Source organism: Cupriavidus consociatus (assembly GCF_017814975.1).
In the GTDB taxonomy this organism is placed as follows: domain Bacteria; phylum Pseudomonadota; class Gammaproteobacteria; order Burkholderiales; family Burkholderiaceae; genus Cupriavidus; species Cupriavidus consociatus.
This window is the reverse complement of record NZ_JAGIQA010000002.1, coordinates 286,561-400,747: the sequence shown is the minus strand read 5'-3', so window position 1 is coordinate 400,747 and position 114,187 is coordinate 286,561. Positions and strand designations below refer to the sequence as shown.

Below are 114,187 nucleotides of genomic sequence, written 5' to 3'. Positions count from 1 at the left end.
CCTGCCAATGGCGCGCCGGTACCGCTGCAGAGCTTTGTCGCGGATGTCGACAGCGGCCATATGCCGGGCGTAGCCGAGACCGCCGGCGTTGGCGCGGTCGCCGGGCATGTGGCGGTGGCGGCCGCGGCCGGCACGGGTGTGCACGGCGTGTCGGAGGTGAAGCACGACACCGTCTATGCGGATGCCACGCGACTGGGCGATTCGATCGCCAAGCAGGTGGCCGCGGCGAGCATGGAGGAGGGCTGGATGGCGGCCAGGCCGGCTATGTGACGGCCTGGCCGCCTGGCGCAGTCGTCTGGTTGCGCCCTAGCTCTTTGATACGGCCCTATAAGCACCGTTTTTGGCTCACATGCTTTCGCTACATAGCGATGCCAGCTTCGGCCGGGAACTGCTATCAAGTCTTCTTTGCCGTTGCCGCACGCCGTCGCCGCCTGCCTGATGAAGCGCTCCACGACCATCCCGACTCCGCCGCCTGATGCCGCCCACGCGCTTGCGCCGGCCGACGCGCAGCCGGGCCACGGGTGCGCCGAGGACCGCAATTTCGTCACGGCGCTGGCGCGCGGCATGGAACTGCTGCGGGCCTTCGGGCCGCAGGACGATTACCTGGGCAATGCCGAACTGTCGCGCCGCACCGGCATCCCGCGACCGACCGTGTCGCGGCTGACCTACACGCTCGCCACGCTCGGCTACCTGACCTATATCGAGGGCACCGAGAAATACCGGCTCGGGCAGGGCGCGATGGTGCTCGGCCATCGCTACATTGCGGGCGCAGGCATTCGCGAGATCGCGCAGCCGCTGATGCAGTCGTTGTCCTTTGCCACCGATTGCACCGTGGCGCTGGCGATGCCGGACCGGCACGCCATGGTCTACCTGGAAAGTTGCCAGCCGCGCGGCGCGCTGGTGATCCGGCTGGCGCCGGGCGCGCGCCTGCCGATGGCGACCTCGGCGATCGGGCGCGCCTGGCTGGCGGGGCTCGATGCCGGGCACCGCGAAGCGGCACTGGCCGAACTGGCGCGCCACTACGGCGCACGCTGGTCCGCCGTGCGCGGCGGCATCGAACGCGCGCTGCAGGACTACGCCCGCCGCGGCTTCTGCGTCGCGCACGCGGAATGGGACCGCACCGTCAGCGGTGCCGCGGCGCCGCTGCGGCTGGCGGGCAGCAGCGAAGTGCTGGCGATGAATATCGGCGGCTCCGCGGCGCGGCTGTCGCCGGAGATCCTGGAAGGCAATCTCGGCCCGCGCATACGCGACCTGGCCGATACGTTGCAGGCACGCCTGTGGCAGCCCGGCGGCGCGCGCGCTTCAATGCGGCTGCCGGCGGATGGACCCGAGACGGGCGCATGTCCCGCCAGCCAGCGAGGCGCCAACGAATGACGCGGTAACAGACCCATATCAACCAGGATCGATGAGGAGATAGCGCATGGACGTACGTAACAAGACGGTAGTGGTGACAGGCGCGGCCACCGGCATTGGCCGCGCGCTGGCGCTGGCATTTGCTGAGGCCGGTGCACGGGGCGTGGCCGTGGCCGATCTGAACGCGGACGGCGCCGCCAGGGTCGCTGCCGAAGTCCAGGAGGCCGTGCCATCGTGCCAGGTGTTCGCGCAAGCGGTCGACGTCGCCGATGCCGCCGCGGTGCAGGCGCTGGCCGACGAGGCCACGCGCCGCTTCGGGCAGGTCGATGTGTTCTGCTCCAACGCCGGCATCATCCTGCGCAAGGGCCTCGACGCGGGTGCCGATGAATGGCAGCGCATCTGGGAAATCAATGTGATGGCGCATATCCATGCGGCGCGCGCGGTGCTGCCGCAGATGCTCGAGCGCGGCGACGGCTATTTCGTCAATACGGTATCGGCGGCGGGGCTGCTGTCGCAGATCGGCTCCGCCCCGTACGCGGTGACCAAGCACGCGGCGATCGGGTTTGCCGAATGGCTGTCGATCACCTACGGCGACCGCGGCATCAAGGTCAGCTGCATCTGCCCGCAAGGCGTGCAGACCAACATGCTGTTCGGCGAGAAAGGAGAGCGCAAGGGCTTCCTGCAGGAGGGCTCGGTCACCGCCGAGCACGTGGCCGCAGTGACGCTCGAGGGCGTGGCCGACGAGCGCTTCCTGATCCTGCCGCACCCGGAAGTGCTGGAGTACTACCGCCGCAAGGGCCAGGACTACGACCGCTGGCTGCGCGGCATGCGGCGCCTGCATGACAAGGTGATGCAGGAGTTCGGCGGCATCGCGGTGTAAGCGCTGGGCCTGCGCGGGCCGGCTTCAGGCGTCCGCTTCAGGCGTCCGGTTCAGGCGTCCGGTTCAGCCGCAGCCTGCGCATTGCCTTCGCCGCTGGGGTCGCGCAGCCGGCTCAGGCTGATGAGGGCGCCGATGGTCGCGACCGCCGCCGCCAGATACAGCGCGATCCGCGCCGCGCCATCCGGTGCCAGGCTGAACAGCAGCGCCACCAGCGCCGTGCCGGTGGTCTGGCCCAGCAGCCGCGTGGTCGCCTGCGCGCCGCTGGCGCCGCCGCTGCGGGCCGGCGGCGTGGCGCCGATCATGGCGCGGTTGTTGGGCGACTGGAAGAAGCCAAAGCCGGTGCCGCACATCGCCATGCGCCACGCTATGTCAAAGCTGCTGGCATCCGGTCCCAGCGTTGCCAGTCCCACCAGCCCGCCGGCCAGCATGGCCAGCCCGAGGCCGGCGAGGATGCTGGCCGGGTAGCGATCCGAGAGCCGCCCCGACAGCGCCGCCATCACCGCCACCATCATCGGCCACGGCGTGATCAGCAGCCCGGTTTCCTGCAGCGAGCGGCCAAGCTGGTACTCGAGGTAGAAGGGCAGCGCCACGAAGGAAAGCATCTGCGTCATGAACGAGCAGAAGGAGGTGCCCACCGCCAGCGTGAAGGCCCGGCTGCCAAACAGGTCCACCGGCACCAGCGGCGCGGCGCGGCCACGCTGGCGCCGCACCAGCAGCCATCCCAGCACGATCGCGGCGGCAAGCCCCGCGACGCCGGCCGCGCGCCAGGCGGCATGACCGAGCCCGTCCACCCCCAGGATAAACAGCCCGAATACCAGCGCCGACAGCAGCGCACTGGGATAGTCGAAGTCGCGCGGCTGCGGCGGCGTCTCCGGCAGCGAGCGCCGGCTTAGCGCCAGCGCCAGGATGGCAACCGGCACGTTCACCGCGAACAGCCATTGCCAGCTTGCTACCGCCAGAATCATCGCGCCCAGCGACGGCGCCACCGCAATGGTCACGCCTACCACCAGCGCGTTCAGCCCGATGCCGCGGCCCAGCTTCGTGGGCGGGTAGATAAAGCGCACCAGCGCGGTATTGACGCTCATGATGCCGGCGCCGCCGATGCCCTGCAGCACGCGCGCCGCCACCAGCATCGGCAGGTTCACCGACAGCGCGCACAGCAGCGAGCCCACCAGGAAGGTTGCGAGCCCGGCTCGGTACACGCGCTTGTAGCCGAGGATGTCTCCCAGCGACGACAGCGGCAGCAGGCACACGGTCACCGTGAGCTGGTACGCGTTGACGACCCAGATGGTGCTCGACGGCTCGGCCTGCAGCTGGCGCGAGATGGAAGGCAGGGCGATGTTGGCGATCGAGCCATCGAGCACGGCCATGATCAGGCCGAAGAAAACGGTGAGGATCGCCCAGGTGCGTTGCGGCTGGGGGAGGCCTTGTTCTGGCTGCATTGGGAAAGACATTGGAGACATTGCCGGGCCCTGAAGAAACGCTGAAAGACCCGGATGGCTGGCCGCTGGCGCGGCCCCGCCCATTATCGTCCGGTGCCGCGGTCCTCGCAAATCCGCCAATTGTGGTAGGCGTGGCGTGCGCAACGCTCAGGCTGCCACGGCGGCGTCCTGCATATAGCCGCGCAGCCTTTCGCGCAGCGCAGCCGCTGCCGTGGCCGGGTGTCCAGCCTCCGGCCGCGGCGCAAAGCGCTTCCGGTGCGCGGCACTCGCGCACGATCGACTTGCGCCGCACCCTCATGAAGGCACCGGCCACCGAGTGCGTCCAGCAACGCAGCGCAGCCAGCTCGCAGTGCGCGATGATGCGTTCCAGTTCGGGCAGGTCGAGCCTCAGCTGGGATCGCAGCATGGCTTCATAGCGCTCGCTGTCGGTGGCGCGCGCCTCCGTGCCGGCGTCGGCGGAGGCGACGGCCCGTGCCTGGCAACGGCCGGGCAGGCGGCGCAGGCATGCCTGCAAATCCTGCAACGACGCCGGCTTGGACACATAGCCGGCGAACCCGCGCTGGCGCCAGTCTGCCGACCACTCGCTGCGCGCGAATGCGCTGAACGCCAGCACCGGCACGCCCGCATGCCGGGCGCGTACCGCTTCGAGCAGTTCATAGCCGTTCATGCCCGGCATCTGGATGTCGGTCAGCACGGCGTCGACCGGCATGGCCTCCAGCACGGCCAGCGCCTGCCTGCCGTGGCTCACGACGATCGGCCGGCAGCCGCCTTTTGCCGCTCGCGCGCGCTCGGTCAAGCTGCCAGCGATTCGCGCGTGCGTTCGAGGGACGGCTGCATCGGCGCGGGTCTACGTTGCCAGGGATTCAGATAAGGCCATTTTCGTACGCGTAGCGGATCAGGCCGGTTTGAAGCCGTCCGACGAGACATCGCCGCGGCCCATGCAGAAATCGGTGATGGCAATGCCGGCCGGCTCGCGGTCGAGCGCGGCAAGCAGTTCCGTGCCGTTGCCGCAGCGGCTGGTGACCTGGAACTCGGGCATGCGCTGCATACAGTCTCGCAGCGCGAACATGACCAGCGGATGGTCGTCGGCCAGGGCGACACGGATGATTCGCTCGTACATCGTTTTCGGGTCCTCGGGTTCTCGGCGCTTGCCGCCGGGGCACCTGCAGGCGCCACAGTACAAGGGTACGGCCTGGACCCCACATGCATTGACGGCGAATTGCTCAAGGTCGGCGCGATTTTTCAGCGGATCGCGCGAAATGGCATTTGTGTGACATCAATGCACGGCGCAGCGTGCAAGTCCCCGGGAAGTGGATTGCCGGCGACAATCGCCGGAATGCCGGCGGCAGCCATCGAACTTTCACGTTGGCCCGCGAACGCTGTCCTAGAATGAACCTGACACGCGCCCGCGGCCATCATGCCGTGCAAGGCCCGGCTCGCGCCGGGTGGCGCTTGCGGCGCGTGCCGCGTGGGGGAATTTGCCATGCCCGTCTATCAATACCGCTGCGAGAAGTGCGGCCATGTGTTCGAGAAAACCGAACATCTCGCGGAACATGCCTCTGCCCATCCGAATTGCCCGAATTGCGGCAGCCAGTCCGTCCAGCACGCGCCGGCCCCATTCGTGGCAGTGACCCAGCGCAAGAGCTGAGCCGTAACAACAACGTCCCAGGAGATTTGCGCTCCGCCGCGAAGCTGCAGCGGGGCGCTGGCGTGCATGCCGCCGGGCAATGCCGGCGGCATGCCTGAGTGGTTTTTATGCGTGGCGCACGCAACGCCACGCGCGTTCGCGCTGCGCGCAAGCGGCGATCTCAACCTTGACGGAGGATGCCATGGCCACGAGACCGTTTTCCCAGTTTCCCGCCGACGAGCAGCAACAGGTAACGCAGGCTTGCATGCATGTCGGCATCGCACAGGAGGCGTTCCAGATCACGGACGAGGGCGACGGCGAGGCGCGCCGCGTCAGCGTAAAGCGGCTGGGCACGGACGCGGTCAGCGTCTATGAGGCCGGGCCGGGCTCGGCCTGGGTCGAAGAGTTCGAGAGCGATCTCGAATGCGGCCTGTTCGGGCGCGTGGCGGCGTAGCGCGGGAGCCCGAGGGCGCAATGCACGCGGCAGCGCGGCTCAGTGCCGGCCGCGCTCGCCCAGGCGCGACACCACCGAAGCGCCGGCGATCAGTTCCTTGAGCAGTGCCAGCGAGGCCGCGCCGCTGGTCCGGAACGGATCGAGTTCGGCGCGCGCCGAGAACTTCAGCAGCGTCGCGGTGTTGATGCGCGCCGCGTTGACCTGCCCCATGGCCCAGCCGGCGAAGTCGCGCGTGCAGGTTTCCTCGAAATGCAGCAGCGTCACGTCCTGGTGGCGCGGATCGCGGGTGATCGACTGGAACAGTTGCGAGACCTCCTGCCGGTCGCCTTCGAGCACCTGCAGGAAGATGCCGTTGCCGTGGCACAGCACGCCGGTGATGCCGTGGTGCGGGTTGCGCTCCAGGCTGGTGGCCAGGATCGCGTCGAGCAGGGCCGGGTCGATGGCTTGGCGGGCACGGCTGGCATAGATCAGGCGGACTAGCATGGTGGCGGTTCCGTGATGGAAAAGGGTCGGATGCTGATGCGGCGGCAGGGCACCTAGCCGCGGTTGTTGTTCAGCAGCGTGAGGAATTCGCGCCGCAGGCTGTCATCCTTCAGGAAAGAGCCGCGCATCACGCTGTTGGTCATCTTGGCGTCGGTGTCGCGCACGCCGCGCCAGTGCATGCAGAAATGCTCGGCCTCCATCACGATGGCGAGGCCGTCGGGGTTCATCTTTTCCTGCAGCAGGTCGGCGACCTGCGCCACGGCTTCTTCCTGGATCTGCGGCCGGCACATGATCCACTCCGCCAGACGCGCGTACTTGGACAGCCCGATCAGGTTGGAATGCTGGTTGGGCATGACCCCAATCCACAACTTGCCGATGATCGGGCAAAGGTGGTGCGAGCAGGCACTGCGCACGCGCAGCGGGCCCACGATCATCAGCTCATTGAGCTGGCCGACGTTGGGAAACTCGGTCACCGCGGGCGGCTTCGCGTAGCGGCCGGCGAAGATTTCCTTCAGGTACATCTTGGCCACGCGCCGCGCGGTTTCCTGCGTGTTGTGGTCGTTCTCGACGTCGATCACCAGCGCGCGCAGCACGCCTTCGATGCGAGACTGGACCTCGGCCTGCAGCTGCTCCAGCTCGCCCGGCTCGATATAGCGGGCGATATTGTCGTTGGCGTGGAAGCGTTCCTGCGCCGCCTGCAGGCGCGCGCGGATCCGCTCGGAGACGGAGGAGTCCGGGTCGCCGGCCGCCGCGTCGGCCGGGTGGAGGTCATGCGCGCGGCGTGCCGCGTCCTTGCTGTTCATGGGTAGCGTGGTGGGTTGCGGAGTGGTCCCGGAGCGTGCCGGCGGGTGTGCCGGATTCACTATATGGCAGATGCGATGGCCCGACAACCTGTCCGCCGGACGTCGTGACGAGCCTTGTCCATTGCCGCACGCGCCGCATACCGCACACCGCGGCTTGCGTCCGTGAATAGTTCGTGACAACGCTCAACCTCGACTCGCGCGACGCCGACAAACGCACATAATGTCCGCAAACATCAGCCGCCCGCCACCTAATGGCGGGCGTACCGCAAGTTGCGGCCTTACTTCTTGTCGGGAACAACGTGACCTTGCCGATCGCCTTTCCGTGCAGCAGCCTCATGCTGCTCCATGTCGTGACGGTACCGCTGCCGGCAACGCCGGTGGAAACGGGCGTGGCGGAGCATCACGCCAGCGCCGCCCGTGCGGGCAAGCCCGGCCTGCGGCGGCAGCTTGCCGTGAGCGCGCGCGCGCCGGCAAGCGGGCGTGCCGGCACTGGCACTGGCTGAGGCGCGCGGCAGGCGTGCCGCTCTTCATCCAGGCAGCGCGGCAGCGCGCACCTTGCGCGAGCGCCCCCAATACCTACCAGAGCAGCAGCGCCAGCGCCGGCAGCATCGCGGCCGGCATGACGATCGCCCCCAGGCGCAGGAACTGGCCGGCGCTGACCATATGCCCCTCGCGGCGCAGCGCAGTGAGCCACAGCAGCGTGGCCAGCGATCCGGTCACCGACAGGTTCGGGCCCAGGTCGATGCCGATCAGCACAGCGCCGGTGACCGCGTGCGATGCCTCGCCCGCGGACAGCGCCGACGCCGCGATCAGCCCGGCCGGCAGGTTGTTGGCGATATTGCCCGCCAGCGTCACCAGTCCGCCGGCCGCCAGCAGCACCAGCGCACCGCCATCGCGCGAGGCTGCCGCGACCGCGTCGGCGAGATGACCGATCACCGCGGTCTGCTCCAGCGCGGCCACCAGCACGAACAGGCCGGCCACCATCGGCAGCACGCTCCAGGAAACTTCGCGCAGCGCCGGCAGCAGCAGGCCGCGTTGGGTAGCGCAGACCAGCAGCAGCGTGGCCACGCCCATGGCGCAGGTGGGCCAGCCCAGCTCGCTGCCGCGCAGCGACGCTAGCAGCAGCGTGATGCCGGTCAGCACGATGCCCAGCGCAGTCAGCCAGGCCTGCAGCGACAGCGGCGGCACCGGGACATCGCTGCCGATCGGCTCGGCCAGCGCATGGCGCTGGGTCCACCACAGCGCGGCCAGCGTTGCCAGCACCGCGGCCAGCGAAGGCAGCGCGAAGCTGGCCAGCCATCCCGTCAATGGCGGCATGCGCTCGCCGAAGATCACCAGGTTGGCCGGATTCGAGATCGGCAGCACGAAGCTGGCCGCGTTGGCGATGAACGCGCAGGCGTACAGGTAGGGCAGCGGATGGCGCACGCGCGCCGCACGCGTGGCGGCAAGCACCGCGGGCGTCAGCACCACCGCGGTGGCGTCGTTCGACATGAACGCCGTGACCAGCGTGCCGAAGCCATACACCAGCAGGAACAGCCGCAGCGCCGAGCCGCGCGCCTGGCGCACCGCCAGCGCGGCGACGTGGTCGAACAGGCCGGTCTTGCGGGCCAGTTCGGAGATCAGCATCATGCCGGCCAGGAACAGGTAGACGTCGTAACCGCGCATGACCGCGGCGAATGCGTCGGGCAGGGCCAGCAGTCCGGTGGCGCACAGCAGCAGCGCGCCGGCGGCGGCCCAGAAGGCCTCTGGCAGGCGGAAGGGGCGGAACAGGACGCCGGCGGTGGTCAGCGCGGCGACCGACCAGATCAGCAGCGGGCTATGGCTGGACATCAGGATGGGCTCGAAGGCGGGTGAATGCGGGTTGAGGCGGCAGGAATGCGCGGAGTTTACAGGCCGTCCCGGCTGACGGGCACGGCGGGTGCGGCTACCGCGGCAGGCGCCGGCATGCCGGGGGCAGTGCCGGAAAGCGGCGTGCCCGGGGCTGGCGGCGCCGAGGATGTGGCGGGACTGGCTGGGTTGGCGGCGCTGCTTGCCACCGGGGCCACGACCGGATCTGCCGCCGGCGTCACCAGCGGATCTGCCGGCGGCAGCGGGAAGCCGAGCGAGGCGATGCCACGGCTGCCGTCCGCGTACTCCGCATACACCCAGTCGTTGTTCGTGCGCACCAGGCCGGCCGGGGTGTCGGTCTGCGCCTCGGGAACACCGGCCAGCCGTCCTTCCATGTATGCTGCCCACACCGGCAGCGCCGTGGTGGCGCCGAACTCATGCTCGCCCAGGCTGCGGTTGTCGTCGTAGCCCATCCACGCCACCGTGACCACGCCGCCGGCGTAGCCGGCGAACCAGCCGTCCATGGCCTCGTTGGTGGTGCCGGTCTTGCCCGCCACGTCGTCGCGGCGCAGGTAGCGGCGCACCCCCGCGCCGGTGCCATCGTCGACCACGCTGCGCAGCAGGCTGTCCATCACGAAGGCATTGCGCGCGCTGATCACGCGCGTCGGCGCTGCGGCGCCGTCGGTGCCGGCGTGGACAGCTTCGAACAGCACGTTGCCCTCGCTGTCGGTAATGCGCTCGATCAGGTAAGGCTCCACGCGCTGGCCGCCATTGGCGAACACGCCGTAGGCGGCGGCCAGCCGCAGCGGCGAAGTGGTGCCGGTGCCCAGCGCCAGCGGCAGGTAGCGCGGCAGCCGCCTGGGTGAGAAGCCGAAGCGGCTGGCGAACTCCACCGCATAGGGGATGCCAATCGCCTGCAGCGTGCGGATGGCCGGCAGGTTGCGCGATTCGGCCAGCGCCTGGCGCACGGTGACCGGGCCGATAAAGCGGCCGTCGTCGTTGGACGGCTGCCAGCGCGACGAATTGGCCAGCGGCGCGTCGTTGATGACCGTGCCGGGCGACACGCCGCGCTCCAGCGCGGCGGCATAGACGAAGGGCTTGAAGGTCGAGCCCGGCTGGCGCAGCGCCTGCGTGGCGTGGTTGAAGCGGCTGGCGGCAAAGTCCGCGCCGCCCACCATTGCCTCGATCGCGCCGGTATTGGCGTCGAGCGACACCAGCGCCGCCTGCGGCCCTTGCGGCCCCTTCTCCAGCGCCGGCACCGCCTTGCGGTGCCGGCGCGCATAGCGCTGCAGTCCGCCACTGACGGCATCGTAGGCCAGCGTCTGCCGCACCGACGACACCGTGGTGTAGACGTTCAGCCCGCGCGTGTAGGCCTCGTCGCCAAAGCGCTCGCGCGCCAGCTGGCGCGCCAGTTCGGCCACGTACTCGGCATGGCCGGCGAAGCTGCCGGGCGTTTCACCGGAGATGGCCAGGCGCTCGGCACGGGCCGCGCGGTAATCGTCCTGGCTGATCATGCCGAGCGCCAGCATGCGGCCCAGCACGTATTCCTGGCGGCGCTTGGCGCGCGGCAGGTTGACCACCGGGTTCATGGTCGACGGCGCCTTGGGCAGCCCGGCCAGCATCGCGCTCTCGGCCAGCGACAACGCCGCCAGCGGCTTGCCGAAATACGCATGCGCCGCGCTGCCGAAGCCATAGGCATGCTCGCCCAGGTAGACCTGGTTCATGTATAGCTCGAGGATGCGGTCCTTGGGCAGCGACTGGTCGATGCGCCAGGCCAGCAGCATTTCATACCATTTGCGCGCCAGCGTCTTCTCGCGCGACAGGTAGAAATTGCGCGCGACCTGCATGGTGATGGTCGACGCGCCCTGCGCGTAACCCTGGCCGAGGTTGGCCAGCGCGGCGCGGAACAGCCCGGGGATGTCGACACCCTCGTGCTCGTAGAACTGGTCGTCCTCGGCCGCCAGCAGGGCCTGGACCATGCGCGGGGGGATCTGCTCGAAGGGAATGAATTCGCGATGCTCGCTGCCAAATTCGCCGATCTGCACGTGGTCGCTGGTGTAGATCCGCAGCGGGACGTCGGGGCGATAGTCGCGCAGGGCGTCGACCGGTGGAAGCTGCCGCAGGCTCAGCACCGCGGCGAAGCCGGCGAGCAGGCTGGCGGCCGCAGCCAGCGCGAGTACGGCGCCGCCTGCCTTGACTGCGATTTTTTTCATGCGCGCATTCTACCTGCTCCGGCTGGCCGACCCGGCGCAGCGGTCATCGGGTGGCCGCCAGCGGCAGCGGGCTGCCGCCGCCGTCCCGCTCGGCGGGCGGAGCCACGGCGTCCGGCACGGCATGGAGCGCCGGCGCGGGAGCGGCGGCGCTGTCCGCATCCGGCTGCGCCGGCGTGGCCGAGGCCATGCGCAGTCTGGCCTCGCTGTGCTGGCGCGCGAACTCGCACAGCGACAGCCAGGTCTGCTGCTGCTCGATGATGGTGAAGTGGTCCGTGCCGGACATGGTCTGCAGCGCGACCGGGCCGGGCCACGCCGCCATCAGCCGCTCCGAGCAGGCATGCGGCACGACCTCGTCCGTTTCCGCCAGCAGCACCTTGGTGCTCTGCACGACCTTCTTGCAGTGCGAGATCGAATCGAAATGGTGGCGCATCAGCTGCCGCAGCGGCACCAGCGGGAAGCGCTTGCGCACCAGTTCCAGCAGCGAGTCGTAGGGCGTGATCAGCTGCAGGCTCTCGAATTCCTGGAGGTCGGCCAGCTGGATCGCCACCCCGGTGCCGAGGCTGCGCCCGACCACGTGCACGCGGGTGTCGGGAAACACACGCCGGACATACAGCAGGAACTGGCTGGCATCGGCGACGGCCCCCGCTTCGGACGGCCGGCCATCGGAATGGCCCAGCCCGCGGTAGTCATAGGTGGCGAAGGCCATGCCGGCCGGGAGCCAGCGTGCGTATTGCAGCGTTTCCAGCACATCCTCGCCGCGGCCGGGCAGGTAGAAGAGCAGGTCGCCCACGCTGTCGCCAGGCGCATGGTAGATGTAGCCACGCACCACGCCGCCAGGAATCCTGTGCGAATAGCCGACGATGCCCTCCGGCAGGTCGCGCGGCGGACGCCGGCGCGCGTCGAACAGCAGGCGGTCCTGGTTCAGCGTCAGGTAGGTCCAGTAGCAGGCGAAGCCGCTGGCAGTCATCAGCGCGGCGGCCAGCGCGTGGCGGGTCTTGAATCGCATGGCAAGTCTTCAGGTGCGCGGCGGGCGTGGCGCCGGGGGGCGCCGGCCATGCCGCCCAAGCTGCGCAGCCTACCTCATTTTTGCCGGGCTCGACCGCGTAGCGCAAGCCAGGCCGCGCAGTTCTTGTACGATATGCCTCATACACGCGCGCCACCCCCACCGGCATCCTCGCCGACGGCGCGCCCAGGGAGAAGCCAAGCATGAGCGAGCAGAAAGACGAGCAGTTCCGCGCCGAAGAGGCGCAGGCCATGGAGCGGGTGGTCGCGGCCACGCGCCAGGTACAGGTGGCATTCACCGCGCTGCAGGCACACTATCCGCCGCAAGGCAGCGGCAAGCCATCCAAGCTCGCGCTGCAGACCTTCGATGCGGCGCTGCAGGCGCTGGAGGACGCCCAGGCGACGTTCGACGAGATCCTGAACGACCTGCTCGACGAAAAACGCTGACCCCGGCGCCGGGGCGCGCCGCGGATCCGTACACGGCCAGTGCGCTGTGATAAGGTTGACGGACAACAGCCGCCCGGCCTGCCGGAGCGCCCGCCTGCGCGGTCTGCAGCAAGGGACGCAACAAGGGACGCAGCAAGGGACGGCCAGGCAGCGGCCGCCACGCGAGCCGCCAGCCATTTCCGGAGACCTCGCGGAGACCCGCCGTCATGCACCGTGCCGCCCATCCCGCCGCAGATCCAGCGCTTTTCGGCGCCCAGCGCCATGCCGCCGAAGCAGGCGCAGGGCCAGATGACATCGACCGCGCGGCGCTGATCGCGCGCGCGCATGCGCGCTCGGCCGGCTTCGGGCTCGATGCCGGCCACGCGCCAGGCTACGAGGCCCTTGCCGCACGCGCACTGGGCGAGCTGGTCGACGCCAGCCGCGACCTGTACCGCCACGCGCTGCCGGTGATGGAAACCCTGCACGCGCAGATCGCCAATACCGACAGCATGGTGCTGCTGACGGACAGCAGCGGCGTGATCCTGCACAGCCTGGGCGATGGCGATTTCGTCGCGCGCGCGAGACGCGTGGCGCTGGCGCCGGGCGTGTCATGGTCCGAGCCCAGCAAGGGTACCAACGCCATTGGCACCGCGCTGGCCGAGGCGCGCCCCACCATCGTCCACGCCAGCGAGCACTTTTTGCAGGCCAACCACCAGCTCACCTGCTCGTGCGCGCCGATCGCCGGCCCCACCGGCGAGATCCTGGGCGCGCTCGACGTCAGCGGCGACCACCGCGGCTTCCATCGGCACACCATGGCGCTGGTGCGGATGTCGGCGCAGATGATCGAGAACCACCTGTTCGCCAATCATTTCCCCGAGGCCGTGCTGGTGCGCTTCCATGCGCGGCCGGAATTCGTTGGCACGCTGTTCGAGGGCATGGCGGCGTTTGCGCCCGACGGTGCCTTCCTTGCCGCCAACCGCAGCGGGCTGTTCCAGCTCGGCCTGGCGCCCCAGGCGCTGGCACTGTCCGGCTTTGCCGAGCTGTTCGGCCAGCCGGTGCGCATGGCCATGCAGGCGCGCCCGGCCGGGACGCTGCACGTGCTGACGCTGCCCAGCCGGGTACAGGTGTTCGCCCGCATCGAATGCCGCGCCGCGCCAGTCAGTGTGCGCCAGCCGCTGGTGGACGAGCCGCTGCCGCCCGCGCTGGCCGCCCTCGACACCGGCGACGCTACCGTGGCCGCCGTGTTGCGCCGCGTGCGCAAGGTCTGCGGCCGCGATATCCCGATCCTGGTCCAGGGGCGCACCGGCGCCGGCAAGGAGTGGCTGGCGCGCGCCATCCACGCCGCCTCGCCGCGCGCCAATGGCCCCTTTGTCGCAGTCAATTGCGCAGCCATCCCGGAAACGCTGATCGAAGCCGAGCTGTTCGGCTATGAAGAAGGCGCCTTCACCGGCGCGCGCCGCCGCGGCAGCGCCGGCAAGCTGGCGCAGGCGCATGGCGGCACGCTGTTCCTCGATGAAATCGGCGACATGCCGCTGGCGCAGCAGGTGCGGCTGATGCGCGTGCTGCAGGAGCGCGCGGTGACGCCGCTGGGCGCGGCGCACGCGGTGGCAGTCGATGTGCGCGTGGTCTGCGCCACCCACCGCGACTTGCGCGCCATGATCGCCGAGGGCACCTTCCGCGAAGACCTGTACTACCGCATCAATGCGCTGGCGGTGACGCTGCCGGCGCTGTGCGAGCGCAGCGACCTGCCGGTGCTGGTGGAGCGGATCCTGCAGCGGCAGCGGGAAGAGGCGGGGCCCGAATCTCCGGTCCAGGTCAGCGCGCAGGTGCTGGCGTCGCTGCGCAGCCATCCGTGGCCCGGAAATATCCGGCAGCTCGCCAATGTGTTGCGCACGGCGGCGATACTGGCCGAGGGCGAGGCGGAGATCGGCTGCGAGCACTTGCCGGAAGGGTTTGAGCAGGAGTGCGGCGGACCGGTGGAACAGGCACCTTGCGCTACGGCGGCGCCTGCCCCGGGTGCCAGCCGCATGCGCGACTGGGAGGCCGGCGTCATCCGGCAGGCGCTGGCACGGCATGGCGGCAATGTGAGTCATGCCGCGCGCGAGCTGGGGGTGTCGCGCAATACGATCTATCGCAGGCTGAAGGAAGGGTTGGACGACAATCCGGCAGCGGAGGACTGACGCTCAGGCGAGGCGCTTCGCTTCCCGCTGGTTTGCTCCCCTCTCCCGCCCGCGGGAGAGGGGCAGGGGGTGAGGGCAGGCGCCTGCGTAGCGTGATGGCTTTCACTTCGTGGCGGCTTCAGCCCTCAACCCAACCCTCTCCCGCAAGCGGGAGAGGGAGCACACAGTCTGCGAGTATTTCACAGCCCTGGCTGCGCAGCCAGCCACGCCGCCTCTTCATCGCTGAACAGCTCCGACCGAGTCAGGAACCTCTGACCCGTCCGGCCCTCCAGCGAGAACATCCCGCCCGCGCCCGGCACCACGTCGATCACCAGCCGCGTGTGCTGCCAGTATTCGAACTGCGCGCGTGTCATGTAGAACGGCGCGCCACCGATCTCGCCCAGCCGGACATCGGCCGGGCCGACCAGCAGCTCGCCGTCGGGGTAGCACATCGGCGCGCTGCCGTCGCAGCAGCCGCCGGACTGGTGGAACATCAGCGGGCCATGCCGCGCGGTCAGCTGCGCGATCAGCGCCAGCGCGGCAGGCGTTGCCACCACGCGGGCGACGGACGGGGCTGCAGATGCGTAAGCCGGCATGACCCGTCTCCTCGTCAGGCGTTGAGGTCCAGCACGACCCGGCCTTCGATCTTGCCGTCGCGCAGGCGACCAAACACGTTGTTGATGTCGTCGAGCTTCGCCGTGGATACCGTCGCCTTCACGTCGCCATGCGCGGCAAAGTCCAGCGATTCCTGCAGGTCGCTGCGCGTGCCGACGATGGAGCCGCGGATGGTGATGCCCTTGAGCACCACGTCGAAGATCGGCGTGCCGAACTCGCCCGGCGGCAGCCCGTTGAGTGCGATGGTGCCGCCGCGGCGCACCATGCCGATTGCCTGCGAGAAGGCGATGGGCGACACCGCGGTGACCAGCACGCCGTGCGCGCCGCCGATTTCCTTCTGCAGCCACGCGGCGGGATCGGTGGTGCGCGCGTTGACGGTGGCCTCGGCGCCGAGCTTGCGCGCCAGGGCCAGCTTGTCGTCATCGATATCGACCGCGGCCACGCGCAGGCCCATGGCACGCGCATACTGCACGGCCACGTGGCCGAGGCCGCCGATGCCGGAAATCACGACCCACTGGCCGGGCCGCGTATCGGTCACCTTCAGTCCCTTGTAGACCGTCACGCCCGCGCACAGGATCGGCGCGATCTCGACAAAGCCGACCTTGTCGGGCAGCAGGCCCACGTAGTTGGGATCGGCGACGACATATTCGCCATAGCCGCCGTTGACGGAATAGCCGGTGTTCTGCTGCTTCTCGCACAGCGTTTCCCAGCCTTGCAGACAGTGCTCGCAATAGCCGCAGGCGCTGTACAGCCAGGGCACGCCGACGCGGTCGCCTTCCTTCACGCGGGTCACGCCGCTGCCCACGGCAGAGACGTAGCCCACGCCTTCATGGCCGGGGATAAAGGGGAGGGTGGGTTTGACCGGCCAGTCGCCGTCGGCGGCGTGCAGGTCGGTGTGGCAGACGCCCGAGGCCTCGATCTTTACCTGGATCTGGCCGGGGGCGGGTTGGGGAACAGGAACTTCGTCGATCGTGAGCGGCGCGCCGAATTCGCGCACCACGGCAGCTTTCATGGTTGCAGGCATCTCGACTCCTTGGATGACTCCTTGTCCGGGATGGCCCCGCGCCCGCGGGGCACAACCGGATCATGGCGCGCACAATGCCGTCGTGGACGGCCATTGCGTCATGCTTTGAGCGCCGTCAGAAGAACCCGAGTGCGTTCGGGCTATAGCTGACCAGCAGGTTCTTGGTCTGCTGGTAGTGGTCGAGCATCATGCGATGGTTCTCGCGGCCGATGCCGGACTGCTTGTATCCGCCGAATGCGGCATGTGCGGGGTACGCGTGGTAGCAGTTGGTCCACACGCGGCCCGCCTGGATGCCGCGGCCCATGCGGAATGCGCGCGCGCCGTCACGTGTCCACACGCCGGCGCCCAGGCCGTAGAGCGTGTCGTTGGCGATGGCAAGAGCTTCTTCCTCATCCTTGAAGGTGGTGACCGATACCACCGGCCCGAAGATCTCTTCCTGGAAGATGCGCATCTTGTTGTGGCCCGCAAACACGGTTGGCTTGACGTAGTAGCCGCCGGCCAGGTCGCCGTCCAGCGCGTTGCGCTCGCCGCCCGCCAGGCACTGCGCACCTTCCTTGCGGCCCAGGTCGATGTACGACAGGATCTTCTCGAGCTGTTCCGCCGAGGCCTGCGCGCCGATCATGGTGCCCCTGTCGAGCGGGTGGCCCTGGCGGATCGCCGCCACGCGCTTGAGCGCGCGTTCCATGAAGCGTTCGTAGATCGACTCCTGGATCAGCGCGCGCGACGGGCAGGTGCAGACCTCGCCCTGGTTCAGCGCGAACATGGCAAAGCCTTCGAGTGCCTTGTCGAAGTAGGCATCGTCGGTGGCCAGCACGTCTTCGAAAAAGATGTTGGGCGACTTGCCGCCAAGCTCCAGCGTCACCGGGATCAGGTTCTGCGACGCGTATTGCATGATCAGCCGGCCGGTAGTGGTCTCGCCGGTGAAGGCCACCTTGCTGATGCGCGGGCTCGATGCCAGCGGCTTGCCTGCCTCCAGCCCGAAGCCGTTGATCACGTTGACCACGCCCGGCGGCAGCAGGTCGCCGATCACCTCCATCAGGACCAGGATCGACGCGGGCGTCTGCTCGGCCGGCTTGAGCACCACGCAGTTGCCGGCGGCCAGCGCTGGCGCCAGCTTCCAGGTGGCCATCAGCAGCGGGAAATTCCACGGGATGATCTGGCCGACCACGCCCAGCGGCTCATGGAAGTGGTAGGCGATGGTGTCGCCGTCGATCTCGGAGATGCCGCCTTCCTGCGAGCGGATGCAGCCGGCGAAGTAGCGGAAGTGGTCGACCGCCAGCGGCAGGTCGGCGGCGGTGGTCTCGCGCACGGGCTTGCCGTTGTCGATGGTCTCGGCCACGGCCAGCAGCGTGAGGTTGGCTTCGATGCGGTCGGCGATGCGGTTCAGGATGTTGGCGCGCTCGGTGGTGGAGGTGCGTCCCCATGCGGCCCTGGCGGCGTGCGCGGCGTCGAGCGCGGCATCGACGTCCTGCTGGCCGGAGCGTGGCACGCGCGTGAACGGCTTGCCGGTGATCGGCGTGATGGATTCGAAATACTCGCCGCCGGCGGGCGGCACCCACTGGCCGCCGATGTAGTTCTCGTACTGCTGCTTGTAGGGGTTGCTGACGCCCAGCTGGGCGATTTCCGCCATGTTCATGTCTCGCTCCGTTCGAATTCATCTGTGTCGTGTCGTCACGGCCTGGGCCGTGCGCACTGGAGCAGATCGCAAGAGGTGTGCCGGGGTGCGAGAAGACGGAAAAGCGGGGGGAATCAGGAGGAAAGGCCGCGGAAATCGGCCAGGAATGTGTCACGCGCCGGCGGCGGTGTGCCAGCGCGTGACAGCGGTTGTTCCAGTTTGGAGCACCTTTGCTCGTCGCGGCCAGGTCGCCCTTGTTCCCCCCCGCCCTGTTCAAGCCTTCGGGCGCGCCGAAGCCGGATCGTAGGGCGCGCGCAGGTGTACGCGTGCGGGCAGCAGTTCGCCGGCCACGTCGACGTGGTAAGCGCCGGCTTCGAGCCAGGCCGCATCGGCCGGCCCATCCTCGCGCGCCAGCAATGCCATGCCGACCGGGCAGCCCAGCGTATGGCCGAATGCGGCGGAACTGAGCGATCCCACCGCGCGCACGCCGCCGTCGGGGCCGGTGCGCAGCACGGCCTCTGCGCCCCACAGCATGGCGTCGCTGGCGCCGTCGACCGTCACCACCACCATGCGCCGTGTGGGACCGCCCGCCTGCCGCAATTGCAGCAGCGCGTCCCGGCCGCGGAAGTCGATGCCGCTGGCCAGCTTGCAGGCGAACGACAGTCCCGCTTCGAAGGGGGTGACCGACGGCGACAGCTCGCGGCCCCAGGCGCGGTAGCCCTTTTCCAGTCGCAGCGATTCGATGGCGTAGTAGCCGGCATCGACCAGCCCGAGCGTGCGCCCGGCCAGGTGCAGCGTCTCGTAGACGCCCACCGCGAATTCGACCGGCACGTACAGTTCCCACCCGAGCTCGCCCACGTACGACAGGCGCGTCGCGCGCACGGTGGCATAGCCGAGGTCGATCTCGCGCGAACTGCCGAAGGGAAAGCCTTCGTTGGAGAAATCCGCGCGCGACACCTTCTGCAGCAATTCGCGCGAGCGTGGTCCCATCACCGCCAGTACCGCGTACTGGCCGGTGACGTCGACGACCACGCAGCGCTTGTCGCCCGGGATCAGCCGCTCGATATAGCTGAAGTCGCGCGTGGTCTGCGCCGAGCCGGTCACCACCAGGTACTGGTCGTGCCCCAGCCGCGTCACGGTCAGGTCGGACTCATAGGTGCCGCGTTCGTTGAGCATCGCGGTATAGACGGCCTGTCCCGGCGGCACCGCCATGTCGTTGCTCATCACGTACTGCAGCACCCCCTCGGCATCGGCGCCCTTGACCAGGTACTTGGAGAACGAACTCATGTCGAACAGCGCCACGCCTTCGCGGCAGGCACGGTGCTCGGCACCGCTCCACGGCAGCCAGTTCTGCTGGCCGAAGGCATATTCGATCCGCGGCGATGCCCCCGGCGGCGCGAAGAAGTTGGGCCGCTCCCAGCCCATCTTGCTGCCGAAATTGGCGCCGGCATCGCGCAGGTGCGCATACAGCGGCGAGCGGCGGAACGGGCGTGCGGTCTCCAGTTCGCGATTCGGCCACGGCATCGCGTAGTGCAGGCCAAGCGTTTCCTTGATGCGGTCGTGCAGCCAGTTCTGGTTGCCGTTGAAGCCGGCGAAGCGCCGGATATCGACCGGCCAGAGGTCCATGGTGGGTTCGCCCGCGACGATCCATTCCGCCAGCGCCATGCCGGCGCCGCCGGCGGAGGCGATGCCCATCGAGTTGAAGCCCGCGCCGACGTAGAAATTGCGCAGTTCCGGCGCTTCGCCGAGGATGAAGTTGTTGTCCGGAGTGAAGGATTCCGGGCCGTTGTAGAACTGCTTCACCTGCGCAGTTTCCAGCGCTGGCACGCGCACCAGCGCGTTTTCCATCAGGATCTGGAACTGGTCCCAGTCGTCGGGCAGCAGCTGGAACTCGAACGGCTCCGGAATGCCCTGCATGCCCCAGGGCTTGGCGTCGGGCTCGAAGCCGCCCATTACCAGTCCGCCGACCTCCTCCTTGAAGTAGATGAAGCCGTCCGGGTCGCGCATCACCGGCAGGTCGGGGTGCACGCCGGCGATGCGCTCGGTGACGATGTAGTAGTGCTCGGCCGAATGCAGCGGCACAGTCACGCCGCACATCAGTCCCACCTGCCGCGCCCACTGGCCCGCGCAGTTGACCACGATCTCCGCTTCAAGCCGGCCCTCGTCGCCGTTCTTGTCGCGCCAGCTGACGCCGGTGGCGCGGCCGTCGGCGGTATGGATCGCGGTGATCCTGGTGTCTTGCGCGATGATCGCGCCACGGCCGCGCGCGCCGCGCGCCAGCGCCTGCGTCAGGTCGGTGGGATTGGCCTTGCCGTCGCCGGGCAGCCAGACCGCGCCCTGCAGGTCGTCGGTGCGCATCGCCGGCCACAGCTCGCCGGCCTGGGCAGGGGAGATGACTTCGCACGCCACGCCGTAGGCGCGCGCGACCGCGGCCGTGCGGCGCAGCTGCGTCATGCGCTCGGCGGTGCGCGCCACGGAGAGGGAACCGCATTGCTTCCAGCCGGTGCCGAGGCCGGTTTCCGCTTCCAGTTCGCTGTAGAGCTGCGTGGAGTAGCGGATCAGCCTGGTCATGCTTTCCTGCGAACGCAGCTGGCCAACCAGGCCGGCTGCGTGCCAGGTCGTGCCGCACGACAGCTGGCCCTGCTCAAGCAGCACCACATCCTTCCAGCCTAGCTTCGTCAGGTGGTAGGCAACGCTGCAGCCGATGATGCCGCCGCCGATGATGACGACACGGGTTTGGGAGGGAATGGCTGGGGACATGGTGGTCAGCGCGGGTACTGGGACGGTGAGATGATGAATGCCATGTTATGCCACAAAATGCCAAATAACAACACAAGACGCGGCACACAACACGGCAGATCAGCGGGCCAGCTGCAGGATGAGGATGCCCAGCAGCACCAGCGCGGTAGCGACCACACGGCGGCGATCGAACGGCTCGCGCAGCAGGAAATGCCCCAGCAACGCGGCAAAGATCACGCTCGACTCGCGCAGCGCCGCCAGCTTGGTCACCGGCGCCAGCGTCATCGCCCAAAGCATCAGCGCGTACGAACCGACGCGGTTGATGCCGCCGATCCACGCGCGCTTCCATTCCGCGCGCAACAGCGTCAGCAGCGCGCTGCCGCGCCGGCTCAGCGCATAGGTGGGCATGAAAACGTGCGACATCGCCTGCAGCCAGACGATATAGGTGAAGACTTCGCCGTAACGCTTGACCGCCGTGCCGTCGATCACCGTGCCGGCCGCCAGGCAGGCGCCGGCCAGCAGCGCAAAGCCGAGCAAGTCAGGCGACTGCCGCCGCCAGCGCACCAGGCTGACCAGGCCGCAGCAGATCAGGGCGATGCCGGCATAGCCGCCAGGGCCGAGCCGCTCGCTGCCCGTCAGCAACAGCAGCACCGCGACCATCATCGGCGCCGAGCCGCGCATCAGCGGGTAGGCCTGGCTGAAGTCGCCGCGGTTGTAGGCGGCAACCAGCGACAGCTTGTAGCCGACTTCCAGCGCGACGGTGGCCAGCAGGAAGGGCCAGACCTGCGGTGCGGGCAGGGGTACGAAAAACAGGAAGGGGATCGCCACCAGCAGGCAGAAGGTGTCGATCAGCGCCATCGACGACAGGCGGTCGCCGCCGATCTTGACGATGGCGTTCCAGGACGCGTGCATCAGCGCGGACAGCATCACGGCGGCGAAGGCGAGGCCGTGGAAGTCTGGGGGCAGGGGCATGGGGGAGAAGATGTTCGACGCGTTTGGTGAGCCCTTTAGCGAGCCCGCTTGTTTGCTCCCCTCTTCCGCACGGGAGAGGGGAGAGGGGAGAGAGCGGCGGGAGCGGCGAAGACATGCGCGGTGCGACGGCCTGGACTGCGCGCGTCGCAATGCGTTCGCCATGGTTCCTGCAAATGCCGGCCCTCACCCCCACCCCTCTCCCGCAAGCGGGAGAGGGGTGCCTTCTGCAAGAGCCGGTAGCCAATCGTGGCTACGCCGCCTCCGCCAGCGGCGCCTGCATCTTTATCCCCATCTCCTTCAACACCTCACCCACCGCCGTCACCACATTGCGCATCTCGTTGTCATCGATCGCGCCAATGCAGCCCACCCGGAACGTCTCCACCTGCGTCAGCTTGCCCGGATACAGGATGTACCCGCGCCCGCGCACCTTGCTGTAGAACGTCTTGAAGTCATAGCGCGCATCCGCCGGCGCATGGAAGGTGACGATGATCGGCGCCTGCACCGCCGCCGGCAGGAACGGCCGGAAGCCGAGCTCGCCCATGCCCCTGACCAGCGCCTCGCAATTCTTGCGATAGCGCGCCCCGCGCACCGGTTGCCCGCCTTCCTCCAGGAACTGGTCCAGCGCCGCGCGGAACGCCGCCACCACGTGCGTGGGCGGCGTGAAGCGCCACTGCGTGGTCTTCTGCATATAGACATACTGGTCATACAGATCGAGCGCCAGCGAATGGCTGTTGCCCTGGCTGGCCTCCAGCACATCCCTCTTCACCAGCACGAAGCCCATGCCCGGCACGCCCTCGATGCACTTGCCGGTGGCAGCCACCAGCGCATCGAACGGCATGGTGCGCGCATCGATCTCGATCGCGCCGAACGAACTCATCGCATCGACGATCAGTCCCTTGCCCAGCCGCTGGCACAGCGCGGCGATCTCCGGCAGCGGGTTCAGCACACCGGCGCCGGTCTCGCAATGGACCTGCGCCACGTGCGTGATGGACGGGTCGCGCGCCAGCGCCTGCTCGACCAGAGCAGCCGTGGCCGGCTGGTCCTCGGGGATCGGCAGTTCCACGCTGGCGCGGCCCAGCACCTTGCAGATCTTCAGGATGCGCTGGCAGTACGCGCCATTCTGCGGCACCAGGACCTTGCCGTCGCGGGGCACCACGTTGGCGATGCCGGCTTCCACCGAGAAAGTGCCGCTGCCCTGCATCGGCACGCACACATGGGTGCCTTCGCCGTGGACGATGCGCACGAGGTCATCGCACAGGCTGCGCGTGATGCTGTTGAAGCTGGCGTCCCACGATCCCCAGTCGCGCAGCATGGCCTGCTTGGTCGCGAGCGAGGTGGTGAGCGGGCCGGGGGTCAGAAGGATCGGGTCGTTGCCGCGGATCATGTTGAGCTCCTGATTGCGAGGAGATTGGGGAAGGAGATTGCGTATTGGAAGTTTTCAGTCGCTTGCCTGGCCCTGGCGCCATGCCTGGGTCTTGCGGTCGAGCACGCGTTGCAGCAGGTAATAGAGCAGGCACGCCAGCGCGGAGGTCACCACTACCAGCGTGGCCATGGCCGCCGCCGGGCCGATGTCCCCGGACTCGTCCAGGTTGACGATTTCGACCGAGGCCAGCTTGGTGTCGGCGCCGTAGAGAAACACCACTGCCGACACCGTGGTCATGGCGTTGATGAACAGGTAGCGCGAGATCTCCAGGATGGCGGGCAGGCACGCCGGCACGGTGACCTTGAAGAAGGTCTTGTAGAAGGGCACCTTCAGCGACGCGGACACGGCCTCGAACTCGCTGTCGAGCTGCTTGAGCGCGGTCACCGCGGTCAGGTGGCACGACGCGTAGTAATGCACGATCGTCACCAGTACCAGGATGCCCAGCGTCTGGTACAGGCCGTGCAGCGGGTTGGCCTGCGGCACGAAGAAGAAGATGTAGCCCAGCCCCAGCACCAGCCCCGGCACGCCCATCGGCAGCACCGCCATCAGCCGCACGAAGCCGCGCAGCCAGTCCAGCCCGCGGGTCTTCTCCAGCAGGTAGGCGGTGGCAAAGATAAACACCGGGCCGATCACCGCGGCCAGCGCGGCCATGCGCAGGCTGTTCAGGTAGGAATCGACCACGCCGCCTTCGACCAGGCCGACGCGGTAGTGGTTCAGCGACAGCGAGAAGTTGTACGGCCACAGCTTGACGAAGGAGGCGTAGATCGCCATGCCCATCACCGCCACCATCAGCGCCGCCATCAACCAGCAGAACGACGCCATGGCAAGGTCGAAGCGCCGGCTGCGGCGCGGCACGTACGGCACCGAGCGGGCCGACATCAGCGCCATCTGGCGCTTCTGCACGCGCGCGTCGACGCAGTAGGTGACCGCCACCGGAACCAGCAGCATCAGCGACACCACCGCGCCCTGCGAGAAGTCCTGCATGCCGATCACCAGCTTGTAGATGTCGGTGGCCAGCATATGAAAGTTGCCGCCGATCACCTTGGGGATGCCGAAGTCGGAGATCGCATAGGTGAACACCACCATCGCCGCGCTGACCAGGCCGTAGCGCGCCCCCGGCACGGTGATGGTGAAGAACTTTCGGGTGGCGGAGGTGCCCAGCGCATCGGCCGCCTCGTACAGCCGCGCGTCGGTGAGCGACAGCGCCGTGACCAGGATCATCAGCGCATGCGGGAATGTGGCGAACACCAGCGAGGCGACGATCCCCAGCGGCCCGTAGATCTGCGTGCTGCCCATCCAGGGCTTGAACAACCCCTGGTTGCCGAACCAGAAGATAAAGGAAATGGCTGCCAGCAGCGACGGCGCCAGCAGCGGGATCAGCGCCAGGTTGCGCAGCAGCCCCTTGCAGGCAATGCGGCTGCGCGTCAGCGCGTAGGCAAAGGTAAAGGCCAGCGGCACCGTGATGCAGGTGGCCAGCGCCGAGACCCACAGGCTGTTCCACACCGAACGCAGCAGCGCCGGCGATTCGAAGTAGGCGCGGAAATGCGCGATCCCTGCCAGCGAGCCGTCGCGGTTCTGCACGCTCTTGGCCAGGATCATCACGATCGGGGCCAGCACGAAGCACAGCAGGGCAACTGCGGCCAATGCCAGCAGCACGTGCGCGAGCCGGTCGGTCCAGTGCGCACGCACCGAGGTGGCAATGAACGCGCGTGGCGCGGGCAGGGAGGGCTTCGCGCCGGAACCGGGAGTCCCGGCCGGCGCGGCGCCTGGGGCGGTATCGTTAGCCGGCGCATTGGCCGGCGCTGTCAAGAGGCTCAGGCGCATGCGTGGCGGAAGATACGGAGGCGGTCAGCGGGAATGGCCAGGCGCAGGCGGTCGCCGGTATTCGGGCGCAGCTCGTGCAGGTCATTGAGCGAAAGGTCGGCGCACAGCGTGCCCGACGCGGCATCGGGCAGCCGCAGCGTCAGGCGCGAGAATGCGCCCAGGAATTCGATCTTGTCCACGGTGGCTTCCAGCACATTGGGCCCGTGCTGCTCGATGCCGCGCACGCAGACGTCTTCGGGCCGGAAGAACACCTGCACCGCTTCCTCCGCGCCGCAGCCGGCCGGTGCGTTGCAGTGCATGCGCACGCCGCCCAGATGCAGCGCGCCGTCGCTGCCGACGCGCGCGTCCAGCATATTGGTCTTGCCGACGAAGTCCGCGGCAAAGGGGGTGGCCGGACGCTGGTAGACCTGCGCCGGGGTGCCCACCTGCTCGATCACGCCCTGGTTCATGACCACGATGCGGTCAGCCATCGACAGCGCCTCTTCCTGGTCGTGCGTGACCAGGATGGTGGTGATGTTCAGGCGCTGCTGCAGCGCGCGAATCTCGCTGCGCAGCCGCACGCGCACGCGCGCGTCGAGCGCGGACAGCGGTTCGTCAAGCAGCAGCAGGCCGGGCGAGGTGGCCAGCGCACGCGCGATCGCCACGCGCTGCTGCTGGCCGCCCGAGAGCTGCGCCGGGTACTGGCTGCCGCGGTCGGGCAGGCCCACCAGCGTCAGCAGTTCGTCGACGCGCGCGCGGCGCTGGTCGCGGGGCATGCGCCGGTTGACCAGGCCGTAGGCGACGTTGTCCGCCACGGTCAGGTTGGGGAACAGCGCATAGGACTGGAACACGATGCCGTAGTCGCGCTCCATCGGCGGCAGCGTGGAGATATCTCGCCCGCCCTGATGGATGGTGCCGGCGTTCTGCGATTCCAGTCCGGCGATGATGCGCAGCAGCGTGGTCTTGCCGCAGCCCGACGGACCCAGGAAGCACAGCAGCTCGCCCTGGCGTACGTCCAGGTCGATGTGATGCAGCGCGACAAAGGGGCTGGCGCCGCCGCCGAAGCGCTTGTGGATGCCTTTCAGGCTGAGATAGGTCTCGGCCGTGGAAGTGGGGGATTGCATGGCGTGGGATCCTCGGCGATGTGGTCGTGGCAGTGGCCCGGCGCCAGCGCCGGGCCGGGGCGTTCCCGGATTACTGCTTTTCCGACTTGCCGGCGTACCGCTTCTGCCACTCGTTCAGCACGCGCTCGCGGTTCCTGGCGATGTAGCTGAAATCGTTCTTGACCAGCATCTGCTCGTAGTTGGCGGGGATGGTCTCTACCTTGCGGGCCACCTCCGGGTAGGTCACGATGGCCCAGTCCCTGGCGAACAGCTGCGCCGCTTCCTTGCTCGCCAGCCAGTCCATGTAGCGCTGCGCGGCCTCCTGCTTCTTCGTTCCCTTGACGATGCCGGCGGCCTCGATGTCATAACCCAGCCCTTCCTTCGGGAAGATCATCTCGATCGGGGCGCCCGAGGCCAGCGTCTTGTGCGCGCGCAGCTCGAACGAGATGCCGATCGGGAACTCGCCCGCGCCCGCCTGCTTGCACGGCTTGGAGCCGCTGTGCGTGTACTGGGCGATGTTCTCGTGCAGCGCGTCCATGTACTTCCAGCCTTCCTGCTCGCCGAACAGTTGCAGCCACGCGGTTACGTCGAGGAAGCCGGTGCCGGACGACGCCGGGCTGGGCATCACGATGGCGCCCTTGTAGACCGGCTTGGCCAGGTCCTTCCAGGTTTCGGGGCGGGGCAGGTTGCGCTTCTTGGCTTCGACCGTGTTGAAGCAGACGGTGGCGCCCCAGACATCCAGGCCCACCCACGACGGCGGCGTGGCCTTGTCGCTGTAGTGGCGCGTCAGTTTTTCGAAGCCCTTGGGGGTGTAGGGCGTCAGCATGCCTTCCTGCTTGAGCACCTCCAGGCTGGATGCGGCCAGGCCGGCGATCACGTCTGCCTGCGGGTTGGTTTTTTCGGCGAGCGCCTTGGCGGTGATGACACCGGTGGAGTCGCGCACGTATTTCAGTTCGATGTCGGGCGCGACCCTGGCGAAGCCTTCGGCGTATGGCTTCAGCGTTTCGATCTCCCACGCGGTGTAGACCGTCAGGGTGGTTTTCTGGGCCAGCGCGGTGCCGGCGGCGCCCATTGCGAGCAGGGCGGCGGCGATTTGCAGGGTGGGCTTGATGGACAGTTTCATGGGGCCTCCGTTTTCTGGCATTGTAGGTGGAGATATGTGTCAATTTGGTGAATATGTTGCAACGTGTGGCGGTGCGTTGCAAAACCATCGTTCTCCTTGAAACCCTTGTACTGCAACACTTTCAAGACATATTCCTAGTCTTTCATGGCCCCTTCCATCACCCTGTCAGCGTGGCCGATGTCTCTATTGTTGACAATATACAAACCGCTTGCTTTAATCGCAATAAGGATTTTCGATATTGCCGAAACCGTCACAAACCGGAGTTTTCATGTCACGCCAAGCGCCGCTGGCGAGCGAAATCACCATCCTGCAGAGCCAGTCGCTGACCACGCTGGTGCAGCGCGAACTGGAGCTGCGGATCATGTCCGGCGAACTGCCGCCGGGCGCCAAGCTCAACGAGATCGAAGTCGCGGGCCAGCTCAAGGTCTCGCGCGGCCCGGTGCGTGAAGCATTCCGCGCGCTGGAGCAGGCCGGCCTGCTGCGCACCGAAAAGAACCGCGGCGTCTTCGTGCGTGCCATCTCGGTGCAGGAAGCCGACGAGCTCTATGAACTGCGCGCGGTGCTCGATGAATTCGTCGGCCGGCAACTCGCGGCCCGCATCACGGCGGAAGGGTTGCGCGAACTGCGCGCACTGGTCGAGGCGTTGGGCGCCGCCAGCGCTGCCCGAGACCTGGACGAATACGCGCGCCTGAACTTAGCCTTCCACGACCGCATGGTCGAGCTGGCCGGCAACCGCAAGCTGCTCGACACCTACCGGCGCCTGGTCAAGGAGCTGACGCTGTTCCGGCGCGAGGCGCTGTCCGGCAGCAACGCTGCCATGCCCGATTCCACGCGCGAGCACCGCGCCATCGTCTCGGCCATCGCCGCGCGCGATGGCGAGCTGGCGGCGCGGCTGATGCGCGAACACGTCGACCGCGGGCGCGCGCGCATGCATGCCGCGGTCGATCCCGGTGCCGCCGGTACCGCCAGCACCGGCGCGGCCGCCTGACTACAACATCGTTTCCCGAACAACGCACACCTGACCGCCAACATGTCCGATACCAACGATCCCGCCCGCAGCATTACCGTCAACCAGCGCAGCTACCGCTGGATGCAGCAGCCCGTCGTGGTGGTCTGCGTCGACGGTTGCGAGTTCGACTACCTCGAAGCCGCCGCCGCCAGCGGCCGCGCGCCTTATCTCAGGCAGCTGCTCGCCAGCGGCTCGTCCTTCCGCGGCGCGTGCGTGGTGCCCACCTTCACCAACCCGAACAACCTTTCCATCGTCACCGGAGCGCCGCCGGCGGTGCACGGCATCTGCGGCAACTATTTCTTCGACCGCAGCGCCAATGAGGGCCGCGGCGAGGAAGTGATGATGAACGACCCCAAGTACCTGCGCGCGGGCACCATCCTGGCCGCGTTTGCCGACGCCGGCGCCAGCGTCGCGGTCGTGACCGCCAAGGACAAGCTGCGCCGGCTGCTCGGCCACGGCTTGCGCGGCATCTGCTTCTCGTCCGAGAAGGCCGACCAGGCCACGGTGGCTGAGAACGGCATCGACGGCGTGCTGGAACTGGTCGGCATGCCGGTGCCCGATGTCTATAGCGCCGAGCTGTCCGAGTTTGTCTTCGCCGCCGGCGTGCGGCTGATGGAAACGCGCCGCCCCGACCTGATGTACCTGTCCACTACCGACTACATCCAGCACAAGTTCGCGCCCGGCTCGGACGGCGCCAACGCGTTCTACGCGATGATGGACAAGTACCTGGCCCGCCTGGACGAACTTGGCTGCGTGGTGGCGCTGACCGCCGACCACGGCATGAACGCCAAGCATGACGACGCCACCAAGGCGCCCAACGTGATCTACCTGCAGGATCATCTGGATGCATGGCTTGGCCGCGGCGTGGAAGAGGGCGGGGCGCGCGTGATCCTGCCGATCACCGATCCCTACGTGGTCCACCACGGCGCGCTGGGCTCGTACGCCACCGTCTACCTGCCGGAGGATGCCGACCGCGACGCGCTCAAGGCACGGCTGTCCGCGCTGCCGGGCGTGGAAAGCGTGCTGGACAACGCCGAAGCCTGCGCGCGCTTCGAGCTGCCGTCCGACCGCGTGGGCGACCTGGTGGTGACCGGCGACAAGCACGTGGTGCTGGGCACCAGCCACAGCCGCCATGACCTGTCCGGGCTTGATGCGCCGCTGCGCTCGCACGGCGGCGTCTCGGAGCAGACCGTGCCGCTGGTGTTCAACCGCCCGACCGCCGGCATTCCCGGCAAGTCCGTGATGCGCAATTTCGACATCTTCGACGTGGCGCTCAATCACCTGCACTAAGCCTGCACCAAGCCTGCACCGAGACTCGCACCGAGACTCGCACCGAGGCCCGCGACGGGCCGCTGCACCCGTACTGACCGGAGGAATTCCATGAACGCCCCCCAATTCCCTGCAGGCAATCTCAGCCCGCACTTCCGCGCCGAGGCGCTGCGCATCGATGGCCAGAAGATCGTGCGCGAGCGCGTGATCGAGGTGCGCAACCCGTATGACGGCACGCTGGTGGGTACCGTGCCAAAGGCCACGATCGACGACGTGCGCCGCGCCTTCGACGTGGCGCGGGCGTACCGTTCCACGCTGACCCGCTACGAGCGCGCCGCCATCCTGAACCGCGCCGCCGCGCTGCTGCGCGAGCGCACCGAAGAAGCGTCGGACCTGATCACGCTGGAGTCCGGCCTGTCCAAGAAGGACTCGCTGTACGAGATCGGCCGCGTGGCCGACGTGCTCGGCTTCGCCGCCACCGAGGCGCTGCGCGACGACGGCCAGCTGTTCTCCTGCGACCTGACCCCGCACGGCAAGAAGCGCCGCGTGCTGACGCAGCGCGAGCCGCTGCTCGGCGTGATCTGCGCCATCACCCCGTTCAACCACCCGATGAACCAGGTGGCGCACAAGGTGGCGCCGTCGATCGCCACCAACAACCGCATGGTGCTGAAGCCGTCGGAAAAGGTGCCCCTGTCGGCGTACTACCTGGCCGACCTGCTTTACGAGGCGGGGCTGCCGCCGCAGATGCTGCAGGTCGTCACCGGCGACCCGCGCGAGATCGCCGACGAACTGATCACCCATCCGGCGGTCGATCTCGTCACCTTCACCGGCGGGGTGGCGATCGGCAAGTACATCGCCAGCAAGGCCGGCTACAAGCGCGTGGTGCTGGAGCTGGGCGGCAACGATCCGCTGATCGTGCTGGCCGACGCCGATCTCGAGCGCGCCTCCGACCTCGCGGTGCAGGGCTCGTACAAGAACTCGGGCCAGCGCTGCACCGCGGTCAAGCGCATGCTGGTGCACCAGTCTGTGGCGGCGCGCTTCACCGAGCTGGTGGTGGAGAAGACCCGCGCGTGGAAGTACGGCGACCCGATGGACCGTGGCGTCGACATGGGCACGGTGATCGACGAAGAGGCCGCCATGCTGTTCGAGGCACGCGTCAACGAGGCGGTGGCACAGGGTGCGCGGCTGCTGGTCGGCAACCAGCGCAATGGCGCCAGCTACGCGCCTGCGGTGATCGACCGCGTCGACCCGGCGATGACGGTGGTGCGCGAGGAGACCTTCGGGCCGGTATCGCCCATCATCACGTTCCGCGATGTCGATGATGCGATCCGGATTTCCAACGGCACGGCCTTTGGCTTGTCGTCGGGGGTCTGCACGAACGATATCGAGGCGTTCACGAAGATCGCCAACTCGCTGCATGTCGGCACGGTGAACCTGTGGGAAGTGCCGGGCTACCGCATCGAGCTGACGCCGTTCGGCGGCATCAAGGACTCGGGGCTGGGGTACAAGGAAGGCGTGCAGGAGGCGGCCAAGAGTTTTACCAATTTGAAGACGGTGACGTTGCCGTGGGCGTGAGGTACCAGGAAAGCTGATTCGACCGCTGGTTTGCTCCCCTCTCCCGCTTGCGGGAGAGGGGCCGGGGGTGAGGGCGGGCGCTGGCAATGGCGACCGGCGTCACTTCGTTGATGCTCCGGCCCTCACCCCAACCCTCTCCCGCAAGCGGGAGAGGGAGCACACAAGCGGTTGATCCCGGACCGCTGCGCTAGAATCACCGCCCATCCCCCGACGCTCCCGGAGTCCCCGTGCTCGCCGAACAACGGCAGAAATACATCCTCGACCAGCTCTCCGCCACCGGCGCGCTGGCCATCAGCGAACTGGTGGCCGAGCTCGACGTCTCGCGCGAGACCATCCGGCGCGACCTGAATACGCTCGCGGGCCGCGGCCTGCTGGTGCTGACCCACGGCGGCGCGCTCGCCTCGGACCGCACCGAGCCCGACACCCAGACCCGCGCCGCGGTCAATGCCGAAGGCAAGCGCGCCATTGGCGTGCGCGCCGCGGAACTGGTGCGCGACGGTGCATCGCTGATCCTGGATTACGGCACCACCACCCACGCGGTGGCGCAGGCGCTGCTCGGCCACCACAACCTGCTGGTCTACACCAACGACCTCGCCATCGCCCAGTTGCTGGGCCGGCGCAACGGCAACCGCGTGATCGTGCTCGGCGGCGAGCTGCAGGACAACGAGGATGCGACCCACGGCTGGGACACCATCGAGCAGCTGACGCGCTACCACACCGATTTTGCCTTTATCGGCATCGGCGGCGTCACCCCGCGCGGCGAGATCTGCGACTTCTCGCGCGCAGCGGCCGAGTTGCGCAGCCGCATGCTGATGGCCGCCGACACCGCTTGCGTGGTGGCGGACCACACCAAGTTCGGCCGCAACACCGGCGTGACGATCAAGCATTTCGACCTGGCCGCGTGGCTGATCACGGACATGGCGCCCGAGCCGGAAATCGGGGCAGCGCTGAAGGAGCGCGGCGCCAAGCTGCTGATCGCCTAGCCTTGCTGTAAGTCGTTTTTCGATCGCATTTGTGCGCTGATCGCACAAAAAGCCCCGCTGTTCGCACCAAAATGTAGCCTTCACGTGGCAGTCAAAGGTGTTTTGACTGCTACATGCCCCATGCTGGTGCTACAGTTTCGGGTTGCCAGACAAGCACGGCATGCCGTGGATGTCTGGACAACCGGAGGCCACCCACCTTCCCCTCGGCGCAACGCCAGGCGGCTCCAGAGACCGGCACCAGCCGGCAGCGCCGTCACACCAGACACAGCACCAGCACAGCAGAGACATCGTGAACGCTCCTTCCCTCGACGCATTCCTGGCGGGGGTCGCCCGCCGCGACCCCAATCAACCTGAATTCCTCCAGGCCGTGAAGGAAGTGATGATGACGCTCTGGCCGTTCGTCGAGCGCAATCCGCGCTACGCCGACCAGGCCCTGCTCGAGCGGCTGGTGGAGCCCGAGCGCGTGATCCAGTTCCGCGTGGCCTGGACCGATGACCGCAACCAGGTGCAGGTCAATCGCGCCTTCCGCGTCCAGCACAGCTCGGCGATCGGCCCGTACAAGGGCGGCATGCGCTTCCACCCGACCGTGAACCTGTCGGTGCTGAAATTCCTCGGCTTCGAGCAGACCTTCAAGAACGCGCTGACCACGCTGCCCATGGGCGGCGGCAAGGGTGGCTCGGACTTCGATCCCAAGGGCAAGTCCGACGGCGAAGTGATGCGCTTCTGCCAGGCGCTGGTGACCGAGCTGTACCGTCACCTCGGCCCCGACACCGATATCCCGGCCGGCGACATCGGCGTGGGCGCGCGTGAAGTCGGCTTCATGGCCGGCATGATGAAGAAGCTGTCGAACCAGTCCGCCTGCGTGTTTACCGGCAAGGGCCTGGCCTATGGCGGCAGCCTGATGCGCCCGGAAGCCACCGGCTATGGCACCGTCTACTTCGCCCAGGAAATGCTGCACCGTCGCGGCCGCGCATTCGACGGCCTGCGCGTGCTGATCTCCGGCTCGGGCAACGTGGCGCAATACGCTGCCGAGAAGGCGATCGAGCTGGGCGCCAGGGTGCTGACCCTGTCGGACTCCGGCGGCGTGCTGCACTACCCGCAAGGCATGACCACCGAGCAGCTGGCTGAAGTGATGGCCTTCAAGAACGAAGAGCGCGGCCGCCTGACCGACTTTGCCGCCCGCCACGGCATGACCTTCGAGGCCGGCCGCACCCCTTGGCACGTGCCCGCCGACGTCGCGCTGCCGTGCGCAACGCAGAACGAGCTCGACGGCAACGATGCCGAAACCCTGCTCGGCAACGGCGTGATCTGCGTGGCCGAAGGCGCCAACATGCCGTCGACGCTGGAAGCCGTCGATCGCTTCGTCGACGCGAAGATTCTCTACGCGCCGGGCAAGGCCAGCAACGCCGGCGGCGTGGCGACCTCCGGCCTGGAGATGTCGCAGAACGCGATGCGCCTGTCGTGGCACCACGCCGAGGTCGACGAGAAGCTGCACGCGATCATGAAGGACATCCACCAGAACTGCATCCACCACGGGCAGAAGGCGGGCGGGTATATCAACTACGTGGAAGGCGCGAATATCGCCGGCTTCGTCAAGGTGGCGGATGCCATGCTGGCGCAAGGGGTGATCTGACGACCTGACCGGACGGCCGGTGCAAGGCCGGCCGGCTTGCCCCGTCAGGTGGTTGTGGTGCCCGGGATGCGGGGCGAGCCGGTGCCGCTGTGCGGCCCCGCAGCCTGGTACGCCTCCAGCGCCGCCTGCTTGGACGGATGGAACAGAATCCCGGTGCCGTCCGGCGCGATGCCGCGCTGGCTCAGCCATGCGGTCAGCTGCGCCGTGCGCCCGGCGATCACCAGCTGGGCGCCGCGGGCCGCGAGCTGGGCCTGCAGGTCGCGCATCATGGTGGCGCCGGTCAGGTCCACGTGCGCGATCGAAATGGCATCGATCACCACCCAGCGCGCGTCATGCAGCGCCGCCAGCGCGAGGACGCGCTGGCGCACGAAATCCGCGTTGAAGAACGTCAGCGGCGACTCGAAGCGGTAGATCAGCAGGCCCGGCACGGCCCTGGCCGCGGGGTAGTGGGCGAGTTCGTAGAAACCGTCGTGCCCGCTCCACAGGCCTAGCTGCTGCTCGCCGGGCCGCGCCATCTGCGCCAGGAAGCGCAGCAGGGCAATGGCCACCGCCAGCAGGATTCCCGACATCACGCCCAGCAGCACCACGCCCGCCACCGTGACCAGCGCAATGCCATGCTCGCTGCGGCTGTAGCGGCGCAGCGCCATCAGGCCGCCGAAGTCGAACAGGCTGAACGCCGACGCGATCAGGATCGCGCCGAGCGCCGCCGCGGGCAGTGCGGCCAGCAGGTCGGTGAGAAACAGCAACACCAGCAGCACGGCCAGGGCGCCGATCACCGACACCATGCGCGTGCGCCCGCCGGCGGCCTCATTGATGGCGGTGCGCGAACTCGAGCCGCTGACCGCGAAGCCCTGGCTGAGCGCGCTGGCGATGCTGGCCGCGCCGATGCCGATGAATTCCTGGCTGGCATCGATACTGTAGCCGTTGCGCGCGGCGAAGCTGCGGCTGGTCAGCAGGCCGCTGCTGAGCGACACCAGCGCCAGCGCGGCAGCGGCCGGGAACAGCGTGCCGAACAGCTCGTGCGGCATCGACGGCGCGATCAGCGGCGGCAGGCCGGCGGGCACCGGGCCGATCACTTGCACCCCCAGCCCCTGCAATCCCAGCATCCATGTGACAAAGGTCGCCACCGCGAGCGCGAACAACGCCCCCGGCGCGCGCGGCTGCCAGGCCCGGGCACCGAAGTACACCGCCAGCGTCAGCGCGGCCAGCGCGGCGGTGGGCCAGTGGATGCCGCCGAGCTGCCGCAGCAGCGACTCCGCCTGGCCGATCACGTCGCGGCCGGCCAGCGCCAGTCCGGTGACCTTGCCGAGCTGGCTGAAGGCAATATTGATGGCTACGCCGTTGAGCAGGCCGGCCAGGATCGGCACCGACAGAAAGTCGGCAAGAAACCCCAGCCTGAATTTGCCGGCGAGCACACAGAACACGCCGGTCAGCAAGGTCAGGGAAACCGACAGCGCCCGGTAGGCCTCGCTGTCGGGCAGCGCCAGCGGCGACAGCGTCGCCGCGATCATGGCGCAGGTGGCAGCGTCGGGCCCGACGATCATCTGGCGGGACGAGCCGAACAGCGCATAGGCCAGCATCGGCAAGACCACGCTGTACAGGCCCACCACCGGGCTGAATCCCGCAAGCTGGGCATAGGCCACGCTGATCGGCAGGCTGACCGCGGCCACCGACACGCCGGCCTGCAGGTCCACGCCGAAATCGGCGCGGCGGTAGTGCAGCAGCTCGGCGGCGCCGGGCATCAGGCGCGCCAGCGTGGCGCGCAGCAGGTTGCGGGACCGCGCCGGCAAGCCGTCCGATACCACGGCCGGCCGCTAGGCCTTTCTTCCGGGCTGCTTGAACAGCTCGCCGGCCTCCTTGACGTTCTGCTCGGCGCGCTTGCCGATGATGGCCAGCGCCTCGGCCTGCGCCTTCTGCGCGGTCACGGCCAGCTCGCGCATGTTCTCGAATGCCTGGTGCAGTGCCTGCTGCACCAGCTCGCCCTGCCTGGCCATCGCCTCGGCCGGATTGCCGGCGGTGCCGTACTGCTGCGCCGCGGCCTGCAGCTGCTGCATGGTCTGCATGAAGATTTCCTGCTGCTTCTGCATCACGGCCTGCATGCCGGCGTAGGCCAGCTGGTTGGCCTCGGTCAAGGCCTCGATATCCTTGCGGCGCGCCTCGATCACGGCGTTCATGTCGAGGCCCGGCACGCGGAACTGTTCCATCAGCTTGGTGAAATCGGCAAAAGGATTGGGAGGCGTGGCCATGCTGGATCTCCAGGTGGGAAAGCGTGAGCAACGGCGGCGCGAGCCGGCTGGACGGCCCCGGCGCCGGGAATCCCTCCACTATAGCCGCAATCCGCACAGTTCTCGCCGTCAATCGAGGAAGACCCTAAAGTTTCGGCCCCCGAAGCCGTTGCTATCCATAGCCCGCACCTGCGCCGGCCCATCGGGCCCGCCCGCGGACGACAAGAGCGGAGAACGCCGCGCCCACCGAGCGCCGGCACTTCGCCATAACCAGTCCTAATCAGGTAGAAGATATGAAGAATCTGGGAATCGGGGTCCGCCTCGGCATCGGCTTTGGGGTGGTATTGCTGCTGTCAGCGCTCATGACGGTATTTGGCATGATGCGCCTGCAGCAGGTGGCAGAGCGCACCCACGCGATGATGCAGCAGCCGCTGACCAAGGAGCGGCTGGTCAGTGACTGGTACCGGCTCATGCACACCAGCGTGCGCCGCACCACCGCGGTGGCGCGCAGCGCCGACCCGTCGCTGGGCCAGTTCTTTGCGGCCGAGACCAAGGCGTCGATCGAAGGCATCGCGCAGCTGCGCGACAAGCTGCAGCCGATGCTCGGTTCCGAGCAGGAAAAGGCCGCGTTCCAGAAGATCCTGAGCGTGCGCGACCCATACAACAACGGCCGCGACAAGATCACCAGGCTCAAGCAGGAAGGCCTGACCGAAGAGGCCAACCAGGTGCTGGAGAAAGAGTTTGTCCCCGCCGGCGACGCCTACCTCGCCGAGATCCAGAAGCTGCTCGACATCCAGCGCACCAGCATCGACGCCACCGCGCGCGAGATCAACGGCATCTACGTCAATGCGCGCAACAGCCTGATCGTGCTGGGCGTGGTGGTGCTCGGGATCGGCATTGCGCTCTCGATCTGGCTGACCAGCGGCATCACGCGCCCGCTGCATCGCGCGGTGGCGGTGGCCCGCACCGTCGCTTCCGGCGATCTCACCAGCCGCATCGAGGTCGACAGCCGCGACGAAACCGGCCAGTTGCTGCAGGCATTGGCCGACATGAACGCCAATATCCTGCGCATCGTGCGCCAGGTGCGCGCGGGCACCGAGTCGATCGTGTCGGGCACCAGCCAGATCGCGGCCGGCAACACCGACCTGTCGCAGCGTACTGAGGAACAGGCCTCGTCGCTGCAGCAGACCGCGGCCAGCATGGAAGAGCTGACCAGCATCGTGCGCCAGAACGCGGACAATGCGCGCCAGGCCAGCACGCTGGCGGTCAATGCCTCGGACATCGCCGAGAAGGGCGGCGCAGTCGCGGGCAAGGTGGCCGAGACCATGGAAGAGATCAACGGCGCGTCGAAGAAGGTGGTCGACATCATTGCCGTGATCGAAGGCATTGCCTTCCAGACCAATATCCTGGCGCTGAATGCGGCAGTGGAAGCGGCGCGTGCCGGCGAGCAGGGCCGGGGCTTTGCCGTGGTGGCGGGCGAAGTGCGCAGCCTGGCGCAGCGCAGCGCGACCGCGGCCAAGGAGATCAAGGCACTGATCGGGGATTCGGTCGATCGCGTCGAGAAGGGCTCCATGCTGGTGACGCAGTCAGGCCAGACCATGGAAGAGATCGTCGCGGCGGTCAAGCGCGTGACCGACATCATGGGTGAAATCAGCGCGGCGTCGGCCGAGCAAAGTTCGGGGATCGAGCAGGTGAACCAGGCGGTGACGCAGATGGATACGGTGACGCAGCAGAACGCGGCGCTGGTGGAAGAGGCGGCCGCGGCGGCGGGTTCGCTGGAGGAGCAGGCGCAGCGGCTGAAGGAAGCGGTGGCGACGTTCAGGCTGGCGGCCTGAAGGCGAGCCGCCGGTTTTCTCCCCTCTCCCTCAGGGAGAGGGGCGGGGGAGAGGGCAGCGTTGCCACGAAGTGACGCGGCGTCGTGCTTGCCACGCGCCGGCCCTCTCCTCCAACCCCTCTCCCGCTCATTGTCATCCGCGCGATTCGGTTCGCGGCTGCTGCTGAAGGGCAGGTTGTTGTCGTTGCCGACCACGATATGCGTGGCGTCGACCACCTCGACGTCCTCGATGGTGAAGAACGGGAACGCCAGCACCCCGTCGGTCAGCAGCTTGCGCGCCAGCTTGCGCGGGTCGGCAATGCGCAGCAAGTCGACATAGCCGATCTTGCGCACCGGCCCGCCGGCATTGGCGTCGGTCAGTTCGACCTTGTAGACACGCTTGAACTTCGCCACATTATCGAAGCAATCCGGCCGCTTCTGCCCGGCCGGGCAGCCCTTGTCCGGCGTGCCCTCGCCGTTGTCGCGCTCGATGATCAGGCCATGGCTGGCGTCGATCATGTTGAAGTCGCCGATGGCGCGGCTGGCGCCTTCCAGCACAAAAGCGTGATACGTCGGGCGCACTTCGGAGGTTGGCGGCCCGGGCGACAGGTTGTCCCGAAATGTCAATTTGGGGGCCTGGCCGGCACCGTTCGGGTGCAACCGGCGAAATCGGGCGCCACAGGCCGGGCGCGGGCCCGATTTTCTGCCCGATTGCCGCGCAAAAAACGGTGGTTTTCAGACTCCTGAAAGCAAACTGAGGCAAAATTCTATTTTTCGCCTAGTTTGAGTTTGTTGCCCTGCCAGGGACCCCACAGCCCGGCAGGCAGATATCCCACCCACCGATAGAGGATCTGAGAGAAGCAATGAGTACCCAGCAACCCACCATCATCTACACGCTGACCGACGAAGCCCCGCTGCTGGCGACCAGTGCGTTCCTCCCGATCATCCAGACCTTCACCAAGCCGGCCGGCATCAATGTCACCACCAGCGACATCTCCGTCGCCGGCCGTATCCTGGGCGAGTTTCCCGAATTCCTGACCGAGGAACAGCGCGTGCCGGACAACCTGGCCGAGCTGGGCAAGCTGACGCAGCTGCCGGAAACCAACATCATCAAGCTGCCCAACATCAGCGCCTCGGTGCACCAGCTGGTCAGCGCCATCCGCGAGCTGCAGGGCAAGGGCTACAAGGTGCCGGACTATCCGGAAGACCCGAAGAACGACGAAGAGAAGGCCATCCAGAAGCGCTATTCCAAGTGCCTGGGCTCGGCCGTGAACCCGGTCCTGCGCGAAGGCAACTCCGACCGCCGCGCCCCGGCCGCGGTCAAGAATTTCGCGCGCAAGCACCCGCACAGCATGGGCGAGTGGAGCATGGCCTCGCGCACGCACGTGGCCCACATGAAGCACGGCGACTTCTACCACGGCGAGAAGTCGCTGACGCTCGACAAGGCGCGCGACGTCAAGATGGAGCTGGTCACCAAGAGCGGCAAGACCATCGTGCTCAAGCCCAAGGTTTCGCTGCAGGACGGCGAGATCATCGACAGCATGTTCATGAGCAAGAAGGCGCTGTGCGACTTCTATGAAGAGCAGTTCGAAGACGCCCGCGCCACCGGCGTGATGCTGTCGCTGCACGTCAAGGCGACCATGATGAAGGTGTCGCACCCGATCGTGTTCGGCCACGCCGTCAAGATCTTCTACAAGGAAGCCTTCGCCAAGCACGGCGCGCTGTTCGACGAACTGGGCGTCAACGTCAACAACGGCCTGGTCAACCTGTACGAGAAGATCGAGTCGCTGCCCAGCTCCAAGCGCGAAGAGATCATCCGCGACCTGCACGCCTGCCACGAGCATCGCCCTGAACTGGCGATGGTCGATTCGGCCAAGGGCATCTCGAACCTGCACGCGCCGAACGACGTGATCGTCGATGCGTCGATGCCGGCCATGATCCGCATCGGCGGCAAGATGTGGGGTGCCGACGGCCGTCCGAAGGACACCAAGGCCGTGATTCCCGAAAGCACCTTTGCCCGCATCTACCAGGAAATCATCAATTTCTGCAAGACCAACGGCAACTTCGACCCGACCACCATGGGCACGGTGCCGAACGTCGGCCTGATGGCACAGAAGGCCGAGGAATACGGCTCGCACGACAAGACCTTCGAGATCTCCGAAGACGGCGTGGCCAACATCGTCGACGTGGCCACCAATGAAGTGCTGCTGACGCAGACCGTCGAGCAGGGCGACATCTGGCGCATGTGCCAGGTCAAGGACGCCCCGATCCGCGACTGGGTCAAGCTGGCCGTCACGCGCGCGCGCAACTCGGGCATGCCGGCCGTGTTCTGGCTGGACCCGTACCGTCCGCACGAGGCCGAACTGATCAAGAAGGTCGACACCTACCTGAAGGACTACGACACCAACGGCCTGGACATCCAGATCATGTCGCAGGTGCGCGCCATGCGCTACACGCTGGAACGCGTGATCCGCGGCCTGGACACCATCTCGGTGACCGGCAACATCCTGCGCGATTACCTGACCGACCTGTTCCCGATCATGGAACTGGGCACCAGCGCCAAGATGCTGTCGATCGTTCCGCTGATGGCCGGCGGCGGCATGTATGAAACGGGCGCCGGCGGTTCGGCTCCGAAGCACGTCAAGCAGCTGGTGGAAGAGAACCACCTGCGCTGGGATTCGCTGGGCGAGTTCCTGGCGCTGGCGGTGTCGCTGGAAGACGTCGGCATCAAGACGGGCAATGCCCGCGCCAAGATCCTGGCGAAGACACTGGATGCCGCCACCGGCAAGCTGCTCGACAACAACAAGAGCCCGTCGCCCAAGACCGGCCAGCTGGATAACCGCGGCAGCCAGTTCTACCTGGCGATGTACTGGGCCCAGGAACTGGCCGCCCAGTCGGACGACGCGGAACTGGCCGCCAAGTTCGCGCCGCTGGCCAAGACGCTGACCGACAACGAGCAGAACATCGTGGCCGAGCTGGCTGCGGTACAAGGCAAGCCGGTCGACATCGGTGGCTACTACCAGCCGGACGCAGCCAAGCTCAGCGCAGCGATGCGCCCGAGCCAGACGCTGAACGCCGCGCTGGCGTCGGTCACTGGCTGATCGGACCGGCCCGCATGGCGGGCCGGCAGGGACGCAACCCCGGGTACGAAGTCCCCGGGGTTTTTTCTTTTCCGGGCTGGATTAAGTGTCCGGCTGCACTTCCCAGCCTTGCTCCGTGCCCTTTTTCTGGTCCCGGTAAGTCCAGCGCGCGCCGCAGTCCTGGCACACAAAGGTGCTGATGGTCACGGCGGCTGACCCGGGCGGCTTGATGCGTTGGGTATCGGTAATGCGCAGCGCGGCATGCCCGGGGGCGCCGCGGCGGTGGCGTTCGATGGCCTGGCAGGCAGTGCAGAGTGTCATCCGGTCTTGTCCGTTCGATGCGGCACTGTAGCACGCACGGACAGCGCGCGACGCAGCCAGCGCATGCGCCACATGTTGACAGCGACCTTCTGCTTGCCATGTACTCAGCCCGGCGGCCTCGATCAAGGCGCTGTCCCCGGGCGCGTCTTGCCGCCTCAATGCATCGCACGAGGCGCAGGGCGCCTCCCGGAACCATGTTGCATGAACCGGACTTGGTCTCGGCCGTCCCCAAGATGGGGCCGCTGTGCTCAGTTGTAGCCCAGCACGGCGATGTCGGCGACATCGGGACGGTCGTTCGAGTTGTGCATCAGGACTTCCGATGGTTTCCTGCGCACTGCGTTATTGCTCGCCATATAGGGCCGAGTATTCCTGGCGTATCGATTGCCGGGCTCACGTCCGGTCACGCTGTTGAGGGAAGGCATGTTGACTGTCATCTGCTACTCCTGAAGAGGCGCTCGCTTGGCGTTCCTGGTCCGCTCAACCAGCAGCCGCCACGATGACCACCTCGATAAGCTTGTCAGGCGACGCGAGCGTAGCGCCGACTGTCGCGCGTGGCGGGGTATGGCCCGGGATCACCCATGCATCCCAGACTTCGTTCATCGCCGCAACTTGCGACATATCGGTGAGGAAGATCTGGCAGGACAGGATGCGGGATTTGTCCGAGCCGTGCTCGGCCAGCAGCGCGTCCACCGATGCCAGCACCTGGCGGGTTTGCCCCGCCATGTCCTGCGAGATGTCGCTAGGCACCTGGCCTGCGAGGTACAGCACGCCCTGGTGCACGGCGGCCTGGGACAAGCGCTTTCCTACATGACTACGATGAATGTCAGGCATATCGGTTTCTCGGTGTGGTGGTTGAAATCTAGCGTTCAGGGCCCGCTTGCGAAGCCTGGTATCGGATGGCAGATACGACGCCGATGCGCCGGAACGGCTCCGGCGGCAGCCAGCTGGGTCCTTCCAGGCTGAGTGCATCGGCCAGGTACGAGGAATGCTCGTCGAGGGCCAGTTCGCCAAGCAGCCTGCCGTACGTGCTGCCCTTGAGAACGCCGGCGCCATTGCAGCCCAGTGAAGCGAAGAGTCCCGGCTTGATCTGCCCGAAAAACGTGGCGCCATTGCGTGTCAAAGCCGTTGTTCCGCCCCAGACGTACTCGAACTGGTGGGAACGCATATCGGGATAGCGGCGCTGATAGCTTTGCGTCAGCAAGGCCAGCGTTTCGCTCGACGATTGCTCACGTTCATACGAGTACGCACTGCGCACCATGAAGCGCCCGTCCCGAATGCGGCGCAGTGTCGTGCCGAGCCGGTTGGCAGGGATGACTCCCCATTCGGCGGCGTCGCCGAGTTTTGCGAGCTCGGCCTCCGGCAGCCGGGGTGTCACGGCGGCGTAGGTGAAAATGGTGATGAGCCGGTCGCGCAGAATGCCAAGCGCTTTGGCGAAGCCGTTGTTGGCGAGCATGACGCGATCGGCGGTGTACTCCGCGCGGATCGTCCTGACCTTGAAGGGTGCGGCATGGCTCAGCGAGACCACGGGCTCGTTCTCCGCCAGCAGGACATTGGCCGGCAGGGAATCTGCGAGTCCCCGGATCAGCGCCGCGGGCTGGACAAAGACGTTGTTCGGCGCGTGATAGCCGTATCGGTAATAGCTGGTGCCAAGCTTCTGTTCAAGCGCGGACCGGTCGAACTCCGTGTAGGCCACGCCCCAGTCGCGGTATTGGCTTAGCGTGGCCTGGAGGTTTTCCACTCCTGCCTCGCTGGCTGCCGCATGGAATTTGCCGATCGGATTCCAGCCGCAATCAATGCCGTGTTCGCGCACTGCCTGCTCGAGCCAGCGCAGCCCGGCGTCGTACATGCGGATCTGCTTGCGGGCGACTTCGACGGGACTGGTATGGCCACCCATCCTGGTGTTGTGCGGCACGTTGATGATGAAGCCGGAGTTGCGGCCGGAAGATCCTTCACCGACCGTGGCGGCTTCCAGCACCAGCACTTGCTCGTTGGGGCGCAATTCCGCAACGCGCCGCGCCGCGGCAAGACCGGTATAGCCGCCGCCGATCACGATAATGCCAAACCGGCGTGTGGCCGCCAAAGTTCGCGGCCGCCGCGGCGGCAACATGGCGTTCCAGCCAGAGCGCTGCTGGTATGTCGGGTACATGCCGACGGATGAATCAATGGATGACATAGATCTTCAGTTCGGAATGACTAGTTGAGATGCAATGTGGCACCGACCGCCGGCATGACGCTGGCAATCTCGGCAAGAACGTTGTCAGCAAGGACATGGCGGCTCGCCTGGTAGAAGAACTCTCCGGTCTCCTCATATTCGCCGGCACGTGATATCTGGTAGATCGTCCGCGCCAGGGGCGGGCCCTTGATCGGCAGGATGTGCACATTGTCGAGATGCGCGCGGTTCTGCAAGAGGACAAGAGGTGTGGTGATGGCCCAGCCGAGGTCGGCGGTCACCATCGCCAGCACCAGGTCGGAGGCATCGATCTCGATATGCCGCTTTGCGGTAATGCCGCAGCGTCGCAGATAGCGCTCCGTGAGGGCACCGTAGTGAGATCTGGTGCTGAAGCGCACCAGCGGAAGCTCGCGCGCCAGTTGTCGCAGGTCGCCGTCGCGAAACTGGCTGCGTCGGGCGGCGGGCAGCACGATGACGAACGGCTCGGTGAACAATGGCCGTCGCACCAGGTTCTCGCTGTCATCCATCGGATCCGAGGTGACAATCAGGTCGAGTTGCCGCTGCAGCAGCGCTTGCGCGTGGCTGTCGGCCAGGCCGGACCAAAGCAGCACCTGGTTTCCCTTCTGGATGGCTTCCTTGATGACGGCTGGCCCGACGGTTGCCGCGTACGAGTCGACCATGCCGATGCGGATCTCCGGGCGATTGACAAGGTCCGATGCGCGAACCAGTGCCAGCAGCCGGTCCATCTCATCGACGACGTTATGCCCGTGGCGCCGCAGCGCCATGCCGGCGGGCGTCAGCTTCATCGGCCGGCGCGCGCGGTCGAGCACCTTGGTGCCGAGCAGTTCCTCGATCTGCATGATGGCCTGCGACACGGCTGACTGCGTGACGCCAAGCTTGCTTGCCGCCATGGACACACTGCCGCTCCTGGCTACCGCTTCAAATACACGCAGAGAGCGCACGTCAAACCGCAACTCGTTCACGATGTCTCCTCGTTAGTAGAGGAGATGCTAGGCCATCGCACCAGCTTGCAGCACCAGTATTAAGAAGGCTAATGACAGAATTCAGAAAGCCTTGTTTTGTCCCCCAAGTTGGGGCGCCACGGAGGCATGAGGCGCCCTGGAGGTGCATCGGAGCCCTGCGACGCGTTGTGCGCAGGGGTGCAGGCAGTTACCTGGTACGCCGGCTTTCGTCCCAGGTGAAGCAGGCCAGCGACAGCGATGCCGCGGCATTGAAGAGGTGCAAGGCGTTCTGTCCGAACTCGGTCATCATCGCTGAAACCAGCGCCGGCCCAATGAGGCCACCGATGGAGAAGAGGATGATCAGCATGGCGCTGAGTGCTACCCGATGCTCCGGCGACGTGCGATCGTTGACGTGCGAGGCGATCAGGCCGTATTGCGTGAAAGTCATTGCGACAAACAGGAATGTCGACGCCGTGGCGAGCCAGGACGACTCCATGATGACAGGTGGCAAGCTCACGCAAGCCGAGCCTACGGCCAGCCGGGCGGAGAGCGCGCATCGGTTCATGCGGTCCGATAGCCTTCCGACTGGCCATTGGCTGAACAGGGCGCACATGAGCGAACCACCGGTTACCAGGGAAAGTTCCGCGATCGAAAACCCGCTGCGGGCAAGGTACACCGGCATCAGGGAGTAGAAGGTGCCATAAAGAAGGCCGGCGAGAATGCAACCGGGCACGGCGACAGGCGCCTTGTGCATCATGTCGCGCACGCTGTCGGTCCACGCGTTGGCATCGGTCCTTGCAAGGCGCTTGTCCGGCACCCGTGACGGCCATCCTTGCATGATCGTGATCGGCAGCACCGCGGCGGTGAATAGCGCAATGACGAGAAGGAGTTGTGCCTGGCTGCCTGGCGCACCGACATTCAGCAGGAGCTGGCCAGCGCCCACGGCCAGGAAGTTGATGGCCTGATAGGAACCGAAGACGCTGCCGCGCATCGAGTTCGGCACCGAGCCGTTGAGCCAGCTCTCCACCGTGGTATAGATGCCCATCAGCGCGAATCCGGTTCCCAGGCGGAAGGCACAGAGGCTGAGTGTGGAGTCGGACAAGGAGAAGGCCATCGCAAACAGCGATGCCGTGGCAGCGAACGCTACGAATGCACGATGCTGGCCAATGCGCTCGATCAGTGCGCGGGTGAAGAATGCGCCCAGAATGAAGCCGCCGTAGTAGCAGGACTGGACCACGCCGATCAGCGTGGTTGGCGCGTTGAAGCGCAGCATCTGGAACGGGATCGCGCTGGTGAAAAGCCCGTTACCTACGATGAACACCCCGTAAGCCGCAAGCAGTCCGAGGAGTCCCGGATATACACTGGCGGATGGGCACGTGACCACCGCCGCCCCGGAAGGCGGGCTGTTGTGGACGGCACCAAGCAGAGAGGCTTCGGACAGCGGACCTGGACGGTCAGCCTCCGGATTTTCCGTTGCGACGGAATTCGGCAGGTCTCGGGGGAACATTGGTATTGCTGGCTGGTAGGTTTCTTGGATTGTGCCCGGGATGGGAAACGACGGTCGGGCCAGCGGGCTCGCCCTGTTCACCAGCATCGCGCCCGCGCTACCCGCAAGATATTCTCTGCGCCGGGTTCGGTGCTGCGGTATCTGGATCAGCAGTCGTGATGCAGAGCTTCATCGCGGCTAATGATCCGGCGGGATCCTTTTGGCCGACCTATGGTCGAAGTTCGAGGCCTGTGCCCGTTTGCGAGGAAACAATGCGATGACCGATACCCAATACAAGTTCAGAAAGGGCACGGCGCCCATACTCATTTCGATCCCTCACCTGGGTAGGGAAATCCCGCCGGAGATCCAGGCAGAAATGAATCCCCACGCGGCCGAGGTATCGGACACCGACTGGCACCTGGACCGCATCTATGCTTTCGCCGAGGCCATCGGTGCGTCGGTGCTATGCGCCCGCTACTCCCGCTATGTGGTGGACCTGAATCGTCCGGCGTCGGGCGAGAGCCTTTATCCCGGCCAGACCACGACGGGGCTGTTCCCGACCGAGACGTTTCGCGGCGAGCCGTTGTACCGGAATGAAAAGGGGCCGGATGCTGCCACTGCTGCGGAACGCCTGGAGACTTACTGGCTGCCATATCATGCAAAGCTCGAAAGTGAACTCGCGCGGCTGAAGGCGGAATTCGGCGCGGTACTCCTTTGGGAAGGGCACTCCATTGCGAGCGAGCTTCCGCGGCTGTTCGACGGCAAGCTGCCCGATCTCAATCTCGGTACGGATTCGGGGAAGAGCTGTGCGCCACACATCCTCCAGGCGGTCACTGCGACGCTGTCCGACCAGCCCTTCAGCTGGGTCGCGAACGGGCGGTTCAAGGGCGGCTATATCACCCGCCACTACGGTAATCCCGGGCAAGGCATCCACGCGATTCAGCTCGAGATGTGCCAGTCCACTTACATGAATGAGCTGGCGCCGTTCGAATATCGGGACGATCTGGCCGAAGGCGTCAAGCCCGTGGTCGAGCGCATGGTCCGGGCTGCCCTGGCAGCGGTTCGCGAGACGTAGGCCCATTGGGCGCCGGCAGGGGAACCGTCGGCTGCACCAGGCATGAATGGACCTCGATTGAGGTCCATTTTTGCTGGGAGACGAAGCGGGTGCGAGGAGAAAGCACCGTACCCATGCGGGCGTCAAGGTGCTAACGCATTCCCGCTTCAGACGTTGCCGGTCAGCTGAGGAAGCACTTCAAACAGATCGCCGACAATGCCATAGTCAGCGACACCAAAGATCGGTGCTTCCGGATCCTTGTTGACCGCGACGATCACCTTCGAGTCCTTCATACCCGCCAGATGCTGGATGGCACCGGAAATGCCAACTGCAATATACAGCTCGGGCGCGACAATTTTCCCGGTCTGGCCGATCTGCAGGTCGTTCGGCGCGAATCCGGAGTCCACCGCGGCGCGCGAGGCGCCAATGGCAGCGTTGAGCTTCTCGGCCAGCGGATTCAGCAGCGCAAAGTTCTCGGCACTGCCCAGGCCCCGTCCGCCAGACACCACTACCTTGGCGCTCGTCAGGTCGGGTCGGTCGCTCTTCACCAGGTCGCGGCGAACGAACCTGGACAGGCCGCTGTCGCCGACTGCCGGTGCCTGCTCGATCGCCGCGTTGCCGCCGTCCGCCGGCGCGGCATCGAAGGCCGTCGCGCGCACCGTGGCGACGACGACTGCGTCGGTGGACTGCACCGTCGCGATGGCGTTGCCCGCGTAGATCGGGCGTTTGAAGGTGTCGGCGGCTTCGACGGTGACGATCTCGGAGATCTGGGACACATCGAGCCTGGCTGCGACGCGAGGCGCAACGTTCTTGCCGGAGGGTGTCGCCGCGAAGAAGATGTGCGTATATGCAGGCGCCAGCGCGACCACCTGCGCCGCGACGTTCTCCGCCAGCGCGTCGGCAAAGTGGGGGGCATCCACCAGAATGACCTTGTCGGCGCCCTGGATGCGGCTGGCCGCTTCTGCCGCGGCTTGCGCTGCAAGGCCCGCTACCAGCACGTGGACGGGTGCGCCGATCTTCAAGGCAGCGCTGACCGTGTTGTACGTCGCGCCCTTGAGCTGGGTGTTGTCGTGTTCGGCAATAACGAGGGTCGTCATGGTTAGATCACCTTTGCTTCGTTTTTCAGTTTGGCGATGAGGGTGGCGACGTCTGGCACGACGACGCCCGGCTTGCGGGCGGCAGGCTCTTCGACGCGGAGCGTTTTCAGGCGCGGGCTGGGATCGACGTTCAGCGCTGCGGCGGTCACGATGTCCAGCGGCTTCTTCTTCGCCTTCATGATGTTCGGCAGCGTCACGTAGCGCGGCTCGTTGAGGCGCAGGTCCGTCGTGACGATCGCCGGAAGCTTCAGCGCAATGACTTCCTGGCCCCCGTCGACTTCCCGCGTCACCGTTGCCCAGCCGTCGTTCACTTCGATCTGGCTGGCGAAGGTGGCCTGGGGCCAATCGAGCAGCGCGGCCAGCAGCTGACCCGTCTGGCCCGCATCGTCATCGATGGCTTGCTTGCCCAGGATGACCAGGGCGGGCTGCTCCTTGTCGACGACGGCCTTGAGCAGCTTGGCGACGGCGAGGGACTGCAGTTCTGCGTCGGTTTCGACCAGGATGCCGCGATCGGCACCGATCGCCAGCGCGGTGCGCAGCGTCTCCTGGCTTTGCGTGGTGCCGCACGACACGGCGATCACTTCGGAAGCCACGCCGGCTTCCTTCATGCGGGTGGCCGCTTCGACGGCGATTTCATCGAACGGGTTGATGGACATCTTGACGTTGCCGATGTCGACACCGGTCTGGTCCGACTTGACGCGGACCTTGACGTTGTAGTCCACCACTCGTTTGACTGCTGCGATAACTTTCATTGCATATTCCTAAATGTGCTTCGTGGTGCGTTGGATTGGCTCGATCAACGCCACAACTGGTGGGCGGTTGCCGATAGGGTTGCGGTCATCGCGGATCACCCGCACCGCTTCCGCAACCGAAGGGAGCGCGAGAAACTGCCTCGGTGGAATGGTGATGGCGGTGCCGGCGCGGCTCCCGCGGACGACGCATCGGGAGTGCCCGGCGAGAATCACCGCGGCCGAGCCGGCCGGCAGGGTGAATTCCGAGTCGAGAAGGTGGGCGCTCGGCAGGTATTTGTCCGTCCGTGCCATGATGTTCAGTGCCACCACCGGGGCGTCGATCAGCGATGCCGTCCAGTTGATGGAACCGTCATAGATCGTCGGCACCAGGTACTGGAGCGGCACCACCCGCTCCGCGGCCCGCAGCACCACGCCTTTTCCTTCAACGACGAGCGATAACCGTGTCATGCCTTCGAAGCGCGAGTACGGCCCGTTCGCATCCACATTGGCCACGCTGATGCGCCACTCGCCATCGCGCTCGGCCAGCAATCGCGTGACCCCGCCGCCGTTCTGCCAGGGCTGTGCGGGCACGAGGCGCAGCCATTTCGCTTCGAGCTGGCTCATGTCAGTGGCGATCAGGAAACCGCGCCGAGGCCGTACTTCCCGGTCAGGAGATCGCCGGTTTCGAAGCGCTCGATGGAGTACGGCTTCAGCGAGACATCCGTCGGCAGGCCAAGCGCCTCCTGGGCGAGCACGCGACCGACCGTCGGCGACAGCTTGAAGCCATGGCCCGAGAAGCCATAGCCGACAACCAGGCCTTCGATTCCCGGCAGCTTGCCAAGGACGGGATTCCAGTCCGGCGTCACGTCGTAGACCCCGGTCCACGAAGACGCGATGCCGGCCGTCTCGTAGTTCGGGAAACGCTCGGCCACCTGTGCGCCGACTTCGACGATGTAATCCATCGGGATGTCGCCTTGCTCCACCTCCGCGGATTGCAGCTTCTCGCCTACGATGCCTTCGCTCACGAGCATCTGGCTGCCGCCATAGCTGCGGCAGTAGAGCATGCCGGGCGAGCCCAGATCCTTGAAGACCGGCATCGTGTAGCTGTACTTCGCTTCGTTGCATTCCAGGGCCAGCACGGCATGGCGTTCCGGCACCACGGGCAGCGAGCGGCCGGTCCACCCGGCCAGCTCCGGCGTCCAGATGTTCTGGGTGCTGATCACCATAGACGTGGAGAAGTCGCCGATCGAAGTCGAGACACCGACAACCTTGCCGTTCTCGATCAGGACGCGATGGACCTCGGCATTCTCGCGGACCGTCACGCCGCCGCGGCGCGCGGCACGGGCAAAGCTGGTGGCGACCAGGTAGGCATCCGCAAAGCCGGCTTCGGGCTCATAGCCGATCAGGGCCGCGTCTTCGAACTGCGCAATGGGCAACAGTTCCTTCGCCTGCTTGCGGTCCAGAAATTCCAGGGGAATGCCTTGTTCCTGCTGCTGCCTGAGCGAAGCGCGCAGCGGCTCAAGCTTGTCGCCTTCCGGCGAGACGATCATGTAGCCGCACTTGACCAGCCCGCACGAAGCCTCGTCATCGCCGAGGTATGTGGCGAAGTCCTTGAACACTGCCCAGGAATGGCGGGCCAGCTCGACGTTCTCCTTGACCGAATAGTGGGTCCGGAGGATGCCCGAGGATTGGGAAGTCGTCCCGGCACCGATGCTGCCCCGGTCGAGCACCAGGACGCTCTTTGCGCCGAACCTGGCGAGATGAAATGCTACCGAGCTGCCGATGACACCGGCGCCGATCACCACTACGTCGTATGAATTCACAGATGCACCTTCCATTGAGAGGTTGTGTCGGAAGTCTGGTGCAGGAGCAACGGTGGACCGGCTTATATAAGCGCAAGCGATTCTTAGCAGAATCGGAAGCAAACCTGGGTGCCTTTTGCGGCATGTTTCAGGGTGGATCGCCGTTCCAACGGCATTCCTGGCCGAGGGTTGGCTGATAGTTGCCGCGAACTGCACGCTCCTTTCGCGGATCGCAGGCCATAACACGTATCGTGGCGACGGCTCCTAGAATGAATAAGAGGCGCGTCCGTGCAATGGGTTGGATCTGGCGCGCACTGAGGTGAAGGAACGGAGTGCGACCATGCCGAATGAAACCGACTATGACTCCCTTGCCGTGGAAGTTGAGCGATTCTGGACAGAGGACCTGGAAGGCAAGGGGCATGTCGAGGTGCGAAGCTTCGATAATCCCGAATTCGTTGTCACGCTGGTGGCGGTGGCCAGGGACAGGAGTGGCCGCTGCTGGCTTCGGTGCAAGGACGGGACGCGGCGCTATTCCCTGCTATGGTGGCCCGCGCAGTTTTATTTTGCTGGCAGCCGCCCCGACGATGAATTGATCCGGCCGAAGCGGGCGAGGGAGCCGGGCCTGCTGGAGTGACAGCAGCAAGTCCTGACGGCAAGAGGGATCATCGGCCCGGGTGCAGCGCAATGTCAGAGCGCCGCCGTTCCATGTTAGAGTCACCGCTCACTTGAATGCCGATAATGAGAGAGAGAGCAACCGAACGGTACCCGGACTGGGACCTCCTCGCCAGCTGGGTGGCTGTTGTCGAAGCCGGTTCGATATCCGATGCCGCCGACCGGCTGAATATCTCCCAGGCTGGCGTTTCGCAGCGCATCAAGGCGCTGGAGACGCTGCTCGATACGATGCTTCTCGACCGCGCAACGCGGCCCGCCCGCCCGACGGCTGCGGGCCAGCGACTGTTCGACCAGGCGACCGTCCTGCTGCAGGGCGCCGACCAGATGGTGGAGAGCGTACGGAACGTTACCCGGGCCAAGCGCGTCGTCGTCCGGCTTGGTTGCGTCGATTCGTTTGCGGCAACGATCGGTCCAATCATCATCAAGGCGTTGTCCGGCACCTCGCATCAGATTCGGCTCTGGTCTGGTATTACCCCGGCACTCGATGCCCAGCTCGAGGCACGCCAGCTTGATATCGCCGTGACGACAAGCGATATGGCGCAATCGCCGGGGGTGCGGAAGCGCAAGTTGTTTACCGAGCCCTACTTCGTTGTCCTGCCGAAGGATTTCGACATCGATCGCTTTACGACGCTGGCGGACCTGAGCAAACACCTCCAGCTGATCCGGTATAGCGCGCGTTCCGTGATTGGCCAGCACGTCGACTCGTATCTCGCGGCGCACGCGGAGAATATCGAGCGCTCGTGCGAATTCGACGCGACCGACCCGATGCTTAGCCTGGTGGCGGCCGGGCTTGGCTTTGCCATTACCACGCCACTGTGCGTATGGCAGTCGCGCCACTATGTGCCTGAAATCAAGGTCGTGCCGCTATCGGCGTTCTCGCGGCATGGACGCCCGTACGGCGGCTTGAGCCGTTCGTTTTTCCTTTCGTTTCGCGAGAATGAGCTTGGCCATTTACCCGCGGACCTCTATGACATGCTCCGGCGTGTCTTCGAGCGACAGGTTTCGCACGACATCGCCAGGGCGATGGCGCTGAAGCCGGAAGACGTTTGCCTGCAAGTCGAGGAGTAGGGCCAGCAGCGCATGCCCGGCGGCTGCCGGCGCGATCAACCCTTGGTCCGCGGCGCCGCGCGCAAATTCCGTTTCCAGACGTCTCCCGTGGCATCGTCGATGACGCCATGGAAAATGCCGCGCACCTCTTCAATGGAGATGGTTGCGGCAACACGGTGTTCGATCCAGAGCCCGTGCACCAGGCCCATGGCCTGGATTGCGTAGACATTGGCCAGGGTTCGGCTGCAGCCGGCTTCTCGCAGATCATGCGTGAAGTTCGAGCGCAAGCGGCGCGAGAAGGCCGCACACAGCCGCTGAACCTGCCGGTCGTGCGCGGATGAACTCCACATGTGTGGCCAGACGTTGGCCACGCCGGGGCTAAGCACTTCATCGCTGAAACACATGTCGGCCGTGAACTTCATGCGATCGATGGGATCCGCGATGTCCCGCCTGCCGGCAGTCAGTTGTTCCCGTACGCGCTTGATCAGATACACGAACGTCCTGTAGACCAGGTCGCTCTTGTTATCGAAGTGGTGATGCACCAGCCCGACCGAGACGCCGGCGAATTCACTGACCTTGCGAATGGTGAGGTTCTCCAGGCCAACCTGGCCGACCACCTCCAGCGTGGCTTCCACCAACTTGAGTGGCATGCCCTCGAACAGGGCGGCATCTTCCCTGGCATTGCGAGCGCCGAGGGTTTCCATGGTGTCTTTATTCATTCCAACGGTACTTGACTGAGCCATTTCTGATGGCAGGCGGAATCGGTCGCGAAGCGTTGGGCCTAATGGTACCTCTGTTTACTGCGCTCTGAACAATCGTTCAGGGCTATTGGACGCCGTCTCGCAGGCGTACCGTCGTTGTCTTATTGAACATACGTTCACTGATTCGGTGCCGAACGCATCAATCTTCGGCGTTTGAATTAAGGGTTTTCCCTTGTTCTGTACGGGGAAACTAAGGGAATACCAGATATTTGAGTCCCGCCTCGCTGCATGTATAGTTCGCTTGGTCGCTGTTGATTGAACGTATGTTCAGTGCTAGCCAGGCGGGACTTTCGAGGTGCATGCGTCACTGACGTCGATAGTGCCTCTTTCTCCTCTCTGTTCCGGCGAGATATGCCGGTTCGGGTGAACGAGCGATCAGCCCAATCTGCCGTACTCGCCCGGAAAGATGTGCGTCATGAATCACGGTCCACCCGGGCAAGCCATGCGCAGATCACGCGGCTTGTCGAATGCGGCCGCTTTGAAGGGCCTCCCGATTAGCCCATCACTGCATTGGATTCATTGCATAAGTGGGGGTGAAGCAATAAGGAGTTCGTTTTGTTCCCACTAATCTCGAAAGCGAAGTCGCCAGGGAGAAAGAGAAACACAGAATCCCTTTCCATCCACCCGACTACCCGGTTTTGTTTTAAACGTTTTGTTAAGGAGTGAGCGTGATTTCAGGTCCCCAATTTCCGATGCCGGCAAATGAACCGGAAGTGAGTTTTCGTCCGGGAACGGAAGCAGCACATGCACTGAGCAAAGCCATCGAGCAGCGCGAAGTTGTCGAAATTCCCACTGTCATTGGCGGCAAAAAGTACTTCTCGAACGACACGGTCGACGTCCGCGCTCCGCATGACCACCAACGGCTGCTCGCCCGCATCCACCGGCCCACGGAGAGCCAGGTACAGGAAGCCATCGCAAACTCGAAGACCGTGGCGCGCGACTGGGCGGCCCTGACGCAAGCGAGCCGCGCCACGATCCTGCACCGTGCCGCCGAGATCATCGCGACCCGACTGCGTGTCAAGATCAATGCGGCAACCATGCTGGGCCAGAGCAAGACGATCGACCAGGCCGAACCCGACAGCGCTTGCGAACTGATCGACTTCCTGCGCTTCAACGCCTTCAATGCGCAGCGCGTCTATGCCGAGCAGCCCCTGTCGGTGCCGACGGCCGTCAACCGCGCTGACTGGCGCCCCCTGGAGGGCTTCGTCTATGCCGTCTCGCCGTTCAATTTCACGGCAATTGGCGGCAACCTGACCACCGCGCCGGCAATCATGGGCAATACGGTGCTCTGGAAGCCGTCCGAGAAATCGGCGCTGGCCAACTACATCTTCTACCAAGCGCTCGAGGAGGCCGGCCTGCCGCCGGGCGTGATCAACTTCGTCCCGGGCGAAGCCGAGATGACCACCCGCGTTGCGCTCGGCTCGGCGGACCTCGCCGGCATCCATTTCACCGGTTCGTCGCCGGTGTTCCAGTCGCTGTGGAAGGGCGTTGCATCCAAGGTCGATGCATACCGCACGATCCCGCGCCTGGTCGGCGAGACCGGCGGCAAGGATTTCGTCCTGGCGCACGCATCCGCCAACGCGTCGGAAGTCGCGATCGCGCTGATCCGCGGTGCCTTCGAGTACCAGGGGCAAAAGTGCAGCGCCGCTTCGCGCGCCTATATTCCGCGCAGCCTGTGGCCGGCCGTTTCGCAGGAACTGCGCGCCCGGCTTGCCGAGCTCAAGGTGGGCGATGTCGCCGACTTTAATACCTTCATGGGCGCCGTGATTTCCCAGGCGTCGTATGAAAAGCTGAGCCGCGTGCTGGCGGCCGCCAGGGACGACAGTGCCGTGAACGTTGTCTTCGGCGGCAAGACATGGTCGGAGCCTGGCTACTTTGTCGAGCCGACGGTGCTGGAGGTGTCGAACCCCAAGCATGACCTGATGACGCACGAGTTGTTCGGCCCGGTGCTGTCGGTCTATGTCTATGACGACAACGCGTGGGACGAGACCCTCGCGCTGATCGACGCGACCAGCCCATACGCGCTGACGGGCTCGATCTTCAGCTATGACCGCTTCGCATTGCACCAGGCTGAGTCGGTGCTGATCAATGCGGCCGGCAACCTGTACCTGAACGACAAGCCCACTGGCGCCATGATCGGCCAGCAACCTTTCGGCGGCGGGCGTGCCAGCGGCACCAATGACAAGGCCGGTTCGTACCTGAACCTGCTGCGCTGGGCATCGCCGCGCGTCGTCAAGGAAACGTACCTGCCCCCGCGCGACTGGCGCTTTGGCGCCTGATTTGCCAGGTCCGGCTTCCCCCAAAGGAGAACACGATGTCGACGATTGTCTCATTCAAAAACGTCCAGAAGACCTACGACGGTGAAACGTTGGTTGTGAGGAATCTCAACCTTGAGATTGAAAAGGGCGAATTTCTCACGATGCTCGGACCGTCTGGCTCTGGCAAGACGACATGCCTGATGATGCTGGCCGGCTTTGAAACGGCCACGCATGGCGAGATTCTTCTTGAAGGGAAGCCGATCAACCGAATCCCGCCGGAGCGCCGGAATATCGGCATGGTGTTCCAGAGCTACGCGCTGTTCCCGCACAAGTCCGTTGCCGAGAACCTGGCATTCCCGCTGAAAGTGCGCAAGATGCCGAAGAGCGAGATCGAGGCCAGGGTGTCGCGCGCCTTGCGCATGGTGAACATGGACAAGTTTGCCGACCGCATGCCCGGGCAGATGTCGGGCGGCCAGCAGCAGCGCATCGCGGTCGCGCGGGCGCTGGTGTTCGAGCCGGCACTGGTGCTGATGGACGAGCCCCTGGGTGCGCTCGACAAGCAACTGCGCGAGCAGATGCAGTACGAGATCAAGCAGATCCACGAACAGAGCGGCCTGACAGTCGTCTATGTGACGCACGACCAGGGCGAGGCGATGACCATGTCGGATCGCGTCGCCGTCTTCAACAACGGCGTCATCCAGCAGCTGGCGCCGCCGTCGGAACTGTACGAACAGCCGGAGAACGCATTCGTCGCCAGGTTTATCGGTGAAAGCAATGAGCTCAAGGGCGTGATCTCCACGCTGGAGCGGGACCGCTGCGTGGTGAACCTGGACGGTGGGCACACCATCCGCGCGAGCGCCAGCAAGGCCGTTCGCCAGTCCTCGAGCACGAGCATTTCGCTGCGGCCCGAGCGTATCGCCGTCGGCGAGGCAGCGCGCGCCTGCGACAACGTCTTCAAGGGCGGCGTGAAGGACCTCATTTACTACGGCGACCACCTGCGCATCGTCATGGATGTCTGCGGCCGGCCTGACTTCGTCGTCAAGCTGCCGAACGATGGCCCCGCCCGCAGGCTGCGGGTCGGGGATGCCGTGGAGATCGGCTGGATGGCTGAAGCCTGCCGCGCCCTGTAGCCGGCGAGGTCAAGCAGAAGTCTGACGTGAGGCTGTGGCGCAACCAGGCGCACAAACCAGGGCAGCCTGCCGATCCATTGACTGAACGAGGAGGCGCGGTCGCGACCGCCGGACAAGATGATGATTCCTACTGATATTTCGGCACCGACAAGCAAAGTCCTGCATGTTACCGTTGCCGATGCGAAGAGCCTCAAGGCAAGGCTGCGGAACGCGGAGCGTGCAGGGCAGATGAAGGCGCTGCTGCTGATCCTGCCGCTGCTCGCCTTTCTGCTTGTCACCTTCCTGCTCCCCATCGGCAGCTTGCTGATGAAGAGCTTCCAGGACCCGACCATTTCCCAGGAGTTGCCTCGCGCGGCCGCAATGCTGCGCGAATGGGACCCGAAAGCGGGCAAGCTGCCGGACGAGAAGGTTTATGCGGCTTTTGGCGAAGAGCTGATGGCCAGCAAGGAAGCCGGTGGCGCGACGCGCATTGCCTCCCGGCTGAACTTCGATGAGGCGGGTATGCGCAGCCTGATCATGAAGACGGCGCGCCGGCTGCCCGGAGAGGATGGGCAGCCATGGCAGCAGCGCCTGTCCGCGATCGACGGGCGCTGGGCGGAAATCGGCACATGGTCGACGATCAAGTTCGCGTCCTCACCCTGGACCCTTGCCAACTACATCAAGGCGCTCGATTTCAGGCGGGATGCCGATGGCTCGATCGTGATGCAGGAGCCGAGCGAACGACTCTACATCGATGTGTTTATCCGCACGGCATGGGTCAGCGTGCTGGTCAGCCTGCTGTGCCTGCTGCTGGGTTACCCGGTTGCCTATCTGCTGGCGAATATCCCGGCCCGGTACAGCAACATCCTGATGATCATGGTGCTGCTGCCGTTCTGGACTTCCATCCTGGTGCGCACCTCGGCGTGGGTGGTCGTACTGCAGACCAATGGCGTGCTGAATGACATCCTGATCGGCCTCGGTATCACGGACACGGGCCTGGCGCTGATCTACCGGCGCTTCAGCGTACTGGTGTCGATGACCCACATCCTTCTGCCGTACGCCATCCTGTCGCTCTACAGCGTCATGAAGGGTATCCCGAACATCTACATGAAGGCGGCGCGATCGCTGGGAGCCGGCCCGATCCGGTCCTTCTTCCAGGCCTACTTCCCGCAAACCTTGCCGGGTGTCGGCGCGGCAGGAATGCTGACTTTCATCCTGGCGGTCGGCTATTACATCACGCCGGCGATTGTCGGGGGGCCGGACGACCAGCTTGCCAGCTATTACATCGCCAACCACGTCAACACAACGCTCAACTGGGGCCTGGCCAGTGCGCTTGCCTCGATTCTCCTGGTCGGCGTGGTCCTCGTCTATGCCATGTTCGTGCGATTGACCGGCGGTGCCGGTGTGAAGCTGGGGTAAGACCATGTTCAATTTTCCTGCCTATGTGACCCTGTGGGGCCGTGTCGGACGCTATGCCCATGTCGGCATTTCCCTGCTGATCCTGGTCTTCCTTTGCCTGCCGGTGCTGGTAGTGATGCCGCTGTCGTTCAATTGGCAGCCCTACTTCACCTACCCGATTCACGAATTCAGCCTGCGCTGGTATCGCGATTTCTTCGGCAGCGAGGAATGGATGCTGGCACTGCGCAATACGATGGTGGTCGGCGTTGCTTCAACGCTGCTGGCGACGATCCTTGGCATCGGTGCTTCGCTCGGGCTGATGCATCCCCGGCTCAAGGGCAAGTCGATCATTACCGGCATCCTGGTGTCTCCGATGATCGTTCCCCTGATCATCACCGCGGTCGGGGTTTACTTTGCCTTCAGTCCACGGGGGCTGTCGAACAGCCTGCTGGGGCTGACGCTCGCCCACGCAGCGCTCGGTGTTCCGTTCGTCGTCGTGACCGTGACAGCCACGCTGGCCGGCTTCAATGAAACGCTGACTCGCGCGGGCCGCAGCCTCGGTGCCTCGCCAATGCGCGTGTTCATGGAAATCAAGCTGCCGATCATTGCTCCGGGCGTCGTATCCGGCGCGTTGTTCGCCTTCGCGACCTCGTTCGACGAGATTGTCGTCGCACTGTTCCTGACGGGTACGGACGAGCGCACGGTGCCGAGGCAGATGTGGTCGGGGATCCGCGAACAGCTGAGCCCGACCATCCTCGCGGTTGCGACGGTGATGGTGGTCGTCTCGACACTGCTCCTGCTCACGCTCGAGGCATTGCGACGCAGGACCGAGCGCCTGCGCGGCAGCGCCGCCATCGCCCATTAATAGCCGTCCGCCTCGGACATCGAATTCAGTCGAACGTTATTCCGGATTACTCATATGTTGTCGGAACTCAAACAAATGCAAACCGCGACGGCGGATCTGGGCGTACTGCGTCAACGCATTGACGAGGCGTCAGGGTTGAGCGAAGAAGTTGTCGTGAAGGCGCTGATGCGTGAAGCCAGCATGGACGGCCCGACGCTGGCCAGGACGCAGGAGCTGGCCAGCAGGCTCGCCCAGGGTGTCCGGGACGCACGCATCAACGCCGGTGGGGTCGACCTGCTGACGCAGGAGTTTTCACTGGACAGCCGCGAGGGGATTGCCCTGATGTGTCTCGCCGAGGCCATGCTGCGCATTCCCGACACCGCGACGCGCAACCAGCTGATTCGGGACAAGATCGTCGATGGCGACTGGCGCGCGCATATCGGCAAGTCGCCGTCGCTTTTCGTCAATGCCACGGCATGGGGGCTGCTGGTGACCGGAAAGCTGCTGAAACAGCCGGACGAATCCGCCCTGACCGAGGCGCTGACCAGCGTGCTGCGCAAGGGCGGAGAGGCGGTGGTGCGCGCCGGGGTCGCCTATGCCATGCGCATGCTCGGCAAGCAGTTTGTCACGGGCCAGACCATCGAAGAAGCCATCGGTGCCGCGAAGGGCCGCGAGTCCAATGGCTACCGCTACTCCTACGACATGCTCGGCGAGGCAGCGTTGACGGATGAGGACGCGAATGCGTACTTCAATTCCTATATGCATGCCATCGAAGCCATTGGCCAGGACGCCAGGGGCAGGGGTCCGATTGAGGGGCCGGGCGTCTCGGTAAAGATTTCCGGCCTGCATCCGCGTTATGAACTGGCCCAGCGCGACCGGGTCATCAGCGAACTGTATCCGCGCCTGTTGCGCCTCGCAGAGCTGGCCAGGCGGTATCAGATCGGATTCCATCTTGACCAGGAAGAGTCCGCCCGTTTCGACCTGACGCTGGAGATGCTGGAACGCCTGTGCCGTGAGCCGAGCCTGCGCGGCTGGAACGGTATCGGCATCTCGTTGCAGGCGTACCAGAAGCGCGGCCATGCCGTCGCGCAATGGATTGTGGCGTTGGCACGGGCCACCGGCCGCCGTATCAATATCCGGCTGGTCAAGGGCGCATACTGGGATACCGAGATCAAGCTGTCCCAGGACGCCGGCAGCGCCGGTTACCCGGTATTCACGCGCAAGGTGCACTCCGACGTCAGCTACCTGGCGTGCGCGAAGATACTGTTGGCTGCGCCGGATGCAATCTTCCCGCAGTTTGCGACGCACAATGCCTTCTCGATCGCTGCGGTGCACACGCTGGCAGGCAACCAGGAATATGAATTCCAATGCCTGCATGGCATGGGCGAGACCGTGTACGACCAGGTGGTCGGCAAGTCGAAGCTCGGACGCGCGTGCCGCATTTATGCGCCGGTCGGACCGCATGCCACGCTGCTCGCCTACCTGGTCCGGCGCTTGCTGGAAAATGGCGCGAATTCGTCCTTCGTCAACCAGATTGTCGATCCCGAAGTCAGCATCGCGGATATCGTCGAGGATCCCGTTGCGCGCGCCATGCGAACCGGCGGGAAACCCCATGCAGGGATTGTCATGCCCACCGGCGTGCTGCCGGGGCGGGTCAACGCCGGTAGCCTGAACTTTGCCAGATCGAAGGATTTCGACGCGGCGGTGGAGGCCTTGCGCACCGTTCGGGTGGTCGCACATTCGGTGCTATCAGGCGGGCACGAAGTCCAATCCGAAGCCACGGCGTTGGTTTATAGCGCCAGCGACAACTCCGAAGTGGTCGGCACGGTTGCGGCTTGCCACGGCACGACGGTCAACGCGGCGCTGGATGCCGCCGCGCTGGCCGCGCCGGCCTGGGCCCAAAGCGATGCGCATACCCGGGCGTCCTGCATTGAGCAGTTTGCCGGTGAACTCGAAAAGAATGCCTGCCGCCTGGGCGCACTGCTGGTCTACGCCTGTGGCGCCACGCTGCATGAAGCTGCGGAGGAGGTGCGCAATGCGGTGAATCTCTGCCGCCTCTACGCGTATCAGCTCAAGGCAGAGCAGGGGGCCGGCAGCGGGCAGGCATTGGGTATCGTCGCGAGCCTCACGCAGGGCGGCAGTCCGCTGTCGAGCTTTGTCGACCACGTTGCCGCGAGCGTTGCTGCTGGCAACGTCGTGATTGCCAGGCCTTCGCCGGCAGGAGCGCTTGTCGCCTACGAGGCCACCAACCTTTTCGCTCGCTGCGGCATGCCAGAAGGCGTCCTGCAGCTGTTGCTCGGCGCCGAACCTGCGGCCAGGAAAGCGTTGCTGGCAGATCGGCGCGTCGCAGCGGTGCTGTACGAGGGCGACAACGTCAACGCGAGCCTGATTGCCGCGCAAGTGGCCGAGGCGGGTCATCAGCCGAGGTTCGTTGCCCGTGTGGCGACTGTGAATGCCATGATCGTGGACAGCACCGCGCTGCCGGAGCAGGTCATTTCCGACGCGATGGTGTCCGCATTCCGGAACGCCGGCCAGCTGGCGACGTCGTTGCGCGTCCTGTGCCTGCAGGATTCCACGGCCGATACGGTGCTGCGCATGCTCTCCGGCATGCTGAGTGAGCGGGAGACCGGCGATCCCTTCTCGTCGTCTGCCGATATCGGACCCGTGGCGACCCGGGAACAACGCGATGCCGCGGAATCCTATGTGGCGGACATGGCGCGCCGCGGCTTCAAGGTCGTTCGCGGTCGCCTTGGAAAGGGTTGCGACAAGGGCAACTTCGTTGCCCCCACGATCATTGACCTTGGAGAGGCCGACGCGCTGAAGGAAATCAACCCTTCGGTACTTGGGCCCGTGCTTCATGTCGTTCGCTGGCGTACCGGAGAGCTGGACAGCATGATCGACCGGCTGAATGCCGTCGGCTGCGGGGTGGTGGGACTGCATACGCGGATCAACGAAGCCGCTGGCGCGCTTCTGTCGAGAACCCAGGCGCATAGCGTTTGCGTGAATCGCGCGATGCACAAGCCGTTTGTCGGCATGCAGCCGCATGGCGGCAGTGGTGCCGCGGGAACCGGTCCCATGGCAGCGGGACCGCTTGCGCTATACGCGTTGCAACGGAAGGATGAGAAGCCGGTGGTGGCGGCTACGGGACCGTTTGCCCCCTCAGCGACGCTGTCGAGCGACAAGTTCCATGAATTCCCGGTCCACGGCAAAGGCGGCCGCCTGGTGGTTCGGCGCGATTTCATGCAGAAAGAGAAGATGTCTGCGCGAGCAAGGGTGGAAGCGCTGCGCGCGCTGGCCGCAGAGCAGCGCGGGGCCATGGCGGAAGTCTCGAATCAAGCCGTGCGTCTCACCGGGACGGTTGCGGCACTGGCGCCGGTCACCTTGCCGGCATTGACGGGCGAGGAAAATACCTATGAGTATCTTCCGCGCGGGCAGGTCCTGTGTATCGGCGACTCGCTGCAAACGCTGATCGCGCAGGCCATGGCGGCAACGGCATTTGGCAATGAAGTGATCTTGCTGAAATCCGCTGCAGGCAACGAGGTCGCTGCACGGCTTCGAGGGACTTGCCAGGTCGTCGATGCGCATGATGCCGTTAGTGTCATCGGTGGCGCTGTTTCCGGCGTCCGTCCGTCTGCGGTGCTGGTGACCTCGGGGCACAGAGACTTGCCGCAGATCCGGACAGCTGCCATCAAGAGGCTGGTAGCGGTGGTGCTCGCCGATGAGCAGGGCACATACGACTGGACGGGCCTGGTGCGCGAGCGTGTCACGACCGTCAACGCAAGCGCGGCAGGTGGCAATACGCAACTGATGGTCCTGAGTGAAGACGGCCTCTGAGCTGTAGCCGGACTCTTTCCCTTTCAATACTTCAGGGCTTCTACATGGAACAAGCAGGCGCAAAGGCGCAGCTGCGTGGGCAGCGTCATACCCCCAGGCGGCTTTGCTACGCCATGGCTGATGGCGATTGGTCGCCAATGAGGATCGGCGAGACGGTATTGCCGGGGTTCAGCCGCATACCGTTGGGCGCCGACGAAAGTGGTGCCTGGTCCAGCTATTGGATGCGCATGGAGCCTGAAGCAACGTCGCCCGAGCATGTCCACATGACGACCGAATTGCTGATGGTATGGCAAGGCATCTTCACCGACAGCGACGGAACGGATTTTGGTCCCGGAGAGACGCTGATCTACAAGGCCGGGTCACGTCATCGCTCCTTTTCAAAGGACGGCTGCATTGTTCTGGTCGTCACGACCAGGGAGTCAGAAGTTGCACGAAGAGTCGGCGATTCGCCTCGAGAAACTGCGCAGAGCAGCAAAGCATAAAAAGTAAAAACAAGTTTCCTCAACACACGAAAACTTGATAGTGGCCTGGGAGGTCGATATGAAGAAGCAGTTGTATGCTGTGTCCCTGTTGTCCGCATTAGCCGTACCCGCCTTCGCGCAAAGCTCCGTGACCTTGTACGGGGTTCTCGATGAGGGCCTCAATTACACCAACAACGTCGGTGGCGACAGTGTGTTTGAGCTGGCCAGCGGCTTCCCGCATGGTAGCCGCTGGGGCCTGAAGGGAACTGAAGACCTCGGGGGCGGCGTCAAGGCGCTCTTCCAGCTCGAAGGCGGTTTCAACGTAGACAACGGGCGCTCTGCGCAGGGCGGGCTGTTGTTTGGCCGGCAGGCATACGTCGGCCTGTCGAGCGACAGCCTCGGTTCGATCACCGCGGGACGCCAGTACGACTCCCTCGTCGATTTCCTGTCGCAGACGTCGGTCGGGGGCAGCTGGGGCGGCTATGCGTTCGGCCATCCGTATGACAATGACAACATGCTGTATTCATTCCGTGTGAATAACACGGTGAAGTACACGAGCCCGTCGCTGGGCGGGTTGAAGTTTGGCGGTACGTATAGCTTCAGCGATGACGTGAATTTTGCGAAGAATCGCCAGTTCAGCTTCGGCACGCAATACACCAACGGAGGATTTCTGCTCAGCGCGGCATACCTTCAGGCCGACAATCCTTCGGCGACGTCCTATGGCGCCATCAACAATGGTGGCGACCAGAACTTTCTGGGCAGCAAACTGAAGATGTTTGGCGCTGGCGCGACCTATACCGCTGGACCCGCCGCGTTGGGCTTTGTGTATTCCAGCTCGACGGTCAACGACCCGCAAAGCTCCGGCTATGTTGGTCCGATCACGCCCCCGGCCGGTACGTTGTCGTCACTTCGGTTCCAGAACTTCGAGATCAACGGCAAATACCAGTTCGGACCGTCCTATTGGCTGGGCGCCATGTACACGTACACGCGTGCCAGCTTTAACGCGACTTCCGGCAAGCAGCATCCGGTCTACCATTCGGTCGGCCTGATGGGTGACTATCTCCTGTCGAAGCGCACCGATGTCTACCTGCAGGCGGTGTACCAGCGTGTTGCCGGAGATACCACCGGCACTGTGCTTGATACAGCCTACATTCCGGGGGCTGCCAATGTTTCCTCGAACCGGAGCCAGCTGCTGGTGCGTGCGGCGATTCGCCACTTCTTCTGAGCTTCCCCAATACCGCAGCGATTTTCCTTGTCTCCTCCCTCTGCTCTGAGGCATTCGGGCCATCTGCTGCAGATCAGCGGGTTGGCCCGGCAGTTCTGCCGGGCCTTTTTACATGGCGAGCAAGGCACCCAGGCAGTCAGTGCCTAATGGTCCGCCACAGTACCGCCAACGACTGCTGCGTTGCGGCGTAGTGGAGGCCAGGCCGATGTGGGTCGTTCGCTACCCTGGGGAAAAGGTTCATAACGATCGACGATTCTGGACATAAGCCATTGTTGTCAAGTTGAACCGGTTCCGGGACCTTCATAACATGCAAACAGGCGGCGTCTGCGTGGGCATGACCAGAGTGCCGGCCCGACAAAGAGTGCCATCGCGCCATAGCGCGGAAATTGCCCAGACTTGATTCAAGACCTTCATGGCTGCGACCAGCCATGTCGATGTAGGAGAAAACAATGAACAGGATGGTAGCCGCAGCGATGCTGACCGCTTGTTGCACCATGAGCACTGTCGCAGCTGCAGCTCAGCTCACCTTTGTATCGTGGGGCGGTACCTATCAATCGGCCCAGGAAAAGACCGCGCTCAGACCCTATGGGGAGAAGGCGGGCGTCAGGGTTAAAAGCGACACTTACAACGGCGGCCTCGCGCAGCTTCGGACTCAGGTGCAAACCAGGAACGTTGGCTGGGATGTCGTTGACATGCAACTCGGCGACATCGTCAGGGCCTGTGACGAAGGCTTGCTCGAGCGGATCGAAACCAGCGACCTGGCGCCGGCAGCCGATGGAACGCCCGCGAAGAACGATTTTATCCCGGGCTCCGTCTCGGAGTGCATGGCGGGGAATATCGCCTGGTCGACACTGATCGCGTACAGCAAGGACAAATTCAAAAGCCGCGAGCCGTCGAAGCTCGCGGACTTCTTCAATCTGAAGGAGTTCCCGGGAAAGCGGGGACTGCGCCGGTCGCCGGAGGCGGCATTGGAATGGGCGCTGCTGGCCGATGGCGTTGCGCCGAAGGATGTCTATCGGGTGCTGGCCACGCGCGAAGGCGTCAACCGGGCCTTCAGGAAGCTGGATACCATCAAGTCGTCGATCGTCTGGTGGGAAACAGGCGCCCAGCCTGCGCAGCTTCTGGCTGACGGCGAGGTGAGCATGTCGGCCGCATATAACGGGCGCATTTACGCGGCGATGATCAACGACAACAAGCCATTTGGCTTCATCTGGGATGGCCAGGCCAAGAACGTGGAGGGCTACGCCATCGTCAAGGGCACGAAGAATCTGAAGGAAGCCAGGGACTTTATCCGGTATGCGACGCAAGCCGATGTCCTGGCGAAGCTTGCGCCGCTGACCGCAAACGGTCCGATCCGGAAGTCTTCGCTGCGCCTGATCGATGCAAAGCTCGCGCCATACCTGCCCACGCATCCCGATAACGAGAAGGGTGCGATCGACGTCGACGCTGTGTTCTGGGCAGACCATGCCGATGATCTGAATCAGAAGTTTGCGGTCTGGTTGAGCAAGTAAGCCGTCAATCTCGGCTTGGAAAAATTACGACAGGAATTGAAATGACATTCAAACGCATGTTTCACGCGGTCGAAACGCATGCCGGCGAGCCGATGCGCGTCATTACCGGCGGCGTCCCGCATATCCCCGGAAATTCTGTTTATGAGCAGATGAAATGGCTGGAGAAGAACGATGACCAGATCCGCCTTCTGATGCTGCGCGAGCCGCGCGGCTATCCGCCGTTGTGCTGCAACCTCATCGTTCCCGCCAAGCATCCCGACGCCGCCGCGGGATACATCATCATGGAGCAGGTCGAATATCCGGTGATGAGCGGCGGCAATACCATCTCCGTGGCGACGGTGCTGCTGGAGACCGGCATGCTCCCCATGCAGGAGCCGGTGACGGAATTTCAGCTGGAGGCGCCGGCGGGCCTGATCGGGATCCGGGCAGAGTGCAGCAACGGCAAGGTTACCCAGGTGACGTTCAGGAATGTCCCTGCCTTTGCGCCATATCTCGATACCGTGATCGACGTGCCTCACCTCGGGAAGGTGACTGTCGATGTCGGCTGGGGTGGCATGTTCTATGTCATTGCCGATGTCCGCCAGTTTGAAGGCGTGCGGCTTGTTCCTGAACAGGGCGCCGAAATTGCACGGATCTCCGCGTTGATCCTGAAGGCAGCCCAGGAACAGCTGCCGGTCCAGCACCCCGATTACCCGGGCATCGGCATCACCATCGCGCAGCTTTCCGGGCCCACGGACAATCCCAATGCCGACTGGAAAAATGCGGTGACGGTGGCTAGCGGGGACATCGATTTCGAGAATCCTGCCACCTGGACCGGCGCCCTCGATCGCTGTCCCTGTGGTACCGGCACCTCGGCCAAAATGGCGACGCTCTATGCTAAAGGCCAACTGCAACTGAACCAGCCATTTCGCCACGAAGGGGTGCTTGGCACGGTCTTTACCGGGCAGCTCGTCGAACAAGCGCAAATCGGCGAGTTCAAGGCTGTGGTGCCGACCATTTCCGGCCGGTCCTGGATCTACGGCTACAGCACCTACGTGCTCGATCCCGATGATCCGTTCGTCAACGGCTTCACGGTCGGTGACATCTGGGCATGATGGCCTGACCTGGCTGCAATAGCCACCGCGCAGAGGGGCCAGCGCGCCCTTCGCGCGGAGGCTCCGTGGGAACACATAATGCGATACGAACTTGAAGATGCTCAACGGATTGCGCACGCTGCGTTGAAGGCGGTTGGCGCCAGTGACGCAATGGCGACGTCTCTGACCAACGCTGTGTTATCCGCCGAGATGGCGGGCAGCAAGGCCGTAGGGTTCGCCCACCTGCCGGATTATCTGGATGGCTTGCGCAAGGGGCGGATCAGGAAGGACGCGGAGCCGAAAATCAGCGTGCCTGTACCGGCGGCCGTTCTGGTGGACGCGCAAGAGGGCATTGCGCAGCTTGGATTTGACTGCGTGTTTGATGAACTGGTGCACCGGGCCGATACCTATGGCGTGGTCGTCCTGGCATTGTCGAACAGCTTTACCGTTGGCGAGCTTGGCTACTATACCCGCCGGCTGGCCGAGTCGGGATTGGTGTCGTTGGCCACGTGCAATGCGACGGCGCAAATGACAACGCAGGAAAGCGGCAAGGCGGTGTATGGAACCAATCCGCTATCGTTTGCCGCGCCATTCCCCAGCGGCAGGCCCCTGGTCATCGATCAGGCCTGCAGCGCTACCGCATTCGTCAACATCCGGCGAGCCGCCGAAAATGGCGAGTCCATTCCGGAGGGCTGGGCCGTCGATGAGAAGGGAGAACCAACGACTGATGCCAGGGAAGCTGTCAAGGGAATGCTGGTTGCGTTTGGCGGTGCGCGAGGCGCCAACATCGCCATGATGGCGGAAGTCCTGGCGGCAGGCGTCACGGGTGCCAACTGGTCGATGGATGCACCGTCCTACTCGGAGGGGACGCGATCTCCCGGCGTCGGCCTCTTCCTCATGGCATTCAAGCCGGAATTGTTTGCGTCGGATTTCAAGGAAAGGCTGAGGTCGCATATTGCGCGACTGGCAGCCGAAGGCGTGCGGATTCCAGGCAGTCACATCACGACTCATGACATTGACGTCCCGGCGTCCGTCATCGACAGGGTGAAAAGCTACGCGATTCGCCCTGGCGCAATGCAACAGGCAGAAAGCAGTAGGCAGTAAGCAGTAGGCAGCAAAGCAGTAGGCAGCAAAGCAGAAGTGCGGCAATCGCGGGGAGCAATTGAAAGTCACTCGATGGAGACAGTAAATGATTAGTTATAGAAAGGCATTGTCGCTACTGGCGATGGGCGCGGTCAGTCTGCCTGCCACGGCGGCAGACCTTGTTTTTGCATCATGGGGCGGTTCGTATCAGGACGCGCAAAATTCGACCGCGGTGCGCCCGTTCATGGCGAAATCCGGCACCCGCGTCAAAATGGATACTTACAACGGCGGGATTGCACAGATTCGAAGCCAGGTAGAATCGAGGAACGTCACGTGGGACGTGGTCGATATGCAACTCTCCGACGCAACGCGCGCGTGCGACGAAGGATTGCTCGAGAAGATCGACCCGTCGTCGATACCGGCATCCGCGACGGGAACGGCGGCGAAAGCCGATTTCCTCCCTGGCGGGCTGTCGCAATGCATCGTCGGCAATGTGGCATGGTCCACCATGATCACTTACAACAAGAGTGCATTCAAGGACGGTGAGCCGGCCCGGATCGCCGACTTCTTCGACCTGAAGCGCTTCCCTGGCAAGCGTGGACTGCGGAAATCCCCGGAAGGCGCACTGGAGTGGGCGTTGCTCGCCGACGGCGTTCCTGCCGCGGACGTCTATAAGACGCTGGCTACCCCGGAGGGCCTGAAACGCGCATTCAGGAAGCTGGACACGATCAAGCCCGCCATTGTCTGGTGGGAGGCCGGTGCCCAGCCGCCGCAACTGCTGGCCGATGGTGAGGTGTCCATGACCAGCGCCTATCCCAACCGCATTTATACCGCTGTGGTGCAGGACAAGAAGCCCTTTGGATTTCTGTGGGATGGCCAGGTCAAGAATATCGAAGGCTATGCCATCGTAAAGGGGTCCAGGAATGTGAAGGCAGCCCAGGAATTCATCCGCTATTCGACGTCTACCGAAGCCCTCGCCAAGCTCGCCTCCGCGACGGCTCTGGGGCCGATGCGGCAGTCGTCGGCCAAGCTTGTCGATGAGAAGGTTGCCCGGTATCTGCCGACCGCTCCGGAAAACCAGAAGAACGCCATCGACGTGAATGTTGCCTTCTGGGCTGACCATGCCGACGACCTGAATCAGAAGTTCTCTGTCTGGCTCGGACAGAAGTAAGGCAATTGTAGCAAGGGTGGTGTGTTGAGATAACGGGGTCGGACCAGCTTGGCGGTCCGACCCCGTTTTCATATCAAGGCAGTCGTGGCCAGGGCCGCGAAAGAAAATCCGGTGAGATGGCGGTACACCACCTCACCGGATTTTGAGCATCGCTGATATCGCCGCATCTGGCGGGGCGCTGCCACTGAGTCTTATCGCTGGGTCTACAGAGTTGCGGCGCCTGACGGGGTTACAGGTCCAATACAAGGTCCGACGTCGCCCGACTGCAGCACATCAAGCGAAGGCCCTTATCGATTTCCCGCTGGCGAATGCCGCCGTTGTGGCGCATTTCGACGGAGCCTTCCAGTACCGCTGTCTTGCACGTGCCGCACAGGCCCTGGCTGCAGGAGGAGGGCAACGCGACGCCGGCCTTGCGTGCCGCTGCGAGGACGGTCTCTGAGGCTGTTATCGAAAACGTCTTGCCGGATTTCGCCAGACGCACCGTGTACGTGGAAGCGGTCGATTCCCCGATCTCGGCTGGCGACGGAGGCACATCGGCAATTGGCTCCGCCGTTTCTGCGAAATTGAAGCTTTCCTGATGGTACCGGGCGGGATCGTGGCCGCCCTGCAGAAGGACTTCCTTTACCGAGTTCATGTATCCCGCCGGCCCGCAGGTGAACACCTCGCGGTCCCGGAAGTCGGGCACCTGCTGTTGCAGCAGTTCGAGGCTCAGCCTGCCCAGCGGGCCGTTCCAGTCAGGCCCGGTGCCCTGGCCTTCGCACACGTGAATGACTTTCAACTTGTCCGCGGCCGCGCAGAGCCCGCTCAACTCGTCGCGGAAGATAATGTCAGCGGGGCTCCGCGCGCTGTGCACGAAGACGATGTCGCGATTCAATCCGAGATCGAAAGCCGCCCTCGTCATCGACATGAGCGGCGTCACGCCAGAGCCGGCGGACAGATAGAGCGCCTTGGCTGCCGGGGCAGACGCCGGCGTGAAGATGCCGGCCGGACCATAGGCGAGCAGCACGACGCCCGGCTTCATATGGTCGTGCAGCCAGTTTGACATGCGCCCGCCTGGCGTGCGCTTTACGGTGATGGACAGCGTGTAGGGACGGGTCGGTGGCGACGAGATCGTATAGCAACGACTGACCGTCTCGCCATCGATGTCGGCCGACACGGTAATGAACTGGCCTGGTTCAAAGCTGAACGGCTGTCCGCTTTCGGCACTGAACACGAAGGTACGCACATCATGCGTCTCCGCGACAGTCCGGCAGCAAACCAGCCGCCGGCGCTCATGGCTCTCCCACTGGGCGTCTGCGCGTTCCCAGGTGCTGGAAGTGGTGAATCGATCCGTCGCTTCCGACGGCGGCTGGCTCACACAAAATGCGTCTCTTACTATCATGATAATGCTCACACGCCATGTGCCTTCAGGCGCGCGTCGTACCAGCGCGCGAACTGATCGAGGGGGGCTTCCGTGTACCTGGAATACGGGCCGGGAATATAGCCAGGATCCTGCGTGCCGGCGTGGGTATTGGCCACCAGCTCGGCGTCTTGCTGTGTCGTCGCGGTCCAGACCTCCGTGAGCCGCTTCAGGTCATAGTCGACACCCTCGACGGCATCCTCATGCACCAGCCAGACAGTGCGCACCAGCGTCTTGTCCGGTGCCAGCGGCAGGATATACGCGACGATGGCGTGGTCACTCATTACATGCGTCCAGGAGTGATGGCCCCACATGTGGACGTCGCCCAGGTCGCGCCGCTCGAGATTGCCCAGCAGTTTGGTACTTGCGACCCTGGTGTCCATCGTCTGGGATTCGCAATCTCCCGCAATCACCAGCCGTTGCGTACGGAAATTGGTTTCCACGCTCTCGTCGAGGGATTCGAACAGTTCGCAAACGTAGCCGTCCTTTTCCCATTCGTCCTTCCGGGCGGCATTTCGCTTCAGGTATTGCTCATAGTCCTGGATGGCTTCGTCGCTCTGGCCGTCCGGACAAAATCCGAAGTCGTGCGCGAGGAACGAAAGGGTCAGTTCCGGATGCGTGCCGCCGCAGTGATAGCACTCGCGGTTATTCTCCATGACGAGCTTCCAGTTGCCGTTCTCGATGATGCTCATCTCGTGCGCGATCCTTGTGCGCTGCATCTGATGGGGCGCAAACCGCGGCGTCATCACCGTCTCGAGCTTGGCGATATCCTCGGGCGCTTCCGCTGCCAGGCAAACGAAAACGTGGGCGCCGACGACCTTGACGTGAACCGGAATCAGGCTTCGGCATTTTGCGTTGAAGTCCTTGCCCATATGGGTTGCATGGCGCAGGCTGCCATCGAGGTCATACGTCCACTGGTGATACGGGCACACCAGCATGCCAACGCTGGCTTTCCCTGCCTGCTTCATCAGGCGCGACCCACGGTGCCGGCAGATGTTGCGGAAGGCACGGATGTTTTCATCGTCGTCGCGCACGATCAGGATCGACTCCTTGCCGATGTCGACGGCGTAGACGTCGCCTGGCTCGGGCACGTCGGCGGTTACGGCAACAAGAATCCACAGCTTGCGAAAGAAGACTTCCACATCCGTTTCGAAGATGTCTTGTCGACCGAATAACGCGCCAGGCATCCCGAAGCCGGGCTCCCGGCTGTCTAGCAATTCACGATGAGTCTTGAGTGAGGGGGCGGACATGTTGTATCTCCAATCCAATGGCGTTGACTTCGTTGTGCTTTTCGTTGTGCTTTTGCAGGGCGATTATTGTGCTCGCCATGGGGTGGGTCAACGTGCTTTATTCTTCGTTTGGCATTACTCTAAGTTATGCAAAGCGGGAGCCCATCCTTGTGAATCCCGAGGCACGGAACGACGATTTCCGGGCCGGGAATACCCCAATTCAGTGCTTCCGAAAGCGCCGGCGACAGCGCCTGCGAGAGGCAAGGGGGAGGTCCCGCGCTATATCCGAGACAAGAGAATCAATGCGAGCCACAAAAGTAACGAAGGGATACCGACGGATCGTGCCGTCCTTGACGGCTCTGGTCGAGTTTGAGGCGGTCGCCCGCTTAAGCAGCTTTACGCTCGCCGCGACAGAATTGGGGGTGACACAGGCGGCGGTCAGCCGGCAGGTCCGCTTCCTGGAAGAGACGCTCAACGTCCGGCTTTTCCATCGGATGCACCGTTCCATCGCTCTGACCAAGGAGGGTCAGGCGCTATACCTCGTCGTTGCCGAATCGATGCAGAAGATTGCCGGCGTATTCGACCGCCTGTCGACCGGGGCCGAACAGCAGGAGCTTGTCCTGGCGTCCACAGCACCGTTCGCGCAGTTCCGCCTGATGCCCAGACTTCCGAACCTCAAGCGTCTGGATCCACCATTGCAATTGCGGTTGACCACGCAGATGTTCACGGCCGACCTGCGGCACGTGGAGGTGGATGTTGCGGTGCGCTATGGCGATGGCAAGTGGGGAGACGGCACGTCGACGCTGCTGTTCGACGAAGAAGTATTTCCGGTGTGTTCGCCCGCCTTCCTCGCAGAAAACAAGGCGCCGGAATCACTGCAAGACCTTGCCAAGCTCCCGCTGATCGACGCGGATTCCACCTACGAAGGCTGGATGGCGTGGGAGGGATGGTTTCGTTCGGTGGGTTACCGTCCCGCAAAACTCAACTACGTGCTGCGTTGCAGTCTTTACACCGACGCCGTACAGGCAGCGAGATACGGGCAGGGCGTGGCACTCGGGTGGAGCCGGATGGTCCATGACCTGCTGGCGAAGGGAGAGTTAGTGCGCCTGACGGACGCATCCTCCAAGCCCACGGACGCCTATTTTGTGATTGTCCCCCACGGCAGGTCCATCACTCCCGTAGTGGGCCGATTGATTGACTGGCTGCGCGAGGACGTCGCCATCCGTTGACTGCGTGGCATTGTTGTTTGGCGAGGAACCGCGCGCCGGCGGGAACGTAACCAGTCATTCCCGGGCGTCAGGGCGCGGCGCTTCGCGCTGCCGCTCGTCGAATAACCTTATGTAATGCCAGCGCGAAAATATAGCGCGTTGACTCGCATTTTCCTCCTTTCGATACTGAGCGCCCATGGAGCTGCTGGCGCGCCGCTCCGTGAGAGAGACGAAGCCAGTACACCTACTAACAGGAGGAGCAATGTCCGCGGTTAGCACCCTGCACGCTGTATCGATGAAGGAAACGGAAAGCAATCACGCCGTATCCGATGGACTGATGGAACGTGTGCGCGCATATCGCCTGGAGCGAGTCAGAAAGGAGCTTCTGGCGCAGCGCTGTCCCGCCATCATCCTGTACGACCCGGTGAACATCCGCTACGCGACCGATACGTCGAACATGCAGGTATGGACCGGAAGAAATCCGACCCGCTATGTTGTCGTCTTTGCGCATGGCCCGATCGTCGCCTTCGAGTTTCACAACTGCGAGCACGTCTGGCGCGGCGTCGCGCTCGATGCAGAAATCCGCGGGGCCACCTGCTGGAACTACTTCAGCGCCGGCCCGGAGTCGGCGCCCAAGGCCAGGGCGTGGGCGAGCGAGATTGCGGACCTGTTGCGACAGCATGCGCCCTCGGATATGCGGATCGCGGTCGACAGGCTGGATCCCGAAGGCGTCCAGGCGCTGCTCGGGCAAGGCATCAGGATTGCCGATGGGCAGGCCGTGATGGAGCGCGCACGGGCCGTCAAGTCGGCAGACGAGCTGGTCCTGGTGCAGGCCGCAGTGGCCGCTTGCGAGCAGGGCATCCAGCGCATGCATGACGCGCTGGCGCCAGGCATGAGCGAGCAGGACCTGTGGGCTCATCTGCATTACGAGAATATCCGGCTCGGCGGAGAATGGATCGAGACGCGGCTGCTCGCTTCCGGTCCGCGCACCAATCCGTGGATGCAGGAATGCAGCCCGCGGATCATGAAGAAAGGGGAGCTGATCGCGTTCGACACTGACCTGATCGGCCCGCACGGATATTGCGCCGATATTTCCCGCACCTGGACCGTCGGCCACGTTCGTCCCACGGACAAGCAGCGCCGGCTATATGCGGCGGCGCACACCCAGTTGCACACGAACATGGAACTGCTGCGTCCCGGCATGACCTTCAGGGAATTTGCGCAACGCAGCTGGGATATGCCGTCGGCTTACCTCAAGAACCGGTACAGCTGCCTGGCGCATGGCATCGGGATGGTGGACGAATATCCGTCGGTGGCGTACTACAGCGATTGGGAAAGCGGCGGCTATGACGGCGTCTTCGAAAGCGGGATGACGTTGTGCATTGAAAGCTACATCGGCGAAGAAGGTGGGGAAGAAGGCGTCAAGCTCGAGCAGCAGGTCTTGCTGACCGAGGCGGGATGTACGCCGTTATCGACATTCCCGTTCGAGACCGAATGGCTGTAACGGTCAAAGCCAGGCGCGGGGGATCTTCCGGGTACTCCCTGATATCCCGCCGGTGCCTCGCCGACGCCACGGTTACATTAGAATCGAGCCACGGTGCGCACGGATGGCGCCGCCCCCGATTCCCTGTGTCGCCGGCATTGAACCCATGATCGATCTTTCTCGACGGCTGCTCGTGACAAGCCTGAGCGCCTTGTTGCTGAGCTGCGCATTCAGCCAGGCCTATGGGCAGCAAATTGTCAGGATCGGGGTGTCCAGTCCCCTGACCGGTATCAATGCCGCCAATGGCAAGGACATGCAGAACGGTGTTCGCCTGGCTGTCGAAGAAGCCAATGCGCAGCGCATCAGGCTGGGCGGCCAGGAGGTCCGTTTCGAGATCGATGCGGTAGATGACCAAAGCGACCCGCGCATCGGGGTTCAGGTCGCGCAGAAGCTGGTCGACGACGAGGTGGCCGCGGTGGTCGGTTACTACAACTCGGGGGTTGCCCTGCCGTGCGCGCCGATCTTCGCCAAGGCAGGGATTCCGATGATCCTTCCCGCGGCATCCAATCCGGACATCACGCATCAGGGCCTGAAGACGGTCTTCCGCATCATTGCGACCGATACGCAAAACTCCGGCATGGCGGGGAAGTACGCTGTCAATGTCATGAAGGCGCAGCGCATTGCCGTGATGGATGACCGGACTGCGTTCGGCCACGGGGCGGTGGACGAATTCAAGCAGGCCGTCACGGCTGCCGGCGGCAGGATCGCGATAGCGGAATACACCAATGACAAGGCGATCGACATCAACGCACAGCTGACGACAATCCGGGGGGCGAATGCCGATCTGCTGTTCTTCGGCGGTGGCGACTACCAGGCCGCGCTCATCGTGAAGCGCATGAAGCAGCTGGGCATGCGCGCCCAGTTCGTCGGCAGCGGTGGCATTGCCGACAGCATCTTTCTCAACGTAGCGGGCCGAGAGGCGGAAGGTGCGATGGCCTGGGAATATGGACGCCCTATCGAAACGCTGACGCAAGGCAAGGCCTTCATGCAGACTTTCAAGAAGCGTTTCGGCGCAGACAACCTCACCTATTCCCCCTTCGCGTACGACGCCGCGTGGGTGGCGATCAACGCGATGAGGCAGGCCAATTCCGCGAAGCCGGCCGAGTTTGTGGCGGCACTCCGTGCCACGCAATATGAGGGCATTACCGGCAAGATTGCCTTCGATGCGAACGGCGACCTGAAGAATCCGACCTCGACCCTCTATCAGGTCAAGGGTGGCCGCTGGATCCCGGTCACCACGGTCGGGGCCGAATGAGGGCGGCGCTAGCCGAGTCCGGCGAGCAGCACCCTGGCTGCGCGCAGGTCTGCCGTATCGAAGCCTTCGCTGAACCAGCCATAGCATTCCGACAGCAAGGGACGGGCCTCGGCCTGGCGGCCCTGCTGCTGCCACAACCGGCCCAGGGATAACACGGCGCGCAATGCCAGCGATTGGGCCCCTTGCTCGCGGGCGAGCGCAAGCGCATGCAGGAAGCAGGCTTCGGCGTCGCGGGCGCACTGGCTTCCGTCCTCGGGGCGGCCCGGTGCCAGCAGCGTCAGCTCTCCCTTGAGCCGATGCAGTTCCGCCTCGTGAATCCGTTCGTCCGTCCGGTCTGCGACGTCCAGCGCCTCGTCCACTGCGGCAAGGCCTGCGTCGAGCTGTCCCGCCCTGGCACAGGTCTCGGCCAGTAGCGCCAGGAAATGCGTTCGCAACAGCTCGGCGCCGGTGGCGCGGTAGGCGCTCAAGCCGCTTCGGATGAGGTCAATGCCCTCCGCCGTGCGACCCTCTGCTGCCAGCGCCCAGCCCGTCAGTATGGTTCCGCAAGCCAGACCGTAGGGCAAGCCATGGTCGATGGCGAGGGCGACGAGCGCCTGGGCGAGCTCGTGGGCCGACTGGATCTCGCCGCGGAACAGGCGGACCTCGGCGGCTGCGATCAGCGCGTCCGCCGAGTCGGACGGATGGGATGGGGTCCGGGCCAGGGCAAGCGCCTCCTGGCTGCGCGCGCAGGCCTGGTCGGGATAGCCGAGCAGCCACAGGTCCATGGCCAGCAGCGCGAGCCCTTGCACGCCGGGTTCCAGGCCGTAGACATAGGCATGCGAGCGATGCAGCTCCGGGTCATAGAGAGCCATGGCCTGTTCCAGACGCTCACGGGCAGGAACCAGTTCGCCAAGATAGAACAGATTGGCACCCAGGGCCCGGCGCGCCTGGACCTGCAACGCAAGCTCCCGCGCTTGCTCGGCCAGCCCAAGCAGCTGGTCCGCCAGCCCTCGCGCAGTCCGGAGTTCCGCACGGACCGTATAAAACGTGCGCAGTCCCATCAGGGCAGTAAACAACTGGGCCGTCTCGCCGAGTTGCCGGCACAGTGCCAGCGCGCGCGTGTAGGTTTCTCCCACTTCCGGGGCAGCAAAGCCTTTGGCGGCCATCCAGGCCGGACCGAGGGCAAGCTGGATAGCGAGTTCCTCGCGTGCGCGCTCCTGGCCATCCGGCAGCGCGGCGAGCAAGTTGAGCGCCATGGTGAGGTGGGTGACCGCCTCGGCGTCAGCCGAGCGCTGCACGGCCTGGCGCCCGGCACGGTGCAGGTATTCCACGGCCTTCGGCGTATTGCCGCTGCGGCTGAAGTGATAGGCCAGCTCGCTGCAGTGCTCCTCGAGCTGGGCGCCGAACAGTGCCTCGACCGCCTGGGCAGTGCGTTCATGCAGTGCACGGCGCCGCTCGCTCAGCAGGGAGCCGTAGGTGACCTCCTGCGTTAGTGCATGCTTGAAGCTGTATTCCACTTCCGGAAAAGCCGGCTGCTCGTAGATGAACTCCCCGGCTTGCAGCCGCGCCAGCAGGGTCTTCGTCTTGTCCTCCGGCTGTTCGACGACGCGCACCAGCAGGCTCCAGGGAAATACCTTGCCGATCACCGCCAGGGTCTGCAGCAGCGCTTTTTCGGCCGGTTGCAGGCGGTCGATGCGGGCAGCGAGCACCCCCTGCACGGTAGCAGGGATGTGCAGCTTGCCCGGGACCTGCTCGAGGCGGTAGTGTCCGCGCTCGCCGCGCAGGATCTGCCCTTCGACCAGGTCCTGCACCACTTCCTCGATGAAGAAGGGATTGCCTTCGGTCTGCTCCAGGATCAGTTGCTCGAGCCGGCCAAGCCCGGCGGCGTCGCCGAGCAAGGCGCGCAGCAGTTCCCGCGCCTCGGCCGCGCCCAGTGGATCCAGGCGCAGCTGCGTGTAATAGCTCTTGCGGCTCCAGTCGTGCCGGTATTCCGGCCGGAAATTGACCAGCAGCAGGATGCGGGCGCTCGGCACGCTCTCGCCGAGGAAGCCCAGGAAGGCCTCGGTTTCGCTGTCCAGCCACTGCAGGTCTTCGATGATCAGCTCCAGCGGCTGGGTCAGGCTTTCGCGCACGAGCAGGCGCTTGATCGCTTCGAAGGTGCGTTGCTGCCGGACCTGGGTGTCCATCTGCGCCAGTGCCGAGCCCGGCTCGGCGGCGCCCAGCAGGTGGCAAAGATAAGGCAGGCTGTCTTCCAGCCCGCGATCCAGCGTGAGCAGCTTGCCGGTGAGCTTCTCGCGCCGCCGGCGCTCATCGTCCTGCGCGGTGATCTGGCAGTAGTTCCGCAGCAGCTCGATCAGCGGCAGGTATGGATAGGCCTTGCCGTGGGAGACCGAGAAGGTTTCGAGCACCAGGCTATCGCGCGGCGCAAGCAGCTTGAACTCGTGGCAAAGCCGCGACTTGCCCACGCCCGGTTCGCCCACCAGGCCGACGATCTGCCCGTGTCCGGCCCGTGCCCGTGCGCGCGCCTCCTGCAAGGCTTCGAGCTCGCGGGTGCGGCCGACAAAGCGCGCCAGCCCGCGGCTGGCCGACACCTGCAGCCGGGTACGCAGCGGCCCGAGGCCGAGGACTTCGAAGACCGCGAGCGGCTCGGGCAAGCCCTTGATCGGCGTCGCGCCGAGCGCCTTGAAGGCGAAATAGCCCTCAGTCAGGTTGCGGGTGTGTTCGCTCGCAACGATCGAGCCGGGCACGGCGATGCTCTCCATGCGCGAAGCAATATGGATCGAATTGCCCACCGGGTCGTAGTCGGTGTGCAGGTCCTTGATGCGGATCGTGCGCACCACCACTTCTCCGGAGTTGATGCCGACACGGATCTGCAGGGCGATGCCCTGGGCGAGGCGCACGCCGTCGGCGTAGTGGCGCATGGCTTCCTGCATGCGCAGCGCCGCCAGCAAGGCGCGCTGCGGATGGTCTTCGTTGGCGATCGGTGCCCCGAACAGCGCCAGGATGCCATCGCCCATCGACTTGGCCACAAAGCCCTCGTAGTGGTGCACGGCCTCCATCATCAGCGCCAGCACCGGGTCGATCAGGCGGCGGGCATCCTCGGGATCGAGATCATGGATCAGCGCGGTCGAGCCCGCCATGTCGGCGAACAGCGCGGTGACCATCTTGCGCTCGCCGTCCGCCTGGCCGCGGGCTTCCATCTCTGCCTGCGCCGAGCGGATGCGCTCGGCCAGATAGGGCGGTGTGTAGTCGATGGGAGTGCTGGGCGCAGTTGCCGCGGCAGGCGGTGTAGCGCTCGAGGGTGCGCTTGCGAGAGCACTTAAGGGCGCGCCGCATTCGCTGCAGAATTTGGCGCTCGCAGCCGCCTCTTGCCCGCAGGCCGGGCAGACGCGTCCCTGCCTGGCGCCACATTCCTCACAGAACTTGGCACCTGTCGGATTCTCGAACCCGCAGCTTGCGCAGCGCATGGGGCTTTTTTCCCCCGGATGGGGGCCAGCGACAGTCAACAATTCATCTTAAGGCGGGCAGGGCACGTCGAACAGGAGAGAGTGTGCTGGTTGGTTATGGGCGCACCGGATTGAGCGCGCACCCAGCCGCGGACCGACGTCCTATGTCTTCCGATCCGGCTTCGTATCGAGGCCTGTGCATTATTCGTCGCGTGAGTCAGGGCTGGCTGGTTGGCATTTACGCCCTGTGCCCGGCTGGCGAGGCGGAACGGTTGGATACAATCTGCGTTTGACGCATGCGGTCAGAGACATTCGACCGCGCCGTACCCCACGCCTGTGCCGCATGAGAACTACTGTAGACATCGTCATCTATCCCGGATTCAAGGCCATCGAAGCCGTTGGCGCCATCAATGTCTTCGACTATGCCAACACCCGTTTGCGGCAGCTCGGTTGTGAACCGAAATACGACCTTCGGATCGTCGGACCGCAGGCCGGCGCCATCCAGTCCGATACGCTGATTTCGCTCGCGGCAGCGCGGTCGCTCGATGGCCTGCCGCCCGCCGACGTGGTGGTCATCGTCGGGGCCCGGGATATCCTCAATGTCCTGGCGGCGTGTGGCGCGGTGGTGGATTGGTGCCGTACGTCTGCCGACAGGCTGAAAACCATTGTGGGGCTTTGCTCGGGGAGCTTTTTCCTCGCTGAAGCCGGCCTGCTCGGCGGCCGGCGCGCCGCTACCCACTGGAGCGTGGCGGAACTCATGCGACAGCGGTATCCCGGGATACTGGTGGACGCAGACGCGATCTTCATTCGCGATGCGCATGTCTGGACGTCGGCCGGCGTGACCGCCGTGTTCGACCTGATCCTTGCCATGGTAGAGGAGGACCTGGGTCGCGATATCGCCCTGTCGGTGGCAAGAGATCTCGTCGTCTACCTGAAACGGCCGGGAGGGCAGTCGCAGTTCAGCGAGCACCTGCTCAGCCAGATGACGGTCCATCCAAGGGTTCGCGATATCCAGGACTACATCCATCGCTCTCCGAAGGCGGATCTGTCGGTAAAGGCGCTCGCGGCGCGCTTTGCGATGAGTGAGCGGAATTTCTCCAGGGTGTTTCAGAAAGAGACCGGGCACACGCCTTCGGCCTATGTCGAGCAGACACGGCTGGACGCGGCCCGGCGGCTGCTCGAAGACAGCGAGCAGCCGCTGAAGCGGATCGCCATGGAGAGCGGCTTTGGATCAGAGGTGAGGTTGAGGCAGACATTCCAGCGGCGGCTGAATGTCACGCCCGCCGCTTACCGCGAGCGCTTTGCTAGCACCGGCCTTGACGACCTCGCCGGCGTAGCTTGACGAGTCCCTGCCGCCAGAAGCGCAGCACGCCGCCGAGAAGCCTTTCGCGATTTTGGAAAAGCTTCTACGTTGGTGCGCTCAGGCGAGGATTTACAGCTTGCGAATGTTTGATGCCTGCGGGCCTTTCTGGCCCTGCGTGACGTCGAATTCGACTTTTGCGCCTTCGTCCAGCGACTTGAACCCGCTGCCCTGGATTTCACTGTGATGGGCAAACAAGTCCTTGCCGCCATCATCCGGTGTGATGAACCCATAGCCTTTTTCGCTGTTGAACCATTTCACAGTGCCCGTCGCCATGTGATCCTCAAAATTTGGTGAGTAAGGGAGCGCGCTAGCGATTCCCTTCCGGAAATCTGGCAACGCTCAAATATTGTCGACCGCTGCATGCCGCCGCGGATTGCCAGCATAGCCTAAGAGGCACGCTGGTGCCAAGACCGGCTGAAGATGGCGATGGACAGGACGTCACAACTGGCCGTTTGCGAAACATAAGCCGGGACGGTGAGAATTGCGTGGCAAGCCTGGAACGCCAATTGCGTAGACATCAGTGGCCCGCCTGCAGATGGCGGACTCTGATCAGCCCCGCGGACACTGGATGGATGTGGCGTGGCCCATTGCCAGATCAACGCGGCCAATCATGGAGACAACCATGCCAAGAGCATCGAGCATCGCCCAAGCCAGGGCAGACAAGCGGGAAGGGAAGGCGCCGACCACCCAGGCCGGTCATTTTGTTCGCGACGAAATCGAGGCCGTGCGAAAGGGCAAGCACGGCGTGCGCTCGGCAAAGCAAGCGATAGCGATCGGCTTATCGGAGGCGCGCCGCGCTGGCGTCGATGTGCCGCCGAAGAAGGGCGCGGCCCAGGCTAAAACGAAGTCCACAGAGGCCAAGTCCGCGCCGCGGCGGGCAAGTTCGGAAAGCACGTCCAGGCGCGCCCAGGCCGCGCTCAAGGCACTCAAGCGCGAGAGCACGGCCGGGGCGTCTTCCAAGGCGCTGTCTGCCCAGGCCAGGAGCGCGGCAAGCAAGCGTACCGCGGCCGACCGTTCAGCTGCCGCGAAAAAGGCCGCGAGCACCAAGGGCGCCGCCGGCCGATCCGAGGCAGCCCGCAAGGCCGCTCGCACGCGCGCGGCAAAAAAGGAATCCGCTCGCTAGGGATCGCCCGTTACTGCGACTTGCGTCGCAGTAACGAACGCGTGGGCCAAGTGGCGGTGACCAACAGGTCAGGCCGTCTTCAGCAAGCCGCAGCCTGAGGCGACGTCAAAGCACAATAGGCGGGTTTGGCAGCGGCCAAAGGTCCTTGAGAGACGACCAGCCCGGTCGCTGCGATCCGTGCGCAGTACGCGGCCTCGCCTGAGACCATGCGAGCACAGTACGCGGCGTCCGCCGAGCTGCCCATGCGAGCACAGTACGCGGCGTCCAGCCGATCGGCCATGCGCGCGCAATAGGCTGCATTCTTTTCCTTTGCCATGCGCGCGCAATAGGCGGCATTCCCTTTCTGTGCCATGCGCGCACAATATGCGGCGTCGTCGGCTGCGGCGCGCGCGCAGTAAGCCGCTGAGGTGAGCGGGCTGCCGAACTCGCGCATGTTCAGCGCATCGCTCGTCGCCGCCATTGCCATCAGGCGGCTTTCGTCTTCGGGGCCATCGATGCCAACGTAGGGATCGTGATGCAGGATATAGCCGAAGATCTGCACGCAGTCATCGGCATAGCGCCGGGTATCCAGGATATGCGCATGCCAGAATGCGTCGACCAGTTCGCTGGGCACCGCCGGCGTCTCCGGATACTTCGCTGCCAGCTTCAGGAACTGACGGTAGCCGCGCTCGGCCTGCTCCAGCGATTCCTGTGTCCAGTCCTGATGCTTCTGGTGCATCAGCTTGGCCTTCATCCTTGAAAAATCGAGCGCGTCGATGGCTTCCCACATGGTTTGCACAGTACGGTCTTGCATGATTCAGTTTCCTCTTTTTTTGGCTGATTTTGGACTGCCTGAAATGCCACTGCACAATGCACGCGTGACCGACAGCGGTCATGCGCGCATCGGTTGCTGGTCCCGTTCGAAAGCGGGGCCATTCTCCATGCGGCTGGCGAGGAAGGCAGTGACCTTCGCCAGCGGCAGCGGATGGCTGAAGTAGTAGCCCTGCACTTCGTCGCAGCCTTCGCGACGCAGGAATTCGAGCTGGGCCTCGGTTTCCACCCCTTCGGCGACGACCTCGAGGCCGAGGCGGTGGCCGAGCCCGATCACCGCGCTGGTGATCTGTGTGTCGCTGCGGCTTTCCGGTACGTAACGGACGAAGCTGCGATCGATCTTGACCGTATCGATCGGGAAGCGGCTCAGGTAAGCGAGCGAGGAATAGCCGGTGCCGAAGTCATCGATCGCCAGCCGCACGCCGGTGCGCTTGAGGCGGGACAGCCAGTTCGAAGCCTGTTCGGCATCGCGCATGATCATGCTTTCGGTCAGTTCCAGCTCCAGCAGGTTGCCCGGCAGCCCCGCCTGGCGCAGGGCATCGATGATGGTCAGCCTGAGCGACTTGTCGGCGAACTGCCGGGCGGAAAGGTTGACCGAAACCCGCACTGGCGGCAGCCCCTGGGCGCGCCATGCGGCATTCTGGCGACACGCTTCGCGCAGCGCCCACGCACCGATCTCGACGATGGCGCCGCTTTGCTCCGCGAAGGGGATGAAATCTCCGGGCATGACCAGGCCAAGCTCCGGATGGCGCCAGCGTATCAATGCCTCGACCGCGGTGCAGGCACCCGATGCGAGCGCAATGCGCGGCTGGTAATAGAGAACGAATTCGTCCTGCTCAAGCGCACGGTGCAGGTGCGACTCCATGTCGATGCGCCGCTGCAGCGAGGTGCTCATGCCGCGGGTGTAGAACTGATAGCCGTTCTTGCCAAGCTGCTTGGCACCGTACATGGCCAGGTCGGCATGCTTGAGCAACGTCTGCCAGTCGTTGCCGTCTTCGGGGAACGAGCTGATGCCGATGCTTGCGGTCATCCGCATTTCGGAATCGTTGACGACAAAGCCGGGCGCCAGCACTGCCTGTATCCTGGCGAGGGTCTGGCCCAGGATCATCGAGTCGCCCTTGGGGTCCAGCAGCACGACGAATTCATCACCGCCGAAGCGGGTGATCAGCTCCACATCGGGCAAGCCCACGCGCAGCCGGTCGGCCATTTCCCGCAGCACCGTATCCCCTGCGTTGTGGCCGATCGTGTCATTCACCACCTTGAATTCATCCAGGTCGACAAAGATCACGTGCAGGGCCTGCCCGTCGGCGCGCGCACGGGTCAGCGCTTTCTCGAACTCGGCCTTGAACATCAGTCTGTTCGGCAGCCCGGTGAGGGCGTCGTGATTGGCAATGAAGCGCAGGTTCTCCTCGGCCTGGCGCCTCAGCAGGAAGTGCCCGGTCTGGCTGGCGATGCCGCCGGCCATCGCCAGCGCATGCGCATCGGGGCTGCGCTTGACGCGGGAATAGAGCTCGACAACGCCAAGCGTCACGTGTCCCCTGCTCAGCGGGAAGGCGAACACCGTGCGCAGGCCGCCGGTGGCGAGCCAGCCGGCCAATGCATGGCGCGACATGCCAAGGTGGCCCGCATACCACTGCGGCGCCTGCAGGGCCGCAGCGCCAGCCGGCAGGGCGGGGCGCGCGGCGAGCCAGGGTTCGAGCGCCTTGACGCGGCTCTGGCACACCTGTGGCAGCTTCGGGCCATGACTGTCGTCGGCTGGCCAGAAGGCACCGGCTTCCCAGTCCATGTCTTCGAGCAGCGTGTGAACGATCTCCTCGAGCACCTCGGCTTCACTGGTCGCGGTGGCCAGATGCAGGGTGATCTGATGCTCTTGTGCCCGGGCTCGTTCGGCAGACTTGCGCTGGCTGATATCCTGCGCAGTGCCGCGCAAGACGGTGCTGTTCACGCCCGCTCCGTGCGCGTGGCCGATCAGATGCAACCAACCCCTGCGTCCGCGTTGGGAACGGTAGGGGCATTCGAACTCGAACGGTTGCCGGTCACGCAAGGCTGCCTCCATCTTCTCCCGCAGCACCGCGCGATGACTGTCCTCGACTGCCTGGAACAGCGCCTCCGGTGTCGGCTTGGGGCCGCGCCAGCCGAGCAGTCTTGCCATCTCCCGCGAAAAGTAAGCGATGTTCGCGCCCAGGTCGATGCGCCAGTCGCCCAGGTGGGCAATTTGCTGCGCCTCGGCCAGCGCTGCCTGGCTCTCGCGCAGGCTGTGCGTCATCTCCTCGGCGGTGGCGACGGCGCGCGCTCGCGAACTCGACAGCGCGTAGGCCAGCCAGCCCAGCAGCACGCTGATGATCAGGCCCGAAGCCACCACGAGCATTGGCAGATAGCGCTGGGGACCGCTTATCGCGTTCGAGTCGGCAGCGAAGTCGATCACCCAGCGCCGTCCGCCGAAGTTCCGCACCACGCTCTTGGTCAGGTCCTGCTGGCTGGCGTCCGGTTCTGCTGGCCCGTCCGCCGCCGCACCGGGCCTGGCGCGGTCGTCCGCGGTCCGGGTGCGTCCGCGCTTGGCCAGCCCGGTCAGGCTGTCATAAAGGAGGTTGCCCGCGGACAGCGAGGCGGCTGGCTCGGCGAAGTCCCCGGCGTCATAGACGCGAAACCGGATCCGGCGCAGGTTGTCGTTGCTGACCAGATCCTTGAGCAAACCGTCCACCCGAATGCCTGCGCCGACCGAGCCAACATAGGCATGCCGGCGCGCTTCAACGGAGTCCAGGTTCGGCACCTTGCGGTACACCGGCAGGCGCAGGGCGATGCCGACATGCGGGTTCGTTGCCTCGCTGAAAATCAGGCGGCCGCTGCTGACCGATTGCCCGGTATCGCGCGCGCGCTCGAGCGCCGCCAGGCGGCGCGGCTCGGCCCCCATATCGATGCCGATCGACGCCAGGTTGAGGTCGAGCGGTTCGACATAGGTGAGCACGAAGTGGCCGGGCCGCTTGCCAGGCGGGCGGACGCTGAAGGTCACGCCAGCTTCGCGCAGGATTGGATCGATGCGCTGCCGGGCGACGAAGGCGTCGATCTCGGACGCCGGCACATAGGGCGCGTAGTTGAGGGTTTGAAAACCAGGGTAGCGCTGCGCCAGGTTCAGGCCGCTGACGAAATCCCGAAACTCGCTGCGCGTGACGTGGTCGCTGGCGCCGAACAGCGCCTGCATCGTGACCAGCACGTCCGTATAGAGCCGGATCCGCGTGTCGAACTGCTGGACGACGTCGCCGGTATCGTTTTCGAAACGCAGCCGGACATCCCTTTCCAGCAAATCGGTACAGAACGCATAGACGACAGCGGTCGTCAGCGCTCCAAGTAGCACCGTGCCCGCCGTGATGGTGCGCGACCCCAGGCGGCCAAGCGGCCCCCGCATGCGCGCAAGCGTCTGGCGCAAGATTGTTTCCCCCGGATGCCGACGACGACCATTGCGGCCATTGCCGACGACTGATACGAAAAATGGACTTTGTCCGATCCTTCTATGCGAACCGGTAGTTCTAAATGTCTTAACAATCTATAGCATGTAGAGCTTGACGGGCGTCAAAATTTGCTAGGTAAACACCCTCCTTAAGTGGGGTGTCAAAAAGAGGGCTTTCGGATGCCGACATGCAGCGTGGCGGGTGGCGGCACGCTCGGACAGGGGTTCGCACAAGGAAGGCGCTGCGAGCTGGCCAGACCGGGAGGCCGGACGGTGCCCTACCCATAGCGTCGGGTCACATCCCGGATACTCGGATAGATCTGGCTGCGCCAGGCAGGCCCGGAGAACAAATCGTAGTGATTACAGCGGGAGGCCGTGACCCGCCGCTTGTCGCCGCGGGAGATGCCGCGGCACAGATCATGCGCCGCGTGGGTCTGACCGCACCCGGAAATGTCGTCCAGGCCACCTTCAATGGTCAGCAGCGCTGTGTTTGTGATGTCCTGCGGCCGCACGTGCTGGCCCTGTACTTCCCAGGTGCCGCGGGCTAACTGGAATTCCTGGAATACGGAATGAATGGTGTCCAGGTAGAAGTCCGCAGCAAGGTCGAGCACCGCGTTATAGTCAAGCAGCGTTTGCCAGTTCGCCGACTTCCGGCCACCTTCCCCACAAAGCAGTTTTACATAGGATTCCCGATACAGGTCCCATAGCGTAGTGACCTGCGTGGCGCCGAGGGCGGCAATCTGCACAAAACCAGGACAGACCCGCCGTCCTGCGCCTGCATACGGTTTTGGTACGACGTGCACCAGATTGCGCCGAAACCACTGAAGAGAATAGCTTGAGGCAAAACGTCCGATGGCGGTCGGATTCCGACGTGCGTCGACCGGGCCGCCAAGTAAAGTCAGGCTCCTCGGTGTTGGCTCGCCGTGACTAGCCAGGAGCGCGACGGCGCCCAGCACCGGAACAGTCGCCTGGCATATCGCCATGACATGCAGCGGCCCGGCGTCGATCTCGCGGATGAAGCGACGGATGTGAACAACGTAGTCGTCCAGATGGAACAAGCCAGCGGACACGGGAACGTGGCGAGCATCCCTCCAATCCGTGACATAGACGATGTGTTCCTGTAGCAGCGATTGCACGACATCGCGAAGCAAGACGGCGTGATGGCCCGCAAGCGGAGCGCAGACGAGGACGATGGGCATTGCCTGCTGCTTGGCGTGGGACTCAAGCCTTGCCGCCTCGAAGCGTCTCAGGTGGCAAAAAGGACTTTCCGAGACAAGGCGCTCCAGCACGGGAACGGCAACGCCGTCACAATCAATGGCTGTGATGCCAAACGCGGGCGGGTCGCTCGCCGTGTTGCGACATAGCAGCTCTTTCCAGCGGCACGCAAAGTCTTGTGCGCCGGGAACATAGGCAAAGGAGTTGAACGGGCTGCGTAGCGCGGAGATCGACTGATCGGCCCACGCCGCGATCATTGCACGTTGGTACTCCACCATCGAATACAGCATGTCGACTCCGCGCAAGCCAATTATCGAGGGAGATGAGCGCCTCTCCAGTTTGCGAGAGACTGCACGCGGCCCGCCAGCTCCCGGCCTGCCCGCAGGGCAGTCGATCCAACTGTCCAGCGAGCGAGCGAGCAATCAGGCGTACAGGCGTACCCGTTTCTGCGGTCATGTGGTGCACGGCGCAGGCAAGTGGCTTCAGCGATCACGGCCTCGGCAACGCCCTCTCTAGAGTCTAGAACCTTGTCGGCAACGAGTCTCCGGAGATTGGAACCTTGTCGAGCAAGGCTCACTTGCGGCACCTGCAGCGGACCCCGCACGCGGCCGGGAATGATCTTGATCCAGGACGCAGCGAGCACTACGGCACGCGAAGGCGAAAGCGTTCGGTCGCGGCAGGCGGAGCCGGTCCTATTGCTTTCAGACTGCCTCTTACCGTATGCGGCGTACGGCGTGAAGCATGGAATGCCCCCGACTTGTCAGGCGGGGATAGACATTGCCGCTGTCATGGCCATGTTCCATCGTGACCAGCTTGTGCTCCAGCAAGCTGTCCAGTTGCTCCGGCTCGAGGTCGTGAATTTCCGGCGCATCGCCGAGGAGAAGCAGTGCTGCAATTTCGTGTGGACTTAGCATGTCGGCCTCCTTTGTCGGGTGTCAAAAGGGAACTGCGACTGCTGGTCCGTGGAGCTTGTTCCACGGAAGTAGAGGGGAACCGCGATGAGTGGGTCGGTGCAAGGACGCGCTGGGGGCGCACACCGAGCGTCGAAGATTAACACTTTTGTCACAGGAAGCAAGGAAAGGTTGTGTTGCGGCGCAGCGGTGCCAGGCAAGCGCGCCGCAGCGGTTATACTCCGCGCTCCACAACAAACGGGTAATCAACATGGTCGCAGCAACCAAAGCAACGCCGCAGACGAACGCAGTTACCAACAAGAAGCCCGCCGCAAAAAAGCTGGCGGTCCCGGCAAAAAAGGCCAGCGTGCTCGCACGTGAGGCCCAGGCAGCGAAGAAGCGCTTGCTGAAGCTGCGTGCCGACACAAAGAAGGCAATCGAAGCGGCAAAGCGTGAGGTCGCGCAGGCAACGGAAGCGGCAAGGTCCGCAGCCCGTTTCGAGAAGCAAGCCGCAAAGGACAAGCTCGCGGCAAAGAAGGCAAAGGCCGCGGGCGCCAGGAAGGCGACCGGCAAGGCTGCCGCCACGAAGGCGGCCCCAAGCAAGGCAGCGGCCGGCAAGAAGACCTTGCCGAAAGCTGCATCGAAGAAGGCCGCAGTGAAAGCCGTGACGAAGACGCGCACGCCGGCAAGGAAAGTGGTTCGGACCGTCGCGGCACCCGCAGCGTCGGCGTAATCTTTCCCCGGCTGGTATGGTACCTCGCCTGCCGGTCGATTGACGGAAGCACAGGGCGCACAGCTCGCGCCCTGCCTGAAGCGCTGCTGAACCGTGATCGACCCCACTGGCTTTAGCAAATCAGGGCCGGCCAGGATCTACCGTATATTCCGCCGGGGTCATGATTGACGAGGCACAGAATTATTAGTCCCTCGAGCACAGGATTTATGCAACACACCGACGACTCGTCTCTGGCGCAGGACATCCCTGCAATTCACGAGCCCAGACTTTGGCGAGACAAGGGCTGGACTGCCCGCATTATCAAGAACGAGGATGGCGACGGCTGGGCCGTCGAGATGATCCGCGAAGGCTGCGCCGAGCCAGCGCTTGTCGGTCCCTGGACCATGGGTCGAAACAAGGTCGATCCGAAGCCGCTCGATGCCACGGCCCACCAGACGCTGGTCAAGACTGCCTCGGAAGTTATCCGGCGGCATGAGCAGCAAATGCACGCTCAACTCAACAAGCAGTGCCGCATCGACACCGATTCCGGAACGTTGACCGTCAAGCTTGTCGTTACGCCCGATGAATTCGAACCCTTCGGCACGCTCACGGCCGAGGATCCCTTCGGTGAAGTGATCGCAACCGTCAAGGTGCCTCCCGACTTCCGCCTGACGCGCGACAGCGCCGCCCGGTGGGCAGCCGATGGGTTTGCCAGGATCCGCTGATGCGCACGCAAGCGGCGGCACGTGCACCATAGGCATTGATGTTCTCGACGGATTCTCCTTGAGATGGATCAGGCGGCGTGGGCTGCTTCGGCGCGCGCAGTCAGGAACGCAAGTCCGGCGGCTCGGCTGAGCCGCCGGCGGCACTTCTCAACATCCTTCCCGCAGCCAGGAAAATTGCACTATTCTCGCGGGCAAGGACGACTCCAAGCCATCCGGGAGCTGAGCTGTTTTCCCAGACGCATCAGGAGAGTCCGGCTGACACGCGGCCTGAAGATGTGGCTTTGCGAGCAGTTCAGCTCCTCGCCGGCAGTCTGGCAAGGATCGAATTTCCAGTCTTTCGCTTCGCCTCCGACGATGCCGGCCGCTTCCGATCACGATGGCCCCGAGGACAACCACCGGACCCTGCTGTATTTCGGTTGGCTGACACTGTTTGTCCATCTGGCGACGCCGGCCGGCTACCTGATTGATATCCAGGCGTCGTACCTGCTCAAGAATCAGTTGCACGCGACGGCGACGGAGATTTCGACATTCCGGCTGGTTACCGGAATACCGGTGTACATTGCCTTTGCCTTTGGACTCGCGCGCGATCATTGGAATCCGCTGGGATTGCGAGACCGCGGCTTCTTCCTGATTTTCGCTCCCATCACCGCGGCGGCATTCATCTGGATGGCGTTTGCCGGCATCTCATACACGGGACTGGTGGTCGGGATGCTGCTGGCAATGCTGTCGTCCCGATTTACGGCCGCGGCCTATCAGGGGTTGATCGCGCTGGTGGGCCAGGAAAAGCTGATGTCCGGGCGCCTGAGCGCTCTGTCTAACGTGGTCAGCTCGGTTCCCGTCGTAGCGGGAGCGTTCGCTTCCGGATACGTGTCCGATCATCTTGCCCCGCAGGAGGCCTTCTTGCTGGTGGCGCTGGTCACTTTACTGATTGCGGTGTTCGGGCTCTGGAATCCCGCCTCCGTCTTCGGCCAAACGTACGAGAAGCCCCAGGCCAGGGGCGCGGATTTTGTTGGCAATGTCAGGCGGCTGGTGAAGCATAAGGCCGTCTATCCGGCGCTGCTTATCTGCTTTCTGTGGAACTTCGCGCCAGGGTCGGCTACACCGCTGCAGTTCTACCTGGCCGATGAACTGCATGCATCGGATTCCGTCTACTCGTACTACAACGGGATCTTCGCCGCCGCGTTCATCCCGACATTCTTGCTGTATGGCGTGCTATGCAAGAAGGTAGCGCTGAACAAGCTGCTGTGGTGGGGCACGATCGTCGCCGTGCCGCAGATGGTGCCGCTGGCGTTTATTCGCTCGGCGGATCTTGCGCTGGTATTGGCGGCACCGATAGGGCTGATGGGCGGGCTGGCCACGGCAGCGTACTTCGATCTTGCGATGCGGTCCTGTCCACCAGGCCTGCAAGGAACCTTGATGATGCTGGTCGATGGTGTGCTCGCGCTCTCGGCGCGTGCCGGCGATCTGTTGGGCTCATGGATCTATCACAGCGGCGCCGCGCACGGCTTTACGCTGTGCGTGATCGCTACGACCGTGGTGTACGCACTGATCCTTCCCTTGATCCCGCTGGCGCCGAAAGCATTGATCGGGACCAGGGACGGCGAAGCAAATCCGGAGGCTGCGGCCGACGTCAACGGCTAGCCGCAACGCATGGATTAGCGGAAGGGTGTCAATGTCCCGCCCCCCGGATCGAATCCGGGGAAAAATACGCTTCGCCAAACTGGGGGCTGCCGTTCAGGCGCACCGGCTTCCCTTCATTGGTCAGCCGGTCCGCCAGATAGGACCCGGCAGTGAGGTCGTGGTAGAACGCCACCGCCGGGTAATAGCGCCGCACATCGTAGGCGTAAAGCGACGATTGCATATTGGTACGCCACAGCTGGCCGCGGGCATCGTAGTTGTCGGCAAGCACTGCCATCCAGGTGTCTTCATCCAGGTACAGGACACGCTTCGCGTACTGATGCCGGAACCCTTGCTTCAGCCTGGCTTCGAGCACCCAGACGCGGTGCAGTTCGTATCGGATCAGCTCCGGGGCCGCATGGTTGGGGCCCAGCAGCTCGGCATACTTGGCGCCGGGATCGACCAGCTTGTAGTTGTGGTAGGGAATGTAGATCTCCCGCTTGCCGACAATCTTCCAGTCGTAGCGTTCGCCAGAGCCATTGAACAGGCGATCGTCGTCCACCGTACGGAAGCCGCCCGGACCCAGCGGCTGGTCGAAGCCGAACTCGGGTGCCTGCCGCACCCGGCGCGTGCCGGGATTGTATTGCCAGGTTCTGGCCGTATCCGAACCTTCGCGATCCCAAAAATTGTGAGAGACGATGATATTGCCGCGTTCGCGCAAAGGCAGTTCGGTTTCCACGCGGGCGAAGGTCCGGTTGATCAGCGGCGAGCCTTTTTCAAATGCGGTGCCGTTGACCGGTGACCAGATGTCATATTTCCACTTGCCCCATGCGATCTTGCCGTCGCGATACACGACCGCCTGGTCGTAGACGGCCGACTCTTCGGCAATGGCCGAAGAAAAGCGAAGATTCCACATCAGCTCCAGCCCGCTCCTGGGGACAGGAAACGGCGCGGTGGGCGGATAGTCCTTGAGGCCGTTCGCATCCGCCGTCAGCTGCGTTCGGGGGGCGTGGTGCTGGATCGCCTTGTAGACGGCATCGCCATAGCGGAAATCGCGATGACTCGGATAGATCGCCATCCTGTATGTCGTCGGGTACAGCTTGAACATGGCGAGCTGCCCGTCGCTCAGGTGAGCACGGTACTGGTCCATGTTCTGGGCAGTGATCGTCGCCAGCGGTGGTTCCGAAGCGTAGGGATCAGGATAGGCATCGCCCGGCCTGAAATTCAGGCCCGCGGGCGCTGACTGCCATTTTCCGCTCCACGCGGGGATGCTGCCGTCCTTGTTGGCCGACCGCTCGGCACCCATGGGCGTGAGCGGGCCGTCCAGCCGCCTGACTTCGTCGGGCGTCATCGCGGCAAGGGAAGGTGCGTTCAGTTGCGAGGCGGCTAGTACCGCACCGGCAATCGTGCCCAGCAGCAAGGCCTTGCTCTTCATTGTGTCTCCTCCGGTTTCGATGGTGTGTTGGCCGTGCGCCAGCTTCGGGAAGACGGGCTGGCTTGGGGCCGTCTGCGATCAGGTATTGGGCGGCTCGGCGATACGCAGCACCAGCTTGCCTGGCGCCTTGCCCGACTGGACCAGGTCGAGTGCGCGTCCCGCCTGTTCCAGCGGCAGGCTTTCGATGCGAGGCGGCTGCAAGCGCTCGCTTGCGATCAGCGACGCGATCTCGCGCAGCCGCGCGCCGCTGGGCATCTTGCTGTACGCCACGGCGGTGCGCAGGCCGCGCCGCGCGGCTTCGGCCGGATCGGGCCCGTTGTCGCCATTGACGAGTGTCAGGATGGCGACAAGGATGCCGCCGGGCCTGAGCAGGTCCATGCCGTTCGGCAGGGTGCCGCAGCCAACGGCGTCCAGGACCAGGTCGACGCCAGCCGGCGCCCACGCCTGCATGGCGGCAGCGATGTCGCCGCGGTAGTCGATTGCAAGGCCGCAGCCGAGCGCCATCAGTTCGTCGCGGCGAGCGGCACTGCAGGTGGCAGCGACCGTTGCGCCGGCTGCCGTTGCCAGTTGCACAGCGAACGTGCCCACCGCACCGGCACCGCCATGCACCAGCACCGTCTGACCAGGCCTGAGGCCGCCTTCGTCGAAGAGTCCCGTCCAGGCCGCCAGCGCCGGCGTCGGGACGGCGGCGGCTTCGGCAAATCCCAGGTTGTCGGGGATCGGGACCACGCAATCCCGGGAGACTGAAACGTACTCGGCATAGGCGCCCCATTTGCCTGCGCCAACCTCGGTTTGCGCGAACACGCGCTGGCCCGGGACGAAATCCTTGACGCCAGTGCCCATGGCTGCCACGACGCCGCTGGCATCGAAGCCGATCACGAACGGGAAGCGGTATGGCATGAAGCGACTCAGATAGCCTTCGCGGCATTTCCAGTCCGCTGGATTCACGCCGGCGCAAGCGACGCGGATCAGGATTTCGCCGGGAGCGGGTTCCGGCCTCGGGACGTCCGCAAGCCTGAGTACGTCGGGTCCGCCGGTACGGTCAATGACGACAGCGCGCATGCTTTTCTCCATCGGTTTACCTCGCGGACAGTGCATCGTGGTTCAAGCCCGGGTGTGCCCACGGCGGGATCTCGGGCGGGGGCAGGGTGCCCTGGCCATCGAGCGTGCGGACGTTGAGCCCGTGCGCCAGGGGGAAGTGCAGGCTATGGGCGATGTGGCCGGTGCGCAGGCGGGCTGGAACGCTGCAGAGTGCAAGCGCCGTTTCCACCAGGTACTCCACCGGCTCGGTTGGATAGCCGTCGGGGATATAGCGCTCGCTGCCGGGCGTGCGGATCGCCGTGCTCGGGGCTACGGAGTTGACCGCGATATTGTCAGGCTCCAGTTCCGCGGCGAGGCCTTCGGTGAATCGGTTGATCGCAGCCTTGACCGCGGCATACGCCGTGACACCGCCGGCGCGGTCAAAGTCTGAATACGGGCGTGAGGGCGGCAGCGCGGTGACCGAGCCCAGGTTCAGGATCCATCCCGCGCCGCGTGTGCGCATCAGCGGGATCGCCGCACGGCTGAGCATGAAGGGAATGCGCAGGTAGTGCTCGACCGTCTTGTCGAAGACTTCCAGCGGCATCGACTCGACGCGGCTGTATTCCGCCATGCCGGCATTGTTGACCAGGATATCGAGACCGCCCGCTGCGCTTGCTGCCAGTGCCACGAGGTTGTCGCGTTGCGCGGGATCCTCCAGGTCCGCCGCCAGTGCCATGGCCTGGCCCCCTTGTCGCCTGATCTGGCCAACTGTCTCGGCCAGCGTCTCGGGCTCGTCCTCTGAATGGCCTGCGCGGCGGGCCGTGACAACCACCAGCGCACCCTCCGCCGCGAAGCGCTGCGCGATGGCGCGGCCGATGCCGCGGCTGGCGCCGGTCACCAGCGCAATCTTTCCCGTCAGTTTCCCGTGTGCGGTCATGGCGCGTATTCCTCGCTGCGGTTGTGGTTGGCAATCAGGCTGGTTGCGAGCGGGCAGAAGGCATGGGAGATCGCCTGGACTGTCCATTCGGGAAACTCGGGGTCGAACCATCGGTCGACTCGGCCCCAATGGAAGGGATGCATCAGGTATTCGCCCAGAAGGTCTTCCGCGCTGGCGAACTCCTGCTGCCAGACGTGGGTCCATGTGTTGGGCGACAAGACGCGGGCGAGCCGCCAGTTGAGGATGCCGGGCATGTAATCAGGCATGCGCAGCAGGTCCTGCTCAAGGCCGCGGACCTGCCAGTCTGGTGCTTCGGACCGGACCCGGAACATCAGCGTGCGCCAGATTCCCTGGCGCAAACGAGGGGCCCGCAGTCCGACCGAGATCGGGCTATAGGCGACGCGATCCACCTCGGCCATGCCGTTCAGCGCGGCAGCCAGGCCGGCGTCGTGCGGGGGCGGGCAGGCTGGCATCGGGTCGAATTGCAGGTCGAGCGTGTAGTCCCCGGCTCCCCAGCTTCCCGCCAGGTTCCGGCCGATCGCAACCTGGCGCAGGCCTGGCAGGGTTTCGATCCTGGCAAGCAGTGCCTGCTCCTGTGTACGCGTCCCCGTGCAGAGGCCGGAGTGAATCCTTATCTGCGCTGTCTCATGCCGCATTGCATTGCTCCTCGCGCCGGGACAGGCCATGTGTCGCATCGGCCATCACATGGCGGCGGCGGGTATCACACAGCGTGTTGACTGTTGACCAGAAGGCGAGGGCCGGGGCGTCGATGCTGGCGCGCATGGTGTAGTAGGCCGGCGCATCCGCCACTTGCCACAGCAGCCACAACGTATTGGGTGCATCTTCCAGCGCGACGGGTGGCGAAACCCAGCGCTCCAGCAGCGCCAGGCCCCTCGCGGCGGCGCCGGGCAGGTACTGGCTTTCCAGCAGGTCCAGCACGGTGGGCAGATGCCCGGGCGGGAGCACGATTTCATCGAGTATGTGGATCATGGCTGTGTCTCGCGCGGTGCGGGCAGGGTGCAGCAACGCTGCGATGTCGGCGACGGCGTCGGCGAGTGGCGATCGGAATGCACGTTCATGGGTTGTCCCGTATGGGCATGGCGTTCAAGGCATGGCAACCTCCATGGCCCGAGAGCCGTGCGCAAAGAGCCGTGCGCAATTTGCGGCGCGGGTGGAAGTGCCGGGATGATTATGTGAGGTCCGGCCGCACGCCATCCCTACCCGGACGATCAACAATCGCTACCGAAGCAATCAGGACGAGCAACCATGAATGCCTACATTGCGGGGAATCCCGTGCCTGTTCCGCACGGCATGGTGCAGCGTTTGCTGGACGAACTGAAGCGGCAGGGTGTCGAGGTGCCGCCTGCCGCCGGCGCATCCGCGCATGCGCCGCCCGCGCAGTTCACCACGCTTTATCGCGCCGCGATCGAGCAGCTGGAAGCCCTGGTCGCCAAAGGCAACGGCCACCCTCCCATGCGCAAGCAGGAAGTGGACTTGCTGTGCCGTTGCGTGTTGAGCAGCCAGACGCTAAGGGAGGCGATTGCCTGCGCGGCCGACTTCTGCGCAATGCTGTACCCGCGCGCCGGTTCGCTCAGCCTCGTGCAAAGCGAAGGCCGGGCGAGGTTCCTGATGGATTCACTGCGGCGTGCCAAGAGCTCCGCGGCCTGCCTGGTGGACCTGACCGGGCTCTTTTTCTACATGCTCCTGTTCGGCTGGCTGATTGGCCAGCCGGTACGGCCGACCCACGTCTACCTGGCACATCCCCGGCGCGAGGACGCCATGCCTTTCCTTGGCTTGTTCCATGCCGCTGTGACGTCCGGCGCCCAGACCTACGGGTTTGAATTCGATGCGGTGTTGCTCGACCGGCCGGTCGTGCGCCAGGCAGCGGAGCTCGATGCCTTCCTGGAAGACTTTCCTTACCGGCTGATCGGTGCGCCGGTCGAGGTCGTATCTCTGAGCCAGCAGGTGCGCGGCATCCTGCATGCCGCGCTGGTACACGGCGCGCGGCTGCCGACGCTCGCTGAACTGGCGGTACGCTTTGATGTGAGCGAACCGACGCTGCGCCGCCGCCTCGCTGCCGACGGCAGCAGTTACCGGATACTGCGCGAGCGCAGCCTGCAGGAGTACGCCGAACAATGCCTGGGTACGACCAACTGGCCGATCGGCAGGATCGCGGAGCAGCTTGGCTTTGCCAGCGAGGAAGCGTTTCGCCGGGCGTTTCAGCGCTGGACCGGGCATGCGCCGACGTGGTTCAGGCGGGAAAGCAGGGGGTGAGGCGCAGGGAGTTCGTGCAGCGCTGTGGAAGCCACCGCAAGAAGCGGCGCGCTGCCGGCGCCCGACAACGCGCCGCGGCTGGCGACCGATGCCCCTGAACAAGGCTGTCTGGAGGCGGCTCGTGCTGCCCGCACGGGTTGCACTTGCCACACCCGCTCCCATCGTTCAGACCGGGCAATACAGGCTGATTCGACTTTGAAACAGCTGCCGGGCCGTGTGCTTCGGCTGGCCATCACTGCCGGCCCTCAGTGCCTGACAACATCAGGCATCCTGCGTCAGCCAGCCGGGCCCGGCCATCGGCATTCATCACCGGCTCTGGCAGCGACGTGGCGCCCGGAAACGGCGCTGGTTGCGGAGGAGTGCTGGTCCGGGGCGCAGCCGCAGCGGCTGGCGCCTTGAACGCTTGCATTGTGGCTGCGGACCGTTGTCATCTCTGCGGGAGCAGGCGCATAGCAAAAGAGGCGGCGCTTTGATGGCCCCGATGTTTCATTTTCTAAGCATCCTTTCGGCGGAGTCATCTGACGCTCATGCTTTCGCGGTTTCGCGCGGAAATGCTCCGCTTTCTTGAGATCGGATTGCTGCTGCCCGGGGCGTGCGCCTGAGCCCGCAACAGTGGCCTCCATGGTCCGCAAAGCCTTACGGATAAAGGCTTTGCGGAATTCGCAAGCTCCCGTCGACGTGGCCCGTGCATCGGGCTATCGTGCATCCGGGCATCCTTTTCCGACCCAGTCCTGACGAATTCCGATTGCCCTGCAGGCGTCGTGCCGCATACCCCAAACGCTCGTCCATAGGGGCGATTTTTCTTTCCAATTCCGCCATCTAGATTGAACGCATCGTTGGCGCTAGCGCAAGCCATCGTATTTCAACGTGGCTACAAGAAGCCGGGAAAAAGGGGGTTATCCATGAAACGCATCCACATGAGGCTGGCCGCCGTGCCGCTTGCCTGTCTGATCGTCACAGTCGCAGGTTGCGGGGGAGGCGGCGGTGACTCGGCGCCTGCCAGTGCCACGTCCGCCGCGACCGCGCCAGGCAACACAGAACCGGCCACGTCCACGACAACCACAACGACAGATGCCTCCGCCATGCTGTCCGGGACCAGTGATCCGGGTCCCGATATCGGCAAGGACGGGGACTTCTACCTCAATACTTCGACCTGGATGCTCTTCGGGCCCAAGGCAAACGGCGTTTGGCCAGCAGGGGTGTCGATCGCAGGGCCGGCGGGCGGGACCGGCTCCCAGGGCAACACCGGCAGCGGCGGCAATACGGGCCTGGCCGGTAGCACCATCCTGTCCGGCTCGGGCGATCCGACCGACGGCGTCGGCAACAACGGCGACTACTACATCAACACCACCACCTCGACGCTGTTCGGGCCCAAGGCGGATGGCACCTGGCCGCCGGGCGTCCCGTTGGGTGCCGGCGGCGGCTCGTCGGGACCTGGTGGCGGCACCGTCCTGACGGGCGCGGGCGCTCCGGACAACAGCGTCGGAAACAATGGCGACTACTACCTTGATACCAGCACCTGGACGCTGTACGGGCCCAAGGCCAATGACCAGTGGCCGCAGGGGGTTTCGCTGGCCGGCCAGTCCGGTGGCACGGGTGGCACGGGCGGGACTGGCGGTACAGGTGGGGGCACCGTCGGCAATGGCGGTCACATCCTGTACGGCAGCGGTGCGCCGGCCGACAGCCTCGGTGTCGATGGCGACTTCTATTTCGATACCTCGACTTCGACGCTGTATGGGCCGAAGCAGGACGGCAAGTGGCCAACTTCCGGCGTGACGATGACCACAGGGACCGTCTACAACGGCAACTTCAACGTGCCGGATACGCTCAGCCGCGGCCACTATGCCATGACCGGCTCGGGTGGTGCGGTGCCTTTGCCGTCGGATTTCGGTGTCGTGATTCCCTACGACTGCAGCCAGGTCAAGCTGACTGCAAGCACGCTCGGCAAGGTGCGCGGATCGCTGGACATCTCGGTGTACAAGGTGACAGGAGCGGGCGCTGCGGTGAGCCTGGCGGAGGTCGGCAGCCTGAGCTGCAAGGTGACCAACGGTCTGCAGAACTGCAACAGTGAGCTGGCCTCCGGAACCATTCTCCACAATGACAAGCTGCAGGTCCAGGTGGACAACAACCAGGCCACCGAATGGGGCGGGCTTGCCGTCAACCTCGCGTGCGTCAAGTAAGCTGGCTGGATAAGGCGCGTCCCGTGGCCGGGCAGGCTGATTTGCCCGGCCACGTGGAGGTCGCCTGTCTCTCCAACTCTTGGCCGCTCTTGACAGTCATGCGGCCGCAACCAGCGGCCGTGCTGGCTTAGTCAGCCGTAATGTTGTTTGCCTTCACCACATCGCCCCACATCTTGTAGTGAGTGCGGGTCAGGGTTGCGAGCTGCTCCGGCGTGCCGCCGCCGGGCTCGTCGCCGCGGTCGACGATGCTCTTGACGACGGCCGGGTCCTTCAGCGCCGTATTCAGCGCGCCGTTGGCCTTCTTGACGATGTCAGGGCTCAGGCCCGGCGGCCCGTACAAGCCGATGAACGAGATGATGGTGAAGTCCTTGATGCCGCTCTCGGTGGCCGTCGGCACATCCGGAATCATGGCCACGCGCTTGGGTCCGGTGACCATCAGCGGGCGCAGCTGGCCAGACTTGATGAAGGGCGCGACCACCGAGGTCGCATCGAACATCGCATCCAGGCGTCCGGCCATCAGGTCGACCATCGCCGGGCTGCTGCCCTTGTAAGGCACATGGTTCATCTTCGGGCCGCCCATGCGCTCGCGCAGCAGCTCCATCGTGACATGCGGCAGCGCGCCGGTGCCGCCCGAGCCATAGTCGACGGTCTTGCCCGACTTGTCCCGCGCCTTCACCTCCTCGACGAACTGAGCGTAGGTCTTGATGGGCGAACTGGCAGGCACCACGAGGACCAGCGGAGATTGCAGCAGCACGCCGATCGGCGTCAGCTTCTGCGGGTCGACGATGCCGAGCTTGGTGTAGACGTGCGGCATGATCGTCATCGAGCCGTTGCCTACCAGCAGCTTGTTGCCGTCCGGCGCCGCGCGCATTACCTCTATGGAGGCGATATTGCCGTTCACGCCGGCCTTGTTGTCGATGACGAACGGCTGGCCGAGCGAACTCTGCAGGCCGTTAAGCAGCGCACGTCCGGCGAAGTCGGTCTGGCCGCCGGGGGGGAAGCCGACCAGCAGGGTTACCGGCTTGGTCGGCCAGCTGGTCTGCGCCCAGGCGGCAGTCGCCGTCAGCGCGCCAAGACCGAGCGCAGCGATGCCCAGGATCAGCGCTGAACGGCGCGAGTTCACGGGCGATTTCTTGGTGATTGTCATGACAGGTCTCCCTTTATGTTTTGACAGGGCCGCAGCCCCATGGCGCTTCAGGCCATCTTTTCCATCGCTTCCCACATCCCGTTGATATAGACCGCACCGAGTGCCCGGTCATAGAGGCCGTATCCCGGCTTGCCCGTCTCGCCCCAGATCATGCGGCCGTGGTCGGGGCGGAAATAGCCCTGAAAGCCGACGTCGTGGTACGCCTTGACGATCGCTGCGATATCCAGTGATCCGCAGCTCGACAGGTGGGCGGTTTCCTCGAAGTCCCCTTCGGGAGTGATCTTGACGTTGCGGATATGGGCGAAATGGATGCGTCCCATGCCGCCGAACTCGCGCACCAGCGCCTCGACGTTGTTCTGTGGGCCCGCGCCAAGCGAGCCCGAGCACAGCGTCAGGCCGTTTGCCGGCGTGTCGACGATGCCGAGGATGCGTGCCAGGTCGTCGCGGTTCTTGACGATGCGCGGCAGTCCGAAGATGGGGCGCGGCGGATCGTCCGGATGGATGGCCATCTTGATTCCGCACTCCTGCGCCACGGGAATGACCGCGCGCAGGAAATACTCCAGATGCTCCCAGAGCCTGGCTTCGTCGATGCCGCGGTATTCGGCCAGCAGCGACTGCAGCTCCCCTGGCTGGTAGCTGGAATCCCAGCCGGGCAGGGCGATGCCCTGGCTGACGTCGATCTGCTCGACCTCCCGGGTGCTGAAGGCCAGGCAGGTCGAGCCGTCATCGAGTTTTTTCGCCAGTTCCGTACGGGTCCAGTCGAACACCGGCATGAAGTTGTAGCAGATGACTTCGATGCCCGCGGCGGCCAGGTTCCTGATGTTCTGCTGGTAATTGGCGATCAACTGGTCGCGCGTCGGCTTGCCGAGCTTGATGTCCTCATGGACGGGGACCGACTCCACCACCGTGAACCGCAAGCCCGCCGCCTCGATGGTGGCTTTGAGCGTCAGGATCTTGTCCAGCGGCCATACCTCGCCGACGGGTTCGTCGTAGATGGCCGAGACGATATGGGTCATGCCCGGAACCTGCCGGATGTATTCGAGCGGGATCGGGTCGGACGTGCCAAACCAGCGGAACGACATTTTCATGGGTGGAGCTTCCTTCGGGGCGGACGCCTGAGTATGTGGTCAACCAGAACAGGTTTCGTGGTTCACCAATTATGAATCGGTTGCCCAGTTTTGCCGTCATGGTTTACCATGGGATATATCAGGCACCGCCCGGCCATGCCACGTGCGAACTGCTGGCGGCGGCCGATCCAGCCGAAACCCGGGGCTGTGCCGTCAAGCGGTACGTCTTTGTGGCAGGTGGTCTACCGGTGATGACGCTGGGCCGCCTCCGCCTTCCTGCGATGCGACATTCCACCAGCGAACTTGCAACACCTCCTGCAGTCGATCACCCACCTGCCGCCAGCGACCGGTCCTACCTGGGCCTCGCCAGCCAGGTGCACGCGCTGATCGCATCCGGAGAGTTCTCCGCTGGCATGCGGCTGCCGTCCGAACGCACCCTGGCCGAGCGGTTCAGCGTCAGCCGTACCCTGGTGCGCGAGGCGATCATCGCGCTGGAGGTCCAGGGCCTGGTCGAAGTGCGCGGCGGCTCGGGGATCTACGTCTGCGCGCAGACGCCAGCGCCCGGTCCCGAGCCGTTCGAACTGACCTGGAGGCCGGGGCCTATCGAAACGCTGCGCGCCAGGGTGTTGATCGAATCGGAAGTCGCCGGCCTGGCAGCCAGCGAACGCAAGGACAGCGACCTTGACCGCATGTTCTCGGCCCTGAGCCTCATGCGCGAGCACATGGACGACAAGCAGGCCAACGAGGCGGCGGACCGCCAGTTCCACCTGTGCCTTGCCGAATCGACCGGCAACAGGGTCCTGTTGCATATGGTCACCGCACTATGGGACAGCGGGCGCAGCGACCCCCTGTGGGGCAAGATCGAGGACCACTTCCATACCACCGGGCTGCGGCTGGCATCGCAGGAAGACCATCAGCGGATCTTCGCGGCGGTGATGGGCCGCGACGGGACGGCGGCGCGGGCGGCAATGCGCACCCACCTGGAGAGGGTAATCAGCGAGTTCACCCAGGCGTGGCGTTGACGGACAAGTCCGTGAACCTATGAAATCCAGTGCAGCGCTGCGCAAAGCCGCGCCGCATTAAACGCCGGCCCCCTTTTTTCGACTCCCCACCCGATGCGGTGACGCTCGCACAGGCCGGCTTTCCGATCATGCGCTACACGTCCAAGGACGGACAAAACAGAAATAAAGCCACTCTTGATGCTGCAACAGGCGTAGAGTGAGGGGCACACCACCAACCCGCGGAGGCTGTCATGGATGTTTATCCAGCTGCGACTTACAAGGGATATGACGTCTATCCCCTGGTGTTCAGGCATGCGGCCGCGCGGGTTTGGCCGGAGCCCAGGCCCGACCGCTCGTTCGATGCGGCCGTGGTGATCTGCCTGGCCGGCGAATCGCCCGAAAGCGAGCAGGCGCGCACGTTCCGCCTGGATGCCACGCCCTGGGACAATGTGGGCGGCGCGCGCCGCGGCGCACTGCGCTATGCCGAGGACATCATCAACGGCACGGTGCCGGGGGTGTCGCTGGTCACGGTGCGATAGCAATAACTCTCCCCATCAACGCGGCTCGATGCCGCCTGGCGCCAGCGTGCGCGACAGCTCCGTCAGCCAGCAGGGAATTCGTTCATGGACATGCGTTCGGGATCATCCGGTTTTCTGTGCACGTTGCCCGGCGAGGGCAAGGGCATCACCTACCACGTCGCGGTCTGCTTCATCGATGCGCAGCGGCCCACCGGCGTGCTCTTCACCAGCTTTGTCGGGGCCGGGCGGCGCGCCTTTGCCGTGCTGGCCGAAGCCGATGCATTGCCGGACCAGCTTGGCACCAGCGGCGAAGCGCTGTGCCGGCTGGCCATCGGCCAGGTGGTGCGCGACAATCTGCATGACAAGGCGCGCGAGGGCGACTATGTGCTGGACCTCGGCGCCGTGCCGTGGGACGGCGAGCTGAGGCCGGTTGGCAGCGGCGTCCGGACCGGACGGCCGCATGTACGCGTGGTGGGCTGAGGCGGCGCTCAAAGGGGCGCGCGCCCCCAGGCCGTTCGTGCCGGCACGCGGCAGCGCGGCGGGACTTCGGTCAGATCTTGAATACCGGGGCGCCGTGGCGCTCCAGCAGTGCTTCGATCAGCGCCATGTCGGCGATTTCGGGGGTACGGTCCTCCACCGCGCGCGACGGGCCGCAATAGGTCGCGGTCACATGGCGCCTGACCGTCAGTACGCCGGCGGTCGGCGGCGCGATCTGTACCTCCTGCCACGGTGCGTGCCGGTAAGTGCCTGCCTGCCAGCCTTCCGGCGTCAGGTGCAGGGCTTCCCATTCTTCGATGGTCGACATGGTCGGTTCTCCTGTGCGATGAAATGACGTGTTGCGGGATGGCATGCGTCGGTGCGGCGCATGCCATGGCGAAAGACGCGGCCTACGACTTGTGTCGATAGTTGATGCGTCCCTTGGTCAGGTCGTACGGCGACATTTCCAGCGTGACGCGGTCCCCGGCCAGTACGCGAATGCGGTTCTTCTTCAGGCGGCCGGACGAATAGGCCCAGACCTCGAACCCGTTTTCCAGCACGACGCGGAAGCGGTTGTCCGGCAGGACCTCGGATACCTTGCCGCCAAATTCCACCAGTTCTTCTTTTGCCAAAGCGGCTCCTTGCGAGAGCGGCGCCGGGATGGCGCACGCTGTTGTGACGGCCTGTGGGCCGGGAGATCGGTGGTTACCGCAGGCGCAGCCGCGCCGCGGCGCGTTCCCCGGCACGTCGCGCGGCCTGGCGGGCACGGGCTTCGGAGCGGTGCGTGTCGTGGCGCAGGGCCACGTTGGCGACGATGCGCTCGGCGCCGTTGCGGTATTCGGCAATCATGTAGGTCGCGAACCAGAGGCCGGGTTCCTGCTGGATCGGATAGACCGAAACGGTGTACGGGTCGTGGCTGTGTCGATGGTCGAGGCTCTGGTTGTAGTAGTTGCTTGGCTTCAATGTGTTATCGCTTCAAGGGGCGCGGCCGCGGGCGGCGCGGTGCATCGGTCCGATGCAGGCGGCGCAGATTGGCGACCGTTCGCCGTTGCTGTAGGCCAGCGTCGGGGCCCGCGCACGGCGCAGGCAGGAGTCTGGCGGGAAGTGGACCATGCCTGCGCAGCCGGTGCGCTGGGAGCGGCGCGATGGTTGCGGAGCGGACGTGCCGCCGGTCGGATAGGGTAAGGGGCGTTGCCGCCCAGGGAATGCCGGGATCGGGCCCGGCCACCGCCGATGTACTTCTTTTGGGATTGGTCCTGCGGCGGATTGCACTGGCGTCGGGCGTTGCCGATCCGTGCGAAGGAACCCGAATGATACCACTTCCGGCGCGGACCCTTCCCGCATGCCGGACAGCGCACTCGGTGCGGGCCCCGCCAGACGCTCAGGTTTCGCTGATCTGCGCGAAGCGCTGCGACAGGAAATCGATCAGCTCGCGCACTGACGGAAGCAGTCCCCGCCGCGACGGAAACACCGCGTGGATCACGCCGCCCTTGATCGACCAGCCGGGCAGCACCCTGGCCAGGCGGCCCTCGCGCAGCTCGTCGCTGACCATCATCAGCGGCAGCTGCACCAGCCCGGCGCCGGCGACCGCGGCGGCGCGCAGCATGATCATGTCGTCGGTGACCAGGCGGGGCTTGTGGTGCAGCTCGGCGCTGGCGCCGTCGGGACCATGCAGCGCCCACACATGCGTGGGACGCGGCGGACCCAGGTCCAGCGTCGGCAGCGTGTTCAGGTCGGCCGGCGTGAACAGCGAGGGCAGGCTCTCCACCAGCCTGGGGCTGGCCACGATGCACCATGCACGCTCGGCCAGCACGCGCATCACCAGGTCGCTGTCGTCCAGCGGCGGCACGCGCACGCGGATGGCCAGATCCACGCCTTCGGCGACCACGTCCACGCGGCGGTTGGTGGCCTCCAGATGCACGGTGACCTTCGGGTTGGCGGCCATGAAATCCGCGATCATTTCGCCCACGCGGGTATGCAGCAGCGCCACCGGGCAAGTCATGCGCACCAGGCCGCTGGGTTCGGCGCGGGTGCGCTCGATCACGCTCTCGGCGGCCTCCGCCTCGACCAGCATTGCCTTACAGTGCGCGTAGTAGGTCTGCCCCAGTTCGGTCACGGAAAAGCGTCGCGTCGAGCGCTGGATCAGGCGCACGCCCAGCCGCTCTTCCAGCATGGCCACGCGCCGGCTCAGCTTGGACTTGGGGATCCCAAGCACGCGCCCCGCCGGCGCAAAGCCCTGGTGGTCGACTACCTGCGCAAAGTAGTACAGGTCGTTGAGGTCTGGATGCAACGCGGGCTCCTGTCGTCCTGCCAGTAGGACGCTGAGAGCAGATTTTCGAGCCTACCGGGTCCACCTGCCAAGACCTATGCTTTTGCCACACGGTTGGTTCCGCGGCGTTGGCGCCACGGCCACCGCAGCCTCGTCCACTGTGCAAGGAGAAAGCGAGATGACCACCCCCGCCAATTTCAACGGCAAGCGCCCCGTCATCGATCCCGCCGATACGGCGATGTTGCTGATCGACCACCAGAGCGGCCTGTTCCAGACCGTGGGCGACATGCCGATGCCCGAGCTGCGCCTGCGCGCCGCCGCGCTGGCCAGGATGGCAACGCTGTGCAAGCTGCCCGTCATCACCACGGCCTCGGTGCCGCAGGGGCCCAACGGCCCGTTGATTCCAGAGATCCACGAGAACGCCCCGCATGCCAGATATGTCGCGCGCAAGGGCGAGATCAACGCGTGGGACAACCCCGACTTCGTTGCCGCGGTGAAGGAAACCGGCAAGAAGACGCTGATCATTGCCGGCACCATCACCAGCGTCTGCATGGCGTTCCCGTCGATCAGCGCGGTCGCCGACGGCTACAAGGTGTTCGCCGTGGTCGATGCCTCCGGCACCTACTCCAAGATGGCGCAGGAGATCACGCTGGCGCGCATCGTCCAGGCCGGCGTGGTGCCGATGGATACCGCCGCGGTCGCCTCCGAGCTGCAGCAGAGCTGGAACCGCCCGGACGCGCAGCAATGGGCCGAGGTCTATACCAGGATCTTCCCCGCCTACCAGTTGCTGATCGAGAGCTACATGAAGGCGCAGGAAGTCGAAAAGAAGCACGAGGTGCTGGACTCCCGGCGCTGACATCGTCCCCTAGGAGGACGGCTTTTCACCCCTGGGAACGGCCGGTGGGCAATTCTCCGGCCGTGCCCGTTTTTGTTTTTACAGGAGTACGCCATGAGCAAGCCCTACAAGCGCCTGGACAAGAACCAGGCTGCCGTCCTGATGGTCGACCACCAGGCCGGCCTGCTGTCGCTGGTCCGGGATATCGAACCCGACAAGTTCAAGAACAACGTGCTGGCATTGGCCGACCTGGCCAGGTACTTCAAGCTGCCGACCATCCTGACCACCAGCTTCGAAGACGGTCCCAACGGTCCGCTGGTGCCCGAGCTGAAGCAGATGTTCCCCGATGCGCCGTTCATCCCGCGGCCGGGCCAGATCAATGCCTGGGACAACGAAGACTTTGTCGCGGCGGTGCGCGCCACCGGCAAGAAGCAGTTGCTGATCGCGGGCGTGGTCACCGAAGTCTGCGTGGCCTTCCCGGCGCTGTCGGCGATCGAGGAAGGCTTCGAGGTCTTTGTCGTGACCGATGCCTCCGGCACCTTCAACGAAATCACGCGCGATTCCGCGTGGCGCCGCATGTCAGAGGCTGGCGCGCAACTGATGACGTGGTTCGGCGTGGCATGCGAGCTGCACCGCGACTGGCGCAACGACATCGAAGGGCTGGGCACGCTGTTCTCGAACCATATCCCCGACTACCGCAATCTGATCACCGCCTATACGACGGTGAAGGGCGGCAAGTAAGCGCTTCGCACCGCCCTGTCTCGCGTCAGGGCGGCACGCTGGCGCAGCCTTCAGGCGCGGGCCGCGATCACCTTGCCCGGATTGAGGATATCGAGCGGGTCGAGCGCGCGCTTGATCGACCGCATCACGGCGACCGCGGCCTCGCCGTGCTCCTCCAGCAGGTAGCCGATCTTGTGCAGTCCCACACCGTGCTCGCCGGTGGAGGTGCCGCCATGGCGCAGCGCGCGCCGCACCAGCCGCTGGCTGAACGCCTCGGCCGCTTCCACTTCGGCACGATCGTCCGGATCGACCAGCACCAGGCAATGGAAATTGCCGTCGCCCACATGGCCGAACACCGGTGCCAGCAGGCCATGCGCGGCGATGTCGGCCTCGGTTTCCTCGATGCATTCCGCCAGCGCGGAGATCGGTACGCAGGCATCGGTTGTCAGGCAACGGCTGCCCGCGCGCAGCTGCAGCACGGCGAAGTAGGCATGATGGCGCGGCGTCCACAGGCGCGAACGGTCTTCCTGCCGCGTGGCCCACTGGAATTCGCCGCCGCCGCATTCCGCCGCGATTTCCCGCACCCATTCCGCCTGCTCGTCGACCTGCGCCTGGCCGCCGCCGAATTCCAGGCACAGCGTCGGCTGCTCGGCCATCGACAGCTGGCTGTGCGCATTGATGGCGCGGATCGTCAGCGCATCCAGCATCTCCGCGCGAGCCAGCGACACGCCGGCCTGCACTGCCTGGATGACGCAGTCGACCGCGGCGCGCACGCTCGGGAAATGCACGATCGCCGCGGCGGTGATTTCGGGCCGCGGATGCAGCCGCACCGTGGCCTCGGTGATCAGCCCCAGTGTCCCTTCGGAGCCGCAGTAGAGCTGCGTCAGGTTGTAGCCCGCCGATGACTTGCGCGCGTCAGACGCGGTGCGCAGCACCTCGCCGCCGGCAGTCACCACGGTCAGGCTGCGCACGTTGTCGCGCATGGTGCCGTAGCGGACCGTGTTGGTGCCCGAGGCCGCGGTCGCCGCCATGCCGCCGATGGTGGCATCCGCGCCCGGATCGACCGAGAAGAAGAAGCCGCTGTCGGCCAGCGCGGCATTGAGCTGGCTGCGCGTGACGCCGGCCTGCACGGTCGCGGTCATGTCTTCCGGCCGGATCGCCAGCACCGCGTTCATCTGCGTGAAGTCGATGCAGACGCCGCCCTGGATCGCCAGCAGGTGCCCTTCGACCGACGAGCCCGCACCGAATGCGATCACCGGCACGCGCTCGCGCGCGCAGGCCTGCACCACGAACGCGACTTCGTCGGTGCCGGTGACGAAGACCACGGCATCGGGCGGCGCCGGCGGATAGGCGGACTCGTCGGTGCCGTGCTGCAGCAGCACCGCGGCGCTGCGCGAAAAGCGCTCGCCGAATTTCTGTTCGAGCAGGGCGAGCAGCGCGGGCGACGGCGAACGGCGTGGCGCCGCTGCGGGGACTGCGGCGAGGACGTCAGTGGCGACGTCGGTGGTAGCTTCAAGCAGGGAGACCATGGTGTCTAGCGTGAGGAAGGGAGTTCATTGAAGCGGCGCGCGCGTGGGGCGCACCAGCAGCACCAGCGCGGCGCCGGCGACCAGCCACCCGGCCAGCATGTAGAGACCGGCATCGGTGCTGTGGGTGGCATCGTGGATCAGGCCCACCAGGAAGGGCGCACTGAAGCCGGACAGGTTGCCGAACGAATTGATCAGTGCAATGCCCGCCGCGGCGCCGGCACCGCCCAGCAGCATGGTGGGCAGCGCCCAGAACACCGGCAGCGTAGCCATGATGCCCATGGTCGCCACCGTCAGGCCCGCCATCGCCAGCCACTGGTTGCCGTGCATCGCCACGCTCAGCACCAGGCCCGCGGCACCGGCCAGCGCGGCCAGCGCGGCGTGCCAGCGCTGCTCCAGGTGGCGGTCGGCGCTGGCCGCGACCCAATACATCGCCACGACGCCGAACATCCACGGCACGGCGCTGAGCAGGCCGATCTGCAGCGGATCGGCCACGCCCGTGCCGCGGATGATGCTGGGCAGCCAGAAGCTCACGCCATACAGGCCGGAGACAAAGGCGAAGTACACCAGCGCCAGTGCCCACACCCGCGGGCTGGTCAGCACCGGGCGGATGCCGGTGTCGCCCTTGTGCGACTGTTCCGCCGCCATGTCGCGTGCGAGCACGTCGCGCTCGTGCGGCGCCAGCCAGCGCGCGGCGGCGGGGCGGTCGTCCAGGTACTTCAGCACCAGCAGGCCGACCAGCACGGTGGGCAGCCCTTGCAGCAGGAACATCCACTGCCACCCGGCCATGCCGGCGATGCCGCCCATGTACTTGAGGATCCAGCCCGACAGCGGGCCGCCGAGGATGCCCGACACAGGGATTGCCGCGATAAACATCGACGTCACGCGGCTGCGCCGCTGCGCCGGGAACCAGTAGGTCAGGTACAGGATGATGCCGGGAAAGAAGCCCGCCTCGGCCGCGCCCAGCAGGAAGCGCAGCACGTAGAAGGAGGCGGGCGACTTCACCAGCATCATCGCCGCCGACAGCAGGCCCCACGTGATCATGATGCGCGCGATCCAGCGGCGCGCGCCATAGCGATGCAGCACCAGGTTGCTCGGCACCTCGAACAGGAAGTAGCCGACGAAGAAGATGCCGGCGCCCAATCCGTATACGGTTTCGGTCAGTTGCAGGTCGGCCTGCATCTGCAGCTTGGCGAAGCCGACATTGACGCGGTCCAGGTAGGCGACGATATAGCAGAGGAACAGCAGGGGTACGAGACGCCAGGCGACTTTCCGGTAGACGGAATCGCCGGCGGCTTCAAGGGGGCCGGCCGCGGCGGGCACGGTGGTGGGGATGGTCATGCAGTCTCCGTATCTGTTCTTATGGCGTGGCGCGCCGTCTCGATGGCGCGGGGCTATCGTCGCCGCAATCGAACCAAAAGAAAAATATGGATTGGAGAACCGGCCATCTGCGAGCGAGATGGCAAGGGGACCCTGTCAGGGATCTGGGAAGGGAACCAGGAAAGATGCGCCGAGGCGGCGCCGAAAGACGGGGGAAGCGGCGGATCAGTCCCGCGTGCCGTCGGCGCTGACGGCGCGCGCGCCACGCCAGCCGCCCTGGTCGCACAACTGCCGCACCACATTGCCGACCAGCGTGCGCACCGCGCGCTTGGCATGGGTCAGCGGCAGGTCGCGCGACAGGCAGGTGCCCAGCGTACGCCGCATGGCGTCGCACAGGATCGGATGCGCGACCAGGTCGCCGGCGTCCACCTCCTGCGCCACCAGGGCCAGCGGCAGGATGGTCGGGGCGATGCCCGCCTGCACCGCGCGCTTCAGCGTATGGACCGAGTTGATTTCAGCGGCCAGCGACGGCATGGCAATGCCTTGCTCGCCGAAGACCTGCTCGATGATGGCGCGCAGGCAGTGATTGTGCTGCGACGCCGACAGGATCAGCGGCTGCGCGGCGATCGCCTGCAGCGTCATGCCGGCCTCCGGCGCGGGGCCTGGATAGCCCGCGCCCCGAATCCAGTAGAAGTCCTCGTCGGCCATGGGCTCGAAATCGAAATCGGCCAGCGGGACGTTGGAAGTGAACACGGTCAGGTCGATGCGGCCCTGCCTGAGCTGGTCGAGCAGGTTGCCGGTCAGTTCCTCGTTCAGGTGCAGCGACACCTGCGGCAGTTGGGCGCGCGCGGCCTGCAGCAGCGGCAGTGCCAGCGCCGCCGAGGCGCTCTGCGGCACGCCCAGGATCACCGAGCCGACGATCGATTCGGGCGCGCGCACCGCGGTGCGCGCGTCTTCCAGCTGCTTCAGGATGCCCTGCGCGTACTCGTAGAAGACCTTGCCCGACTCGGTCACCTGCACGCCGCCGCGCCCGCGCACCAGCAGCTGCACGCCGAGCTCCTGCTCCAGGTCACTGATCTGCTTGCTCAGCGCCGACTGGGCGACGAACAGGCATTGCGCGGCGCGCGACACGCTGCCGGCATCGACAATGCCGACGAAGTACTTGAGCTGTCTGAGTTCCATGGTCGCTTCTCGTGTTCGCCTCGGGCGGGGCGGCACGCTGCCGTGCGCGGCGGCGATGATAGCAGCCACCGGGCAGCCGGAAACATCCCGGCTTTCCCTGTGGCATGGAACCCAACAGGATGCGTCGCACGCGCCGCTCAGGCCTTGCTCGCGGCGGGGGCCGGTGTTGCCACCTTCACCTCCGCGGCAGTCTCCGCCTGCGCCGAGGCCGACCGGCGGTGGTTGATCAGCGACACCGCCAGCATTGCGATCACCGCGGGGATTGCAATCGCCATGAAGTTCTGCTGCAGCGGCAGCGACATCCCCACCAGCACGCCGATCACGATCGGCGCCAAGATCGCGCCGCTGCGGCCCACGCCCGAGGCCCAGCCGATGCCGGTGCCGCGCACCGCCATCGGGTAGAACTGGCCCGCATAGGCATAGGTGACGATCTGCGTGCCGATGGTCGAGGCACCGGCCAGTCCCACCATCACGAACAGCGCGGCGGTCGGCATGGGGTAGCCCAGCAGCGTGATCGAGATCGCGGCCAGCGCGTACATGCCGATCAGCACATGCTTGATTGGCAGGCGGTCGGCCAGCCAGCCGCCGCCGACGGCGCCGATCATCGCGCCGAAGTTCAGCACCAGCACGAAAGTCAGCGCCGAGCCGAGGGTGTAGCCGGCGCCGGCCATCAGCCTGGTCAGCCACGAGCTGAGCGCGTACACCATGAACAGGCACATGAAGAACGCCACCCAGAACATCGCCGTGCTGAAGCCGCGGCCATCCTGGAACAGGCGGCGGATCGGCGCGCTGCCGGCCGTCTTGCTGTCACTCTCGTCTGCGGGCAGCGTGAAGACGTCGCCGGCCTGCGGGCGGTGCGACGGCACCAGCCGCGCTACCACGGACTGCAGCATGGCGGTCTGCCTGGTGCGGATCAGGTAAGGCATCGATTCCGGCAGCGCGCGCAGCACCAGCGGGATCAGCAGCACCGGCAGCCCGGCGGCCAGGAACACCGACTGCCAGCCATAGCTCTCGATCAGGCCCTTGCCCAGCAGCGCGGCCAGCATGCCGCCGACCGAATAGCCGCTGAACATCAGCGTCACCAGCGTGCCGCGCAGCTTGCGCGGCGAGTACTCGCTCATCTGCGCCACCACGTTGGGCATCACGCCGCCGATGCCCAGCCCCGCCAGGAAGCGCGTGACGCTGAACGTGACAGGATCGCCGGCAAAGCCAGCCGCCGCCGTGAACACGCTGAACAGGCCGATGCAGATGGCAATGGCGCGCCGGCGGCCGATGCGGTCGGCCACGGTACCGAGGAAGATCGCGCCGAACATCATGCCGAACAGTGCCGAGCTGACCATGAAGCCCGCGCTGGTGGCGGTCACGCCCATCTCCTTCATGATCGACGGCAGCGCAATGCCGGCAACGGCCAGGTCATAGCCGTCAAAGATAATGATCAGCGCGCACCAGAACAGGATCTGCGCATGGAAGCGGTTGAAGCGGGCCTCGTCGGCCAGCTGGTGGACGTCGATCTGACGCATGGGTTGTCTCCGGTATGGTGGGATGGCGCGTGCTCACGCCACTGCAACGGCGCGCTCTGCGGCGGCCTTCAGTTCGCGCTCGCGCAGCACGAAGCGCTGGATCTTGCCCGTGGCGGTCTTGGGCAGCGTGTCGACGAACTCGATCGCACGCGGGTACTTGTAGGCGGCCAGCCGCTCCTTGACGAAGGCCTTCAGCTCGCTGTCACCAAGCTGCGCGCCGGACTTGAGCACCACGAACGCCTTGGTCTTGACCAGCCCCTCCTGGTCAGGCACGCCGATCACCGCCGCTTCGAGTACGGCGGGGTGCTGCACCAGCGTGGCCTCGACCTCGAACGGCGAGACGTAGATGCCGCTGACCTTGAGCATGTCGTCGCTGCGTCCGGCGTAGCTGTAGGTGCCGTCCGGGTTGCGCACGTACTTGTCGCCGCTCTTGGTCCAGCCGCCGCGGAAGGTGTCGCGCGTTTTCTCGCGATTGGCCCAGTACATCATCGCGGCGCTGGGGCCTTGGATATAGAGGTCGCCGATCTCGCCGTCGGGAACGGGCTGGCCGGATTCGTCGCGCAACTCGATCGAGTAGCCCGGCACCGGCCAGCCGGTGGTGCCGTAGCGGACCTGGCCAGGGCGGTTGGACAGGAAGATGTGCAGCATCTCGGTGGAGCCGATGCCGTCGATGATCTCGCAGCCGAAATGCGCGGTAAAGCGCTGGCCGATATCCGCGGGCAAGGCTTCGCCGGCCGACGAGCACAGCCGCAGCGCCACGTCGGCGCGCGCGGGCAATGAAGGATGGGCCAGCATGCCGGCGTAGCCGGTGGGCGCGCCGAAGAATACCGTGGGCTTGTGTTCCAGCCAGCGGCGGAAGGTGGCCTCGGGCGTGGGCCGCTCGGCCATCAGCACCACCGTAGCGCCAACGCTCAACGGAAAGCTCAGGCCATTGCCGAGACCATAGGCGAAATACAGCTTGGCCGCGGAGAAACAGGTGTCGTCCTCGCGCAGGCCCAGCACCGGAGCGGCGTAGAGTGAGGCGGTCCAGTAGGGGTTGCCATGGCTGTGCACCACGCCCTTGGGCTGTCCGGTCGAGCCGGATGAATACAGCCAGAAGCCCGGATCATCGCAACTGGTTGCGGCGGGCACCGCCAGCGGGGGTTGCGCGGCGAGCACCGTGTCGAGCGACACCATGCCCTCAGGCAACTGGCCTTGCGCGCGCGACACGAACACCTTGCCCACTTCATGCCCGGGCCGCGCCAGCGCGTCCTGCAGCACCGGCAGCAGCGCCGCCGACACCAGCACCGCCTGCGCGCGGCTGTGCTGCAGCATGTAGACGTAGTCATCGACGGTCAGCAGCGTATTGACCGCCACCGGCACGATGCCGGCATACATCGCGCCCAGGAAGCTCGCTGGCCAGTCGGTGCAGTCGTGCATCAGCAGCAGCACGCGTTCCTCGCGGCGCACGCCGGCGCCGAGCAGCGCGGCGGCCACGCGCCGCGCCTGCTGCGCCAGCTCGCCGTAGGTCAGCTGGCCGTCGTCATCGATGTAAGCGGTCTTGTCCGGCCGTCCGGCATTGCACGCCAGCACGTGCGCGGCAAAGTTGAAGGACGCGCCCGGCGGCTGCACCGGGACGCCTGCGGTGGTGGCGGTCATGCTTGTCTCCCCGTTACTGGTGTACGGTGTGCTGCGCGCCGCCATGCGAGGGCGACGCGGTGAAGGAGCGGTGAAGGCGTATGAACGTGTGAAGGGGGACCGCGGTCAGGCCAGCGTGCCAAGTACCCCGGTGCTGGCCTGGATCGCGCTGCGGCGATGGTAGAAATGCAGTGCGCGCAGGCCGCCCAGCTCCTCGCCGCCGCCGGCGCGGCCGGGGCCGCCATGCAGCGATTGCGGCATCACGTTGCCGTGGCCGGTGTGCAGCTGCGCGACGTCGGGCGAGATCACATGCACGCGGCCGTGGCTGTCGGCCAGTTCGACCGCCGCGGCGCCGAGCGCCGCGGCATCGCTGCCATAGAGCGAGGCCACCAGCGAACCCTGGCCGCGGCGCACCAGAGCGAGCGCATGCGGGGTATCGC

98 protein-coding genes and 2 pseudogenes (2 of these 100 running past the window's edge) are annotated in these 114,187 nt (G+C 65.2%); 44 read left to right on the top strand and 56 right to left on the bottom strand.

Annotated elements, in window-relative coordinates; translation table 11 throughout:
• From J8I82_RS04965 to J8I82_RS04955, 3 genes are all read left to right on the top strand, one after another.
• Positions 1-270, top strand: the end of a protein-coding gene (locus tag J8I82_RS04965; protein WP_209754923.1) for a DUF4410 domain-containing protein. The gene continues 495 nt to the left of window position 1, outside the view; 270 of the gene's 765 nt are visible here — the last part of the coding sequence; its start codon lies off the left edge, out of view; it ends in the stop codon at positions 268-270.
• Between the two features lie 168 nt (positions 271-438).
• Entirely contained in the window at positions 439-1,374 is a 936-nt protein-coding gene (locus tag J8I82_RS04960; protein WP_245179407.1) for an IclR family transcriptional regulator, read from the top strand.
• A 46-nt stretch (positions 1,375-1,420) separates the two neighbouring features.
• A complete protein-coding gene (locus tag J8I82_RS04955) occupies positions 1,421-2,233 on the top strand; it encodes an SDR family oxidoreductase (RefSeq protein ID WP_209754921.1) in 813 nt (270 codons plus the stop codon).
• A 50-nt stretch (positions 2,234-2,283) separates the two neighbouring features.
• Here J8I82_RS04955 and J8I82_RS04950 read toward each other — a convergent pair whose 3' ends face one another.
• The 3 genes and pseudogenes from J8I82_RS04950 to J8I82_RS04940 all read right to left on the bottom strand — a co-directional run bounded on the left by J8I82_RS04950 (position 2,284) and on the right by J8I82_RS04940 (position 4,795).
• Positions 2,284-3,675 carry an MFS transporter gene (locus J8I82_RS04950; protein ID WP_209755039.1) on the bottom strand — a complete coding sequence of 464 codons (1,392 nt, stop codon included), beginning with the start codon at positions 3,673-3,675 and terminating at the stop codon, positions 2,284-2,286.
• A 559-nt stretch (positions 3,676-4,234) separates the two neighbouring features.
• Positions 4,235-4,384: pseudogene (locus J8I82_RS38240) on the bottom strand (response regulator); the annotation flags it as partial.
• 186 nt (positions 4,385-4,570) lie between these two features.
• Positions 4,571-4,795: a response regulator transcription factor gene (locus tag J8I82_RS04940; RefSeq protein ID WP_209754919.1), complete on the bottom strand. Its 225-nt coding sequence runs from the start codon at positions 4,793-4,795 to the stop codon at positions 4,571-4,573.
• A gap of 297 nt (positions 4,796-5,092) precedes the next feature.
• Between J8I82_RS04940 and J8I82_RS04935 the strand changes: the two genes are divergently transcribed.
• Positions 5,093-5,323, top strand: a complete 231-nt coding sequence (locus tag J8I82_RS04935; protein ID WP_431831522.1) for an FmdB family zinc ribbon protein — start codon at positions 5,093-5,095, stop codon at positions 5,321-5,323.
• A gap of 181 nt (positions 5,324-5,504) precedes the next feature.
• Entirely contained in the window at positions 5,505-5,756 is a 252-nt protein-coding gene (locus J8I82_RS04930; RefSeq protein ID WP_209754917.1) for a hypothetical protein, read from the top strand.
• Between the two features lie 39 nt (positions 5,757-5,795).
• On the opposite strand, the gene J8I82_RS04925 is transcribed toward J8I82_RS04930, so the two are convergent.
• Both J8I82_RS04925 and folE read right to left on the bottom strand, forming a co-directional pair.
• Complete coding sequence (locus J8I82_RS04925) at positions 5,796-6,239, bottom strand: BLUF domain-containing protein (protein ID WP_209754916.1); 444 nt, start codon at positions 6,237-6,239, stop codon at positions 5,796-5,798.
• Between the two features lie 53 nt (positions 6,240-6,292).
• Positions 6,293-7,042, bottom strand: coding sequence for a GTP cyclohydrolase I (gene folE, locus J8I82_RS04920; RefSeq protein ID WP_209754914.1), 750 nt, complete (start codon positions 7,040-7,042; stop codon positions 6,293-6,295).
• Positions 7,043-7,377: 335 nt separating this feature from the next.
• Here folE and J8I82_RS04915 point away from each other — a divergent pair, with 335 nt between their 5' ends.
• Positions 7,378-7,545, top strand: a complete 168-nt coding sequence (locus J8I82_RS04915; protein WP_245179405.1) for an arsenite efflux pump ArsB — start codon at positions 7,378-7,380, stop codon at positions 7,543-7,545.
• 73 nt (positions 7,546-7,618) lie between these two features.
• On the opposite strand, the gene J8I82_RS04910 is transcribed toward J8I82_RS04915, so the two are convergent.
• The 3 genes from J8I82_RS04910 to J8I82_RS04900 are packed head-to-tail and all read right to left on the bottom strand — an operon-like array spanning position 7,619 to position 12,088.
• Positions 7,619-8,872: an arsenic transporter gene (locus tag J8I82_RS04910; protein ID WP_209754912.1), complete on the bottom strand. Its 1,254-nt coding sequence runs from the start codon at positions 8,870-8,872 to the stop codon at positions 7,619-7,621.
• 56 nt (positions 8,873-8,928) lie between these two features.
• A complete protein-coding gene (locus tag J8I82_RS04905; protein ID WP_209754910.1) occupies positions 8,929-11,082 on the bottom strand; it encodes a PBP1A family penicillin-binding protein in 2,154 nt (717 codons plus the stop codon).
• Between the two features lie 43 nt (positions 11,083-11,125).
• Positions 11,126-12,088 carry an alpha/beta hydrolase gene (locus J8I82_RS04900; protein WP_209754908.1) on the bottom strand — a complete coding sequence of 321 codons (963 nt, stop codon included), beginning with the start codon at positions 12,086-12,088 and terminating at the stop codon, positions 11,126-11,128.
• 200 nt (positions 12,089-12,288) lie between these two features.
• On the opposite strand from J8I82_RS04900, the gene J8I82_RS04895 reads away from it, so the two are divergent.
• Together J8I82_RS04895 and J8I82_RS04890 are read left to right on the top strand one after the other, a co-directional pair.
• Positions 12,289-12,531, top strand: a complete 243-nt coding sequence (locus J8I82_RS04895) for a hypothetical protein (protein ID WP_029044836.1) — start codon at positions 12,289-12,291, stop codon at positions 12,529-12,531.
• A 206-nt stretch (positions 12,532-12,737) separates the two neighbouring features.
• The gene (locus J8I82_RS04890; RefSeq protein WP_209754907.1) at positions 12,738-14,690 is read left to right on the top strand and encodes a sigma-54-dependent Fis family transcriptional regulator; all 1,953 of its coding nucleotides are present in this window, start codon (positions 12,738-12,740) and stop codon (positions 14,688-14,690) included.
• Positions 14,691-14,869: 179 nt separating this feature from the next.
• Here the strand turns inward: J8I82_RS04890 and J8I82_RS04885 are convergent, their stop codons facing one another.
• The 9 genes from J8I82_RS04885 to J8I82_RS04845 form a co-directional block, all read right to left on the bottom strand.
• Positions 14,870-15,265 (bottom strand): DUF779 domain-containing protein, encoded by a 396-nt coding sequence (locus J8I82_RS04885; protein WP_209754905.1) that lies wholly within the window; start codon positions 15,263-15,265, stop codon positions 14,870-14,872.
• 14 nt (positions 15,266-15,279) lie between these two features.
• Entirely contained in the window at positions 15,280-16,308 is a 1,029-nt protein-coding gene (gene adhP / locus J8I82_RS04880; protein WP_209754904.1) for an alcohol dehydrogenase AdhP, read from the bottom strand.
• A 115-nt stretch (positions 16,309-16,423) separates the two neighbouring features.
• Positions 16,424-17,944, bottom strand: coding sequence for an aldehyde dehydrogenase (gene adh, locus J8I82_RS04875; RefSeq protein ID WP_209754902.1), 1,521 nt, complete (start codon positions 17,942-17,944; stop codon positions 16,424-16,426).
• Positions 17,945-18,196: 252 nt separating this feature from the next.
• The gene (locus tag J8I82_RS04870; protein WP_209754900.1) at positions 18,197-20,683 is read right to left on the bottom strand and encodes a GcvT family protein; all 2,487 of its coding nucleotides are present in this window, start codon (positions 20,681-20,683) and stop codon (positions 18,197-18,199) included.
• 99 nt (positions 20,684-20,782) lie between these two features.
• Entirely contained in the window at positions 20,783-21,634 is an 852-nt protein-coding gene (locus J8I82_RS04865) for an EamA family transporter (RefSeq protein WP_209754898.1), read from the bottom strand.
• A gap of 250 nt (positions 21,635-21,884) precedes the next feature.
• On the bottom strand, positions 21,885-23,018 hold the full coding sequence (locus J8I82_RS04860) for a 2-aminoethylphosphonate--pyruvate transaminase (protein ID WP_209754896.1): 1,134 nt from the start codon (positions 23,016-23,018) through the stop codon (positions 21,885-21,887).
• Between the two features lie 54 nt (positions 23,019-23,072).
• Positions 23,073-24,881 (bottom strand): putative 2-aminoethylphosphonate ABC transporter permease subunit, encoded by a 1,809-nt coding sequence (locus tag J8I82_RS04855; protein WP_209754894.1) that lies wholly within the window; start codon positions 24,879-24,881, stop codon positions 23,073-23,075.
• Entirely contained in the window at positions 24,872-25,984 is a 1,113-nt protein-coding gene (locus tag J8I82_RS04850; protein ID WP_209754892.1) for a putative 2-aminoethylphosphonate ABC transporter ATP-binding protein, read from the bottom strand. Before J8I82_RS04850 ends, J8I82_RS04855 begins: the two co-directional genes overlap by 10 nt.
• A gap of 70 nt (positions 25,985-26,054) precedes the next feature.
• Positions 26,055-27,086: a putative 2-aminoethylphosphonate ABC transporter substrate-binding protein gene (locus tag J8I82_RS04845; RefSeq protein ID WP_209754890.1), complete on the bottom strand. Its 1,032-nt coding sequence runs from the start codon at positions 27,084-27,086 to the stop codon at positions 26,055-26,057.
• Between the two features lie 268 nt (positions 27,087-27,354).
• Between J8I82_RS04845 and J8I82_RS04840 the strand changes: the two genes are divergently transcribed.
• From J8I82_RS04840 to gdhA, 5 genes are all read left to right on the top strand, one after another.
• Positions 27,355-28,074 (top strand): phosphonate utilization associated transcriptional regulator, encoded by a 720-nt coding sequence (locus J8I82_RS04840; RefSeq protein WP_209754888.1) that lies wholly within the window; start codon positions 27,355-27,357, stop codon positions 28,072-28,074.
• 42 nt (positions 28,075-28,116) lie between these two features.
• Positions 28,117-29,385, top strand: coding sequence for a phosphonoacetate hydrolase (phnA, locus tag J8I82_RS04835; RefSeq protein WP_209754886.1), 1,269 nt, complete (start codon positions 28,117-28,119; stop codon positions 29,383-29,385).
• Positions 29,386-29,475: 90 nt separating this feature from the next.
• Positions 29,476-30,939, top strand: a complete 1,464-nt coding sequence (gene phnY, locus J8I82_RS04830) for a phosphonoacetaldehyde dehydrogenase (RefSeq protein ID WP_209754883.1) — start codon at positions 29,476-29,478, stop codon at positions 30,937-30,939.
• 227 nt (positions 30,940-31,166) lie between these two features.
• Positions 31,167-31,922, top strand: coding sequence for a DeoR/GlpR family DNA-binding transcription regulator (locus tag J8I82_RS04825; protein WP_209754881.1), 756 nt, complete (start codon positions 31,167-31,169; stop codon positions 31,920-31,922).
• 289 nt (positions 31,923-32,211) lie between these two features.
• On the top strand, positions 32,212-33,555 hold the full coding sequence (gene gdhA, locus J8I82_RS04820) for an NADP-specific glutamate dehydrogenase (protein WP_209754879.1): 1,344 nt from the start codon (positions 32,212-32,214) through the stop codon (positions 33,553-33,555).
• 44 nt (positions 33,556-33,599) lie between these two features.
• Here gdhA and J8I82_RS04815 read toward each other — a convergent pair whose 3' ends face one another.
• Both J8I82_RS04815 and J8I82_RS04810 read right to left on the bottom strand, forming a co-directional pair.
• Entirely contained in the window at positions 33,600-35,345 is a 1,746-nt protein-coding gene (locus tag J8I82_RS04815) for a SulP family inorganic anion transporter (RefSeq protein ID WP_209754877.1), read from the bottom strand.
• Positions 35,346-35,369: 24 nt separating this feature from the next.
• Positions 35,370-35,801, bottom strand: a complete 432-nt coding sequence (locus J8I82_RS04810; RefSeq protein ID WP_209754875.1) for a phasin family protein — start codon at positions 35,799-35,801, stop codon at positions 35,370-35,372.
• A gap of 272 nt (positions 35,802-36,073) precedes the next feature.
• Between J8I82_RS04810 and J8I82_RS04805 the strand changes: the two genes are divergently transcribed.
• Positions 36,074-37,615, top strand: coding sequence for a methyl-accepting chemotaxis protein (locus J8I82_RS04805; protein WP_209754873.1), 1,542 nt, complete (start codon positions 36,074-36,076; stop codon positions 37,613-37,615).
• Between the two features lie 125 nt (positions 37,616-37,740).
• On the opposite strand, the pseudogene J8I82_RS04800 reads toward J8I82_RS04805, so the two are convergent.
• Positions 37,741-38,154 (bottom strand): annotated as a pseudogene (locus J8I82_RS04800) (esterase-like activity of phytase family protein); the annotation flags it as partial.
• A gap of 302 nt (positions 38,155-38,456) precedes the next feature.
• Here J8I82_RS04800 and J8I82_RS04795 point away from each other — a divergent pair.
• The gene (locus J8I82_RS04795; RefSeq protein WP_209754871.1) at positions 38,457-40,694 is read left to right on the top strand and encodes an NADP-dependent isocitrate dehydrogenase; all 2,238 of its coding nucleotides are present in this window, start codon (positions 38,457-38,459) and stop codon (positions 40,692-40,694) included.
• A gap of 81 nt (positions 40,695-40,775) precedes the next feature.
• On the opposite strand, the gene J8I82_RS04790 is transcribed toward J8I82_RS04795, so the two are convergent.
• The 6 genes from J8I82_RS04790 to J8I82_RS04765 form a co-directional block, all read right to left on the bottom strand.
• Complete coding sequence (locus tag J8I82_RS04790) at positions 40,776-40,994, bottom strand: hypothetical protein (RefSeq protein WP_209754869.1); 219 nt, start codon at positions 40,992-40,994, stop codon at positions 40,776-40,778.
• 248 nt (positions 40,995-41,242) lie between these two features.
• A complete protein-coding gene (locus J8I82_RS04785; RefSeq protein ID WP_209754867.1) occupies positions 41,243-41,428 on the bottom strand; it encodes a hypothetical protein in 186 nt (61 codons plus the stop codon).
• Positions 41,429-41,471: 43 nt separating this feature from the next.
• A complete protein-coding gene (locus J8I82_RS04780; protein WP_209754865.1) occupies positions 41,472-41,825 on the bottom strand; it encodes a RidA family protein in 354 nt (117 codons plus the stop codon).
• 28 nt (positions 41,826-41,853) lie between these two features.
• Positions 41,854-43,167, bottom strand: a complete 1,314-nt coding sequence (locus J8I82_RS04775) for an NAD(P)/FAD-dependent oxidoreductase (RefSeq protein ID WP_209754863.1) — start codon at positions 43,165-43,167, stop codon at positions 41,854-41,856.
• A 20-nt stretch (positions 43,168-43,187) separates the two neighbouring features.
• On the bottom strand, positions 43,188-44,126 hold the full coding sequence (locus J8I82_RS04770; RefSeq protein ID WP_284182902.1) for a LysR family transcriptional regulator: 939 nt from the start codon (positions 44,124-44,126) through the stop codon (positions 43,188-43,190).
• Positions 44,127-44,334: 208 nt separating this feature from the next.
• The gene (locus J8I82_RS04765) at positions 44,335-45,633 is read right to left on the bottom strand and encodes an MFS transporter (protein ID WP_209754861.1); all 1,299 of its coding nucleotides are present in this window, start codon (positions 45,631-45,633) and stop codon (positions 44,335-44,337) included.
• A 256-nt stretch (positions 45,634-45,889) separates the two neighbouring features.
• Here J8I82_RS04765 and hutG point away from each other — a divergent pair, with 256 nt between their 5' ends.
• Complete coding sequence (hutG, locus tag J8I82_RS04760; protein ID WP_209754859.1) at positions 45,890-46,687, top strand: N-formylglutamate deformylase; 798 nt, start codon at positions 45,890-45,892, stop codon at positions 46,685-46,687.
• A gap of 146 nt (positions 46,688-46,833) precedes the next feature.
• On the opposite strand, the gene J8I82_RS04755 is transcribed toward hutG, so the two are convergent.
• From J8I82_RS04755 to J8I82_RS04740, 4 genes are read right to left on the bottom strand one after another with little or no spacing between them, the layout of a single operon-like run.
• The gene (locus J8I82_RS04755; RefSeq protein ID WP_209754857.1) at positions 46,834-47,763 is read right to left on the bottom strand and encodes an electron transfer flavoprotein subunit alpha/FixB family protein; all 930 of its coding nucleotides are present in this window, start codon (positions 47,761-47,763) and stop codon (positions 46,834-46,836) included.
• 2 nt (positions 47,764-47,765) lie between these two features.
• A complete protein-coding gene (locus tag J8I82_RS04750; RefSeq protein WP_209754855.1) occupies positions 47,766-48,515 on the bottom strand; it encodes an electron transfer flavoprotein subunit beta/FixA family protein in 750 nt (249 codons plus the stop codon).
• A gap of 9 nt (positions 48,516-48,524) precedes the next feature.
• Positions 48,525-49,118 carry a HutD family protein gene (locus tag J8I82_RS04745; protein WP_209754853.1) on the bottom strand — a complete coding sequence of 198 codons (594 nt, stop codon included), beginning with the start codon at positions 49,116-49,118 and terminating at the stop codon, positions 48,525-48,527.
• 11 nt (positions 49,119-49,129) lie between these two features.
• Positions 49,130-50,317: an NAD(P)/FAD-dependent oxidoreductase gene (locus J8I82_RS04740; RefSeq protein ID WP_209754851.1), complete on the bottom strand. Its 1,188-nt coding sequence runs from the start codon at positions 50,315-50,317 to the stop codon at positions 49,130-49,132.
• Between the two features lie 319 nt (positions 50,318-50,636).
• Here J8I82_RS04740 and J8I82_RS04735 point away from each other — a divergent pair, with 319 nt between their 5' ends.
• Both J8I82_RS04735 and J8I82_RS04730 read left to right on the top strand, forming a co-directional pair.
• Positions 50,637-50,930, top strand: coding sequence for a hypothetical protein (locus tag J8I82_RS04735; protein WP_209754849.1), 294 nt, complete (start codon positions 50,637-50,639; stop codon positions 50,928-50,930).
• 95 nt (positions 50,931-51,025) lie between these two features.
• Positions 51,026-52,036, top strand: a complete 1,011-nt coding sequence (locus J8I82_RS04730) for a LysR family transcriptional regulator (protein WP_209754848.1) — start codon at positions 51,026-51,028, stop codon at positions 52,034-52,036.
• A 35-nt stretch (positions 52,037-52,071) separates the two neighbouring features.
• Here J8I82_RS04730 and J8I82_RS04725 read toward each other — a convergent pair whose 3' ends face one another.
• A complete protein-coding gene (locus tag J8I82_RS04725) occupies positions 52,072-52,734 on the bottom strand; it encodes a TetR family transcriptional regulator C-terminal domain-containing protein (protein WP_209754847.1) in 663 nt (220 codons plus the stop codon).
• Positions 52,735-53,468: 734 nt separating this feature from the next.
• On the opposite strand from J8I82_RS04725, the gene pruA reads away from it, so the two are divergent.
• The 11 genes from pruA to J8I82_RS04670 all read left to right on the top strand — a co-directional run bounded on the left by pruA (position 53,469) and on the right by J8I82_RS04670 (position 68,743).
• Positions 53,469-55,055 (top strand): L-glutamate gamma-semialdehyde dehydrogenase, encoded by a 1,587-nt coding sequence (gene pruA / locus J8I82_RS04720; RefSeq protein ID WP_245179399.1) that lies wholly within the window; start codon positions 53,469-53,471, stop codon positions 55,053-55,055.
• A 35-nt stretch (positions 55,056-55,090) separates the two neighbouring features.
• Positions 55,091-56,164 (top strand): ABC transporter ATP-binding protein, encoded by a 1,074-nt coding sequence (locus J8I82_RS04715; RefSeq protein ID WP_209754845.1) that lies wholly within the window; start codon positions 55,091-55,093, stop codon positions 56,162-56,164.
• Positions 56,165-56,392: 228 nt separating this feature from the next.
• Positions 56,393-57,562: an ABC transporter permease gene (locus tag J8I82_RS04710; protein ID WP_245179396.1), complete on the top strand. Its 1,170-nt coding sequence runs from the start codon at positions 56,393-56,395 to the stop codon at positions 57,560-57,562.
• Positions 57,563-57,566: 4 nt separating this feature from the next.
• Positions 57,567-58,406, top strand: a complete 840-nt coding sequence (locus J8I82_RS04705; RefSeq protein WP_209754843.1) for an ABC transporter permease — start codon at positions 57,567-57,569, stop codon at positions 58,404-58,406.
• A gap of 54 nt (positions 58,407-58,460) precedes the next feature.
• A complete protein-coding gene (putA, locus tag J8I82_RS04700; protein WP_245179394.1) occupies positions 58,461-62,219 on the top strand; it encodes a bifunctional proline dehydrogenase/L-glutamate gamma-semialdehyde dehydrogenase PutA in 3,759 nt (1,252 codons plus the stop codon).
• Positions 62,220-62,263: 44 nt separating this feature from the next.
• Positions 62,264-62,701, top strand: a complete 438-nt coding sequence (locus J8I82_RS04695; RefSeq protein ID WP_209754842.1) for a cupin domain-containing protein — start codon at positions 62,264-62,266, stop codon at positions 62,699-62,701.
• A 58-nt stretch (positions 62,702-62,759) separates the two neighbouring features.
• A complete protein-coding gene (locus tag J8I82_RS04690; protein ID WP_209754840.1) occupies positions 62,760-63,905 on the top strand; it encodes a porin in 1,146 nt (381 codons plus the stop codon).
• A gap of 449 nt (positions 63,906-64,354) precedes the next feature.
• Complete coding sequence (locus J8I82_RS04685; RefSeq protein ID WP_245179392.1) at positions 64,355-65,416, top strand: ABC transporter substrate-binding protein; 1,062 nt, start codon at positions 64,355-64,357, stop codon at positions 65,414-65,416.
• A gap of 41 nt (positions 65,417-65,457) precedes the next feature.
• Entirely contained in the window at positions 65,458-66,510 is a 1,053-nt protein-coding gene (locus J8I82_RS04680) for a proline racemase family protein (RefSeq protein ID WP_209754838.1), read from the top strand.
• 78 nt (positions 66,511-66,588) lie between these two features.
• Positions 66,589-67,593, top strand: coding sequence for an Ldh family oxidoreductase (locus tag J8I82_RS04675; RefSeq protein ID WP_209754836.1), 1,005 nt, complete (start codon positions 66,589-66,591; stop codon positions 67,591-67,593).
• An 85-nt stretch (positions 67,594-67,678) separates the two neighbouring features.
• A complete protein-coding gene (locus tag J8I82_RS04670; RefSeq protein ID WP_209754834.1) occupies positions 67,679-68,743 on the top strand; it encodes a polyamine ABC transporter substrate-binding protein in 1,065 nt (354 codons plus the stop codon).
• 229 nt (positions 68,744-68,972) lie between these two features.
• On the opposite strand, the gene J8I82_RS04665 is transcribed toward J8I82_RS04670, so the two are convergent.
• Positions 68,973-70,124, bottom strand: coding sequence for an FAD-binding oxidoreductase (locus J8I82_RS04665; RefSeq protein WP_209755031.1), 1,152 nt, complete (start codon positions 70,122-70,124; stop codon positions 68,973-68,975).
• Positions 70,125-70,132: 8 nt separating this feature from the next.
• Positions 70,133-71,392, bottom strand: coding sequence for an aromatic ring-hydroxylating oxygenase subunit alpha (locus J8I82_RS04660; RefSeq protein WP_209754831.1), 1,260 nt, complete (start codon positions 71,390-71,392; stop codon positions 70,133-70,135).
• A 281-nt stretch (positions 71,393-71,673) separates the two neighbouring features.
• On the opposite strand from J8I82_RS04660, the gene J8I82_RS04655 reads away from it, so the two are divergent.
• From J8I82_RS04655 to J8I82_RS04645, 3 genes are all read left to right on the top strand, one after another.
• On the top strand, positions 71,674-72,600 hold the full coding sequence (locus J8I82_RS04655) for a LysR substrate-binding domain-containing protein (protein ID WP_209754829.1): 927 nt from the start codon (positions 71,674-71,676) through the stop codon (positions 72,598-72,600).
• Positions 72,601-72,841: 241 nt separating this feature from the next.
• Positions 72,842-74,083, top strand: coding sequence for a M24 family metallopeptidase (locus tag J8I82_RS04650; RefSeq protein ID WP_209755029.1), 1,242 nt, complete (start codon positions 72,842-72,844; stop codon positions 74,081-74,083).
• 145 nt (positions 74,084-74,228) lie between these two features.
• Complete coding sequence (locus tag J8I82_RS04645) at positions 74,229-75,377, top strand: branched-chain amino acid ABC transporter substrate-binding protein (RefSeq protein ID WP_209754827.1); 1,149 nt, start codon at positions 74,229-74,231, stop codon at positions 75,375-75,377.
• A gap of 8 nt (positions 75,378-75,385) precedes the next feature.
• Here J8I82_RS04645 and J8I82_RS04640 read toward each other — a convergent pair whose 3' ends face one another.
• Positions 75,386-78,823: an adenylate/guanylate cyclase domain-containing protein gene (locus tag J8I82_RS04640; protein ID WP_209754825.1), complete on the bottom strand. Its 3,438-nt coding sequence runs from the start codon at positions 78,821-78,823 to the stop codon at positions 75,386-75,388.
• A gap of 322 nt (positions 78,824-79,145) precedes the next feature.
• Here J8I82_RS04640 and J8I82_RS04635 point away from each other — a divergent pair, with 322 nt between their 5' ends.
• Positions 79,146-80,144, top strand: a complete 999-nt coding sequence (locus J8I82_RS04635) for a GlxA family transcriptional regulator (protein WP_209754823.1) — start codon at positions 79,146-79,148, stop codon at positions 80,142-80,144.
• Between the two features lie 90 nt (positions 80,145-80,234).
• Here J8I82_RS04635 and J8I82_RS04630 read toward each other — a convergent pair whose 3' ends face one another.
• Positions 80,235-80,438, bottom strand: a complete 204-nt coding sequence (locus tag J8I82_RS04630; RefSeq protein WP_209754821.1) for a cold-shock protein — start codon at positions 80,436-80,438, stop codon at positions 80,235-80,237.
• 349 nt (positions 80,439-80,787) lie between these two features.
• Between J8I82_RS04630 and J8I82_RS04625 the strand changes: the two genes are divergently transcribed.
• The gene (locus J8I82_RS04625) at positions 80,788-81,288 is read left to right on the top strand and encodes a DUF6496 domain-containing protein (protein WP_209755027.1); all 501 of its coding nucleotides are present in this window, start codon (positions 80,788-80,790) and stop codon (positions 81,286-81,288) included.
• Between the two features lie 79 nt (positions 81,289-81,367).
• On the opposite strand, the gene J8I82_RS04620 is transcribed toward J8I82_RS04625, so the two are convergent.
• From J8I82_RS04620 to J8I82_RS04605, 4 genes are all read right to left on the bottom strand, one after another.
• Positions 81,368-82,081, bottom strand: a complete 714-nt coding sequence (locus J8I82_RS04620) for a glycine-rich domain-containing protein (protein ID WP_209754819.1) — start codon at positions 82,079-82,081, stop codon at positions 81,368-81,370.
• Between the two features lie 78 nt (positions 82,082-82,159).
• The gene (locus J8I82_RS04615) at positions 82,160-85,522 is read right to left on the bottom strand and encodes a bifunctional diguanylate cyclase/phosphodiesterase (RefSeq protein ID WP_245179391.1); all 3,363 of its coding nucleotides are present in this window, start codon (positions 85,520-85,522) and stop codon (positions 82,160-82,162) included.
• Positions 85,523-85,821: 299 nt separating this feature from the next.
• Complete coding sequence (gene phaZ / locus J8I82_RS04610) at positions 85,822-87,048, bottom strand: polyhydroxyalkanoate depolymerase (RefSeq protein ID WP_209754817.1); 1,227 nt, start codon at positions 87,046-87,048, stop codon at positions 85,822-85,824.
• A gap of 423 nt (positions 87,049-87,471) precedes the next feature.
• Positions 87,472-87,672 (bottom strand): hypothetical protein, encoded by a 201-nt coding sequence (locus J8I82_RS04605; protein ID WP_209754815.1) that lies wholly within the window; start codon positions 87,670-87,672, stop codon positions 87,472-87,474.
• A gap of 247 nt (positions 87,673-87,919) precedes the next feature.
• Between J8I82_RS04605 and J8I82_RS04600 the strand changes: the two genes are divergently transcribed.
• The 3 genes from J8I82_RS04600 to J8I82_RS04590 all read left to right on the top strand — a co-directional run bounded on the left by J8I82_RS04600 (position 87,920) and on the right by J8I82_RS04590 (position 90,726).
• Positions 87,920-88,381 carry a fumarate hydratase gene (locus J8I82_RS04600; protein ID WP_209754813.1) on the top strand — a complete coding sequence of 154 codons (462 nt, stop codon included), beginning with the start codon at positions 87,920-87,922 and terminating at the stop codon, positions 88,379-88,381.
• 206 nt (positions 88,382-88,587) lie between these two features.
• A complete protein-coding gene (locus J8I82_RS04595) occupies positions 88,588-89,085 on the top strand; it encodes a hypothetical protein (protein ID WP_209754811.1) in 498 nt (165 codons plus the stop codon).
• A 354-nt stretch (positions 89,086-89,439) separates the two neighbouring features.
• Complete coding sequence (locus J8I82_RS04590) at positions 89,440-90,726, top strand: MFS transporter (RefSeq protein WP_209754809.1); 1,287 nt, start codon at positions 89,440-89,442, stop codon at positions 90,724-90,726.
• 28 nt (positions 90,727-90,754) lie between these two features.
• On the opposite strand, the gene J8I82_RS04585 is transcribed toward J8I82_RS04590, so the two are convergent.
• The 5 genes from J8I82_RS04585 to J8I82_RS04565 form a co-directional block, all read right to left on the bottom strand.
• Complete coding sequence (locus J8I82_RS04585; RefSeq protein ID WP_209754808.1) at positions 90,755-92,137, bottom strand: DUF1329 domain-containing protein; 1,383 nt, start codon at positions 92,135-92,137, stop codon at positions 90,755-90,757.
• Positions 92,138-92,215: 78 nt separating this feature from the next.
• A complete protein-coding gene (locus tag J8I82_RS04580; protein WP_209754806.1) occupies positions 92,216-93,199 on the bottom strand; it encodes an NADP-dependent oxidoreductase in 984 nt (327 codons plus the stop codon).
• 16 nt (positions 93,200-93,215) lie between these two features.
• Positions 93,216-94,094, bottom strand: coding sequence for an SDR family NAD(P)-dependent oxidoreductase (locus J8I82_RS04575; protein WP_209754804.1), 879 nt, complete (start codon positions 94,092-94,094; stop codon positions 93,216-93,218).
• A complete protein-coding gene (locus tag J8I82_RS04570; RefSeq protein ID WP_209754802.1) occupies positions 94,091-94,750 on the bottom strand; it encodes a Dabb family protein in 660 nt (219 codons plus the stop codon). The genes J8I82_RS04575 and J8I82_RS04570 overlap by 4 nt, the downstream gene beginning before the upstream one ends.
• Positions 94,740-95,084, bottom strand: a complete 345-nt coding sequence (locus tag J8I82_RS04565) for a hypothetical protein (RefSeq protein WP_209754800.1) — start codon at positions 95,082-95,084, stop codon at positions 94,740-94,742. Before J8I82_RS04565 ends, J8I82_RS04570 begins: the two co-directional genes overlap by 11 nt.
• 276 nt (positions 95,085-95,360) lie before the next feature.
• Between J8I82_RS04565 and J8I82_RS04560 the strand changes: the two genes are divergently transcribed.
• Positions 95,361-96,368, top strand: a complete 1,008-nt coding sequence (locus tag J8I82_RS04560) for an AraC family transcriptional regulator (protein ID WP_245179390.1) — start codon at positions 95,361-95,363, stop codon at positions 96,366-96,368.
• A gap of 902 nt (positions 96,369-97,270) precedes the next feature.
• Positions 97,271-98,548, top strand: a complete 1,278-nt coding sequence (locus tag J8I82_RS04555) for a hypothetical protein (protein WP_209754798.1) — start codon at positions 97,271-97,273, stop codon at positions 98,546-98,548.
• A gap of 127 nt (positions 98,549-98,675) precedes the next feature.
• Here the strand turns inward: J8I82_RS04555 and J8I82_RS04550 are convergent, their stop codons facing one another.
• Positions 98,676-99,695, bottom strand: a complete 1,020-nt coding sequence (locus J8I82_RS04550; RefSeq protein ID WP_209754796.1) for a Bug family tripartite tricarboxylate transporter substrate binding protein — start codon at positions 99,693-99,695, stop codon at positions 98,676-98,678.
• 47 nt (positions 99,696-99,742) lie between these two features.
• Positions 99,743-100,783, bottom strand: a complete 1,041-nt coding sequence (gene uxuA / locus J8I82_RS04545) for a mannonate dehydratase (RefSeq protein ID WP_209754794.1) — start codon at positions 100,781-100,783, stop codon at positions 99,743-99,745.
• A gap of 260 nt (positions 100,784-101,043) precedes the next feature.
• On the opposite strand from uxuA, the gene J8I82_RS04540 reads away from it, so the two are divergent.
• The 3 genes from J8I82_RS04540 (at position 101,044) to J8I82_RS04530 (ending at position 102,761) form a co-directional block, all read left to right on the top strand.
• The gene (locus tag J8I82_RS04540) at positions 101,044-101,784 is read left to right on the top strand and encodes a FadR/GntR family transcriptional regulator (RefSeq protein WP_209754792.1); all 741 of its coding nucleotides are present in this window, start codon (positions 101,044-101,046) and stop codon (positions 101,782-101,784) included.
• Between the two features lie 230 nt (positions 101,785-102,014).
• A complete protein-coding gene (locus J8I82_RS04535; RefSeq protein ID WP_209754791.1) occupies positions 102,015-102,302 on the top strand; it encodes a hypothetical protein in 288 nt (95 codons plus the stop codon).
• Between the two features lie 84 nt (positions 102,303-102,386).
• Positions 102,387-102,761 (top strand): hypothetical protein, encoded by a 375-nt coding sequence (locus tag J8I82_RS04530; protein WP_209754789.1) that lies wholly within the window; start codon positions 102,387-102,389, stop codon positions 102,759-102,761.
• Positions 102,762-102,831: 70 nt separating this feature from the next.
• On the opposite strand, the gene J8I82_RS04525 is transcribed toward J8I82_RS04530, so the two are convergent.
• The 4 genes from J8I82_RS04525 to J8I82_RS04510 form a co-directional block, all read right to left on the bottom strand.
• A complete protein-coding gene (locus J8I82_RS04525) occupies positions 102,832-103,086 on the bottom strand; it encodes a translation initiation factor 1 (RefSeq protein ID WP_209754787.1) in 255 nt (84 codons plus the stop codon).
• A gap of 82 nt (positions 103,087-103,168) precedes the next feature.
• Positions 103,169-103,390, bottom strand: a complete 222-nt coding sequence (gene infA, locus J8I82_RS04520; protein WP_133094266.1) for a translation initiation factor IF-1 — start codon at positions 103,388-103,390, stop codon at positions 103,169-103,171.
• A gap of 73 nt (positions 103,391-103,463) precedes the next feature.
• A complete protein-coding gene (locus tag J8I82_RS04515; RefSeq protein WP_209754785.1) occupies positions 103,464-103,721 on the bottom strand; it encodes an isochorismatase in 258 nt (85 codons plus the stop codon).
• Between the two features lie 418 nt (positions 103,722-104,139).
• Positions 104,140-105,048, bottom strand: coding sequence for a LysR family transcriptional regulator (locus J8I82_RS04510; RefSeq protein WP_209754783.1), 909 nt, complete (start codon positions 105,046-105,048; stop codon positions 104,140-104,142).
• A gap of 157 nt (positions 105,049-105,205) precedes the next feature.
• Between J8I82_RS04510 and J8I82_RS04505 the strand changes: the two genes are divergently transcribed.
• Together J8I82_RS04505 and ycaC are read left to right on the top strand one after the other, a co-directional pair.
• A complete protein-coding gene (locus J8I82_RS04505; RefSeq protein WP_209754781.1) occupies positions 105,206-105,883 on the top strand; it encodes an isochorismatase family protein in 678 nt (225 codons plus the stop codon).
• Between the two features lie 93 nt (positions 105,884-105,976).
• Entirely contained in the window at positions 105,977-106,603 is a 627-nt protein-coding gene (gene ycaC, locus J8I82_RS04500; protein ID WP_209754779.1) for an isochorismate family cysteine hydrolase YcaC, read from the top strand.
• Positions 106,604-106,653: 50 nt separating this feature from the next.
• Here ycaC and J8I82_RS04495 read toward each other — a convergent pair whose 3' ends face one another.
• The 6 genes from J8I82_RS04495 to J8I82_RS04470 all read right to left on the bottom strand — a co-directional run.
• A complete protein-coding gene (locus tag J8I82_RS04495) occupies positions 106,654-108,111 on the bottom strand; it encodes an FAD-binding oxidoreductase (RefSeq protein ID WP_209754776.1) in 1,458 nt (485 codons plus the stop codon).
• A gap of 24 nt (positions 108,112-108,135) precedes the next feature.
• Complete coding sequence (locus J8I82_RS04490; protein WP_209754774.1) at positions 108,136-109,449, bottom strand: MFS transporter; 1,314 nt, start codon at positions 109,447-109,449, stop codon at positions 108,136-108,138.
• A gap of 204 nt (positions 109,450-109,653) precedes the next feature.
• The gene (locus tag J8I82_RS04485; protein ID WP_209754772.1) at positions 109,654-110,610 is read right to left on the bottom strand and encodes a LysR family transcriptional regulator; all 957 of its coding nucleotides are present in this window, start codon (positions 110,608-110,610) and stop codon (positions 109,654-109,656) included.
• Positions 110,611-110,747: 137 nt separating this feature from the next.
• The gene (locus J8I82_RS04480) at positions 110,748-112,130 is read right to left on the bottom strand and encodes an MFS transporter (RefSeq protein ID WP_209754771.1); all 1,383 of its coding nucleotides are present in this window, start codon (positions 112,128-112,130) and stop codon (positions 110,748-110,750) included.
• Positions 112,131-112,163: 33 nt separating this feature from the next.
• A complete protein-coding gene (locus J8I82_RS04475) occupies positions 112,164-113,768 on the bottom strand; it encodes a benzoate-CoA ligase family protein (RefSeq protein WP_209754769.1) in 1,605 nt (534 codons plus the stop codon).
• 105 nt (positions 113,769-113,873) lie between these two features.
• Positions 113,874-114,187 carry the final stretch of a 3,4-dehydroadipyl-CoA semialdehyde dehydrogenase gene (locus tag J8I82_RS04470; RefSeq protein WP_209754767.1) on the bottom strand. The gene runs 1,234 nt beyond the window's last position, so 314 of the gene's 1,548 nt are visible here — the last part of the coding sequence; its start codon lies off the right edge, out of view; it ends in the stop codon at positions 113,874-113,876.

What these genes read in the sequence shown, in the direction of transcription:
- J8I82_RS04960 (WP_245179407.1), top strand. Translation starts at nt 439, where the DNA reads ATGAAGCGCTCCACGACCATCCCGACTCCGCCGCCTGATGCCGCCCAC.
- J8I82_RS04955 (WP_209754921.1), top strand. Translation starts at nt 1,421, where the DNA reads ATGGACGTACGTAACAAGACGGTAGTGGTGACAGGCGCGGCCACCGGC.
- J8I82_RS04950 (WP_209755039.1), bottom strand. Translation starts at nt 3,675, where the DNA reads ATGCAGCCAGAACAAGGCCTCCCCCAGCCGCAACGCACCTGGGCGATC.
- J8I82_RS04940 (WP_209754919.1), bottom strand. Translation starts at nt 4,795, where the DNA reads ATGTACGAGCGAATCATCCGTGTCGCCCTGGCCGACGACCATCCGCTG.
- J8I82_RS04935 (WP_431831522.1), top strand. Translation starts at nt 5,093, where the DNA reads ATGCCGTGCAAGGCCCGGCTCGCGCCGGGTGGCGCTTGCGGCGCGTGC.
- J8I82_RS04930 (WP_209754917.1), top strand. Translation starts at nt 5,505, where the DNA reads ATGGCCACGAGACCGTTTTCCCAGTTTCCCGCCGACGAGCAGCAACAG.
- J8I82_RS04925 (WP_209754916.1), bottom strand. Translation starts at nt 6,239, where the DNA reads ATGCTAGTCCGCCTGATCTATGCCAGCCGTGCCCGCCAAGCCATCGAC.
- folE (WP_209754914.1), bottom strand. Translation starts at nt 7,042, where the DNA reads ATGAACAGCAAGGACGCGGCACGCCGCGCGCATGACCTCCACCCGGCC.
- J8I82_RS04915 (WP_245179405.1), top strand. Translation starts at nt 7,378, where the DNA reads ATGCTGCTCCATGTCGTGACGGTACCGCTGCCGGCAACGCCGGTGGAA.
- J8I82_RS04910 (WP_209754912.1), bottom strand. Translation starts at nt 8,872, where the DNA reads ATGTCCAGCCATAGCCCGCTGCTGATCTGGTCGGTCGCCGCGCTGACC.
- J8I82_RS04905 (WP_209754910.1), bottom strand. Translation starts at nt 11,082, where the DNA reads ATGAAAAAAATCGCAGTCAAGGCAGGCGGCGCCGTACTCGCGCTGGCT.
- J8I82_RS04900 (WP_209754908.1), bottom strand. Translation starts at nt 12,088, where the DNA reads ATGCGATTCAAGACCCGCCACGCGCTGGCCGCCGCGCTGATGACTGCC.
- J8I82_RS04895 (WP_029044836.1), top strand. Translation starts at nt 12,289, where the DNA reads ATGAGCGAGCAGAAAGACGAGCAGTTCCGCGCCGAAGAGGCGCAGGCC.
- J8I82_RS04890 (WP_209754907.1), top strand. Translation starts at nt 12,738, where the DNA reads ATGCACCGTGCCGCCCATCCCGCCGCAGATCCAGCGCTTTTCGGCGCC.
- J8I82_RS04885 (WP_209754905.1), bottom strand. Translation starts at nt 15,265, where the DNA reads ATGCCGGCTTACGCATCTGCAGCCCCGTCCGTCGCCCGCGTGGTGGCA.
- adhP (WP_209754904.1), bottom strand. Translation starts at nt 16,308, where the DNA reads ATGCCTGCAACCATGAAAGCTGCCGTGGTGCGCGAATTCGGCGCGCCG.
- adh (WP_209754902.1), bottom strand. Translation starts at nt 17,944, where the DNA reads ATGAACATGGCGGAAATCGCCCAGCTGGGCGTCAGCAACCCCTACAAG.
- J8I82_RS04870 (WP_209754900.1), bottom strand. Translation starts at nt 20,683, where the DNA reads ATGTCCCCAGCCATTCCCTCCCAAACCCGTGTCGTCATCATCGGCGGC.
- J8I82_RS04865 (WP_209754898.1), bottom strand. Translation starts at nt 21,634, where the DNA reads ATGCCCCTGCCCCCAGACTTCCACGGCCTCGCCTTCGCCGCCGTGATG.
- J8I82_RS04860 (WP_209754896.1), bottom strand. Translation starts at nt 23,018, where the DNA reads ATGATCCGCGGCAACGACCCGATCCTTCTGACCCCCGGCCCGCTCACC.
- J8I82_RS04855 (WP_209754894.1), bottom strand. Translation starts at nt 24,881, where the DNA reads ATGCGCCTGAGCCTCTTGACAGCGCCGGCCAATGCGCCGGCTAACGAT.
- J8I82_RS04850 (WP_209754892.1), bottom strand. Translation starts at nt 25,984, where the DNA reads ATGCAATCCCCCACTTCCACGGCCGAGACCTATCTCAGCCTGAAAGGC.
- J8I82_RS04845 (WP_209754890.1), bottom strand. Translation starts at nt 27,086, where the DNA reads ATGAAACTGTCCATCAAGCCCACCCTGCAAATCGCCGCCGCCCTGCTC.
- J8I82_RS04840 (WP_209754888.1), top strand. Translation starts at nt 27,355, where the DNA reads ATGTCACGCCAAGCGCCGCTGGCGAGCGAAATCACCATCCTGCAGAGC.
- phnA (WP_209754886.1), top strand. Translation starts at nt 28,117, where the DNA reads ATGTCCGATACCAACGATCCCGCCCGCAGCATTACCGTCAACCAGCGC.
- phnY (WP_209754883.1), top strand. Translation starts at nt 29,476, where the DNA reads ATGAACGCCCCCCAATTCCCTGCAGGCAATCTCAGCCCGCACTTCCGC.
- J8I82_RS04810 (WP_209754875.1), bottom strand. Translation starts at nt 35,801, where the DNA reads ATGGCCACGCCTCCCAATCCTTTTGCCGATTTCACCAAGCTGATGGAA.
- J8I82_RS04805 (WP_209754873.1), top strand. Translation starts at nt 36,074, where the DNA reads ATGAAGAATCTGGGAATCGGGGTCCGCCTCGGCATCGGCTTTGGGGTG.
- J8I82_RS04795 (WP_209754871.1), top strand. Translation starts at nt 38,457, where the DNA reads ATGAGTACCCAGCAACCCACCATCATCTACACGCTGACCGACGAAGCC.
- J8I82_RS04790 (WP_209754869.1), bottom strand. Translation starts at nt 40,994, where the DNA reads ATGACACTCTGCACTGCCTGCCAGGCCATCGAACGCCACCGCCGCGGC.
- J8I82_RS04785 (WP_209754867.1), bottom strand. Translation starts at nt 41,428, where the DNA reads ATGACAGTCAACATGCCTTCCCTCAACAGCGTGACCGGACGTGAGCCC.
- J8I82_RS04780 (WP_209754865.1), bottom strand. Translation starts at nt 41,825, where the DNA reads ATGCCTGACATTCATCGTAGTCATGTAGGAAAGCGCTTGTCCCAGGCC.
- J8I82_RS04775 (WP_209754863.1), bottom strand. Translation starts at nt 43,167, where the DNA reads ATGTCATCCATTGATTCATCCGTCGGCATGTACCCGACATACCAGCAG.
- J8I82_RS04765 (WP_209754861.1), bottom strand. Translation starts at nt 45,633, where the DNA reads ATGTTCCCCCGAGACCTGCCGAATTCCGTCGCAACGGAAAATCCGGAG.
- hutG (WP_209754859.1), top strand. Translation starts at nt 45,890, where the DNA reads ATGACCGATACCCAATACAAGTTCAGAAAGGGCACGGCGCCCATACTC.
- J8I82_RS04755 (WP_209754857.1), bottom strand. Translation starts at nt 47,763, where the DNA reads ATGACGACCCTCGTTATTGCCGAACACGACAACACCCAGCTCAAGGGC.
- J8I82_RS04750 (WP_209754855.1), bottom strand. Translation starts at nt 48,515, where the DNA reads ATGAAAGTTATCGCAGCAGTCAAACGAGTGGTGGACTACAACGTCAAG.
- J8I82_RS04745 (WP_209754853.1), bottom strand. Translation starts at nt 49,118, where the DNA reads ATGAGCCAGCTCGAAGCGAAATGGCTGCGCCTCGTGCCCGCACAGCCC.
- J8I82_RS04735 (WP_209754849.1), top strand. Translation starts at nt 50,637, where the DNA reads ATGCCGAATGAAACCGACTATGACTCCCTTGCCGTGGAAGTTGAGCGA.
- J8I82_RS04730 (WP_209754848.1), top strand. Translation starts at nt 51,026, where the DNA reads ATGCCGATAATGAGAGAGAGAGCAACCGAACGGTACCCGGACTGGGAC.
- J8I82_RS04725 (WP_209754847.1), bottom strand. Translation starts at nt 52,734, where the DNA reads ATGAATAAAGACACCATGGAAACCCTCGGCGCTCGCAATGCCAGGGAA.
- pruA (WP_245179399.1), top strand. Translation starts at nt 53,469, where the DNA reads ATGCCGGCAAATGAACCGGAAGTGAGTTTTCGTCCGGGAACGGAAGCA.
- J8I82_RS04715 (WP_209754845.1), top strand. Translation starts at nt 55,091, where the DNA reads ATGTCGACGATTGTCTCATTCAAAAACGTCCAGAAGACCTACGACGGT.
- J8I82_RS04710 (WP_245179396.1), top strand. Translation starts at nt 56,393, where the DNA reads ATGAAGGCGCTGCTGCTGATCCTGCCGCTGCTCGCCTTTCTGCTTGTC.
- J8I82_RS04705 (WP_209754843.1), top strand. Translation starts at nt 57,567, where the DNA reads ATGTTCAATTTTCCTGCCTATGTGACCCTGTGGGGCCGTGTCGGACGC.
- putA (WP_245179394.1), top strand. Translation starts at nt 58,461, where the DNA reads ATGTTGTCGGAACTCAAACAAATGCAAACCGCGACGGCGGATCTGGGC.
- J8I82_RS04695 (WP_209754842.1), top strand. Translation starts at nt 62,264, where the DNA reads ATGGAACAAGCAGGCGCAAAGGCGCAGCTGCGTGGGCAGCGTCATACC.
- J8I82_RS04690 (WP_209754840.1), top strand. Translation starts at nt 62,760, where the DNA reads ATGAAGAAGCAGTTGTATGCTGTGTCCCTGTTGTCCGCATTAGCCGTA.
- J8I82_RS04685 (WP_245179392.1), top strand. Translation starts at nt 64,355, where the DNA reads ATGAACAGGATGGTAGCCGCAGCGATGCTGACCGCTTGTTGCACCATG.
- J8I82_RS04680 (WP_209754838.1), top strand. Translation starts at nt 65,458, where the DNA reads ATGACATTCAAACGCATGTTTCACGCGGTCGAAACGCATGCCGGCGAG.
- J8I82_RS04675 (WP_209754836.1), top strand. Translation starts at nt 66,589, where the DNA reads ATGCGATACGAACTTGAAGATGCTCAACGGATTGCGCACGCTGCGTTG.
- J8I82_RS04670 (WP_209754834.1), top strand. Translation starts at nt 67,679, where the DNA reads ATGATTAGTTATAGAAAGGCATTGTCGCTACTGGCGATGGGCGCGGTC.
- J8I82_RS04665 (WP_209755031.1), bottom strand. Translation starts at nt 70,124, where the DNA reads ATGATAGTAAGAGACGCATTTTGTGTGAGCCAGCCGCCGTCGGAAGCG.
- J8I82_RS04660 (WP_209754831.1), bottom strand. Translation starts at nt 71,392, where the DNA reads ATGTCCGCCCCCTCACTCAAGACTCATCGTGAATTGCTAGACAGCCGG.
- J8I82_RS04655 (WP_209754829.1), top strand. Translation starts at nt 71,674, where the DNA reads ATGCGAGCCACAAAAGTAACGAAGGGATACCGACGGATCGTGCCGTCC.
- J8I82_RS04650 (WP_209755029.1), top strand. Translation starts at nt 72,842, where the DNA reads ATGTCCGCGGTTAGCACCCTGCACGCTGTATCGATGAAGGAAACGGAA.
- J8I82_RS04645 (WP_209754827.1), top strand. Translation starts at nt 74,229, where the DNA reads ATGATCGATCTTTCTCGACGGCTGCTCGTGACAAGCCTGAGCGCCTTG.
- J8I82_RS04640 (WP_209754825.1), bottom strand. Translation starts at nt 78,823, where the DNA reads ATGCGCTGCGCAAGCTGCGGGTTCGAGAATCCGACAGGTGCCAAGTTC.
- J8I82_RS04635 (WP_209754823.1), top strand. Translation starts at nt 79,146, where the DNA reads ATGAGAACTACTGTAGACATCGTCATCTATCCCGGATTCAAGGCCATC.
- J8I82_RS04630 (WP_209754821.1), bottom strand. Translation starts at nt 80,438, where the DNA reads ATGGCGACGGGCACTGTGAAATGGTTCAACAGCGAAAAAGGCTATGGG.
- J8I82_RS04625 (WP_209755027.1), top strand. Translation starts at nt 80,788, where the DNA reads ATGCCAAGAGCATCGAGCATCGCCCAAGCCAGGGCAGACAAGCGGGAA.
- J8I82_RS04620 (WP_209754819.1), bottom strand. Translation starts at nt 82,081, where the DNA reads ATGCAAGACCGTACTGTGCAAACCATGTGGGAAGCCATCGACGCGCTC.
- phaZ (WP_209754817.1), bottom strand. Translation starts at nt 87,048, where the DNA reads ATGCTGTATTCGATGGTGGAGTACCAACGTGCAATGATCGCGGCGTGG.
- J8I82_RS04605 (WP_209754815.1), bottom strand. Translation starts at nt 87,672, where the DNA reads ATGCTAAGTCCACACGAAATTGCAGCACTGCTTCTCCTCGGCGATGCG.
- J8I82_RS04600 (WP_209754813.1), top strand. Translation starts at nt 87,920, where the DNA reads ATGGTCGCAGCAACCAAAGCAACGCCGCAGACGAACGCAGTTACCAAC.
- J8I82_RS04595 (WP_209754811.1), top strand. Translation starts at nt 88,588, where the DNA reads ATGCAACACACCGACGACTCGTCTCTGGCGCAGGACATCCCTGCAATT.
- J8I82_RS04590 (WP_209754809.1), top strand. Translation starts at nt 89,440, where the DNA reads ATGCCGGCCGCTTCCGATCACGATGGCCCCGAGGACAACCACCGGACC.
- J8I82_RS04585 (WP_209754808.1), bottom strand. Translation starts at nt 92,137, where the DNA reads ATGAAGAGCAAGGCCTTGCTGCTGGGCACGATTGCCGGTGCGGTACTA.
- J8I82_RS04580 (WP_209754806.1), bottom strand. Translation starts at nt 93,199, where the DNA reads ATGCGCGCTGTCGTCATTGACCGTACCGGCGGACCCGACGTACTCAGG.
- J8I82_RS04575 (WP_209754804.1), bottom strand. Translation starts at nt 94,094, where the DNA reads ATGACCGCACACGGGAAACTGACGGGAAAGATTGCGCTGGTGACCGGC.
- J8I82_RS04570 (WP_209754802.1), bottom strand. Translation starts at nt 94,750, where the DNA reads ATGCGGCATGAGACAGCGCAGATAAGGATTCACTCCGGCCTCTGCACG.
- J8I82_RS04565 (WP_209754800.1), bottom strand. Translation starts at nt 95,084, where the DNA reads ATGATCCACATACTCGATGAAATCGTGCTCCCGCCCGGGCATCTGCCC.
- J8I82_RS04560 (WP_245179390.1), top strand. Translation starts at nt 95,361, where the DNA reads ATGAATGCCTACATTGCGGGGAATCCCGTGCCTGTTCCGCACGGCATG.
- J8I82_RS04555 (WP_209754798.1), top strand. Translation starts at nt 97,271, where the DNA reads ATGAAACGCATCCACATGAGGCTGGCCGCCGTGCCGCTTGCCTGTCTG.
- J8I82_RS04550 (WP_209754796.1), bottom strand. Translation starts at nt 99,695, where the DNA reads ATGACAATCACCAAGAAATCGCCCGTGAACTCGCGCCGTTCAGCGCTG.
- uxuA (WP_209754794.1), bottom strand. Translation starts at nt 100,783, where the DNA reads ATGAAAATGTCGTTCCGCTGGTTTGGCACGTCCGACCCGATCCCGCTC.
- J8I82_RS04540 (WP_209754792.1), top strand. Translation starts at nt 101,044, where the DNA reads ATGCGACATTCCACCAGCGAACTTGCAACACCTCCTGCAGTCGATCAC.
- J8I82_RS04535 (WP_209754791.1), top strand. Translation starts at nt 102,015, where the DNA reads ATGGATGTTTATCCAGCTGCGACTTACAAGGGATATGACGTCTATCCC.
- J8I82_RS04530 (WP_209754789.1), top strand. Translation starts at nt 102,387, where the DNA reads ATGGACATGCGTTCGGGATCATCCGGTTTTCTGTGCACGTTGCCCGGC.
- J8I82_RS04525 (WP_209754787.1), bottom strand. Translation starts at nt 103,086, where the DNA reads ATGTCGACCATCGAAGAATGGGAAGCCCTGCACCTGACGCCGGAAGGC.
- J8I82_RS04505 (WP_209754781.1), top strand. Translation starts at nt 105,206, where the DNA reads ATGACCACCCCCGCCAATTTCAACGGCAAGCGCCCCGTCATCGATCCC.
- ycaC (WP_209754779.1), top strand. Translation starts at nt 105,977, where the DNA reads ATGAGCAAGCCCTACAAGCGCCTGGACAAGAACCAGGCTGCCGTCCTG.
- J8I82_RS04495 (WP_209754776.1), bottom strand. Translation starts at nt 108,111, where the DNA reads ATGGTCTCCCTGCTTGAAGCTACCACCGACGTCGCCACTGACGTCCTC.
- J8I82_RS04490 (WP_209754774.1), bottom strand. Translation starts at nt 109,449, where the DNA reads ATGACCATCCCCACCACCGTGCCCGCCGCGGCCGGCCCCCTTGAAGCC.
- J8I82_RS04485 (WP_209754772.1), bottom strand. Translation starts at nt 110,610, where the DNA reads ATGGAACTCAGACAGCTCAAGTACTTCGTCGGCATTGTCGATGCCGGC.
- J8I82_RS04480 (WP_209754771.1), bottom strand. Translation starts at nt 112,130, where the DNA reads ATGCGTCAGATCGACGTCCACCAGCTGGCCGACGAGGCCCGCTTCAAC.
- J8I82_RS04475 (WP_209754769.1), bottom strand. Translation starts at nt 113,768, where the DNA reads ATGACCGCCACCACCGCAGGCGTCCCGGTGCAGCCGCCGGGCGCGTCC.